Raw genomic sequence first — 111,811 nt, forward strand, 5'->3', positions numbered from 1 at the left:
CCCGATTTGCTCCACGGCGATGGATGCCTACCTGCTGGACGAGACTCGCAAGCTCCACATCTGTGGCAATAACCCGGATTGCTCGGGCTACGAGATCGAGCAGGGTCAGTACCGCATCAAGGGCTACGAAGGCCCGAGCCTGGAGTGCGACAAGTGTGGCAGCGAGATGCAGCTGAAAACCGGCCGCTTCGGCAAATTCTTCGGCTGCACCAACGCGAGCTGCAAGAACACCCGCAAACTGCTGAAGAGCGGTGAGGCGGCGCCGCCGAAGATCGACCCTATTCGCATGCCTGAACTCAAGTGCGAGAAGGTGGACGACATCTATGTCCTGCGCGACGGTGCTTCCGGCCTGTTCCTGGCTGCCAGCCAGTTCCCGAAGAACCGCGAGACCCGTGCTCCGCTGGTGCAGGAGCTGATCCCGCACAAGGACGAACTGGACGCCAAGTACCACTACCTCCTGGAGGCTCCGAAGAAGGATCCCGAAGGCCGTCCGGCCGTGATCCGCTTCAGCCGCAAGACCAAGGAGCAGTATGTGCAGACCGAAGTTGACGGTAAGCCCACCGGCTGGCGCGCCTTCTATGATGGCGGCAAGTGGAAGGTGGAAGACAAGCGCTGACCGACTGCTGCGCGCCCGGCCGCGGGCGCGCATATACTGGCCGAGTCACCTGTGGAGGGCGCCGTCATGGCCCATGAGCTTTATACCCGCACCAACCAGAAACTCTTCTTCGCCGGCTTGTCGCTGGAGTCCTGGCGCAAGGCTGAAGAGGGTAGGGCGATGAATGCCCAGGCGCTGGTGCAGTCTGAGCGTGAGTCATCGCTCTTCCACCTCTACGGCGCTTTGCTTGGTCTCTGCCACGAGATTGCCGGTTACTACCGCCTTCCCGAGGCCAATGCGCCGCGAGTCGAGCTGCTTCTGACTCCAGAAATGCTGGCTTCCGCCCCCAGCCCCGAGCTGGCGGAGCTGGTGGAGCTGGCTCAGCAGAGCGAAACCTGGTTGGCGGAACTGCTCGCCGCCTATCGAGCCCTGTTCCAGCCGCCGCAGGCGCCGAAGCAGGCCAAGGTGGATCCGACCTTGCCGCTGATCAGCGCGGTTAGCGTTGAAGAGGAGGAGGCTCCGCTGTCTCGCGAGACTCTGGAATCCTGGCGGCAGAATCTGAAATCCCTTGCGCTCCGATTCCGAGAAAGCCTCAGCGAATGCTGATGTGATCGACGGGCTAGGGCGTAGTGGCGGCGCGCTGTTACAATGGCCGCCTTTCGTGGAGATCTGAACCTATGCCTACGTCCTTTCTTGAAATAGTCGAGCTGCCTGACGGGCGCATCATCCTGCGCCGGGCTGAGGACGAGGAGGTGTTGGTGACGCTGGATTTCTCCTCCGACGCCAAGGCCTTCCTTCAAGGACATCACTTGGAAGTGGCCAAAGCCATGCTGAATGTTGGCGTTCAGATGGCCGGTCGTCTGGCCGAAGGCGAGATGGACCACAACGAAGGTCCACGCGTCCTGCATTGATGTCTGGAACCGAATCTTCCGCTGATTCGGTTACCGTCTGATGTCACAGGGCCCAGGTCGTTGACCTGTGCCTGTTCTCTTCAGCCCAGCAGAATGTTCAAGCTCTGAGCGCCGCCTAGGCGTGCCGCTTCGGCCAGCTGGCGCTTGGCTTTCTGCCCCAATTGAATCCAGCTGACCACGGTGTGGCTGCGGCCCAGGCGCAGGGCTTCGCAAGCCAGATCGAGGGCGCTTTGCTCTCCTCGGGGCTGCAGGAGCAGGATGCGCTCTCGGTTGAGTCCGGATTCGCGCAGCCAGTCCCGGGTCAGGCTGGCAGGAGCGCCGACCAGTGTCAGCCAGCGTGCATCCTGTTCTTCGCTCAGTTCCCGCAGCACCGATGCCAGAAGGTGTCGGCAGTGTCCGCTGGCACCGCGTAGCGAGAGCTCGCTGAATGCTTCCGGCTCTTCCGGGGTGGGTTCTTCCACGATGTCGGTCAACATCGGCACGACAGGGTTGGCCAGGATGGCGTCGTGGAACAGCGGCAGCTGGGACCGACCGAGAGACTGCGGGAACTGCATAAGGCCTCCTTTAGCGGCGGATTACGCCGACACTCAAACCTTCGATCACCAGATCCTGTTCATCCAGGTTCACTTCGATGGGGGCGAATTCGGGGTTTTCGGCGATCAGCCAGACCTTGTCACCCTCGCGCTTGAAGCGCTTGACGGTGACGTCGTCGCCCAATCGCGCCACCACCACCTGGCCATTGCGAACCTCGCGGGTGCTGTGCACAGCGAGTAGGTCGCCGTCATAGATGCCAATGTCCTTCATGGACATGCCGCGAACACGCAGTAGGTAGTCGGCGCGAGGATGGAAAAAGTCGGGGTTGATGCGGCAGGATTCCTCGATGTTCTGCTGGGCGAGGATTGGCGCGCCGGCGGCGACCCGGCCGATCACCGGCAGGCCGTCGTCTTCATTGTTGCCGGGTTCGAAGCCGGGGATGCGGATGCCGCGGGAAGCGCCCGGGGTCATCTCGATCGCACCCTTGCGTGCCAGGGCCTTGAGATGCTCCTCGGCGGCGTTAGGGGACTTGAAGCCGAGTTCCTGGGCGATTTCCGCACGAGTGGGGGGAAAGCCGTTGTCTTCAAGGCAGCGCTTGATGAATGCGAGAATCTCGGCTTGGCGGGGCGTCAGTTTCAGCATGGCGGCGCTCTGTCTTTTTATACAGTGACTGGAATTATATACAGTGATCCGGTCTTGGCAATGCTTCTTTTCGTGGCGACAGGGTGCGGGAGTGTGGCGGTCGGAATTACCGTCTGGTGGTCCTGGTGTCGGGGATGATGACTGCCGCGTCAGATAATGGTGTGTACGGCTTGACAAGCTGACGGCCTGAAACGTATGTTTCAAACAAGTGTTTGTCAGGCGGAGGAGCCATGGCCCAGTCGGAAACCGTTGAGCGCATTCTGGATGCTGCGGAACAGCTGTTCGCGGAAAAAGGCTTCGCCGAGACTTCGTTGCGCCTGATCACCAGCAAGGCCGGGGTCAACCTGGCGGCGGTGAACTATCACTTCGGCTCGAAGAAGGCGCTGATCCAGGCGGTCTTCTCACGTTTCCTCGGTCCGTTCTGCCAGAGTCTGGAGCGTGAACTGGATCGCCGCCAGGCCAAGGCCGAGAGCAAGGCCAGCCTCGAAGAGCTGCTGGAAATGCTCGTCGAACAGGCGCTGGCGGTAAAGCCTCGCAGCGGAAATGACCTCTCCATCTTTATGCGCCTGCTCGGACTTGCATTCAGTCAGAGCCAGGGCCATCTGCGCAAGTACCTTGAAGAGGTTTACGGGAAAGTCTTCCGTCGGTACATGCTGCTGGTGAACGACTCCGCCCCCAAAGTGCCGCCGCTGGAGCTGTTCTGGCGGGTGCACTTCATGCTCGGTGCGGCGGCATTCAGCATGTCCGGCATCAAGGCATTGCGCGCCATGGCCGAGAACGACTTTGGCGTGAACACCTCGATCGAGCAGGTGATGCGGTTGATGGTGCCGTTCCTCGCAGCGGGCATGCGCGCCGAAACCGGCGTGACGGACGAAGCGTTGGCCGGCGCTGTGCTGAAGCCGCGCAACAAGGCCCCGGCCGCTCCGGCCAAGGCGTAAAACGATGGGCGCAAGCGAGCTGATCGGCTAAGCTTGCGGCCCATGCAAAACCTCGATCTCCTGCATATCTCCATCGCTGACCAGCAGCTCTACGGCTTCGCCGAGGGGCGGTTGGTGCTGCGCATGCTCGTGTCCACGGCCCTTAACGGCCCGGGCGAAACCAACGGCTCCAATTGCACCCCTCGAGGCCTGCATCAGGTTCGTGCGCGCATTGGTTCCGGGCTGCCCATGGGCGCGGTGCTGCGTGGCCGTCGTTGGACGGGCGAAGTCTGGAGTGCCGAGCTGCATGAGCGCTTTCCCGGGCGGGACTGGATCCTCAGCCGCATCCTCTGGCTGAGCGGTTGCGAGCCCGGCCGAAATCGCCTCGGCACGGTGGACAGCTTCCGTCGCTACATCTACCTGCACGGCACACCGGATACCGAGCCCATGGGCGTTCCCCGTTCCCACGGTTGCATTCGTCTGCGCAATGCCGATGTGCTGGAACTCTTCGACCGGGTGCCCGTCCATTGTGCGGTGCGCATAGACGAAGCGCCGTGCCCGGACTGGGCGTCGGCAAAACTCTCCTAAGGATTTTTCATGCAAGGTTCCCTGATGCTGGATATCGGTGGCGCCTGGTTGACCGCCGAGGATCGGCAGATCCTCCGTCAGCCTGAAGTCGCCGGCCTGATCATCTTTGCTCGCAATATCGAGAGTCCGCGCCAGGTGCGCGAACTCTGCGCCTCCATTCGTGCGGTGCGCCCCGACCTGATCCTGGCGGTCGACCAGGAAGGTGGCCGCGTGCAGCGTCTGCGCCAGGGTTTCCTGCGCCTGCCGGCCATGCGTGCGTTGGCGGATAACGACAACGCCGAGCAACTGGCCGAGCAGTGCGGCTGGTTGATGGCGACCGAAGTTCTCGCAGTCGGCCTGGATATCAGCTTCGCCCCGGTGCTGGACCTGGACCACCAGCGCAGTGCCGTGGTTGGCAGTCGAGCCTTCGAGGGCGACCCGCAGCGCGCGGCGCGTCTCGCCGGCGCCTTCATACGTGGCTTGCGCGCTGCGGGCATGGCGGCTACTGGCAAGCACTTTCCCGGCCACGGCTGGGCGGAAGCGGATTCCCATGTGGCCATCCCCACCGACGAGCGCAGTCTCGAGCAAATCCGCCAGAGCGATCTGGTTCCGTTTGCTCGCCTGGCTTCGGAACTGGACGGCATGATGCCCGCCCACGTCATCTACCCGCAGGTGGACGCCCAGCCGGCAGGCTTCTCCCGGCGCTGGCTGCAGGACATCCTGCGCGGCGAACTGAACTTCTCCGGGGTCATTTTCAGCGATGACCTGTCCATGGCGGGCGCCCACGTCGTGGGGGACGCCGCAGAGCGCATCGAGGCGGCGCTCACCGCTGGCTGTGACATGGGCCTGGTGTGCAACGACCGCGCCGCTGCCGAACTGGCCCTGTCGCGTCTACAGCGAATGGGCGTCACGCCGCCGGCCAGCCTGGCTCGGATGCGCCGCCGCGCCTTCCCCGGCACCGAGTACCGTCAGGACCCCCGTTGGCTGCAGGCTGTTTCAGCCCTGCGCGAAGCACAGTTGATCGATTGAGGAACCGAAATGACCGTCTACGCCATCATCGGTGGTACAGGCCTGACCCAGCTCGAAGGCCTGAGCATGAAAGCCCTGCTCAACCCTGACACGCCTTATGGCGCACCTTCGGCTGGCATCGTGCACGGCGAGTACGCCGGCCACGACGTCTTGTTCCTCGCTCGCCACGGTCACCCGCACCGGATTCCTCCGCACCAGGTGAACTACCGCGCCAACCTCTGGGCCCTCAAGCATGCCGGCGCCCAGGCAGTGATCGCCGTGAATGCGGTGGGCGGCATCCATCCGGCCATGGGCAGCGGCCATCTGGTGGTTCCGCATCAGGTGATCGACTACACCCATGGCCGCATCGGTACCTTCTTCGAAGGCGATCTGGACCATGTCACCCACATCGATTTCAGCCACCCGTACGATGAGGGTCTGCGTACGAGCCTGCTGGCGGCACTGAACGCCTGCGACTACCCCCACAGCGACTTCGGCGTCTATGGCTGCACCCAGGGCCCGCGCCTGGAGACTGTGGCCGAGATCGTTCGCCTGGAGCGCGATGGCTGCGATATCGTCGGCATGACCGGCATGCCCGAGGCCGCCCTGGCTCGTGAACTGGGCCTGCCCTATGCGTGCCTGTCGCTGGTGGTGAACCCCGCTGCCGGCAAGTCCGAAGGCATCATCACCATGGCTGAGATCGAGGCCGCGCTGGCCGAGGGCATCGACAAGGTACGCAATGTCCTGGCCCATGTACTGAAGGCCTGAGATCAGCTGCGCCGCCGACGGGTGTCATGTCTCTGATACCCGTCGGCAGTTCTGCTTTCTCGAATGATTTTGCACGGGGAGAGACAGCTTGGGTCGCCCATCAGGCGAAGCGGGGCAGGGGTGCGAAAAGGGCGTCGATATCCTCTTCCTGCAAACGCCAGTCTTCCTTCTCCCTTCCGTCCAGAACGCCCTGCGCCAGTGCTGCCTTATGTGCTTGCAGCTGCTGGATCTTCTCTTCCACCGTTCCCCGTGAAATCAACCGGTAGACGAACACCGGCTTATCCTGGCCGATGCGATAGGCACGGTCGGTAGCCTGGCGCTCAACGGCCGGGTTCCACCAGGGGTCATAGTGGATCACGGTGTCGGCGGCGGTCAGGTTCAGGCCGGTGCCACCGGCCTTGAGGCTGATGAGGAAGAGCGGCACCTCGCCGGCCTGGAAGCGCTGCACCGGCGTGCGCCGGTCGCGGGTTTCGCCGGTGATCTGCACGTAGTCAATAGCGCGCTTGCGCAGTTCGTCCTCGATCAGCGCCAGCATGCTGGTGAACTGGGAGAACAGCAGCACTTTGCGGCCTTCAGCGATCAACTCTTCGAGCATCTCCATCAGGCTGTCCAGCTTGCCGGAGCTGCTGCCGCGCGAGCGCGTGCCGATCTCTTCGATCAGGCGGGTATCGCAGCAGACCTGGCGCAGCTTCAGCAGCGCTTCGAGGATGACAATCTGGCTGCGGGCCAGGCCCTTGCGGTCGATTTCGTCCCGCACCTTGGTGTCCATGGCCAGGCGTACCGTCTCATAGAGGTCGCGCTGGCGGTCGCTGAGTTCGACCCATTGGGTGATCTCGCTCTTGGCCGGCAATTCGGTCGCTACCGCCTCCTTGCTGCGGCGCAGCAGGAAGGGTTTGAGGCGCGCGTTGAGGTGGGCCAGACGGGTGGCGTCGCCGTGTTTCTCGATGGGGTTGCGGTAATTGCGCAGGAAGCTCTGGCTGTCCCCGAGCCAGCCGGGCATCAGGAAATGGAACAGCGACCAGAGCTCGCCAAGGTGGTTTTCCAGCGGCGTGCCGGTCAGGCAGATCCGCTGCCGCGACTCCAGCTGGCGAACGGCTTGTGCCGCCTTGCTGGACGGGTTCTTGATGTATTGCGCCTCGTCGAGGATCAGCAGGTGCAGCGGCAGGTCCGCGAAGTGCTCCAGGTCCCGGGGGAGCAGGGCGTAGGTGGTCAGCAACAGGTCATGCCCGTGCATCTGCTCGAATGCCTTCTTCCGGCCCGGGCCATGCAGCGCAAGGACGCGGAGATCCGGAGCGAAGCGCGCCGCTTCGTCGAGCCAGTTGGGAATCAGGCTGGTGGGCATTACCACCAGGGCTGGGCGGTCCAGGCGTCCGGCTTCCTTTTCCAGCAGCAGGTGCGCCAGGGTCTGCAGGGTTTTGCCCAGGCCCATGTCGTCGCCGAGAATGCCGCCGGCGCCTACCTCGCGAAGCGTTTGCAGCCAGGTCAGGCCTTCCAGCTGGTAATGGCGCAGTTCGGCATTCAGACCCTTTGGCGGGCTGCTGGTGGCCTTGCCTCCCTCGTGCAGCTTGCGCGCCAGATCGCGTACGTCATCGCCGCCCTGCCAATGCAGGTCGAGGGCTTCCAGCTGCCGCAGGTGTGCTGCATCGGGGCGGGCCAGGCGCAGTGCGGGCGTCGGGTCCTGGTCGCGGTGGTACAGGTGACCCAGGGTGGCCAGTACGGGTTTCAGCCGTGAGAAGGGCAGCATCACCTGCAGGGGGCGGCCATCGGTGGCGCGGGTGGCGTCCAGTTGCAGGCGCAGCTGTTCGTCGTCCTTGCGTCGTTGCAGGTTCTGCGGGTCCAGCAGTTCGGGATTGCGCTGGATCAGGCGCAGGAGCACCGGCAGCAGGCTGATGCGGCGGCCTTCGACGACGATGCCCAACTCCAGGTCGAACCACTCGCGGCCAGGCGCTTCGTCCACTTCCGCGTACCAGCCTTCCACCTGCGTGAGGTCGAATTGAAAACCGGGGCGAATATCGACCTGCCAGCCCTGTTCCCGAAGGGCCGGCAGTTGTTGCCTCATGAAGTGGAGCCACTGTTCATCGCTGGACAGTTCGAACATTTCCGCGCTGTTGGCGGGTAGGGCCAGGCTTTGCCGCAGGGCTTCCTTGAAGCCCAGTTGGCGCAGGCTGTCGCGCCAGGCCTGTTCGGCCTTCGGGTTGCGGGCGATGGAGAGTCGTTCGCCGTTGGTGCGGTGGTGCAGCCGCTCCGGTCTGGCCGGTTTGCCGTGCGTGTGTGCGCCGCCGTAGTCGAAGACCAGGCCGGCGCGATGCTGCTGGCTGCCCACCATGCGCCCGCTGCGCAGGTCGTACTGGCTCTGGGCGTGGCTGCCAAGGATCAGGTGCGGCGTTGGCAACAGGTCGTCCACCAGCTTTTCGCTGGGCGGCGGCGGAGGCTGCCAGCCGGAGGCGGGTTGTGCCAGGAGAAGGGCGATGGCCGCGACGCAGTGCTTGCAGTTGTAACCCACCGGGCAGCTGCAATTGCCCACGACGCCCAGCCCCTGGGGGGCGAGGCGAATGCGCTGGGTGTAGAAGTGGCCCTCGGAGCCTTCGCAACGGGTCTCGATGGACTTGTCACTCAGGCTGAGCAGGCGGACTCGATCTTCCGTTGCGTACTGGAGACCGCGGGACAGCGCGCCCGGATCGAAGTCCAGGCGCCAGTCCATTTCTCTCAGTTGGTCGAGCAGGGCACTCATGGCGCCTTAGAGCGGGCTGATGCGGATCAGGATGCCGAGGTTGCCGTGGTCGAGGTAGGTGAGCTCGCCGTTCTTCAGGCGAGTGCCCTGGCGCAGGCGTTCGCTGCTGCTGATCAGGCCGCTGCCGTCGAACTGGTTGATCCAGAAGTCGGCCTGGGCGTCGACGCTGCGGTCGAGGGTGAGTGCCAGGGTGCCTTCCACCGGATAGTGGCCAAGCTGCTGGTTGCCGGATGTGACCGAGACCTTGTTCGGGGTAGCGGAGAGGTTCTGGGACCAGGCCTTGTGCAGCAGCACCTCATAGCCGGCGTTGGGGTTGAGTTTGGCCGCTTCGCCATCAAGCGCAGTGCCACGCTCGCTGCCGGCGATGGACTGGCTGCCCGCAGCCCAGTCGTCCGGGGCCGGCTGGCTGGCCGGGATGGGATCGCCGGACTGGCGGAAGATGATCATCTCCACCGAATAGAGGCCGTCGGCGAAGGCTGCCGGGGCCAGCAGGGCGAGCAGCAGGGCGAAGTTACGGATGGCACGCATGGGTTGGTCCTTATAGGGGCAATCATTCCGCAGACTACTGCGGGGTCAGGCGTTCGAACAGGGCTTCAAGGGTATTGAAGCGTTCTTCCGGGCGCTCCATGGGCACCTGGAATTTGAACAGGGTGGCGCCTTCGAACTTGTAGCGCTTGGGCTGGCCCTGGATCAGCTTGATCAGTACCAGCGGGTCGACGCAGGTGTCGGCGGCGAATTCGATACGGCCACCTTGCGGGCCCGCGTCGACTTTCTTGATCCCGAGCTTCTCCGCCTGCAGCTTGAGCAGGGTCAGGCGCACCAGGTGCTTGCTGGGCTCGGGCAGCAGGCCGAAGCGGTCGATCATCTCCACCTGCAATTCTTTCAGGCCGTCCTCGTCGGTCGCCGACGCAATGCGCTTGTAGAGGATCAGGCGCGCATGCACGTCCGGCAGATAATCCTCGGGGATCAGCGCCGGCACCCGCAGGTTGATTTCCGGCCCGCCACCAAGGGGCTGCTCGAGGTTGGGCTGCTCGCCCTTGCGGATGGCTTTCACTGCCCGTTCGAGCATTTCCATATAGAGGGTGAAGCCGACGGCCTGGATCTGGCCGCTCTGGCCTTCCCCCAGCAATTCGCCGGCGCCACGGATTTCCAGGTCGTGGGTGGCGAGGACAAAGCCTGCGCCGAGGTCTTGGGCGTTGGCGATGGCTTCCAGTCGCTTCTCGGCGTCCGGAGTCATCTGCTTGCGCGGTGGCGTCAGCAGGTAGGCGTAGGCCTGGTGGTGGCTGCGACCCACGCGGCCGCGTAGCTGGTGCAACTGGGCCAGGCCGAACTTGTCGGCACGCTCGATCACGATGGTGTTGGCGCTGGGCACGTCAATACCGGTTTCGATGATGGTGGAGGCCACCAGCACGTTGAAGCGCTTGTGGTAGAAGTCACTCATCACCTGTTCGAGTTCGCGTTCGCGCATCTGTCCGTGGCCGACGGCGATGCGCGCCTCCGGCACCAGTTCGGCCAGCTCGGCGGCGCATTTCTCGATGGTCGCCACTTCGTTATGCAGGTAGTAGACCTGGCCGCCGCGCAGCAGCTCGCGGAGCAGGGCTTCCTTGATGGCGGTCTTCTGCCGCTCCATGACGAAGGTGCGTACCGACAGGCGGCGCGCCGGCGGCGTGGCGATGATGGACAGGTCGCGCATGCCCGCGACGGCCATGTTCAGGGTCCTCGGGATGGGCGTGGCGGTGAGCGTGAGGATGTCCACCTCGCTGCGCAGGGACTTCAGCTGTTCCTTCTGGCGCACGCCGAAGCGATGTTCCTCGTCGATGATGGCCAGGCCCAGGTTCTTGAAGCGCACGTCATCCTGCAGCAGCTTGTGGGTGCCGATGATGATGTCGATCTTGCCTTCGGCCAGCTGCTGCGCCGCGCCTTCCACTTCCTTGGCCGACTTGAAGCGGCTCATCACTTCCACGGTTACCGGCCAGTCGGCGAAGCGGTCGCGGAAGCTGTTGTAGTGCTGCTGGGCGAGCAGGGTGGTCGGCACCAGTACGGCCACCTGCTTGCCGCTGTGCACCGCGACGAAGGCGGCGCGCATGGCGACTTCGGTCTTGCCGAAGCCGACGTCGCCGCACACCAGGCGGTCCATGGGCTTGGGCGTCAGCATGTCGGCCACAACGGCTTCGATGGCGGCCTGCTGGTCCGGGGTCTCCTCGAACGGGAAGCCGGCGGAGAAGGTGGCGTAATCGGCCTTGGGGTCCTTGAATGCATAGCCTTCGCGGGCGGCGCGGCGGGCATAGACGTCCAACAGTTCGGCGGCGACGTCGCGGACCTGCTCGGCGGCCTTGCGCTTGGCCTTCTGCCAGGTTTCCGAGCCCAGGCGGTGCAGCGGCGCGAGGGCGTCGTCGCTGCCGGTGTAGCGGGCGATCAGATGCAGGCTGGCCACCGGCACGTAGAGCTTGGCTTCCTCGGCGTATTGGAGGGCGAGGAATTCGGCGGCCTGGCCGTCGATTTCCAGGGTGATCAGTCCCAGGTAGCGGCCGACGCCGTGGTCGATGTGCACCACGGGCGCGCCTTCGCGCAGTTCGGCGAGGTTCTTGATCACGTTGTCGCCGGCATCGCCACGGCGCTCGCGGCGGCGGCGCTGCATCACGCGCTGGCCGAACAGCGGGCTCTCGGCGATCAGCGCCAGTCCCGGGTCATCCAGCAGCAGGCCCTCATCCAGAGGCGCGATGGTGATGGCCAGGCGCTCGCTGCTGGCGATGAACGCCGGCCAGCCCTCGACTTCCTGCGGGCGCAGCTTGAGGCGCGCGAGCATTTCCAGCAGCACTTCGCGGCGGCCAGCGGATTCGGCGCTGAACAGCACGCGGCCGGGGAACTCCTCGATGAATCGGCGCAGCGCGGCCAGGGGCTCGGTGGCCTTGGCCTGGATGGCCAGGTCCGGCAGGGCGCGGGCGGAGAAGCGCTCACGGCCCACGCCGGTTTCGATGTCTTCCTGGCTCAGCACCAGGCGGGGCGAGCCCTTGAGGCGGGCAAAGCAATCCTCAACCGGCAGGAACAGTTCGGCGGGCGGCACCAGCGGCCGCTCGGGGTCGATTCGGCGCTCCTCATAGCGGTTGCGCACATCGGTCCAGAACTGCTCGGCGGCCTGCTCGATGCCCGGCAGGGAAAACACCTGGGTATCCGCTGGCAGGTAGTCGAAGAGGGTGGCGCTCTCCTCGAAGAACAGCGGCAGGTAGTACTCGATGCCGGCCGGGGTGATGCCGCTGGCCAGGTCCTGGTAGATGGGACAGCGGCGGAAATCCACGTCGAAGCGTTCGCGGAAGCGGCCGCGGAAGTCGGTGACGGCCTTCTTGTCCAGCGGGAATTCGCGGGCCGGCAGCAGGCGGATGGACTCCACTTTCTCGATGGAGCGCTGGGTCTCCGGGTCGAAGGTGCGCAGGGTCTCGATCTCGTCATCGAACAGGTCGACGCGGTAGGGCAGGTCGCTGCCCATCGGGAAGAGGTCGATCAGGGCGCCGCGCACGGCGAACTCGCCATGTTCATAGACGGTGTCTACGCAGCGGTAGCCGGCCGCCTCCAGCCGCAGGCGCATCTGCTCGACGTCCAGCTTCTGGCCCACGTCCAGCACCAGGCTGGAACCCAGCAGGAAGCGGGTCGGCGCCAGGCGGTGCAGGGCGGTGGTGATGGGTACCACCAGCACGCCGCGCTTGACCTCGGGCAGTCGGTACAGCGTGTCGACGCGCTGGGAAATGATGTCCTGGTGCGGCGAGAAGAGGTCGTAGGGCAGGGTTTCCCAGTCAGGGAAGTGCAGGACGTCCAGGTCCGGGGCAAAGAAGCCGAGCTCCTGCTCCAGGCGTTCAGCGGTCTGGCTGTCGGCGGTGAGCAGCAGGGTGAATCGCTTGCCGGTGCTGGCGGCTTCGGCGATGGCCAGACTCAGGGCGGCACCGGGCAGATTGCCCCAATGCTGCTTGCCGGCGGCGGAGGGCAGGGGCGGGAGGCGCAATACGGACACGGGCAGTAGGGCTCCGGTCAGAAAAATGATCGGCGGATTGTAACTATCCCGACTAGCGGATGTCAGTGTTGAGGCCGCTGCTGATTGCCGGCGCCTGCGCGCGCCGTCATAATGTAGCCCCTTTTTTCATCCCCTACATGTGGAAGGTACTGCCCGTGACTCAGAAGCCCGACCAGTGTCTCGGTGAATGGATCGATCGTGAAGCCCTCGCGGAAGCCATGATTCCGATGATTGGCCAGCTGTATCGCAACAACAATGTTGTGACTTCGATCTATGGCCGTGGCCTGATCAACCGCTCCGTGATCGCCATCCTCAAGGCTCACCGTTTTGCTCGTCACCGCCTGGTAGACGAAGCCGAGCTTTCGGTTCACGAAACCTTCCCGATTCTCAAGGCCATGAGCGAGCTCAAGCTGGGCGCCGCTTCCGTGGACCTGGGCAAGATGGTTGCCAAGTTCAAGGCCGAAGGTAACGGCCGCAGCATCGAGCAGTTCACCAAGGACGAACTGGCCGATGTGGTCGGCAAGCAGAACGGCGCTGCCCGCGAAGGCACCGACGTCGTCCTGTACGGCTTCGGCCGTATCGGCCGCCTGCTGGCCCGCATCCTGATCGAGAAGACCGGTGGCGGCGACGGCCTGCGCCTGCGCGCCATCGTCGTCCGCAAGGGCGCCGAGAACGACCTGGTCAAGCGCGCCAGCCTGCTGCGTCGTGACTCCGTGCACGGTCCGTTCGATGGCACCATCGTCATCGACGAGGAAAACAACACCCTGACCGCCAACGGCAACCTGATCCAGGTGATCTACTCCAACGATCCGGCCTCGATCGACTACACCGCCTACGGCATCAAGAACGCCCTGCTGGTGGACAACACCGGCAAGTGGCGCGACGCCGAAGGCCTGGGCCAGCACCTGAAGTGCCCGGGTATCGATCGCGTGGTCCTGACCGCTCCTGGCAAGGGTGCCCTGAAGAACATCGTTCACGGCATCAACCACGGCGACATCACCGCCGACGACAAGATCATCTCCGCCGCTTCCTGCACCACCAACGCCATCGTGCCGGTGCTGAAGGCAGTCAATGATCAGTTCGGCATCGTCAACGGCCACGTCGAAACCGTTCACTCGTACACCAACGACCAGAACCTGATCGACAACTTCCACAAGGGCAGCCGTCGCGGCCGCAGCGCTCCGCTGAACATGGTGATCACCGAGACCGGTGCCGCCACCGCAGCCGCCAAGGCCCTGCCGGTACTGAAGGGCAGGCTGACCGGCAACGCGATCCGTGTTCCGACTCCGAACGTCTCCATGGCGATCCTGAACCTGAACCTGGAAAAGGCCACCTCCCGCGACGAGATCAACGAATACCTGCGCCAGGCGGCCATGCATTCGGATCTGCACAAGCAGATCGATTACGTCTCCTCCCAGGAAGTGGTGTCCTCCGACTTCGTCGGTTCCCGCCACGCCGGTGTGGTTGATGCCGAAGCCACCATCTGCAACGACAACCGCGTTGTTCTGTACGTCTGGTACGACAACGAGTTCGGTTACAGCTGCCAGGTGGTTCGTGTGATGGAAGAGATGGCTGGTGTAAACCCGCCGGCTTTCCCGCACTAAGTTGGTACCTGTGAAAAACGGGAGCTCTCGGGCTCCCGTTTTTCATTTTTGCGTCTGTAATCCGATAACAAGAACTGCTTGGGGACTACCCAGATGGAAGGACATCACCTTCACCAAGGGCCGCTCAAAAGGGGCCTGAAAAACCGCCACATCCAGCTTATCGCGCTGGGCGGCGCCATCGGTACCGGCCTGTTCCTGGGCTCGGCCGGGGTGCTCAAGTCGGCGGGACCGTCGATGATTCTCGGCTACGCCATTGCCGGCTTCTTTGCATTCCTGATCATGCGTCAGCTGGGCGAGATGATCGTCGAAGAACCGGTGGCCGGCTCTTTCAGCCATTTCGCGCACAAGTACTGGGGTGGCTACGCCGGCTTCCTCTCCGGCTGGAACTACTGGGTGCTCTATGTGCTGGTGGGTATGGCCGAGCTGACGGCGGTGGGCAAGTACATCCAGTTCTGGTGGCCGGATGTGCCGACCTGGGCCTCGGCAGCGGTCTTCTTCGTGGTGATCAACCTGATCAACCTGGCCAATGTGAAGGCCTTCGGTGAGGCGGAGTTCTGGTTCGCCCTGATCAAAGTGGTGGCCATCATCGGCATGATCGTCCTCGGCATCTACCTGTTGGTCAGCGGTACCGGCGGTCCCCAGGCCGCAGTGGACAACCTCTGGAGCCATGGTGGCTTCTTCCCCAACGGGCTCGAAGGCCTGGTGATGGTCCTGGCCATCATCATGTTCTCGTTCGGTGGTCTGGAGCTGGTGGGCATCACCGCCGCCGAGGCCAGCGAGCCGAAGAAGGTGATCCCCAAGGCCATCAACCAGGTGATCTACCGCATCCTGATCTTCTACATCGGCGCCCTCAGTGTGCTGCTGATGCTCTACCCGTGGGACAAGCTGCTGGAGACCCTGAACGCCGCCGGCGATCCCTACAGCGGCAGCCCCTTCGTGCAGATCTTCTCGCTGATCGGCAGCGACGTGGCCGCACACATTCTGAACTTCGTGGTGCTGACTGCAGCGCTCTCGGTCTACAACAGCGGCGTCTACGCCAACAGCCGGATGCTCTACGGCCTGGCCGAACAGGGCGATGCGCCCAAGGCGCTGATGAAGGTGGACGATCGCGGCGTGCCGGTGCTGGCTATCGGTCTCTCGGCCTTGGTCACGTTCCTCTGCGTGGTGGTCAACTATCTGGCGCCGCAGAAGGCGCTTGAGCTGCTGATGGCCCTGGTGGTGGCGGCCCTGGTGATCAACTGGGCGATGATCAGCCTGTCCCACCTGAAGTTCCGCAAGAGCATGGACGCCCAGGGTATCCAGCCGTTCTTCAAGGCGCTCTGGTATCCCCTCGGCAACTACCTGTGCCTGGCGTTCGTGGCGCTGATTCTCGGTGTCATGCTGATGATTCCGGGCATCAACGTGTCGGTCTACGCGATTCCGTTCTGGCTGGCGCTGATTGCCGTCTTCTATTTCCTGCGTAAACGCGGTGTCGGACGGGTGACTGCCCGATAACCAGCAGCACGAAAACGGGAGCCAAGCGCTCCCGTTTTTTCAGGTGGGCCAGCCGGCCCGATCAATTCTGAGGTCTGCGAACGTCCCATGTGTGGTCTGGCCGTGAACGGCGCCTTGCTGGCCAGGTGGCTTGTCCTGGTGCTTCCGGCGAGCCTGCTGCTGGCCGGTTGTGGCGATCGGCTGGAGCAATTCGGCGGCCCCACCATGGGCAGCCGCTATGAGGTGAAATACGTGCGCAGCGCTACGGGCCCCTCGGTTGAGCGGGTGCGCGCCGAAGTGGAGGACATCCTCGCGGAGATCGATCGGCAGATGTCCACCTACCGTGCCGACTCCGATGTGGCGCGATTCAACGCTCTCCCGGCCGGCAGTTGCATGGCACTGCCGGCGCCCATGCTGGAGCTGGTGACATTCGCCGGCGAGCTATCCAGGGACAGCGACGGCGCTTTCGACATGACGGTGGCGCCACTGCTCGATCTCTGGGGGTTCGGTCCGCAGTCTCGTGGGAATCAGGTTCCCAGCGCGGAAGCCATCGCCGCCACAAAGGCCGAGGTGGGCCACCAGCACCTGCGCATTCGCGGCCAGGAACTGTGCAAGGACGCCGCGGTGCAGTTGGACTTCAACAGCATTGCAGCCGGCTACGCGGTGGATCGGGTCGTGGCGCGCCTGGGCGAACTGGGCGTGGCAAGCGCGCTGGTGGAGATTACCGGTGAACTCAAGGCCATTGGCCGCAAGCCCGATGGCTCGCCTTGGCGCGTCGCCATCGAGGCGCCACGGGATGATCGGCAGGTGGCGCAGAAGATCATCCCGTTGGACGGACTGGGTGTCTCCACATCCGGCGACTATCGCAACTACTTTGAAGAGGGTGGCAAGCGTTACTCCCACACCCTCGATCCGAAGACGGGGGCGCCCATCAGTCACGCGCTGGCGGAGGTCACCGTGGTGGACGAATCGGCGCTGCGGGCGGACGGTCTTTCAACGCTGCTGCTGGTGCTGGGGCCGGACAGGGGATTGGCTTACGCGGAAAGTCACGGCCTCTCCGCCTTCTTCGTGAGCCGTGCGGGAGACGGCTTCGTTACCCGGGAAAGCCGCCGTTTCCGCGAGTTGTTCGAGCGCTGAAGGTGTCGCCGGCAAGCCCTTGTTCTCATTGTTGCCAGCTGGGAAACAGAGCAGGGCTACCATGTAGTGGAATCAACACTCGCCTACGACGCGACCAAGCGCTAATGTGCAGCGCCAAGCGGCTTGGCTAAGCTGCACGCCAGTTCAAGGTCCCGCGCGGGATCGCCGAAACAGGTTCCGAATTCCGCGGTTTCGGTAACCGCGGACCTAGCCGGGGGCGCCAGAAGGGCGCCCCGGCCCGTTATAAGGAGTAAGCATGGCTGTCTACAACTACGACGTAGTGGTGCTGGGTTCCGGCCCGGCGGGTGAAGGTGCGGCGATGAACGCCGCCAAGGCCGGGCGCAAGGTGGCGGTGGTGGACAACCGTCCTCTGGTCGGCGGCAACTGCACCCACTTGGGCACCATCCCGTCCAAGGCCCTGCGCCACTCGGTGCGGCAGATCATGCAGTACAACACCAACCCGCTGTTCCGCCAGATCGGCGAGCCGCGCTGGTTCTCTTTCCCCGATGTGCTGAAGAGCGCCGAGCGGGTGATCTCCAAGCAGGTGGCCTCGCGCACCGGCTTCTACGCACGCAACCGCGTCGATGTGTTCTTCGGCACCGCCAGCTTCCATGACGAGCAGACCGTGGAAGTGGTCTGCACCAGCGGTGTGGTGGAAAAACTGGTGGCCAAGCAGATCATCGTCGCCACCGGCTCGCGCCCCTATCGCCCGGCTGATGTCGACTTCCACCATCCGCGTATCTACGACAGCGACACCATCCTCAGCCTGACCCACACGCCGCGCCGCATCATCATCTACGGAGCCGGCGTCATCGGTTCCGAGTACGCCTCGATCTTCAGTGGCCTGGGCGTGCTGGTGGACCTGATCGACAACCGCGACCAGTTGCTCAGCTTCCTCGACGACGAAATCTCCGACGCCCTCAGCTACCACCTGCGCAACAACAACGTGCTGATCCGCCACAACGAGGAGTACGAGCGCATCGAGGGTCTGGAGAATGGGGTGATCCTGCACCTCAAGTCCGGCAAGAAGATCAAGGCCGACTGCCTGCTGTGGTGTAACGGCCGTACCGGCAACACCGACAAGCTGGGCCTGGAGAATATCGGCATCACGGTCAACAGCCGTGGCCAGATCAACGTCGACCAGTACTACCGCACCGAGGTCAGCAACATTTTCGCCGCTGGCGATGTGATCGGCTGGCCGAGTCTGGCCAGTGCGGCTGCTGACCAGGGCCGCTCCGCCGCTGGCAGCGCAGTGGAGAACGACAGCTGGCGCTTCGTCGATGACGTGCCGACCGGCATCTACACCATTCCGGAGATCAGCTCTATCGGTAAGACCGAGAAGGAACTGACCCAGGCGAAGATCCCCTACGAGGTGGGCAAGGCCTTCTTCAAGGGCATGGCCCGTGCGCAGATCTCCCACGAGCCGGTGGGCATGCTGAAAATCCTTTTCCACCGCGAAACCCTGGAAATCCTTGGCGTGCACTGCTTCGGCTACCAGGCCTCGGAAATCGTGCACATCGGCCAGGCGATCATGAACCAGAAGGGCGAGGCGAATACCATCAAGTACTTCGTCAACACCACTTTCAACTACCCGACCATGGCGGAAGCCTACCGGGTGGCGGCGTTCGACGGCCTCAACCGGCTTTTTTGAGCGGCACCGGCCGGGCGCCTGAACCGGCCGGGGAGGACCCTCTCGACGATCCGCGCACCTGGCGCTGGCCGAACCGGGAGAGCTTCTGATCAGGCGACGCCCAGAAGAAAGAACCGGCCCTTGTGGCCGGTTTTTCTTCTGGGGTCGTAGGCGGAAATCCATGCGCTGGATTTCCGCCGCCGGCGCGGGGGTCAGCGAAGACCGAGGGTCGTGCTGGCCAGGCCGGGGAAGTCGGTGATGATGCTGTCCACGCCGAAGTCCGCGAGCCGGCGCATCAGGGCAGGTTCGTTCACCGTCCACACCGAAACGTGCAGGCCTTCCTTCTGCGCCCGAATCAGGCGCTCAGGCGTGCACAGGGTCCAGTTCAGCGCCAGCAGGTTGCAGCCGTGGTGCTTGGCCACCTTCAGCGGGTCGAGCCACGCGTATTCCGCGACCAGGCCGCGGGAGAGCTTCGGTGCCAGCCGGTTCAGCGCCCGTAGCACTTCCCGCGAGCTTGAGGTGACGGTCACCTTGTCCACCAGTCCGTGACGCTCGACCAGTTCCTGGATGGCCAGCACGGTGCGCGCAGCCCGTACCCGCGAGGCGCTCTTCACTTCCAGTTGCCAGTGTTCGAAATTGCAGTGCTCGAACAGGGTGGCCAGGCGCGGAATGGGGCAGGGCTGGTGCCAGCCCGGGCCGCCCAGGCGGGCGTCATAGCTCACCAATTCTTCCGCATCGTGCTCCGCCACCTTGCCGCGCCGGCCAGTGGTGCGCTTAAGCGTGGAGTCGTGGATCACCATCAGCTCACCGTCGCGGGACAGGTGCAGGTCCAGCTCGCAACGCTTCACGTCATGTGACAGGCATTGGCGGAAGCTGGCCAGGGTGTTTTCCGGGCATTCGCCCTTGGCGCCTCGATGGCCGTAGATCAGGGTCACGTTTATTCCCTTGGTGCTCTGGGTTGGTGATGGCGGACGCTGTCGATGACTCGTCCGCTTTCGAAGTAAACCGAAAATTCGCGATAGTCCCAGCGGCTGATGGGGGGCTTGCCTACTGCCGGGAGTTCTTCATCGGGCAGGCCGAAGCGTTGCAGTACGGTGTGTTGGCTCTCGCCAAGGGCGGGCAGCGACAGGCTTGCATCGCCCTGTTCGCCGACGGGAATCTCTATGGTTTCAGCGCTGACGGGCAGCGCCAGAAGAAGGGTCAGCAGAAGGCCGGGGCGCGTCATGCAGGGGTCTCAGCTGGCAGGGGAAGAGCGTTCGCGGGCCAGGCGTCGCTGCTGGGCCTGCTTCTGCAAAATGTGTCGCGCCAGCAACTGGCGCTGGGCGTCGGTCAGGGCTTCGAACTCGGTGCCGATGTCGAACTGGCCATCCTCGCGAAGCTGGGTGTGAATGACCACGGCACGCAGCAGCAGGCCAAGGGCCTGGGGCATTAGCACCATCTTGATCGCCAGGTGGGTGCCCAGCTCGATGGGGTGAGGGCTGCTGAAGCCGATGCCGCCTTCGGACAAGATGACCTGGCGTGCCGGACCGATGTCCCGCAGCAGGCTCTGGGCGAGGGCCTGGCCCAGCAGGTCGATGCGCTTGTTGATGACTTTGAGATAGCTGGCCAGGGTCCGATCGCGCTCATGGATATGCCGCAGCAGATGCTGGGATTCGAAGTCCATCAGGTGCAGTTCGCTGAGCAGGCTGAACAGCTGGGAAGCGCTGTCCGCGCCGCTTTCATCAGCTGTTTCGCCCTGTTTCAGCGGGCGAAATTCCAGTGCGATCGTATCTTCGATGCGGTAGTATTCGCGGCGGTCATCCGCGTCTCGTGTCGACATGGCGAACCCATGGCAGCAGTGGTGGTCGAAGAGCTGTTCCGTATTTGCAAGTCCGTTTGCGTCGCCCAGGGCGCCGCGACAGATCACGAACAGAATTTGAGTGTAAACGCTGCTCGCCAGGCCCCGCCACAAGGACGTCTCTTCTTTCGCCAGCGAACTTCATTTCCATGTTCAGACCGCTGTCCCTGTACATAGGCGCCCGCTACACGCGCGCCAAGCGTCGCAACTACTTCGTCTCCTTCATTTCCCTGACTTCGATGATCGGCCTCGCCCTGGGCGTGCTGGTGATGATCGTGGTGCTTTCGGTCATGAACGGTTTCGACCATGAGATGCGCACCCGCGTGTTGGGCATGGTGCCCCATGCCACCGTGGAGTCCGCCGTGCCCATCAACGACTGGCGCAAGCTGGCCGAAGGCGTGACCCGCCATTCCGAAGTGAAGGCGGTGGCACCCTACACCCAGGTGCAGGGGCTCCTGACGGCGGACGGCAAGGTGCAGAAGGTGCTGGTCAATGCCGTCGACCCGCAGGAAGAGAGCAAGGTCTCCATCATCGGCGACTTCTTCCGCCAGGGCAGTCTGTCCGCGTTGAAGCCAGGCGAATTCGGCATCGTCATCGGCGATCGGGCCGCTACCAAGCTGGGCGTCGGCATCGGTGACAAGGTCACCTTCGTTCTGCCGGAAGTGGCGGTGACCCCGGCCGGGGTCTTCCCGCGCATGAAGCGCTTCACCGTCGTCGGGGTCTTCCACGTCGGGGCGGGTGAACTGGATGGCTATCTGGCCATTGCTAACCTGTCCGACGTGGCGCGCCTCAAGCGCTGGCAGCCGGACCAGGTGCAGGGCCTGCGCCTCAAGCTCAATGACCTGTTCCAGGCGCCCAAGGTGGCCTGGCAGATCGCCGGCGAGCTGAAGGGCGAGGACTTCTACGCCCGTGACTGGACCCGCACCCACGGCAACCTCTACCAGGCGATCAGGCTGGAGAAAAACATGATCGGCTTGCTGCTGCTGCTGATCGTGGCCGTCGCCGCCTTCAACATCATTTCCACCCTGGTGATGGTGGTGACCGACAAGCGCGGTGACATCGCCATCCTCCGCACCCTGGGTGCTACCCCCAGGCAGATCATGGGTATCTTCATGGTCCAGGGCACGGTGATCGGCGTCGTCGGCACCTTCATCGGCGGTGTGTTGGGCATCCTTGCCGCGCTCAACGTGAGTGGCGCCATCGCCCTGCTGGAGCGTCTGCTGGGGCACAAATTCCTCAATGCCGACGTTTACTTCATCGATTACCTGCCGTCCCAGTTGATGGCTGAAGACGTGGTGCTGGTCTGTTCGGCCGCGCTGGTCCTGAGTTTCTTCGCCACCCTTTATCCCGCCTGGCGTGCCGCACGCACCCAGCCAGCAGAGGCTTTGCGCTATGAGTAACAAGGCAGTCCTGAGTTGCCGCAACCTGGGCAAGAGCTACGACGAGGGCCCGCAGTCCGTCGAGGTGCTGTCCGGCGTGGAGCTGGAACTGCATCCGGGGGAGCGGGTAGCCATCGTGGGCAGCTCCGGCTCCGGCAAGAGCACCCTGCTGAACATGCTGGGCGGGCTGGATACCCCGAGCAAGGGGAGCGTCTGGCTGGCCGGCGAGGAGTTGTCCGCCCTCAACGAAACCAACCGTGGCTTGCTGCGCAACCGGGCACTGGGTTTCGTCTATCAGTTCCACCACCTGCTGCCGGAGTTCACCGCCCTGGAGAACGTCTGCATGCCGCTGCTGATCGGCCGTACCGCCATTGGCGAGGCGCGTCAGCGAGCCACTGCGCTGTTGGAGCGCGTGGGCCTGGGGCATCGTCTGTCCCACAAGCCGGCGGAGCTGTCCGGTGGTGAGCGTCAGCGCGTGGCCATTGCCCGCGCCCTGGTGAACCAGCCGGCGCTGGTGCTGCTGGACGAACCCACTGGCAACCTCGACCAGCACACCGCCCACGGCATCCAGGAGTTGATGCTGGAGCTCAGCCGCTCGCTGCGGACGGCTTTCCTGGTGGTGACCCACGACCTGCAGCTGGCCCACCAGATGGATCGGGTGCTGCGCCTGGAAGAAGGCCGACTGGTGGCTGCCTGAGATGTACAGACCTCTCCCGATCTTCATCGGCACGCGCTATACCCGCGCCAAGCGCCGTAACCATTTCATCTCCTTCATCTCGCTGACCTCGATGATCGGCCTCGCCCTGGGCGTGCTGGCCATGATCGTGGTGCTCTCGGTGATGAACGGCTTCCAGAAGGAAATGCGCTCGCGGATCCTCGGCATGGTGTCCCACGCCACCCTCAGCGCCGAGCAGCCGCTGGATGACTGGCGCCGCGTGGCCGATGCGGCCATGAAGCACCCTGAAGTGGTGGGGGCGGTGCCCTTTGCGGAGCTGGAGGGCATGCTCTCTTACCGGGGCACGATGCAGCCGGTGCAGATCAACGGCATTGACCCGAAGGAAGAGACCAAGGTCTCCATCATCGGCAAGCACATGGTGCAGGGGAAGCTGGAGGACCTGAAACCCAGTGAGTCCGGCATCGTCATCGGCGAGATCACCGCGCGGCGCTTCCGTCTCAACGTCGGCGACAAGCTGACCCTGATCGTGCCCGAGGTGAGCAGTGCGCCCGGCGGCATCACCCCGCGCATGCAGCGTCTCAATGTGGTGGGTGTGTTCAAAGTGGGCGCCGAACTGGACAGCTCCCTGGCGCTGATCAACATCGCCGATGCCTCCGCCATCCAGCGCCTGCAGGACGGCCAGGTTCAGAGCGTGCGCCTTGCCCTGAAGGACCTTTTCCTCGCGCCGGAAGTGTCGAAGCAGATTGTCGCCGAACTGGGGCAGGGCTACCGGGCGGATGACTGGACTCACACCCAGGGCAGCCTGTTCAGCGCCATGGAAATGGAAAAGACCATGATCGGCCTGCTGCTCCTGCTGATCGTGGCCGTCGCCGCTTTCAACATCATCGCCACGCTGATCATGGTCGTTGCCGACAAGCGCGCCGATATCGCCATCCTTCGCACCTTGGGCGCTACGCCCAGGCAGATCATGGCGGTGTTCATGGTTCAGGGCAGCGTGATCGGCGTGATCGGCACCCTGATCGGCACCGTCCTGGGGATTATCACCGCACTCAACGTCAGCACCTGGATCGCCACCCTGGAGCGCGTCAGCGGCCGGCAGATCTTCAGTTCCGACGTCTACTTCGTCAGCTACCTGCCGTCTGACCTGCAATTGGGCGACGTGGCTCTGATCTGCACCGCTGCCCTGGTGCTGAGCTTCCTCGCCACGCTGTATCCCGCCTGGCGCGCGGCCCAGACCCAGCCGGCCGAAGCCCTGCGCTACGAATGAGGCCCGCCCCGCAAACGAAAACGCCGCATCGAATGCGGCGTTTTCGTTTCAGCGGCTGACGTCCCGTCGGGCCTTCTGGCGCTTGCGCCAACTATGGCCGACCCACCAGCGCCAGTAGAGCATGGTCAGCATGTACGCGACCGCGCCAGTCAGGATGCCGCAGACAACGGAGCCTAGGAGAAACGGCTGCCAGAGGGTGGAAAGTTCCTGGGTGATCCACTCCCAGGTCAGTTCATCGGGTAGGGCGCGCGGAGAAATCTGCATGATCCACGCCCCCATCTTGTAGGTGCAGTAGAAGACCGGGGGCATGGTGATCGGGTTGGTCAGCCAGACCAGGCCGACGGAGATCGGCAGGTTGGCGCGGACCATGATGGCCAGGCCGGCGGCCAGCAGCATCTGCATGGGAATGGGAATAAAGGCAGCGAACAGGCCCATGGCCATGGCGCGGGCGACCGAATGGCGATTGAGGTGCCAAAGGTTGGGGTCGTGGATCAGGGTGCCGAGAAAACGCAGGGACTTGTGATCCCTGATGGTGTCCGGATTCGGCATGTAGCGTTTGAAGATGCGACGCGGCATGGGCGGTCTCTGGCGGACAAAAGCGCCGGGTATTATGCACACTCGAAAATGACACCGCCGGGACACTTTGTGTCGGCACATTAACAGGGGACAGCGTAGGCCGGGATGGCCGGCGAATCCTGCAAAACGGATTCGTGGCGGTTCCCGTCCCAGGGAAGGGGAACGCAATGCCCATGCTTTCGGGCCTGCTCGCGCTTGCCGCAGGCCTTCTTCTATTGCGCTGGATGCCCGCCTTACCGCCCGTCTGGTGGCTACATCTCCAGTTGATCCTCGGTTTGCTGCTACTGGTCGGGCGCGCCTGGCGCCTGGGATTCTTCCTGCTCGGACTTGGCTGGGCCTGCCTGAGCGCCCAGTGGGCACTGGACGATCGTCTCTCCCCGGAACTGGACGGCCAGGTCCGCTGGCTGGAGGGCAGGGTGGTCGGCCTGCCCGCCGCGGCCGATGGCGTGATCCGCTTCGAGCTGGAGGACGTGGAATCTTCCCGAGCCACGCTGCCGATGCGCTTGCGCCTGTCCTGGCTCGACGGGCCGCCCGTGCTGGCGGGCGAACGCTGGCGCCTGGCCGTCAGCCTCAAGCGCCCCCGTGGACTGGTCAATCCTGCCACGTTCGACTATGAGGCTTGGCTGCTGACGCGGCGCATTGGCGGAACGGGATCGGTGAAGGCGGGGGAAAGGCTGCAAGCATCGGCCGGGCCGGCCGCCTGGCGCGACAGCCTGCGCCAGAGCATCCTCGCGGTAGATGCCCAGGGCCGGGCGGGAGGGCTGGCTGCGCTGGTGCTGGGGGATGGCTCCGGACTGCAGGACAGCGATTGGCGTCTGCTGCAAGACACCGGTACCACCCACTTGATGGTGATTTCCGGCCAGCACATCACCCTGTTCGCGGGCGTGCTCTATGGCCTGGTGGCCGGACTGGCGCGCCTCGGCCTCTGGCCCCAACGTCTCCCCTGGCTGCCCTGGGCATGCGCCATGGCCTTCTCGGGCGGCTTGGGGTACGGAATCCTGGCGGGATTCGATGTGCCAGTCCAGCGCGCCTGCGTGATGCTCGCCGTGGTCCTGCTCTGGCGCCTGCGCTTCCGTCACCTGGGAGTGCTGACGCCGTTGCTCATCGCGCTCTGCGCGGTACTGCTGGCCGAGCCGCTGGTGGTGTTGCAGCCAGGCTTCTGGCTGTCGTTCGGCTCGGTCGTGTTGCTGGTGCTGGCATTCGCCGGTCGCCTGGGTGCCTGGCGATGGTGGCGAACCTGGTGGCGCGCCCAGTGGGTCATGGGGCTGGGCTTGGTACCGCTGCTGCTGGCGCTGGCCTTGCCCATCAGTCTGAGCGGTCCGTTGGCCAACCTGCTGGCGGTGCCCTGGATCAGTCTGGTGGTGCTGCCGTCGGCCTTGCTGGGAACCTTCCTGCTGCCGGTTCCCCTGGTGGGCGAGGGTTTGCTCTGGCTGGCCGGTGGGGCTTTGGGGCTGTTGTTCCAGGTCCTGGATTGGACTGCACAGCAGGTACCGGCCTGGATTCCGGCCCAGGTCCCGCTTTGGGCATGGCTGCTGAGTGCATTGGGCGTGCTCCTGCTGATCGCTCCCGCCGGCTTGCCCCTGCGCGCCCTCGGTTTTGCGCTGCTGTTGCCCATATTGTTCCCGCCCCTCGATCGCCCGGTACCTGGCCAGGCGGAAGTTCGCGTGCTGGACGTGGGGCAGGGCCTCTCGGTGCTGGTGCGTACGCGGAACCATGCATTGCTTTATGACGCGGGTCCGCGTCGGGGCGATTTCGATATCGGGGCGCGGGTGGTAGTGCCAACCCTGCGCGGATTGGGCGTGTCCCGACTCGATCTGATGCTGCTCAGCCATGCCGACAACGACCACGCCGGTGGAGCCCAGGCCGTCACAAAGGCGCTGGCGGTGGATCGCGTGCTCAGCGGCGAACCGGGCCGTCTGCCTGCCGAGTTGGCGGCGGAGCTGTGCTCGGCAGGGGAATCCTGGAACTGGGATGGCGTGGACTTTCTGGTCTGGCACCCGGCCCAGGCCGGAGACGGCAATGACAGTTCCTGCGTGTTGTCCGTCGAGGCAGGCGGTGAACGCATCCTCCTGTCCGGCGACCTGGGCGCGCGTGGCGAAGCCGCCTGGGTGGCCAGCGGCCAGCCCCTGTCCGCGCGCTGGCTGGTGGCGGGCCATCACGGCAGCCGAACCTCCTCGGCGAGCTTCTTTTTGCGTGCTGTGGCGCCGCAGAAGGTGGTGATTTCCCGAGGGCACCTGAATTCCTATGGGCACCCGCATCCGCTGGTCGTTTCGCGTCTCCAGGCGCTGCCAGCCGACATCCACGATACGGCGGAGGAGGGCGCCCTGCTGTTGCGCCTGGGGGCCCACGGTGAGCTGGAAGCCGAGCGAGAAAAGTCCGTGTTCTGGAGGGAAAAATGAGAACGGCGCCGGTCGGCGACAGCCTGACCCTATGCTAGAGTGGCGCCAATTTTCCGAAGGGGATTTCCTACCGTGTGGGAGTTGGTCAAAGCCGGTGGCTGGATGATGCTGCCGATCATTCTGTGTTCCATCGCTGCTACCGCGATCATTGCCGAACGTCTGTGGACCCTGCGTATCAGCCGGGTATCGCCACCACACCTGCTGGGTCAGGTCTGGCGCCAGATCAAGGACAAACAGCTGAACAGCCAGAAACTCAAGGATCTGCGCGCTTCCTCTCCCCTGGGTGAAGTGCTGGCCGCTGGCCTGGCCAACTCCAAGCATGGTCGCGAGATCATGAAGGAGTGCATCGAGGAAGCTGCCAGCCGGGTCATCCACGAACTGGAACGCTACCTCAACGCCCTTGGCACCATTGCCGCCATGGCTCCGCTACTGGGTCTGCTGGGCACCGTGTTCGGCATGATCGACATCTTCGGCGGCTTCATGGAAAACGGCATGGCCAACGCACCGGTGCTGGCCGGCGGTATCGCCAAGGCCCTGGTGACCACCGCTGCAGGCCTGATCGTGGCCATCCCGGCCGTGTTCTTCCATCGCTATCTGCTGCGCCGCGTCGACGAGTTGGTGGTGGCCATGGAGCAGGAGGCGATCAAGCTGGTGGAAGTGGTCCAGGGTGATCGCGAGGTCGACTTCGCAGAGGAAGCCAAAGCGTGAAGTTCCGTCGCCGGGCGGGCAATGTCGCCCGCGAAGAGGTGTTCCTCAACCTCACTTCGCTGATCGATGTGATCTTCGTGCTGCTGCTGTTCTTCGTGGTGACGACGACCTTCAGCAAGCCCAGCCAGCTGAAGATCGAGCTGCCTGAAGCGGTGAGCGGCACGCCGCCCGAGGAAACCCAGCTCAAGACCCTGGAACTGTCCATCGCCGCCGATGGCCAGTACTCGCTCAATGGCCAGGCCCTGGTGAAGAGCGACCTCGCCACCCTGATCGCCGCCATGGGGCGCGAGTCCGAGGGTGACAACAGCCTGCCGCTGGTGATCACTGCCGATGCCCGCACCACCCATCAGTCGGTGGTCACCGCCATGGACGCTGCCGGCAAGCTCGGTTTCAGCCACCTGCGCATGACCACCATCGAGTCCGAACCGGCCAAGAAGCCCTGATGGCCTTCTCCGACCGTCTGCTGAACGCCTGGTACCGGGGCCATCCGGCATTGGGCCTGCTGGCGCCGCTGGAATGGCTCTATCGCCGGGTGGCCGAGCGCAAGCGCGCCACCTTCCTGGCGGGGCAGGGCGGCAGCTACCGTTCGCCGGTGCCCCTGATCGTCGTCGGCAACATCACGGTCGGCGGCACGGGCAAGACGCCCATGATTCTCTGGCTCATCGAGCACTGCCGGGCGCGCGGATTGCGCGTCGGCGTGGTCAGCCGTGGCTATGGCGCCAAACCGCCGCAGTTGCCCTGGCGGGTACGCGCCGAGCAGGGCGCCGAACTCGCCGGCGACGAGCCGCTGCTGATCGTTCAGCGCAGTGGCGTGCCCCTGATGATCGACCCGGATCGTTCCCGCGCGGTACGCGAGTTGCTGGAGCAGGAAGACCTGGACCTGATCCTGAGCGATGACGGTCTGCAGCATTACCGAATGGGCCGCGATCTGGAGCTGGTGCTGATCGATGCTGCCCGAGGTCTGGGCAATCGCCGTTGTCTGCCAGCCGGCCCCTTGCGAGAGCCGCCGGAGCGCCTGGACTCCGTGGACGCGGTGCTGCGCAATGGCGCCGAAGCGGACTCCGCTGAAGGCTTCTCCTTCACGCTGCGGCCGAGTGTGCTGGTGAACCTGCAAAGCGGCGAGCACGTGGGGCTCGATCACTTTCCCCCGGAACAAGGCGTCCACGCCGTGGCCGGCATCGGCAACCCCCAGCGTTTCTTCAGGACCCTGGAGGCGCTAAACTGGCGCCCGATTCCGCACCCCTTCGCCGATCACGCTGTCTACAGTCCCGAGGCCCTGGCTTTTGCGCCTCCACTGCCAGTGCTGATGACCGAGAAGGATGCGGTGAAGTGCCGAGCCTTCGCGGCAGCCGACTGGTGGTACCTGGCGGTGGACGCCGCACCGTCGCCGGCCTTCGTCGCCTGGTTCGACGAGCAGCTGGCCCGCCTGCTGCCTGACCGCTTCTAACCCAAGCAGCCTGCGGGCTGCCCTCAAGGATTTCCCCATGGACCCGAAACTCCTCGACATCCTCGCCTGCCCCCTGTGCAAGGGCCCGCTGAAGCTGACCGATGACAAGAGCGAACTCATCTGCAAGGCCGACGCCCTGGCCTTCCCGGTACGCGATGGCATTCCGGTGATGCTGGAAGGTGAAGCCCGCAGCCTGAATGTCGACGAGCGGCTGGACAAATGACCCAGGCTTTCACCGTCGTCATTCCTGCCCGCTACGCCTCCACCCGACTGCCCGGCAAGCCGCTGCAGGACATCGCCGGCAAGCCGATGATCCAGCACGTCTGGGAGCAGGCGTGCCGCAGTGCCGCCCAGCGCGTAGTGGTGGCTACCGATGACGCGCGCATCGTCGAGGCTTGCCAGGCCTTCGGTGCCGAGGTCCTGCTGACGCGCGTGGACCACAATTCCGGCACCGACCGGCTGGCCGAAGTGGCTAGCCAGCTTGGTCTGCCGAGCGACGCCATCGTGGTCAATGTGCAGGGCGACGAACCGTTGATTCCGCCGGCGATCATCGATCAGGTGGCGGCCAATCTCGCGGCTCACCCGGAAGCGGGTATCGCCACCCTCGCCGAGCCGATCCACGACGTCCAGGCGCTGTTCAATCCCAACGTGGTGAAGGTGGCGGCCGACCTCAACGGACTGGCCCTGACCTTCAGCCGCGCGCCGCTGCCCTGGGCCCGCGATGCCTTTGCCTCCAGTCGCGACCAGTTGCCCGCCGACGTGCCTTACCGTCGCCACATCGGCATCTACGCCTACCGCGCCGGCTTCCTCCATGACTTCGTCGCCTGGGGCCCGTGCTGGCTGGAAAACACCGAATGCTTGGAGCAACTGCGGGCGCTCTGGCATGGCGTGCGCATCCACGTGGCTGATGCCCTGGAAGCGCCGCCCGCCGGAGTGGATACGCCGGAAGACCTGGAGCGCGTACGGCGCTTGCTGGGGGCTTGATGCGCGTTCTCTTCGTTTGCCTCGGCAACATCTGCCGTTCGCCGACCGCCGAAGGCGTGTTCCTGCACAAGCTGCGGGAAGCGGGCTTGGACGCGTTGGTGCAGGTGGATTCCGCGGGCACCGGTGACTGGCACGTGGGCAAGGCGCCGGATGCCCGCACCCGCGTTGCTGCCCAGCGTCGCGGCTATGACCTGTCCCAGCTGCGCGCACGGCAGGTAGCCGTCGAGGATTTCGGTCGCTTCGACCTGATCCTGGCGATGGATGAAAGCAATCTGGCCAACCTGCGCCGGCTGCGTCCTGCCGGTGCGGCGGCCGAACTGGACCTTTTCCTTCGTCGCTACCAACTGGCCCTGGATGAGGTGCCGGACCCGTACTACGGCGGTGAAGAGGGCTTCGAGGCAGTGCTTGACCTGGTAGAGCAGGCTTGCGATGCGCTGATCCTGGAAATAAGGGGGCGCCTGTGAGCCTGGTCCTGCACGAAAACCTGTCCCTCAAGCCCTACAACACCTTCGGCGTGGATGTGAAGGCCCGGCTGTTCGCGGCCGCCCATGACGATGCGGAAGTTCGTGAGGGCATTACCCTGGCTGCGGAGCGTGGTCTGCCATTGCTGGTGATCGGCGGCGGCAGCAACCTGCTGCTGACCGGAGACGTAAACGCCCTGGTATTGCGCATGGCCAGCCGGGGTATTCGCGTTCTGGCCGATGACGGCGTGAAGGTCCTGCTGGAGGCCGAGGCTGGCGAGCCCTGGCATCCCCTGGTGATCTGGACCCTGGAGCAGGGCCTGGGTGGTCTGGAAAACCTCAGTCTGATTCCCGGCACGGTGGGCGCTGCGCCCATGCAGAACATCGGCGCCTACGGCGTGGAGCTGAAGGATGTGTTCGCTGGACTGACTGCGCTGGACCGGGAAACCGGCGAGCTGCGGGAGTTCAGCCTCGAGGACTGCCAGTTCGCCTACCGCGACAGCCTGTTCAAGCGCGAGGCCGGCCGTTGGCTGATCCTTCGCGTGCGCTTCAACCTCAGCCGCCAGCCGGATCTGCGCCTGGACTACGGCCCGGTACGCCAGCATCTTCAGGAGGAGGGCATCACTGCGCCGACGGCGAAGGACGTCAGCCGAGCCATTTGCGCCATCCGCCGCGAGAAACTGCCGGACCCGATGGAGCTGGGCAATGCGGGCAGTTTCTTCAAGAATCCGTTGGTCAGCGCCGAGCAGGCCCAGCGTTTGCGCAGCGAACATGAAGACTTGGTGGCCTATCCGCAGGCAGACGGGCAGGTGAAGCTGGCCGCCGGCTGGCTGATCGATCGCGCCGGCTGGAAGGGCTTCCGCGATGGCGATGCCGGCGTACACCGCCTGCAGGCTCTGGTGCTGGTGAACTACGGCTCGGCCACTGGCAGCCAACTCCATGACCTCGCCCAGCGCATCCGTGCTGATATCGCCACACGCTTCGGCGTGGAGCTGGAGATGGAGCCGAACCTGATCTGAATCAGGGCCCCCGGTTGGTGGGCTGAAGCCCACCCTGCAGACTGGGACCGGCCTGGCGGATACGGCTCTGATTGCCACAACCAGCCACAAAAAAAGCCCCGCATCGCGGGGCTTTTTCGTGACGGCCGAACCTTAGCGGTATTCGCAGAGATAGGCGGTGTCCTGAGCGACTTTCAGCTGGAACTTGCTGTTGGCCGGAACGGTGAACTTGCTGCCGGCGGCGAAGGTTTCCCAGGCATCGCTGCCCGGCAGTTTCACGGTCAGGGCGCCGGCGATGACGTGCATCACTTCCAGCTGGCTGGTGCCGAATTCGTATTCACCGGCGGCCATCACGCCGATGGTGGCCGGACCCTCGGTCATGCCGAAGGCGATGGATTTGACGGTGCCGTCGAAGTATTCGTTGACCTTGAACATGCTGGGCTCCTGGATGGGGTCTGAAAGGGCCCGACAGTATGCCCAAGGCCGTTGCCAGCGTCACTATCGATCCGGTCCCGGAAGGTATTTGCGCGGCCTGGTGAACGCGAGGCTTTCCGGATATCACCTACCACGATTTCAGACCTTTCATACTCAACGGGAATAAATTTCCCATTGCATGTAACAGGCAGTAACAAGCCGATCCCTGGAGCACGGGCCTTTGGCTTGGCAACTTCGCTGACCTCATTGCGACACGGCGATCTCCGCCTCGGCTGCGGGATTGGCCTGTGTTTTGCCTACATGTATAGACAGGAGCGTGCAATTAAGTACCTGTACGTTCCAAAGCCTCCCTCAACAAGAAGAGATAACCATGAGAAAGATCCTGTCGATGCTTGTACTTTCGGGCTGCATGCTCACCGGGCTCTCGGCCCATGCCGGTGCCATTGATGATGCTGTCAAACGCGGTACGCTGCGGGTCGGCATGGACCCGACCTACATGCCCTTCGAGATGACCAACAAGCGCGGCGAGATCATCGGCTTCGAAGTCGACCTGCTGAAGGCCATGGCCAAGTCCATGGGCGTCAAGCTGGAGCTGGTGTCCACCAGCTACGACGGCATCATCCCGGCCTTGCTGACCGACAAGTTCGACATGATCGGTTCCGGCATGACCCTGACCCAGGAGCGCAACCTGCGCATCAACTTCTCCGAGCCCTTCATCGTGGTCGGCCAGACCCTGCTGGTCCGCAAGGAGCTGCAAGGCGAGATCAAGTCCTGCAAGGACCTGAACGATGCCAAGTACCGCATCACCTCGAAGATCGGCACCACCGGCGAAATGGTGGCCAAGAAGCTGATCTCCAAGGCCCAGTACCACGGCTTCGACAACGAGCAGGAAGCGGTGATGGACGTGGTCAACGGCAAGGCTGACGCCTTCATCTACGACGCCCCGTACAACGTGGTGGCGGTGAACAAGGCCGGCGCCGGCAAGCTGGCGTTCCTGGAAGAGCCCTTCACCTACGAGCCGCTGGCCTTCGGCCTGAAGAAGGCCGATTACGACAGCCTCAACTGGATCAACAACTACCTGCGCCAGGCCAAGGAAGACGGCAGCTACGCGCGCATCCATGCCAAGTGGTTCAAGAGCACGGACTGGCTCAAGGAAATGGAATAAGCGACACGTCGATCGACTGGGGCGGGTGAGCGGCCCGCCCCAGTCGATTGCGCCCTTGAAGCCTGAGGCCGAGAACTCTCCATGAATACGCAAAAAAAACTTCAACTGCCGTGGCAAGCGCTGGGCAAGGGCCCCGCGCGAGCAGGGTCAAAACGGGCCGGCCAGTTGCACTGGCACCTGCTGACAGGTCTGATCCTGCTCATGCTGGCCTACACGCTCTGGTATTCCACCTCGCTGATTTCCTATGAGTGGCGCTGGAACCGCGTGCCCCAGTACTTCGCCTACCAGGCGGAAGAAGGCCAGCGGGCCGCCGACTACGGCACCGTCAGCGCCATCGTCGAGGCCGGCGGCAACGCCCGCGTGACCCTGGCCGCCGAGGGCGGCCAGGAGCAGGTGCTGGAAGTGGCCGAGGACAGCCTGCAGGTCAGCCAGGGCGACGAGGTTTCCGAAGGCGACCAGATCGGTGTGACCCGTCACTGGGCGGCCGGCCCGCTGCTCTGGGGCCTCTGGACCACCCTGTGGATTTCCGCGCTGTCCGGCGCCATCGGTCTGCTGATCGGCCTGTTCACCGGCCTCTGCCGGCTGTCGCCCAACCCCACGCTGCGCGACCTGTCCACCGTCTATGTCGAACTGGTACGCGGCACGCCGCTGCTGGTGCAGATCTTCATCTTCTACTTCTTCATCGGCACGGTGCTGAACCTCTCCCGCGAGTTCGCCGGGGTGGCGGCGCTGGCGCTGTTCACCGGTGCCTATGTGGGCGAGATCGTCCGCGCCGGCGTGCAGTCCATTGCTCGTGGCCAGAACGAAGCGGCCCGTTCCCTGGGCCTGACCGGCGGCCAGTCCATGCGCCACGTGATCCTGCCCCAGGCCTTCAAGCGCGTGCTGCCGCCCCTGGCCGGGCAGTTCATCAGCCTGGTGAAGGACACCTCGCTGGTCTCGGTGATCGCCATCACCGAGCTGACCAAGAGCGGCCGCGAAGCGATCACCACCTCGTTCTCCACCTTCGAGATCTGGTTCTGCGTAGCGGCGCTCTACCTGCTCATCAACCTGCCGCTGTCGCAAATCGCCAACAGTCTGGAGCGGAGGCTCGGGAAAAGTGATTGAAGTCCGTGATCTGGTTAAGACCTTCAACGCTCGTGGTCAATTGGTACGTGCGGTAGACAATGTCGGCACCTCGGTGGCCAAGGGCGAAGTACTGGTGGTACTGGGGCCGTCCGGCTCGGGCAAGTCCACCTTCCTGCGCTGCCTGAACGGCCTGGAAGAGCTGGACTCCGGCTCGATCGTCATCGACGGTGTCGACCTCGCCGACCCGAAGACCGACGTGAACGCCTACCGCCGCGAGGTAGGCATGGTGTTCCAGCACTTCAACCTGTTCCCGCACATGACCGTGCTGGAGAACCTCTGCCTGGCGCAGAAAGTGGTGCGCAAACGCGGCAAGGCCGAGCGCGAGGCCAAGGCCCAGGCGCTGCTGGCCAAGGTCGGTATCGCGCAGAAGGCCAACGAGTACCCCTCGCGCCTCTCCGGCGGCCAGCAGCAGCGCGTGGCCATCGCCCGTGCCCTGTGCATGGAGCCCAAGGTGATGCTGTTCGACGAACCCACCTCGGCGCTGGACCCGGAAATGGTCGGCGAAGTGCTGGACGTGATGAAGCAGCTGGCCCAGGAAGGCATGACCATGGTCTGCGTGACCCACGAAATGGGCTTCGCTCGCGAAGTGGCGGACCGGGTGCTGTTCTTCGACCACGGCAAACTGCTGGAAGACGCGCCCCCCGCGCAGTTCTTCTCCCAGCCTAAGGACCCGCGGGCGCAGGCCTTCCTCGGTCAGGTGCTTTGACGCAGGAATGACCTTGCAGGGTGGGGCATGGCTCAGCCATGTCCACCCCTGGAGGGGCCGAGCCTGCGGGTTGTTAGCGCTTCAAAGGGGCAGCAGTCTCTAGGGCAAGGCCAGCGGCAATAGTCGAGCGGTATTGCGGGCATCTTCCAGGGCGCGATGTTGCTGGCCCTGGAAATTCAGGCCGGCCAATTGCAGCGCGGCATGCAGTCCCACGGCGCGCCTGAGCTGGCGCGCTTCGGCAAAGCGCTGCTTGAGATTCAGGTGAGGCACGGCGGCCAGCAGGCTGTCCAGGCCGTGCATCCGCCACTCCTGTTCCAGTTGTCGGCGATCGTAGTCACCCCAACTGGCCCAGCCCACCAGACGCGGGCTATGGTGGCCGAGCCAGCGCTCGAAGGCCGGCCAGACCTGGGGCAGGTTTGCGGCACCGTCCACATCCGCCTGGCTGATATGAGTGAGCTGGCGGCAGAAACCGGTCAGGCAGGGCCGTCGTACCGGCCGCACGAAACGCTGGAAATGGTCCACCTCATGACCATCCGCACGCACCAGCGATGCACCGATCTCGATGATTTCCATTTCCTCCAGGGGCCAGCCACCTTCTTCGGTGGTGGCTTCCAGGTCGATGACCAGCCAGTGGGGCATGCGAATCTCCTTGGCAACGAACGGTCCAGCCACGAGCGAGTATGGTGGCGCTTTCGCGGGGCGGCAAACTGCGTGTTAGGCTTTTCCGCAGGTCGACGAAGGAGAACAACAATGGCTGAAGTAGCGTTCATCGGTCTGGGGGTGATGGGCTTCAACATGGCTGGGCACCTGGCCTGCGAAGGGCATTCGGTGCGGGTCTACAACCGTTCGGCCGCCAAGGCTGAGCTCTGGTGCGACGAGTTCGGCGGTGATGCCTTCCCCACTCCGCGAGAGGCGGCGGCAGGGGCGGAGTTCGTGATGGTCTGCGTCGGCAATGACGACGACTTGCGCGCCGTGCTTCTGGGGGCGGATGGCGCCTTCGCCGGCATGGCGCCCGGTTCGATCCTGGTGGACCACACCACGGCGTCGGCGGATGTGGCTCGGGAAATGGCGGTCCTGGCCGCCGAGCGTGAACTGGGCTTCCTTGATGCGCCGGTTTCTGGCGGTCAGGCAGGGGCTGAAGCGGGCATGCTGTCGGTGATGGTGGGGGGCGAGCAGGCGTTCTTTGACCGGGCGGCTCCGGTGATCGACAGCTACGCCAAGATGACCCGCCGCATGGGCCCTGTCGGCAGCGGGCAGTTGACCAAGATGGTCAACCAGATCTGCGTCGGCGGCTTATTGCAAGGGCTCGCCGAGGCGCTGCATTTTGCCCAGTGCGCCGGACTGGACGCCCAGGCCGCCATGGAGGTGATCAGCAAGGGGGCGGCCCAGTCCTGGCAGCAGGAGCATCGCCACCAGACCATGCTGGAGGGCCAATTCGATTTCGGCTTTGCCGTGGACTGGATGCGCAAGGACCTGTCCATCGTGCTGGATGAGGCTGCGCGCAATGGCGCGCAATTGCCGGTGACGGCGCTGGTGGACCAGTTCTATGCGGAGGTCCAGGCCATGGGGGGCGGGCGCTGGGATACCTCAAGCCTGATCGCACGGCTGAAAAAGCCGGCATAGCAGGTACGCGAGGACTAGGCGTCCCTGAGCTAAGACCAGGCTAGGCGGAAAGCGGGGAGAAGGCGGAGTTGACGACCGTCAATGAGCATTCGAGCCGATTTCCAACAACGCCTGGTCGACGATCAGGTCGCCTAGCTGCGGAAAATGAAGTAGACGGCGCCCAGCAGGCAAAACCCCGCCCACAGATAGTCCAGCTTCAGCGGCTGCTGCATGTAGAGCACGCTGAAGGGGACGAATACGGCCAGGGTCACCACTTCCTGCATGATCTTCAGCTGGCCGACCGAGAGCTCCGTGTAGCCGATTCGGTTGGCCGGCACCATGATCATGTATTCGAACAGGGCAATGCCCCAGCTGACCAGTGCAGCAATCACCCAGGGTTTGGTGTTGAGGGTCTTCAGGTGCCCATACCAGGCGAACGTCATGAAGATGTTGGACAGGGTGAGTAAGGTGGCGGTCTGCATCCAGACGGGCATGGTGGGAGAGTCTCTGTTGAGAGGGGGGCGCAAGCCTAATGGGTCCTGATTCTCAAGGAAAGGGGCGGTTCATGACCTCGTGGCGCGGGTTCAGCTTCGCACTGCTGGTGTTGCTCGGGGTGCTGATCGCGGTTCTGCGGGCCGCCGACACCTGGCGCAAGGAGCCAGTGGTGGCTGAGTTGCATCTGCCGCCCGCCTTCGCGGTGGCACGGGATTTCGACTTTGGGCGCTATCGCCTGGCGTGGCGAGGTCAGGCTTTTGTGGTGTATCCGCTGGGCCGGCCGGAAAAGCTGCTCTGGGGCGCCGATGGGGGCTTCCTTGCGGCTGGTATCGGGCAGGCCTATGTCGCCCATGGCGGCGGAGAACTGCGCGACCGGCGTGATCTGCTTTGCCGCGAACAGAGCCTGGAAGCCTTCGAGAGGCTGGGGTCCAGGCTGTTGCTGAAGGGGCATCTGCGCTGCGCAGATGGAAGCCTGAGCAGCTATGTGCTGACCCTGTCCGATGATGGTGAGCGCGGCATGATATTGACGGTGGCCCTGGGAGAGCCGCGGCTGAATCGCCTTTATCTTGCCTGGCGGCGGGACGCGGATGAGCGATTCTTCGGGTTTGGCGAAGTTTCCGGGGGGTACGACATGTCCGGTCGGCGCCTGGTCGTACCGTCCTCCGGCAGCCAGTTGAGGGAGGAGGGGGGCTGGAGCGCTGCGGCGGCCCAGGCCTTCTATCTCACCTCGCGCATGCGCGCCTTCCACAGCCAGTCCGACGCCTATCAGATTTTCGACCTGCGCGACCCGCGGCGCGTTGGGCTGGAGGTCCACGAAGGGAAGCTCACGGCGCGGATCTACAACGGGGACAGCCTGGATGAATTGCGAGCACGTCAGATTTCGGTGATCGGGGGCCTGCCGGCAGCGCCTGTGCCCAAGTAGAATTCATGCTCCCGCTGTCCTGTTCCTGTTTCCGAGGTTCTTCACCATGCATTGCCGCGCCGGCTGCGGTGCCTGCTGCATAGCGCCATCAATCAGCTCTCCGTTGCCGGGTATGCCTGCGGGCAAGCCGGCGGGTGAGCGCTGCCTGCATCTTTCGTCAGAGAACCTTTGCCTGCTGTTCGGCGATCCACGCCGGCCGGCTGTCTGCAGCGACTTCAGTGCTGATCCCGACGTCTGTGGCGACAGCCGGGAGGACGCCATTCGTCTGATCGGCTGGCTCGAACAGGCGACTTCAGCAGCCTAACCGATGCGCCGGCCCAGAGCGCCGGCACTGTATGAGCAAGGAGAGATCATGAAATTCAAGGTCGTGGCGCTTTGCGCCCTGGGTCTGATCGCGGCATCCGCCGCCCATGCCGAGGACTGGAAGCTGGCCAAGGACGAGGACGGTATCAAGGTCTTTCTGAGCGACGTGCCGGGTTCCAAGTACAAGGCTTATCGTGGTGTCGCCACCATGAAGACGGATATCGCCACCCTGCGGGCTCTGCAGGAGGATGTTGTCGGGTCCTGCGCCTGGATCCACGAATGCAAAGATCAGAAGCTGCTCAAGAGCGAAGGTGCGCAGAGTTGGACCTACACCCGCTTCAATACGCCGTGGCCAGTGACGCCGAGGGATTCGGTGTTGCACGTCACTTCGCAACTGGGTGCGGACGGCAGCGTGACGCGTGTCCTCGAAGGTGTGCCGACCTACCTGCCCGAGGCCATCGGCTACGTGCGGGTTACCGAGGTAAGCGGATTCTGGAAACTGGTGCCAAAGGGGGCGGGGGAGGTTGAGGTGACCTACCAGGTGCATACCGAGCCGGGCGGCAGCGTTCCTTCCTGGCTGGCGAACAATTTCGTGGTCGACGCACCCTTCAATACACTGAAAGCGATGCGCGACCGGGCGGAAAGACGTTAGACGAACTGGAAATAAAAAAAGGCTGCCATTGGCAGCCTTTTTCATTTGGGCGGTCAGCCTTACTTGCGGCCGTCCAGCGGCACGAAATCGCGCTGCTCGTAGCCGGTGTACAGCTGGCGCGGACGGCCAATCTTGTACGGGCCGGACAGCATTTCCTTCCAGTGGGAGATCCAGCCCACGGTGCGCGCCAGGGCGAAGATCACGGTGAACATGCTGGTCGGAATGCCAATGGCTTTCAGGATGATGCCCGAGTAGAAGTCCACGTTCGGGTAGAGGTTGCGCTCCTTGAAGTAAGGATCGTTGCGCGCGATCTCTTCCAGCTTCATGGCCAGCTCGAGTTGCGGGTCGTTGATGCCCAGCTCGGCCAGGACCTCGTCGCAGGTCTGCTTCATGACCTTGGCGCGCGGGTCGAAGTTCTTGTAGACGCGGTGGCCGAAGCCCATCAGCTTGAACGGGTCGTTCTTGTCCTTGGCCTTGGCCACGAACTTGTCGATGTTCGAGACATCGCCGATCTCGTCCAGCATGGTCAGCACAGCTTCGTTGGCGCCGCCGTGAGCCGGACCCCAGAGGGCCGCGATACCGGCTGCGATACAGGCGAAGGGGTTGGCGCCGGAGGAACCTGCCAGACGAACGGTGGAAGTAGAAGCGTTCTGCTCGTGGTCTGCATGCAGGATGAAGATGCGGTCCATGGCCTTGGCCAGCACCGGGCTGATCGGTTTGATCTCGGCCGGGGTGTTGAACATCATGTGCAGGAAGTTTTCCGCGTAGTTCAGATCGTTACGCGGGTACATCATGGGCTGGCCCATGGAGTACTTGTAGGCCATGGCCGCGATGGTCGGCATCTTGGCGACCAGGCGCATCGCCGAAACTTCGCGGTGCTGCGGATTATTGATGTCCAGAGAGTCGTGGTAGAAGGCGGAAAGGGCGCCGACCACGCCGCACATGATCGCCATTGGGTGGGCGTCGCGGCGGAAGCCGTTGAAGAAGCTCTTCAGCTGCTCGTGAACCATGGTGTGGTTCTTGATGGTGCCGACGAATTTGGCCTTTTCTTCTGCGTTCGGCAGTTCGCCATTCAGCAGCAGATAGCAGGTTTCCAGATAGTCGGACTTTTCCGCCAGCTGTTCGATCGGATAGCCACGGTGCAGCAATACGCCCTTGTCGCCGTCGATGTAGGTGATCTTCGACTCGCAAGAGGCGGTCGACATAAAGCCAGGATCAAAGGTGAAGCAGCCCGTGGAGGTCAGGCCCCGCACATCGACTACATCGGGTCCCATGGTACCGGACAGAACGGGCAGCTCTACGGGGGCTGCGCCCTCGATGATCAACTGCGCTTTTTTGTCAGCCATAGCGGCCTCCTAGTTATGCTTGAAATCATCAGACAGCCCCCCACGCAGGGCCCGGGACACTATAGAGCTATAAATTCGAATGTCAATTTGAAGAAACCCATGTGGTAGTGGGGTTTGCGTGGGTTTTTCGGTGCAAAAAGGCGGGCTATTTACGCCTTTTATATAGGTAGCGCAATCCGCTATTGGGGGCAGGGGTTTGCATTGTCATTAGTCAGCTAACTGTCTATACTCAGCGCCCGATCACCAAGGGCCTCGAGCCCGTATTCTGGTGGTCGGCACTCCCTTTGGTGAGGGGTACCTGATCAGTGCACTTCCCGACAACTTGCCCTGCTTGTTAGGGGCCTCAGTGTGAAAAAAAAGCCGTGAATAGCCAACGACCTGTAAACCTAGATCTCAGGACCATCAAACTCCCCATCACTGCTTACACGTCCATCCTGCATCGTATCTCTGGCGTCATCCTCTTCTTCGGCATTGCCGTGCTGCTGTTCGCGCTCGACAAGTCGCTGAGCTCCGAGGAAGGCTTCGAGCAGGTTAAAGCGTGCCTGACCAGTCCGCTGGCCAAGCTGGTGATTTGGGGCCTCCTGTCCGCACTGCTTTACCATCTGGTCGCCGGTGTGCGCCATCTGGTAATGGATGCGGGCGTCGGCGAGACGCTCGAGGGCGGCAAGCTGGGCTCGAAAATCGTCATCGTAGTTTCTGCGGTGCTGATCGTGCTGCTGGGGGTGTGGGTATGGTAACCAACGTCACGAACTTCTCGCGTTCGGGTCTCTATGACTGGATGGCCCAGCGTGTTTCTGCGGTCGTTCTCGCGGCTTATTTCCTCTTCCTGCTGGGATATCTGCTGTTCAATCCCGGTCTGACCTATGCCGACTGGCACGGTCTGTTCTCCCACACCGCGATGCGCATCTTCAGCCTGCTGGCCCTCGTCGCCCTGAGCGTTCACGCCTGGGTCGGCATGTGGACCATCTCCACCGACTACCTGACGCCCATGGCGCTGGGCAAGGCGGCAACTGTCGTGCGTTTCCTGTTCCAGGCGGTATGCGGCATGGCAATGTTCGCGTTCTTCGTCTGGGGCGTGCAGATTCTCTGGGGTGTGTGATCCATGGCTAGCATTCGTACTCTCTCTTTCGACGCCATCATCGTAGGTGGCGGCGGCGCCGGCATGCGTGCTGCGCTGCAACTGGCCCAGGGCGGCCACAAGACCGCCGTGGTGACCAAGGTCTTCCCGACCCGCTCCCACACCGTTTCCGCCCAGGGTGGCATCACCTGCGCAATCGCGTCGGCCGACCCGAATGACGATTGGCGCTGGCACATGTACGACACCGTCAAGGGCTCCGACTACATCGGTGACCAGGACGCGATCGAATACATGTGCTCCGTTGGTCCGGAAGCCGTGTTCGAGCTGGAGCACATGGGTCTGCCGTTCTCCCGCACCGAGCAGGGTCGCATCTATCAGCGTCCGTTCGGTGGCCAGTCCAAGGACTTCGGCAAGGGTGGCCAGGCTGCCCGTACCTGTGCCGCTGCCGACCGTACCGGTCACGCGCTGCTGCACACCCTGTATCAGGCCAACCTGAAGAGCGGCACCTCGTTCCTCAACGAGTGGTACGCCGTTGACCTGGTGAAGAACCAGGACGGCGCCATCGTCGGCATCATCGCCATCTGCATCGAGACCGGCGAAACCGTCTACATCCGCTCCAAGGCAGTGGTTCTGGCCACCGGCGGTGCTGGCCGTATCTACGCCTCCACCACCAACGCCCTGATCAATACCGGTGACGGCGTGGGCATGGCCCTGCGCGCTGGTGTGCCGGTTCAGGACATCGAAATGTGGCAGTTCCACCCGACCGGTATCGCCGGCGCCGGCGTGCTGGTGACCGAAGGCTGCCGTGGCGAGGGTGGTTACCTGATCAACGCCCATGGCGAGCGCTTCATGGAGCGTTACGCTCCGAACGCCAAGGACCTGGCCGGTCGCGACGTGGTCGCCCGCTCCATGGTGAAGGAAGTGATCGCCGGCAATGGCGTGGGCCCGAACAAGGACCACGTACTGCTGAAGCTGGACCACCTGGGTGAGGAAGTTCTGCACAGCCGCCTGCCCGGCATTTGCGAGCTGTCCAAGACCTTCGCGCACGTCGACCCGGTCGTCGCGCCGATCCCGGTTATCCCGACCTGCCACTACATGATGGGCGGCGTAGCCACCAACATCCATGGCCAGGCCATCACCCAGGACGCCAACGGCAACGACAAGATCGTCGAAGGCCTGTTTGCTGTGGGCGAAGTGGCTTGCGTATCGGTTCACGGTGCCAACCGCCTGGGCGGCAACTCGCTGCTCGACCTGGTGGTATTCGGCCGTGCTGCCGGTCTGCACCTGGAGAAGGCGCTCAAGGAAGGTATCGACGCGCGCGGCGCCAGCGAGACCGACATCGAGCAGTCCCTCAAGCGTCTGTCCGGCGTCAACGAGCGCAGCAGTGGCGAAGAAGTTGCCCCGCTGAAGCGCGAGCTGCAGCAGTGCATGCAGAACTACTTCGGTGTATTCCGTACCGGCGAATACATGCAGAAGGGCATCGCCCAGCTCGCCGAGCTGCGTGATCGCATCGCCAGCGTCAAGATCAACGACAAGTCCCAGGCCTTCAACACCGCGCGTATCGAAGCGCTGGAGCTGCAGAACCTGCTGGAAGTCGCTGAAGCCACCGCCATCGCCGCGGAAGTCCGTAAAGAGTCCCGTGGCGCCCATGCCCGCGAAGACTTTGAAGACCGCGACGACGAGAACTGGCTGTGCCACACCCTGTACTTCCCGGGTGAGAAGCGCGTTGCCAAGCGCGCCGTCAACTTCGCGCCGAAGACTGTTCCGGCGTTCGAACCCAAAGTACGTACTTATTAAGGGTGGCCGACATGTCCAACAAGCTCACTGTCAGCGTCTATCGCTACAACCCGGAGCGCGATAGCGCTCCGACCATGCAGGATTTCCAGATCGACACCGACGGCAAGGACGTGATGGTCCTCGACGTGCTGGCCCTGATCAAGGAGCAGGACGAGGGCTTCTCCTATCGTCGCTCCTGCCGTGAAGGCGTCTGCGGTTCCGACGGCATGAACATCAACGGCAAGAACGGCCTGGCGTGCATCACTCCGCTGTCCGCCGCCGGTCTGAAGGGCGGCAAGCTGGTGATTCGCCCGCTGCCGGGCCTGCCGGTCATCCGTGACCTCGTGGTCGATATGAGCATCTTCTACAAGCAGTACGAGAAGGTGAAACCCTTCCTGCAGAACGATACTCCGGCTCCGGCCATCGAGCGTCTGCAGTCCCCGGAAGATCGCGAGAAGCTGGACGGTCTGTACGAGTGCATCCTGTGCGCTTGCTGCTCGACCTCCTGCCCGTCCTTCTGGTGGAACCCGGACAAGTTCCTCGGTCCCGCTGCGCTGCTGCAGGCCTACCGTTTCCTGGCCGATAGCCGCGACACCAAGACCGAAGAGCGACTGGCTGCGCTGGACGACCCGTTCAGTGTGTTCCGTTGCCGCGGCATCATGAACTGCGTGAACGTCTGCCCGAAGGGTCTGAACCCGACCAAGGCTATCGGTCACGTACGCAACATGCTGCTGCAGAGCGGTACCTGATTCGATTGCTGTACCCGCAACACCTGCGGTACCGGCCTTGGTCGGTACCGCAGTAAAACCAGGAACGCAGCCCACAAAGCCGTGTTCCTTATTGAAAAAATATATATAGATGACCAGCAGGGGCAACCGGGCTGGTGCCCGGACTATCTGCGGGATCCTTGGTGGCTTCAGTCGCTGTGCCAGGACTTCTTAGCCCTATTGGTTCCATGCCGGTAGTGTCCCCTTATCGAGGGTGACAAAGCATGCAAGAAAGCGAAATGCAGCGCATGTGGAACAGCGCCCACCTATCCGGTGGTAACGCTGCATATGTGGAGGAGCTCTATGAGCTCTACCTGCACGATCCCAACGCTGTGCCCGAAGAGTGGCGCACTTACTTCCAGAAGCTGCCGACCGACGGCAATCTTGCCACCGACGTTTCGCACTCCACCGTCCGTGATCATTTCGTCCTGCTCGCCAAGAATCAGCGCCGCGCCCAGCCGGTTTCCGCTGGTGCAGTAAGCAGTGAACACGAGAAGAAGCAGGTTGAAGTCCTGCGTTTGATCCAGGCTTTCCGCATGCGCGGCCATCAGGCCTCCAAGCTCGACCCGCTTGGCCTGTGGCAGCGTCCGGCTCCGGCTGACCTGTCGATCCGTCACTACGGACTGACCGATGCCGACCTCGATACCACCTTCCGTACTGGTGAGCTCTACATCGGCAAGGAAGAGGCTACTCTGCGCGAGATTCAGCAGACCCTCAACGAGACGTATTGCCGCACCATCGGTGCCGAGTTCACCCACATCGTCGATTCCGAGCAACGCAAGTGGTTCCAGCAGCGTCTGGAAAGCGTGCGCGGCCGTCCCGCGTTCTCGCCGGAAGTCCAGAGCCACCTGCTGGAGCGCCTGACCGCTGCCGAAGGCCTGGAGAAGTACCTGGGCACTAAATACCCGGGCACCAAGCGTTTCGGCCTGGAAGGTGGCGAGAGCCTGATTCCTCTGCTGGACGAGATCATCCAGCGCTCCGGCTCCTATGGCCTCAAGGAAATCGTCATCGGCATGGCCCACCGCGGCCGTCTGAACGTCCTGGTCAATACCTTCGGCAAGAACCCGCGCGATCTGTTCGACGAGTTCGAAGGCAAGAAGACCGAGGGTCTGTCCTCCGGTGACGTGAAGTACCACCAGGGCTTCTCCTCCAACGTCATGACCCCGGGCGGCGAAGTCCACCTGGCCCTGGCGTTCAACCCGTCCCACCTGGAAATCGTTTCCCCGGTGGTCGAGGGTTCCGTGCGTGCCCGTCAGGACCGCCGCCAGGACAAGACCGGCGACAAGGTTCTGCCGATCTCCATCCACGGCGACGCGGCCTTTGCCGGTCAGGGCGTGGTCATGGAAACCTTCCAGATGTCGCAGACCCGTGGCTACAAGACGGGCGGCACCATCCACATCGTCATCAACAACCAGGTTGGCTTCACCACCAGCCGTCCGGAAGACTCTCGCTCCACCGAGTACTGCACCGACGTCGCCAAGATGATCCAGGCGCCGATCCTGCACGTGAACGGTGACGACCCGGAAGCCGTACTGTTCGTGACCCAGCTGGCTGTCGACTACCGCATGCAGTTCAAGCGTGACGTGGTCATCGACCTGGTCTGCTACCGCCGTCGTGGCCACAACGAGGCCGACGAGCCTAGCGGCACCCAGCCGCTGATGTACCAGCAGATCACCAAGCAGCGCACCACCCGTGAGCTGTACGCCGATGCCCTGAGCGCCTCCAGCGTTCTGGATGTCGCTGCCATTCAGGCCAAGGTGGACGAGTACCGTACCGCCCTGGACAACGGCCAGCACGTGGTGAAGAGCCTGGTGAAGGAGCCCAACAAGGAGCTCTTCGTCGACTGGCGCCCCTACCTGGGCCATGCCTGGACTGCCCGCCACGACACCCGCTTCGATCTGAAGACCCTACAGGAACTCTCCACCAAGCTGCAGGAGATCCCGGAAGGCTTCGTGGTCCAGCGCCAGGTCGCCAAGATCCTCGAAGACCGCCAGAAGATGGGCGCCGGCGCCATGCCGATCAACTGGGGCTACGCCGAGACCATGGCCTACGCCACCCTGTTGTTCGAAGGCCACCCGGTTCGCATCACCGGCCAGGACGTGGGCCGTGGCACCTTCTCGCACCGCCACGCGGCGCTGCACAGCCAGAAGGACGCCAGGACCTACCTGCCGCTGCAGCACCTGTTCGCTGATCAGCCGAAGTTCGATCTTTACGACTCGTACCTGTCGGAAGAGGCGGTACTGGCGTTCGAATACGGCTACTCCACCACCACGCCGAACGCGCTGGTGATCTGGGAAGCCCAGTTCGGTGACTTCGCCAACGGCGCCCAGGTGGTGGTCGACCAGTTCATCACCAGCGGCGAGCACAAGTGGGGTCGCCTGTGCGGCCTGACCATGCTGCTGCCCCACGGCTACGAAGGCCAGGGGCCGGAGCACTCCTCTGCGCGCCTGGAGCGTTACCTGCAGCTGTGCGCCGAGCACAACATCCAGGTCTGTGTGCCGACCACTCCGGCGCAGGTCTACCACATGCTGCGCCGCCAGGTGATCCGCCCGCTGCGCAAGCCGCTGGTGGCCCTGACTCCGAAGTCCCTGCTTCGTCACAAGCTGGCCATCTCGACCCTGGAAGATCTGGCCGAAGGCTCCTTCCAGACCGTCATCGACGAGATCGACGCGATCGATCCGAAGAAAGTGGACCGCCTGATCCTGTGCAGCGGCAAGGTCTATTACGACTTGCTGGAGAAGCGTCGTGCCGAAGGCCGCGAAGATATCGCCATCGTGCGTATCGAGCAGCTGTATCCGTTCCCTGAGGACGACCTGGCTGAAGTTCTGGCTCCGTACAAGAACCTCAAGCACATCGTCTGGTGCCAGGAAGAGCCGATGAACCAGGGCGCCTGGTATTGCAGCCAGCACCACATGCGTCGCGTCGCGGCAGCCCACAAGAAGGGTCTGTTCCTCGAGTACGCCGGTCGTGAAGGCTCCGCAGCACCGGCTTGCGGCTACGCCTCCATGCACGCTGAGCAGCAGGAAAAACTGCTGCAAGACGCCTTTACTGTTTAACGCCTTCGCGCAGAAGAAACCGAATTAGATAGGAACCCTGAATAATGGCTATCGAGATCAAAGCCCCCACTTTCCCGGAATCGGTTGCCGACGGCACCGTGGCTACCTGGCACAAGAAGCCGGGCGATGCAGTCAAGCGCGACGAGCTGATCGTTGACATCGAAACCGACAAAGTGGTCATGGAAGTCCTGGCTGAAGCCGACGGCGTCCTGGCTGAAATCGTCAAGAACGAGGGCGACACCGTCCTCAGCGGCGAACTGCTCGGCAAGCTGAACGCTGGCGCTGCTGCTGCCGCTCCTGCCGCCGCCGCTCCGGCTGCTGCTCCCGCTGCCCAGGCTGCTGCTCCTGCCGCCGCTGCCGGCGACGACGCCATCCTGTCCCCGGCCGCCCGCAAGCTGGCCGAGGAGAACGGCATCGACCCGAACAGCATCGCCGGTACCGGCAAGGGCGGTCGCGTAACCAAGGAAGACGTGGTTGCCGCCGTTGAAGCCAAGAAGTCCGCCCCGGCTGCTGCTCCTGCCGCTGCCAAGCCGGCCGCTCCGGCTGGCGAGGCACCGATCTTCGGCGCTGGCGATCGCATCGAGAAGCGCGTGCCGATGACCCGCCTGCGTGCCAAGGTCGCCGAGCGCCTGGTCGAAGCCCAGTCCACCATGGCCATGCTGACTACCTACAACGAAGTCAACATGAAGCCGATCATGGACCTGCGTGCCAAGTACAAGGACCTGTTCGAGAAGAAGCACAACGGCATTCGCCTGGGCTTCATGTCCTTCTTCGTCAAGGCGGCCACCGAGGCGCTCAAGCGCTTCCCGGGCGTCAACGCGTCGATCGACGGCAACGACATCGTCTACCACGGCTACCAGGACATCGGCGTTGCCGTATCCAGCGACCGTGGCCTGGTGGTACCGGTGCTGCGCAATGCCGAGTTCATGAGCCTGGCTGAAATCGAAGGCGGCATCGCTGACTTCGGCAAGAAGGCCAAGGCCGGCAAGCTGACCATCGAGGAGATGACTGGCGGTACCTTCACCATCTCCAACGGTGGCGTGTTCGGATCGCTGCTCTCCAGCCCGATCGTCAACCCGCCGCAAACCGCCATCCTCGGCATGCACAAGATCCAGGAACGCCCGATGGCCGTTAACGGTCAGGTCGTGATCCTGCCGATGATGTACCTGGCCCTGTCCTACGACCACCGCCTGATCGATGGCAAGGAGGCTGTAAGCTTCCTGGTCACCATCAAGGACCTGCTGGAAGACCCGGCTCGTCTGCTGCTCGACATCTGATCGGCAGTCTCTCTTCACGGCGGCCCCCCTTACAGGGGCCGTCCGGTTTCATACGAGAAGGAATGAGTTATGACCCAGAAATTCGACGTGGTAGTGATTGGTGCGGGCCCCGGTGGCTACGTTGCCGCCATCAAGGCCGCTCAGCTCGGCCTGAAGACCGCCTGCATCGAGAAGTACCAGGACAAGGAAGGCAAGACCGCTCTGGGCGGCACCTGCCTGAACGTCGGCTGCATTCCGTCGAAGGCGCTGCTGGACAGCTCCTACAAGTACCACGAGGCCCACGAGGCCTTCAAAGTTCACGGTATCGATGCCAAGGGCGTGTCCATTGACGTACCGACCATGGTCGGTCGCAAGAACACCATCGTTAAGAACCTGACCGGCGGTGTCGCCACCCTGTTCAAGGCCAACGGTGTCACCCTGCTGGAAGGTCACGGCAAGCTGCTGGCCAACAAGCAGGTTGAAGTCACCGGTTCCGACGGCAAGGTACAGGTCGTTGAAGCCGTGAATGTGATCCTGGCGTCCGGTTCCAAGCCGGTAGACATTCCGCCGGCCCCGGTCGATCAAGACGTCATCGTCGACTCCACCGGTGCCCTGGACTTCCAGGCCGTTCCGAAGAAGCTGGGCGTGATCGGTGCTGGTGTGATCGGCCTCGAACTGGGCTCCGTGTGGGCTCGCCTGGGTGCCGAAGTGACCGTCATCGAAGCCCTGGAGAAATTCCTCCCGGCCGCCGACGAGCAGGTTTCCAAGGAGGCCCTGAAGGTCCTGACCAAGCAGGGTCTGAAGATTCGCCTGGGTGCCCGCGTGACCGGCTCCGAAGTGAAGAAGAAGCAGGTTACCGTCAGCTTCACCGATGCCAACGGCGAGCAGAAGGAAACCTTCGACAAGCTGATCGTTGCCGTGGGCCGTCGTCCGGTAACCACCGATCTGCTGGCTGCCGACAGCGGCGTGACCCTCGACGAACGCGGCTTCATCTTCGTCGACGACAACTGCGCCACCAGCGTTCCTGGCGTGTACGCCATCGGTGACGTGGTACGTGGCGCCATGCTGGCCCACAAGGCCTCGGAAGAGGGCATCATGGTCGCCGAGCGCATCGCCGGCCACAAAGCCCAGATGAACTATGACCTGATCCCGTCGGTCATCTATACCCACCCGGAAATCGCGTGGGTCGGCAAGACCGAGCAGACCCTGAAGGCCGAAGGCGTTGAGATCAACGTCGGCACCTTCCCGTTCGCTGCCAGCGGTCGCGCCATGGCCGCCAACGACACCGCCGGTTTCGTCAAGGTCATCGCCGATGCCAAGACCGACCGCGTGCTGGGCGTCCATGTGATCGGCCCGAGCGCTGCCGAGCTCGTCCAGCAAGGCGCCATCGGCATGGAATTCGGCACCAGCGCCGAAGACCTGGGCATGATGGTCTTCTCGCACCCGACCCTGTCCGAAGCGCTGCACGAAGCGGCACTCGCTGTGAATGGCCACGCCATTCACATCGCCAACCGCAAGAAGCGCTAAGCGACATCCCCTGCACAGGCCGCGCGCGTGGGCTGTGCAGGGTTCAGAACCACGGCGGGTGGCCCGTCGTGAGCACCGGTTGAATGATCGGAGTTCACCGCGGAAATCCCGCCGGACTGCCTTCAACAGCAGTCACAGGTGGCGCGGCACCACGAATGCAGCGCCGAATGCGCAATACCTAAACGAAGACGGTAGACAAGCATGAATCTCCACGAGTATCAGGGTAAGCAGCTGTTCGCTGAATACGGCCTGCCCGTATCCAAGGGCTTTGCCGTAGACACCCCGGAAGAAGCCGCAGAAGCCTGCGAAAAAATCGGTGGCAGCGAATGGGTTGTCAAAGCCCAGGTCCACGCTGGCGGCCGCGGTAAAGCGGGCGGCGTGAAGCTGGTCAAGAGCAAGGAAGATGCCAAGGCCTTCGCCGCCAACTGGCTGGGCAAGCGCCTGGTGACCTACCAGACTGACGCCAACGGTCAGCCGGTCAGCAAAATCCTGGTTGAATCCTGCACCGACATCGCCAAGGAACTGTACCTGGGCGCCGTGGTAGATCGTTCCAGCCGCCGCATCGTGTTCATGGCTTCCACCGAAGGTGGCGTGGACATCGAGAAAGTTGCTCACGACACTCCCGAGAAAATCCTCAAGGCCACCATCGACCCGCTGGTCGGCGCTCAGCCCTACCAGGGCCGTGAGCTGGCATTCCAGCTGGGCCTGCAAGGTGACCAGATCAAGCAGTTCACCCACATCTTCGTGAACCTGGCCAAGCTGTTCCAGGACTACGACCTGGCCCTGCTGGAAGTGAACCCGCTGGTGATCAAGGCTGACGGCAACCTGCACTGCCTGGACGCCAAGATCAACATCGACAGCAACGCCATGTACCGTCAGCCCAAGCTGCGCGCCATGCACGACCCGTCCCAGGACGACGCTCGTGAAGCCCATGCGCAGAAGTGGGAACTGAACTACGTGGCCCTGGAAGGCAACATTGGCTGCATGGTCAACGGTGCCGGCCTGGCCATGGGTACCATGGACATCGTCAACCTCCACGGCGGCAAGCCGGCCAACTTCCTCGACGTTGGCGGTGGTGCGACCAAGGAGCGCGTGACCGAAGCGTTCAAGATCATCCTGTCCGACAGCAACGTCGCTGCCGTACTGGTGAACATCTTCGGCGGTATCGTTCGTTGCGACATGATTGCCGAAGGCATCATCGGCGCGGTGAAAGAAGTTGGCGTGAAGATCCCGGTGGTCGTCCGCCTGGAAGGCAACAACGCTGACCTCGGCGCCAAAGTACTGGCCGAGAGCGGTCTGAACATCATCGCGGCGACCAGCCTGACCGACGCTGCACAGCAAGTCGTCAAGGCCGCGGAGGGCAAGTAATGAGCGTCCTGATCAACAAAGACACCAAAGTCATCTGCCAGGGCTTCACCGGTAGCCAGGGTACTTTCCACTCCGAACAAGCCATCGCCTACGGCACCAAGATGGTCGGCGGCGTGACCCCCGGCAAGGGCGGCACCACCCACCTGGGCCTGCCGGTGTTCAACACCGTCAAGGAAGCCGTTGAAGCCACCGGCGCTGAAGCTTCGGTGATCTACGTTCCGGCTCCCTTCTGCAAGGACTCCATCCTGGAAGCGGCCAACGGCGGCATCAAGCTGATCGTCTGCATCACCGAGGGCATCCCCACCCTCGACATGCTGGACGCCAAGGTGAAGTGCGACGAGCTGGGCGTACGCCTGATCGGCCCGAACTGCCCGGGCGTGATCACTCCCGGCGAGTGCAAGATCGGCATCATGCCGGGTCACATCCACCTGCCGGGCAAGGTAGGCATCGTGTCGCGTTCCGGCACCCTGACCTATGAAGCCGTGAAGCAGACCACCGACGCCGGCTTCGGCCAGTCCACCTGCGTGGGCATCGGCGGTGACCCGATCCCGGGCTCCAACTTCATCGACATCCTGAAGCTGTTCCAGGAAGACCCGCAGACCGAAGCCATCGTGATGATCGGCGAAATCGGCGGTTCCGCTGAAGAAGAAGCTGCTGCCTTCATCAAGGCCAACGTGACCAAGCCGGTGGTGTCCTACATCGCTGGTGTAACCGCACCGCCCGGCAAGCGCATGGGTCACGCGGGCGCCATCATCTCCGGTGGCAAGGGCACTGCGGACGAGAAGTTCGCTGCCCTGCAGGACGCTGGTGTGAAAACCGTGCGTTCCCTGGCTGACATCGGCAAGGCCCTGGCCGAGCTGACCGGCTGGGAAGTCAAGAACGCCTAAGGCCTCTTGACCCGTACAAAGGCCACCCTTCGGGGTGGCCTTTGTCGTTTCTGGTGCAACTTTCAAATTGCTCGGTGCAACCATCTGTCGGACAAGCGACAGAATCGGTTGCCACTCCGACAGCCTGATCCAAGTCAGGAGCAACCCTCGGTAAAATCGGTAGGGTTGCAAGCATTCCGCTCGCCGAGCCCCAAAAGGGCAGAGGTCGGGCACTAGCGATCAATCCCAAACGGATGGATGACGTTTCCCCCGACCCAATCGGGAAACCCCTTCGGTAAACCCTGTTTCAGCGATGTGGTAATTCCCCAATGAAATCCTTGAAAGGCCAGGACATCCTGGCGCTTGGCTTCATGACGTTCGCCCTGTTCGTCGGAGCCGGCAATATCATTTTCCCGCCCATTGTCGGTCTGCAGTCCGGTCCCCATGTCTGGATGGCTGCCCTGGGCTTCCTGATCACTGCCGTCGGCCTGCCGGTCGTCACGGTCATCGCCCTGGCCAAGGTCGGCGGTGCCATGGACTCCCTCAGCAGCCCCATCGGCAAGACCGCTGGTGTGCTGCTTGCCGCGGTCTGCTACCTGTCGGTGGGCCCGCTGTTCGCGACGCCCCGCACCGCCACCGTGTCCTTCGAAGTGGGGCTGGCGCCTCTGACCGGCGATACCCCGCTGGCCCTGTTCGCCTACAGCCTGGTGTATTTCCTGGTGGTCCTGGCGGTATCCCTCTATCCGGGGCGTCTGCTGGACACCGTGGGGCGCGTACTGGCGCCGATGAAGATCGTCGCCCTGGCCATTCTCGGCATCGCCGCCTTCATGCTGCCCATGGGCGAGATTGGTGACGCTACCCCGGCCTATCAGGCTGCACCGTTCTCCCAGGGCTTCATCAATGGCTACCTGACCATGGATACCCTGGGCGCCCTGGTGTTCGGCATCGTCATCGTCAACGCGATCCGCTCCCGCGGCGTCGAGTCGCCTCGGCTGATTACCCGCTACGCCATCATCGCCGGCCTGATCGCCGGTGTCGGCCTGGCGCTGGTCTACATCAGCCTGTTCCGCCTGGGTGCCAACAGTCACGACATCGCCGGCACGGCCACCAACGGTGCCGCGGTCCTGCATGCCTATGTGCAACACACCTTCGGCAATCTCGGCAGCACCTTCCTCGCACTGCTGATCTCCCTGGCCTGCCTGGTGACCGCCGTGGGTCTGACCTGCGCCTGTGCGGAGTACTTCAGCCGCCTGTTGCCGCTGTCCTACCGCAGTCTGGTGATCATCCTCGCCACCTTCAGCCTGGTGGTCTCCAACCTGGGCCTGACCAAGCTGATCCAGGTGTCGGTACCGGTGCTCACTGCCATCTATCCGCCGTGCATCGTGCTGGTGGCCCTGAGCTTCTGCCTGGGGCTGTGGCACTCCCCAGGGCGCGTGGTCGCTCCAGTGATGGTGGTGTCGCTGCTGTTCGGCCTGGTTGACGCCCTGAAGGGCGCCGGACTGGCCGGCTGGATGCCCCAGTGGCTGTCCCACCTGCCATTGTCCGAGCAGGGCCTCGCCTGGCTGCTGCCGGCCGTTGCCGCCCTCGCCGTGGCGAGCATCTGCGACCGTCTGCTGGGCAAGCCGGTGGAAGTCGTCGCCTGAGTGTCGAACTCATGCACGAGAGGCCGCCTTCGGGCGGCCTTTTTCATGACGGTGCCCTCTGACGCACGGCTATAATCCGCGACGTTCTTCCAAGGAATTTGCATGTCGACCATTCTGCACAATTGGCCGCACCTGCTGGCCATGCTGTGGTTCATCACCTGCTGGGTGGGCTACACCCGCTACGCCATCTGGAAGGGCAGGGATACCGCCTGCCTGGCTTCGGTGCTGCATCTCTACCGCGAGGACTGGATGCGCCGCCTGCTGCTGCGGGATAACCGTATCGCCGACGCCAGCGTGATCGGCAACCTGGAGCGCAACGCGTCGTTCTTCGCCTCCAGCACGCTGATCATCCTGGCCGGTATTCTCACGGTCCTCGGTTCCACCGATCGCGCGGTCTCGGTGCTGCAGGACCTGCCATTCGTGCAGGCCGCCAGCACGGGCGTCTCCGAGCTGAAGCTGCTGGGGCTGGCGGTGGTCTTCGTCTATGCCTTCTTCACCTTCAGTTGGTGCATGCGCCAGTACAATTTCGCCGCCATCCTGGTGGGCTCGGCGCCCATGATCGGTGAAAAGCACGTCAGCGAGCTGGAAAGGAAAGCCTTTGCCGAACGCACCGCGCGGGTGATCTCGCTTGCGGCCAACCAGTTCAACTTCGGCCTGCGCAGCTACTACTTCGGCCTGGCCATGCTGGCCTGGTTCATCAACCCCTGGTTCTTCATCTTCGTGACCTCGGGCGTTGTCCTGGTGCTCTACCGCCGTGAGTTCCATTCCGATGTGCTGGATGTGATGGTCTATACCCCGACGCAGGCGCTGGAATCACACAAGGAGCAAGTCGAATGAGTATCCCGTTCTGGTGCCTGTTCTTTGCGGCCTTGCTCATTTACCTGGCGAAGATTCCTGTGGCCAAGGCCATGCGGGAGGAGGGCGGCGGCTACGACAATCGCAACCCTCGAGCGCAGCAGGCGCGCCTGTCAGGTCTTGGCGCTCGGGCGGTGGCGGCGCACCAGAACAGCATCGAGATCTTCCCGCTGTTCGCCGCCGGCGTGCTGGTGGCCCACAGCACCCAGACCCAGGGCTACTTCATCGATCTGCTGGCCGCGCTGTTCGTTGTCTCGCGGGTCCTCTACCTGTTCCTGTACTGGAACGACAAGTCCAGTCTGCGCAGCCTGGTTTGGGTTGTCGGCCTGCTCTGTTGCCTGTTGCTGATGCTGAGCCCCGCGCTCTGAAGGCACAAAAAAACAAGGCCCGCATAGGCGGGCCTTGTCATTTCAGGAGGCTGAGCCCTTACTGGCTCTTCTCCTCGGTCGGCGCGGTTTCCGGAGCGGCCGGGGCAGGCGCGCTCGGAGCCGGTGCAGCTTCCGGAGCCGGGGTCGGCGCGGTGGCCGGTGCGCTCGGCTGGGATTCGCTTGCCGGCGCCGCCGGGGCCTGGGCCTCTTCCTTCTTGTCGCAGGCGGCGAGACCAAGGCTGGCGGCCAGCAGCAGGGCGAGAGACAGGGTTTTCTTCATCATTGAGCCTCCATGTGTGGCTTTTCCTCGTTGATAGCCGTTGGAGTTGTGGCCAGATTCTAAGTTCCACGCTTATTGCAAAAAGCCTGACCCGCGAGTTCTGCCACGGCGTAGTCGGGACAACGCGGGTATGATTCTGCTCCTTGCCCACCGCCGCCAAGGTTGCAGTCATGACGGACAATTCCCTGATCGAACGGGCGCAGCTCTTCCTCTCCGCGCTGCGTCATTGCCAGGTGCTCGGCCTTACAGTGCACGACGCCACGCCCCAGGGCCTAACCCTGCGGCTGCCCTACAGCACCCAGATCATCGGCAACCCGGAAACCGGGGTGATCCACGGCGGCGCCATCACCACGCTGATGGATACCACCTGCGGCATTTCCACGGTCTGCGTGCTGCCGGAATTCGAAATCTGCCCGACCCTGGACCTGCGCATCGACTACATGCACCCCGCCGAACCTCACAAGGACGTCTTCGGTTTCGCCGAATGCTACCGCGTGACGCCCAACGTCATCTTCACGCGCGGCTACGCCTACCAGGACGACCCGGCCCAACCCATCGCCCACGTGGTCGGTGCGTTCATGCGCATGGGCAAGCCCGGCCAGCTCAAGCAGGGAGGTGCGGCATGAGCCTCGACCTCAACGCTCTGGTGCGCGAAGCCCACGACAAGAACGACTACGACTCGCTGGTGTGCCTGATTCCCTACGCCAAGCTGATCGGCATGGAGTGCCTGCGCCTGGGGGACGACATGGTCTTCCGCCTGCCGGCGAACAAGGACAACATCGGCAACCCGACCCTGCCCGCCATCCACGGCGGGGTGATCGCCGGGTTCATGGAGCATGCGGCCATGCTCCACCTGCTGATGTTCATGGGTACGCCACATATGCCCAAAATCATCGACTTCTCGATAGATTACCTTCGCGCCGGGCACTATCGTGACACCTACGTCCAGTGCCAGGTCTGGCGACAAGGCCGCCGTGTCGCCAACGTCGCCATCACCGCCTGGCAAACCACCCAGACCGAGCCCATAGCCACCGCCCGCGCTCACTTCAAGGTCGACGAACCTTGAGGCCCAGCGGCCGGTGCGTCCGGTCGCCCACAAGGAAAGTTCGATGGTTGCGTTACTGATACTTGGCGGTCTGCTGCTGATCATCACCGGCCTGGTCTGGCTGGTGATGCTGGCGTTCGGCACCAGCCTGCTGTGGGGCTTCGGCAGCCTTTTGCCGCCGGTCACCTTGGCCTACGTGTTCTCCCACTGGCGCACCGCGCGCAGGGCCGTGGCACTGGCTGCCATGGGCTTCATTCCGCTGGTGGTGGGCCTGGCCATGATGGCCGCCGAGGACCCGCAGCGCCTGCAGGAGATCCTCAGCCTGCACTGGCTGGAAGGTGAAGAGAACGCCGTCTCGGACCTGGACATCCGCCTCAGCGGCGAGCTCAACGGCCAGCGCTTCGTGCCGCTGCAGGCCGATCTGGTGGACGGCATCCTCAGCCTGCGAGAAGGCCAGGATTTCTATGCCCGCCGGGAACTGACCATCCGGCTCGGGCACCAGCCGGAAGGTGCGCTGCAACTGGACGTGCTGCCAAAGGACCCGGGGCCGCAGCCGGAAATCGAAATCAGCTGGCTGCTGCCTGAGCAGGAGCTGCCGGAGGCCCGGCGTATCCCGCGCGGCTACACCCTGCATCTGGACCTCCAGCCAGTGGAACCGAACCGGCTGGCCGGCGACTTCCACCTGGTGCTGCCGCCGAAGTTCGCCACCACGCTGACCGGGCACCTGGAGGTGTTCACCGATCGCCTGCGTTACCGCGATGGCCGGGTGGATACCACCTACGACTCCCGTGACACCCTGGCCTATGTGATCCGCGACTACCTGCAGCGCCGTTTCGCCACCCGCGATGTGGAGCTGGCGCCGCTGGCGACCCCCAGCTTCCCGGCAAAGGAGCTGAATCTGGAGGTGGAGGCCCGTATCGCCGGTCAGCCGCAGCACCTGACGTTGGAGTTGCTCAAGAACCAGGCCCAGGAATGGCGGGTTCGCCGCGATCGCTTCCCGCCCCTGTCCGAACCCGCCGCCCCGGCTTTGCCTGACCAGGCGAGCGAGCCGGAGCAGCCTGTGGCGGAAAGCGCCCGACCCGTGGACCGTCGGCTGCGGTTCTCCCTGCAGCGCTTGCTCAGCAACCCCGGCCAGTACCAGGAGCTGCGTATGCGTGTGTATACGGCGCGTGGCAGTACTGCCGAAGGCCGCTTTGCCGGGATCGACCGCGATGGCCGGATCCTGATTCGCCGCAACCTGGGCGGGGCAGGGGCCGCGAGCTTCAGCCTGGCGGCGGACGAGGTCCAGCGCATCGAACTGCTGGAGCCGTAAATCGGTGTCGAAGGGCGCTCGGCCCAACCTGCGGACGCATTGCGCTTCGCTAAGCACTTGAAATCTTTGTCGAAGGCCCCATCTGGATGTCATCCGCCGCCATACGCGGCTCAAGCCATCCACGTGGAGTCAGACGACCATGAGTGTGGAAACTCAAAAAGAAACCCTGGGCTTCCAGACCGAGGTGAAGCAACTGCTTCACCTGATGATCCATTCCCTGTATTCCAACAAGGAAATCTTCCTCCGCGAGCTGATTTCCAACGCCTCCGACGCCGCCGACAAGTTGCGCTTCGAAGCGCTGGCGACGCCGGCGCTGCTGGAAGGCGGCGCTGACCTCAAGATCCGCGTCAGCTTCGACAAGGACGCTCGCACCATCACTATCGAAGACAATGGCATCGGCATGAGCCGTGACGAGGTGATCGCGCACCTGGGCACCATCGCCAAGTCCGGCACCGCCGACTTCCTGAAGAACCTCTCCGGTGACCAGAAGAAGGATTCCCACCTGATCGGCCAGTTCGGCGTGGGCTTCTACTCCGCCTTCATCGTTGCCGACAAAGTGGACGTCTTCACCCGTCGCGCTGGCCTGCCGGCCTCCGAGGGTGTGCACTGGGCCTCGAAGGGCGAGGGCGAATTCGACGTCGCCACCGTCGACAAGGAAGAGCGCGGTACCCGCATCGTCCTGCACCTGAAGAGTGGTGAAGAGGAGTTCGCCGACGGCTGGCGCCTGCGCAATGTCATCAAGAAGTACTCCGACCACATCGCCCTGCCCATCGAGCTGCCGAAGGAGCATCACGGCGAAGAAGCGCCTGCCGAGTTGGAGTGGGAAACCGTCAACCGCGCCAGCGCCCTCTGGACCCGTCCGCGCACTGAGGTGAAGGACGAGGAATACCAGGAGTTCTACAAGCACGTCGCCCATGACTTCGAGAACCCGCTGACCTGGAGCCACAACAAGGTCGAGGGCAAGCTGGAATACAGCTCTCTGCTCTACGTCCCGGCCCGTGCCCCGTTCGACCTGTACCACCGCGAGGCCCCGCGCGGCCTGAAGCTGTACGTGCAGCGCGTGTTCATCATGGACCAGGCTGATCAGTTCCTGCCGCTGTACCTGCGCTTCATCAAGGGCGTGGTGGACTCCAACGACCTGTCCCTGAACGTCTCCCGCGAAATCCTGCAGAAGGACCCGGTGATCGACTCCATGAAGTCGGCGCTGACCAAGCGCGTGCTGGACATGCTGGAGAAGCTCGCCAAGAACGAACCCGAGCAGTACAAGGGCTTCTGGAAGAACTTCGGTCAGGTGCTGAAGGAAGGCCCGGCGGAAGACTTCGCCAACAAGGAGAAGATCGCCGGCCTGCTGCGCTTCGCCGCCACCAGCGACGAATCCGGCGAGCAGAGCGTCTCCCTGGCCGATTACATCGGTCGCATGAAGGAAGGCCAGGACAAGATCTACTACCTGACCGGCGAGAGCTATTCCCAGGTGAAGAACAGCCCTCACCTTGAAGTCTTCCGCAAGAAGGGCATCGAAGTGCTGCTGCTCACCGACCGCATCGACGAGTGGCTGATGAGCTACCTGTCCGACTTCGATAGCAAGGGCTTCGTCGACGTCGCCCGTGGCGACCTGGACCTGGGCAAGCTGGACTCCGAAGAGGACAAGAAGGCCCAGGCGGAAGTGGCGAAGACCAAGGAAGGGCTGATCGAGCGCCTGAAGAAGGTGCTGGATGAGCAGGTCAGCGAAGTGCGCGTGTCCCACCGCCTGACCGACTCCCCGGCGATCCTTGCCATCGGCGAACAGGATCTGGGTCTGCAGATGCGTCAGATCCTCGAAGCCAGCGGTCAGAAAGTGCCTGACTCCAAGCCGATCTTCGAGATCAACCCGGCCCACCCGCTGATCGAAAAGCTGGACAGCGAGCAGGACGAGGACCGCTTCGGCGAACTGTCCCACATCCTCTTCGACCAGGCCGCCCTGGCCGCCGGCGACAGCCTGAAGGACCCGGCCGCCTACGTGCGCCGCCTGAACAAGCTGCTGGTGGAACTCTCCGCCTGATCGCCGGAAGGAACGAAAAGGCCCGCCATTGCGGGCCTTTTTCTTTGGGCGGATTTCCACCTTCGGGGGAACTCAGAGGTCGTGTCCCTGGTGGACTCGCTAAGCCTTGCAAATAGATTCGCTCCCACAGGCCATTTTGCTTCTCGGCTGCAGGAGACCCATGCATCGAAGAGGTTGGGAAGTCCGCTTCGCGAGGGGGTCTAAGCTCAGTCATCCCCTGGCACAGGAGAGCACTCATGAAACGTTTGCTGCTGCCTTCGCTGCTGTTCGCCGTCGCTGGCCCCACGTGGGCAGCCATGGTGACCCAGGCGGTTCCCTACGAAATCGACGGCAAGGCCTTCCAGGGCTCGCTGGTCTATGACGATGCGATCACGACCCCACGCCCCGGCTTGCTGATGGTCCCCAACTGGATGGGTGTCACCCCGGCGGCGGCTGAGCAAGCCAAGCAGATCGCCGGTCAGCGCTATGTGATCTTCATTGCCGACATGTACGGCAAGGAGATCCGCCCGGCCAACCCCGACGAAGCCAAGGCCGCCGCCACAGCCGTGCGAAGCGACCGCCCCCTGATGCGCAAACGCGCGCAGGCCGGCGTCGAGACGCTCAAGGCACAGGGCAGCAAGGTGCCGCTGGACCTGGCCAGCCTCGGCGCCATCGGCTTCTGCTTCGGCGGGGGCAGCGTGCTGGAACTGGCCCGCTCGGGAGCGCCGCTGAAGGGCTTCGTCTCCTTCCACGGCAACCTGGATACGCCCAATCCTGCCGATGCACGCAATATCCGTGCGCCTGTGCTAGTACTTCACGGCGCCGACGACCCAGCAGTGCCCAAGGCCCAGGTGGATGCTTTTACCGCTGAAATGACTGCGGCCAAGGCTGACTGGCAACTGGTCAGTTACGGCGGCGCCGTCCATTCCTTCACCGAGCCCGGGGCCAATGTGCCGGGGCGCAACGAATACAACCCGAAGGTCGCCGCCCGCGCCTACCAGGCCATGAACGACCTGTTCGATGAAGTCTTCAGCCACGCGAGGTAATCCATGATGCAGATCCAGTCTCTGGCCCTTGGCTACACCGCCGATGGCATGGACTTCGAAGGCCGCCTCCTGTTCGACGCTGCCGATAGCGCTCCACGTCCGGGCCTGCTGATGGCCCCCAACTGGTTCGGAGTCGGCGATGGTGCAGTGGAGATGGCTGCCCAGGTAGCCAGCCATGGCTACCGGGTGCTGGTGGCCGACGTTTACGGTGCGTCGGTTCGGCCGTCCAATGCCGCCGACGCGGGTGCTGCCATGCTGCCCCTGAAGCAGGATCGCGCGCGGCTTCGCCGCCGCCTGCTGGCGGCCTTCGATGCTCTGGAAAGCCAGCGGTTGGCACACCAGGACGGTAGTCGTCTGGCAGCCTTCGGATTCTGCTTTGGAGGCACCTGCGCGCTGGAACTGGCACGGGCAGGGGCGCCACTGAAGGCAGCGGTGTCCTTCCATGGTGCCCTCGATACGCCCGACCCGAGGGATGCACGGAATATCCGGGGCACGGTGCTGGCGCTCGATGGCGCCCTTGACCCGCTGGTGCCGCGCGAGCAGTTGCCGGCCTTTGCGCAGGAGATGGGGGAGGCTGGGGTGGACTGGCAATTGCTCAGCTACGGCGGCGCCGTGCATTCGTTCACCGATCCGGCGGCCAACAATCCGGGCACTTCGCAGTACAACGCCAAGGTGTCGCGACGAGCCTTTGCCGCGATGTATGCGCTGCTGGACGAGGTCTTCGCCTGATCGAGAGACCTCATCCTGAGCAAATTCAAGATCGACCCGTAGGGTGGGCTTCAGCCCACCGCCCGGCCTCCAGCTCAGCGCGGCAATTCGATCCGGCTGGTTTCCCCCGGCACCACCGGCCAATCGCCCGCCGCCCAGCGGCTCCGCGCCTGGTCGATCAGCTCCGGGCTGCTGGACACGAAGTTCCAGTTCATCCGCCGTGGGCCATCCAGAGGTGCGCCGCCGATCATCACCAGGTGGCACTCGCTGCTGGCCGAAAGCACGTACTCAAACCCTTCGGGCAGCACCGCCAGGCTACGGGGTTCCAGCGGCTGATCGTCCAGCAGTGCTTCGCCCTCCAGCAGGTAGAGGGCCCGTTGCGGGTGTTCGCCGGGAATGGTCAGGGTGGCGCCGGTTTTCAGGTGCAGGTCGGCGTAGAGGGTAGGTGAGAGCACCGGTACCGGGGACTCCATGCAGAAGCCGCTTCCAGCGATCAGGCGAATGCTCACGCCCAGCGACTCCTGCTGCGGCAGGCTGGACGCCGGATGATGGCTATAGCTCGGCTCGCAGTCCTCGTGCTCCTTCGGCAGGGCCAGCCAGACCTGCAGGCCGTGGGCGCGGGAGCCGCTGGCCAACAGCTCCGCCGGGGTGCGTTCGACATGGGCAACGCCACGGCCTGCGGTCATCCAGCTGACGTCGCCGGGTTTCACCCGCTGGTCCGAGCCCAGGCTGTCCTTGTGTTGCAGCTCGCCCTCGAACAGATAGGTGAGGGTGGAGAGGCCGATATGGGGATGCTGGCGCACATCCATGCCGCTGCCGGGCGGGTAGTCCGCCTCCAGCATGTGATCGAAGAACACGAAGGGGCCGACGCTGCGGCACTGGGCCGAGGGCAGCGGGCGGAGGATAGGCTGCCCGGCGACCTCTTCGGCGCGGGGGCGGATGGTGAGGATGTTCATACTGGGCCGTCCTGCGTGGGTCACTGGCTGAAATTGCCTTCGGCGAGGCGCGTCTCGATGCTCACCTCCACCTGGGTCATCAGCTTGTGCACGGGGCATTTGTCGGCGATTCGCAGCAGGGTGGCGCGCTGCTCGTCTGAGAGGGGGCCGCGCAGGGTCAGCTTCACGTCCAGGCGGTAATGGCCTTTGCGCTCTTCGCTGTCGTCGCGGGTCACCTCGACGTCGATGCCCGTCAGCGGAATGCCGTTCTTTTGGGCGTAGTAGGTAACGGTCAGCGCCTTGCAGCTGCCCAGGGCCGCATCGAAATAGTCATGGGGCTCCGGGTCCGCACCGGCACCGCCCAGGTCCGCTGGCAGGTCGGTGAACAGCGGTGCCTTGCCCTCCAACTCGATACGTTGGCGGGTGCCATGGGCGGAATCACGGGTAAGACGGATGGTCATCGCAGGCCTCCTGGCCGGTAAGCAGATTGGGTCCCCGCTAGGCTAGCGCAAAGGACGGCGGCCGGGCAGCGGGGAGGTGGTGACTCAGGAGGTTACTGCCATGGAGGCGGCATCGAAGAAGGCGCAGCACGTCTGTCATAAGCCTGTCATGGCCATGTCATAGCCTCGCGCCACCGCAAACAAGGAGCGCGACATGATCACCCTTCGAATGACAGCACTCATGGCCCTGGGCCTGGCTTCCGGCGTTGCCCTGGCTGACGTGCGGGTCGACGGGCCGGTGGAGTACGGCATCTTCGAATCCCAGTATCAGGACTACCAGCCGGGTGAGCGCGTGCTGACCCGCAGCAACCAGAACATCGAGCAGACCGATGTGATCCCGGCCAAGCTGGGCACCAAGTTCGGCATGCGCTACACGCTGCTCGGCAAGCAGGAAAAGGATGCTCCCCTGACCCTGCTCTACCTCACCCCCGGCGTGGTCACCCCGGACGGCAAACGTCACGACAAGTTCGTCGTGGAGCAGAAAATGGCCCCCGGCGCCCCCACCGACGTCATGGCCTACGAGTTCACCGAGCATTACGAAGTCGTGCCGGGCGAGTGGCGCTTCATGGTCTTCCAGGGCGATCGCCTGCTGGCTGAGCAGAGCTTCACCGTCCGCTGATCCCGCGCGCGTCGCTATGGCGCGCTATAGTCGCTGGGTCTGAGGCAGGCAAGAGGCGCGGGCCCATGGCCGAACAGATCAGCATCCTGGTGGTGGACGACGACGAGGCAATCCGCGAACTGTTGCTGGATTACCTCGGTGGCCAGGGCTACCAGGTTCACGCCGTGGCCGACAGTGGCCAGCTGCGGGCGCGGCTGGCCGAAGCTTTGCCCGACCTCGTGCTGCTGGATGTGGGCCTGCCGGGCGAGGACGGCCTCAGCCTGGCGCGCTACCTGCGCGAGCATCACGACCTGCCGGTGATCATGGTGTCCGGTGCCGGCACGCCGCTGGACCGCATCGTCGGGCTGGAGGTCGGCGCCGACGACTACCTGGCCAAACCCTTCGACCCCCGTGAGCTGCTGGCTCGGGTCAAGACCGTGCTGCGGCGTTATCGTCGAGTACCGGCCCCGACCCACGCCGCGGCCGAACCTGACAGCGCCTGCCTGCAACTGGGCCTCTGCCGCCTTGACCTGCAGAGCCGCCAGTTGTTCGACGCAACGGGCGAGGAAATTCCCCTCACCGCCATGGAGTTCGACCTGCTCCAGGCCTTCGCCCAGCGGCCCAACCGGCCCCTGTCCCGCGACCAGTTGCTGAACCTCACCCAGAACCGCGACTGGAACCCCTTCGACCGCTCCATCGATATCCGAATCGCCCGTCTGCGCCGCAAGCTGGAGCAGGACCCGGACAAGCCACAGATCATCCGCACCGTACGCGGTGTGGGGTACATGTTCGTGCCGGGCTGAAAGCGATGCGGAAGGGTGCGCCGTGCGCACCGGCGGTTTGACGGGGTACCGAAGACGGCCCTGGAATCGGTGCGCACAGCGCACCCTACGGTCCTGACCCGGCGGAAGGGGCAGGTCTTGTGCACGGGAGAAGATTCGCCCCGCATGCCGGGTGACTGCTTTGTTTCAATTGTTTCAATGGTCTCGGGAGCCCTCCGGGCCGGGCCCGGCTGTTCCTATACTCAGGCTGTCCGCCACCGCCGGAGGGCTCGACAGTGAGCCAACCCCAGACCAGCCACTTCACCATCAGCGCCGAAGAGCATCGCCTCCGGCAGATCGTCGACAACAGCAGCGCGGTGATCTACGTGAAGGATCTCGACGGCCGCCTGGTGCTGGTCAACCGTGCCTTCGAGCGGCTGTTCAAGGTACGCGCCGAACGGGTGCTGGGGCGCACCGACCATGACTTCTTCCCCAAGGAGATGGCCGACGTCCTGCGGGCCAATGACCTGCGTGTCGCCCAGCTCGGCCATGAGCTGGAGTTCGAGGAGCAGGTGCCCATGGCGGGCGGTATTCGCACTTACCTGTCGACCAAGTTCCCGCTCTTCGACAGCGAGGGGCGGGTCAGTGCCATCTGCGGCATCTCCACCGACATCAGTTCACGCAAGACCCTGGAAGAAGTGCTGCGCTTCGTGGCCCTGGGGGTGTCCGCCGCCACCGGCAACGAGGTGTTCGAGGCCATCGCCCGCTACATGGTGCGGTCGCTGAACGCCGACTTTGCCTTTGTCAGCCGCATCAGCGACCAGGGGCCCCAGGCCCTGACCACCCTGGCCCTCTATTACGGTGGCCGGCTGCACCAGAACGCCACCTATGACCTCAAGGGCACGCCCTGTGCCGAGGTGTTCGGCCGCAGCTTCCATTTCGTGCCCCGGGACCTGCGCTGTTCCTATCCCGCTGATGAGGTGCTCGCCGCCTTCGGTGTCGACAGCTACGCCGGCTACCCGCTGTTCGCCAGCGACGGCCGCCCCCTGGGCCTGATCGCCGCAGGCCGTCTCGGTCCCATGAGCGACCGTGACAAGGTGGAGTCGGTGCTGCGCATCTTCTCGGTCAGGGCGGCAGCGGAAATCGAGCGACTGGAAGCGGAGGCCAGCTACCGGGCGATCTTCGATACCTCGGAAGACGCCATCTTCGTCCACGACATCGAGACCGGCGCCCTGGTGGACGTCAACCCCAAGGCGTGCCGCGCCTATGGCTACAGCTACGAGGAAATGCTCAAGCTGGACATCGACGCCTTCAGCGCCGGCTACACCCCCTATACCGGCAAGGAGGCCGCCGGCCATCTTGCCCGGGCCGCCGCCGGCCAGGTCCAGCGTTTCGAGTGGCACCGGCGCAACCGTGACGGCAGCCTGCATTGGGATGAGGTGCTGCTGAAACGCGTGGCCATCGGCGGCATCGACCGCATTCTCGGCATCACCCGTGAAATCACCCAGCGCAAGGAGGCCGAGCAGGCCCTGCGCGCCAGTGAGATGCAGTACCGCGCCATCACCAACACCGCCCTGGACTGCTTCATCAGCATGGACGAGACGGGGCGGGTGCTGGCCTTCAACCCGGCGGCGGAGCAGTGCTTCGGTATCAGCCGTGAGCAGGCGCTGGGGCATTCGCTGCTGAAGCTGATCATCCCGCCGCGATTCCGTGACGCCTATGAGCGGGCCTTGGAGCATTACCTGATGACGGGCCATGGCGCATTCCTCGGCAAGCGCATGGAGGTGGTGGCCCAGCGCGCCGACGGCCAGGAATTCAACGCTGAACTGGCCCTGACCCAGGTGCCGGGCGACGAAGGGCCGCGATTCATCTGTTACCTGCGTGACATCACCGAGCGCACCCAGGCCGAAGAAGAACGCGCCCGCCTGGAGCAGCAGTTGCGCCAGGCCCAGCGCATGGAGGCCATCGGGCACCTGACCGGGGGCATTGCCCACGACTTCAACAACCTGCTGACCAGCATGCTGGGCTACACCGTGATGGCCCAGGAACTGGCGGAGCAGGGGAGTGACGAACGCCTGGGCAAGTACCTGTCGAGGGTACAGCGCTCGGCGGAGAAGGCCCGCGACCTGATCCAGCAGATGCTCACCTTCAGCCGGGGCAGCCGTGGCAAGCCGCAGGTGGTGTCCCTGGACCTGCTGCTAGGGGATTTCATCCGGTTGGTAGAATCCACTTTGCCGGCCACGGTCGAGCTGGAAGTCCAGCTGGACCACGATCTGCCGCGGGTACTGGCGGACCCGGTGCAGCTGGAGCAGGTACTGATGAACCTCTGCATCAACGCCCGCGACGCCATGGGCAGTGTCGGCCAGTTGCGGGTCAGCCTGGGCCAGCAGGATCTGGAGGGGGTCTGCGCCTCCTGCCAGCAGGGCATCAAGGGCCATTTCGTCGCCCTGACGGTGAGTGACAGCGGTCCGGGTCTCGATCCGACGCTGCGTTCGCAGATATTCGAGCCGTTCTTCTCCACCAAGGCGAGTGGGCAGGGGAGCGGGATGGGGCTGTCCATGGTGCACGGCATCGTCCATGAGTACGGCGGCCATATCCATCTGGAGAGTGTTCCGGGGCGAGGCGCCACCTTCCGCATACTGATGCCGGTCCACAGCCAGGCAGTGGGGCCGGAGGACCATGGCGTACCTGCAACCGAGCGGCCGGCGCTGCGTTCGGCACTGCACGGCCGCGTGGCGGTGGTGGACGACGATGTCACCGTGGCCGAATTCATGGGTGAGTTGCTGGAGGGCTGGGGGCTGGAACCGGGCGTCTTCTGCGATGCGGAGCAGGCCAGCCAGCAACTCTGCGCCGATCCCTTCGCCTGGGACTTCGTCATCCTCGATCAGAGCATGCCGCGTCTGTCTGGCCTGCAACTGGCGCGGCGCCTGCTGGCTTCCCGCGCCGACCTGCCCATCGTGCTCTACACCGGGTTCAGCGATTCGCTGCTGGAGAGCGATGTGCAGCGGCAGGGGGTCAAGGCACTGCTGACCAAACCCCTGAACCAGCAGCGCCTGCATCAACTGTTGCAGGCCTGGCTGAGCAGCCCGAGGAGCGGATACAAAGCGGAAACAAACTGAGCGCTCTCAGCCATAGGGCTGATACAGCCCGGGGCGAGGATGGTGTCCAAGGCGGAGCGGAGCGATCCCGCCGACCAGAACCCCCGGCAGGAGCGCATCATGTTCACCTACCTCAAGCGCGTTTCGATCTTTGTCTACGGGCTGATCAGCTACCTGATCTTCTTCGCCACCTTCGCCTATTCCATCGGTTTCATCGCCAACCTGCCGTTCGCCCCGCGAACCCTGGATGGTGACCCGCGCATGCCGTTCTGGGCGGCACTCGGCATTGATGTTCTGCTCCTGGGTGTGTTCGCCGTGCAGCACAGCCTGATGGCCCGCCCGGCCTTCAAGGCCTGGTGGACCCGATGGGTACCGCAAGAGGCCGAGCGCAGCACCTATGTGCTTTTCTCCAGCCTGGCGCTGATCCTGCTGTACAGCTACTGGCAGCCTCTGGGTGGCGAGATCTGGAACATCGAGAACCGTTCGGGCCGGCTGGTGCTGGGCGCCACCTTCGGTTTCGGCTGGGCGCTGGTGTTCTACGCGACCCTGCTGATCAACCATTTCGACCTGTTCGGCCTGCGCCACGTCTGGCTGAACCTGCTGGGCAAACCCTACACCGAGCTGGAGTTCAAGACGCCGGGCGCCTACAAGCTGGTACGCCATCCTCTCTATGCGGGCTGGTTCCTGTGCTTCTGGGCGACTCCGACCATGAGCGCGGCGCACCTGCTGTTCGCGGTGGTGACGAGTATCTATATCCTGGCCGCCATCCAGCTCGAAGAACGCGATCTGCTGCGGGCGCACCCCGAGTACGCCGATTATCGACGGCAGGTGCCGATGCTGCTGCCGCGCATCACCGGCAGCAAGGCGGAGGGTGGTCGCGAAGCGGCCTGAGGGTTGGAGGAAAAAAGAAGAAGGGCGCCGCACAGGCGCCCTTTTTCGTTTGGAGCGCTATCCACCCCGTAGGTTGGCGCCGAGCCTGCGAGGCCCAACGATACCCAGGGCGGCTCCTTGTTGGGCCTCTCCTCGGTCCAACCTACGGCAGGTCCGCGACCTGTTTTGCGAGTTCAGACCACGAAGCGCGCGATCATCCGGTTGAGCTCGACCGCCAGCCGCGACAATTCGTGGGTGGCCGCCGACGTCTGGTCGGCGCCGGACGAGGTCTGTACCGAGAGGTCGCGGATGTTCACCAGGTTGCGGTCTACTTCGCGGGCCACCTGGGCCTGCTGTTCGGCGGCGGTGGCGATGAGCAGGGTGCGTTCGTTGATCTCCCCGGCCTGCCGGGCAATCTCATGCAGGGCCTGGCCGGCACCTTCGGCGACCTTCAGCATCTCCCGCGCCTTGAGGTCGCTCTGGTTCATCGCGCCGACCGCCGCATCGGAGCCGGTCTGGATCGCGGCGATCATCTGTTCGATCTCGCGGGTCGAATCCTGGGTACGGTGCGCAAGCGCGCGCACCTCGTCCGCCACCACGGCGAAGCCGCGCCCCTGTTCGCCCGCCCTGGCCGCTTCGATGGCCGCGTTGAGCGCCAGCAGGTTGGTCTGCTCGGCGATGGCGCGGATCACGTCCAGCACCGTGGCGATGCCCTGGGCCTGGCCGGCGAGATCCGCCACCAATTGCGTGGTGCGGGCAACCTCCTGGCTCATGCCGCGAATGGCCTGCACGGTTTCCTCGACCCGTTCACGCCCGGTGCGGGCCACGTCCTCGGAAGCGATCGAAGCATCGGAGGTGGAGGCTGCGTTGCGCGCCACTTCATCCACCGCCGTGCTCATCTGGTTGACGGCGGTGGCGGCCATCTCGATCTCGTCGTGCTGGCGGTTCAGCGAGCGGTTGCCTTCCTCGGTCACGGCGTTCAACTGTTCCGCCGCTGAAGCGAGCTGGGTGGCTGAATGGCCGATCTGTTCGATGGTGTCGTGCAGATGCTGCTGCATGGTCTGCAGGGCCTGCATCAGTCTGGCGGGCTCGTCGCGGCCGGTGGTGTCGAGATCGCCGGTGAGGTCACCGCCAGCCACCCGCTCTGCGGTGCGCATGGCTGCTCGGATGGGGCTCACGATGCTCTGGGTCAGCAGCCAGGCGATGGTGATGCTGGCCAGCACCGCCAGCAGCATTACCAGCACCACGGAGCGGGTGGCATCGCTGACGACCTTGTCGCCGAGGCGGCTGGAAACCTGCGCCTGTCGATGGTCGAGGTCGATCAATGCCGCCAGGCTGCGTGACAGGCTCTCATAGCGCTCGTTCTGCTCGCCGCGAATCAGCGCATAGGCACGCTCGGTATCGTTGCGCCGTGACAGCTTCAACAGGGCCTTGTGGCTGTCCATGTAATCGCGAGTGGCGTCGAGGATGTCCTCGAACAGCTGCTTTTCGTCCGGCAGCGCCAGCAGCGGCCGGTAGGCCTGCTCCACCTTCGCCAGCTCGACGAGCAATTCATTCATGCGCCGTTCCTGGGCATCCATGGCCGCGTCGTCCTGGGCCAGCACGTGGTTCATTTCGCTGAGGCGGAACTCCGCCATGAGCAGGCCCATCTGGCCGGAAGCCTGGACACTGGGCAGCCAGATCTCGCTGATCTGGGTGGAGGCTTGGTTGATGGCGGCCATGCGGTTGTGGGCGAATGCGCCGAGGCCGACCAGCATCAGGGTGATGATGGCGAAGCCGATGGCTGCGCGGTAGGCGATGGGGATTTGGCGAAGGAACATGCGTCTACTCCGATCCGGGACTGGGTGGGTGTTGCTGGTCCCTGTAGCGGAGGAGCGCGGCGGTTCTTGATGGCGAAAACAGCGGTTCGGAAAAGCCCTACAAGGCTTACGGAAAGCGGGCTCCGGACGGGCCCGGAAACGACAACGCCCGTATCCGGGGATACGGGCGTTGCGGGTGTTACGCGAAGGCGGGTCAGCCTTTGAAGCGCTTCAGTACCAGGGTGGCGTTGGTGCCGCCGAAGCCGAAGCTGTTGGACATGACGGTGTCGATCGTGGCGTTCTCGCGGGTCTCGCGCAGGATCGGCAGGTCAGCCACTTCAGGGTCCAGCTCGTCGATGTTGGCCGAGCCAGCCATGAAGTTGCCTTCCATCATCAGCAGGCAGTAGATGGCTTCCTGCACGCCGGCGGCGCCCAGGGAGTGGCCGGACAGGCTCTTGGTGGAGCTGATGGCCGGAGCCTTGTCCTTGAACACTTCACGTACGCCGCGGATTTCCGCCACGTCGCCCACCGGGGTGGAGGTGCCGTGGGTGTTCAGGTAGTCGATCGGGGTGTCGACGGTGGACAGCGCCTGCTGCATGCAGCGGATGGCGCCTTCGCCGCTCGGGGCAACCATGTCGTAGCCGTCGGAAGTGGCGCCGTAGCCGACGATTTCGGCGTAGATCTTGGCGCCGCGCTTCAGGGCGTGTTCCAGTTCCTCGACCACCACCATGCCGCCGCCGCCGGCGATGACGAAGCCGTCACGCTTGGCGTCGTAGGCGCGAGAGGCCTTCTCGGGGGTTTCGTTGTACTGGGTGGAGAGGGCGCCCATGGCGTCGAACAGGCAGCTCTGGCTCCAATGTTCTTCTTCACCGCCGCCGGCGAAGACCATGTCCTGCTTGCCCAGCTGGATCTGCTCCATGGCCTGGCCGATGCAGTGTGCGCTGGTGGCGCAGGCGGAGGAGATGGAGAAGTTCACGCCCTTGATCTGGAAGGGGGTGGCCAGGCAGGCGGAAACGGTGCTGCCCATGGTGCGGGTCACGCGGTACGGACCAACGCGCTTGACGCCCTTTTCGCGCAGGGTGTCGATGGCTTCCATCTGGTTGACGGTGGAAGCGCCGCCGGAGCCGGCGATCAGGCCCACGCGCGGGTTGGAGACCTGCTCGGCGGTCAGGCCGGCATCTTCGATGGCCTGCTGCATCGCCAGGTAGGCGTAGGCAGCGGCATCGCCCATGAAGCGGAAGATCTTGCGATCGATCAGCTCTTCCAGGTTCAGGTTGACGGAGCCCGATACCTGGCTGCGCAGACCCATTTCCGCGTAGGACGGGTTATGGCGGATACCGGAACGGCCGGTGCGCAGGTTCTCGGAGACGGTGGCTTTGTCAGTGCCCAGGCAGGAAACAATGCCCAGGCCAGTGATCACGACGCGACGCATGCGGATGTCCTTCAGAAGCTGTCGGTAGAGGTGAACAGGCCGACGCGCAGGCCTTCGGCGCTGTAGATCTCGCGGCCATCGACGGCAACGGTGCCATCGGCGATGCCGAGGATCAGCGAACGATTAATAGTGCGCTTGATGTGGATGGTGTAGGTGATCTTTTTCGCGGACGGCAGGACCTGGCCGAAGAACTTCACTTCGCCGGAGCCGAGGGCGCGGCCACGGCCGGGGTTGCCCTGCCAGCCGAGGAAGAAACCAACCAGCTGCCACATGGCGTCGAGGCCGAGGCAGCCGGGCATGACCGGGTCGCCTTCGAAGTGGCAGGCGAAGAACCACAGGTCGGGATTGATATCGAGCTCGGCGACGATCTCGCCTTTGCCGTACTTCCCGCCGGTTTCGCTGATGTGCACGATGCGGTCGATCATCAGCATGTTGGGGGCGGGCAGTTGCGCATTACCCGGGCCGAACAGCTCGCCGCGGCTGCAGCGCAGCAAATCTTCCCGGGTATAGGCGTTTTGTTTGGTCATGCGAGCTCCTCAATGGTCCCCGTTCGACACAGGGCTTTGCATTCATCCTTCTGCCGTGGCCGTTGTTAGGGGGCGTCAGGCGGCAGACTAGTCATAGACTGTTGCGTTGCGGTGAAAGTCACAGAGTGGCGAGAACAGTTGTTCACTTGAATGCCGTCAACCCGCCGGAACAGGCCGGCAGGGGCTCCCCCGCTCGCAAAGCGTGGTGCACTTTAACATCCCCGGGCACTCGACGAATGTCTGGAAACGGCACCTTTTTTCAGGAATCAGTCCGACGGCCTGCTCAGCCAGCGCTGCATCACCCGCAGCAGGTCGGCGCGCTTGAAGGGCTTGGCCAGGTAATCGTTCATGCCGGCGGCCAGGCAGGCCTCGCGATCGCCCTGCAGGGCGTTGGCGGTGAGGGCGATGATCGGCAGCGCCGCGCCGCCATTCATCTGGCGAATCTGCCGCGTGGCCTCGTAGCCATCCAGCACCGGCAGCCGGCAATCCATGAGGATCGCCGCATAATCGTGGCGCGATGCCTGGTGTACCGCCTGGGCGCCATCCCCCACCAGGCTGACCTGGTAGCCGAGGCTGCGCAGCATGGCCTCGATCACCGTCTGGTTCACCGGGTTGTCCTCCACCAACAGCACGTGCTGGCCACTGCCTTCGCTGTTCTGGGTGCCATTGCCGGCTTCCGCTTCCGCGCCCTGGGTGCGGAACGGCAGGGGAATCTCCAGGGTGAAGATCGAGCCGGAACCCTGTCGGCTTTCCGCCCGCAGGGTTCCACCCATGCGTTCGGCCAGGGTGCGGGCGATGGGCAGACCGAGGCCTGTTCCACCGTAGCGGCGGGAGATCGAGTGATCGGCCTGTTGGAAGGCGTCGAACATGTGCTCCAGGCGATCCGCCGGGATGCCGATGCCGCTGTCATGCACCGCGCAGGTGAGCCAGAGCACCTCGCTGTCCAGTGCCTGCCAGCGGGTTTCCACCTTGATGCCGCCTTCTTCGGTGAATTTCAGCGCGTTACCCACCAGATTGACGAGGATCTGCCGCAATCGAGTCGGGTCTCCCTGGACCTCGACCCGTTCCAGTCCGCCCTGGGTATCCAGGGTCAGGGCCAATCCGCGTTGCTGGGCGCTGTGCTGGAACACCTGCACCGAGCCGAGGATCAGGTCCAGCAGGTTGAAGGGGATTCGCTCCAGCTCCAGGGCACCGCGTTCGATTCGGGAGAAGTCGAGGATGTCGTTGATCACCTTCAGCAAGTGCTCGGTGGATTCCGTGGCCAGGGCGGCATACTCCGCCTGTTCGTCGGTCATTTCCGTGGTTTCCAGCAGTTGCAGCATGCCCAGCACGCCATTCATGGGCGTACGCAGTTCGTGACTCATCATGGCGAGGAAGTCGGATTTGGCGCGGTTGGCCATTTCCGCTTCCTCGCGGGCCTTGATCAACTGGTCCATCGACTGCTGCTGTTCCTGGCTGGCCTGCTCCAGGCCGCTGGCGAGGTTGTTGATGTGCCGGCCCAGGTCACCCAGTTCGCTGTCATCCACCACAGGCAGGCTGGCGCTGTAATTGCCGTCCTGGATGGCTTTGACCGCCTCACCCATGGCGCTGATGGGTTGCGACAGGCCGGTAGCCAGGCGGCGGGCGAGGAGGAAGGTGAGGAGGAGAGCGACCAGGGCCAGCACGGTCGCCTTGAAGAGGATTTCCTGCTGGCGGCTGCTGAAGGCGTCGTTGGACATGCCCACCACTACCCGGCCCAGGTAATTGCCGTCATTGCTGCGGCTATCCCCCCTGGCCAGGGTGCGCTGGGCCTGGAGGTGCACCTGCTGTTGGATGATGGGAGCGTGGAATACCTCAACCTGGGCGCCGGTCTTCTCCAGGCTTTCCTGCTGTTCCAGGTAGACCAGGATATTGTCGGCGCGGTCGCGTACTTCCAGGAAACGGACATGAGGCGTGCTCAGACTGGCCTGCAGCAGGCCTTCCAGGACCTGCAGATTGCCGGTAACCACGCCGTATTCGGCCGCCGGGGCGAGCTGGCTGGCAATGAGCTGGCCGGTGTGATTCAGCTCCTGGCGCAGGTCCTGCAGGCGGACGAAGGTGAAGAAACCTGTGAGCAGCAAGGTCAGCAGCAATGCCGGACCGAGGCTGATGAGCTGGGTGCGGGCGTGGATATCCCAGCGCTGCCGCAAGGTCATGGCCACGACGCTCCTGCAGCGGCGCATACCGGCAGCGGAGGGAACTTCAAGGAGCAGGGGGAGGGGGGGCACATCATCCTTCGGCCTCGATTCGGGGTCGTCCATGGGGACAGTTCTATGCTGGAACTCTAGTCCCGTTATGCCCCGGTGCTGTGGGAAATTTCGATACGCAGGCGTCTCGGCGCGCAAAAGGGGCCCCTGATGGACCTGCACCAGGCAAACCTGCGGCATCTTAACCGAGGTCGCCCGCTTTGCCAGCGCAAAGGCTCTGGATTGAGACTGGCTGGCCGGCGGCGGCGCCGTATAATGCGCAAATTCGCCATCCCAATGGCCTACATGGACCCGTTATGACTGAACAGCAACCCGTCGCGGTGCTCGGCGGCGGCAGCTTCGGCACCGCCATTGCCAACCTGCTGGCCGAGAACGGCCAGCGCGTGCGCCAGTGGATGCGCGACCCGGAGCAGGCCGAGGCGATCCGTACGCTGCGTGAAAATCCCCGCTACCTGAAGGGTGTAAAAGTCCATCCCGGCGTCGAACCGGACAACGACCTGCCTGCCGTGCTGGCCGATTGTGAGCTGGTGTTCGTCGCCGTTCCCTCCAGCGCCCTGCGCAAGGTGCTCGAGCCCGTGGCCGGGCAACTGGCCGGCAAGTTCCTGGTCAGCACCACCAAGGGCATCGAGGCGCAAAGCTTCAAGCTGATGAGCCAGATCCTCGAGGAAGTAGCCCCGAACGCCCGCATCGGCGTGATTTCCGGCCCCAACCTGGCCAAGGAGATCGCTGACCACGCCCTGACCGCCACCGTGGTCGCCAGCGAGGACACCGAACTCTGCCGGCGCGTGCAAGAAGCCCTGCACGGCCGCACCTTCCGCGTCTACGCCAGCCAGGATCGCTTCGGCGTCGAGCTGGGCGGCGCACTGAAGAACGTCTACGCCATCATGTCCGGCATGGCCGCCGCGCTGGGCATGGGCGAGAACACCAAGAGCATGCTCATCACCCGCGCCCTGGCGGAGATGACCCGCTTCGCGGTCAAGCTCGGTGCCAATCCCATGACGTTCCTCGGCCTTGCCGGCGTGGGCGACCTGATCGTCACCTGTTCCTCACCCAAGAGCCGCAACTACCAGGTGGGCTTCGCCCTCGGCGAAGGTCTCAGCCTGGAAGATGCCGTCGCGCGCCTCGGCGAAGTGGCCGAGGGGGTCAATACCCTCAAGGTCCTCAAGGTCCGCGCCGAAGAGCTGCAGGTCTACATGCCGCTGGTCGCGGGTCTGCATGCCATCCTTTTCGAGGGGCGTACGCTGGCTCAGGTGATCGAGGCATTGATGCGCGGCGAGCCCAAGACCGACGTAGACTTCATTCCAACCACCGGCTTCTGAGCCACGCATACGGACAAGGAGATTCCCCATGAATGAAGAGCGCGAAGACCTGCAGCGCGAGCACATCCTGCTGCGCGTCCTGTGGATGCTGATCTTCGTCATCGTCTGGCAACTGGCCGAGATCGTCCTCGGTGCCGTCGTCCTGCTGCAGCTGGGCTACCGTGCCTTCTATGGCGCGCCCAATGCCGGTCTGCTGTCCTTTGGCGACAGCCTGAGCCAGTACCTGGCGCAGATCGGCCGCTTCGGCACCTTCAACACCGAAGAGAAGCCCTGGCCGTTTGGCGACTGGCCCGAAGCCCGTGCGCCGGAAGGGGAGACCCCTCACGAAGTGCCGCCGGCTGCCCACCCTGTACGTGATGAAGAGCCCAAGCTGTGAGGCTCTGGCTGCTGCGCCACGGTGAGGCCGAACCTCGCGCACGCACCGATGCGGAGCGCGAGCTGACCCGCCACGGCCGCAAGGAAGTGCTGCACAGCGCCGCCCAACTCGCCGGGCGGCCACTGGGGGCGATATTGGCCAGCCCCTATGTGCGGGCGCAGCAGACCGCTGAACTGGTTCGTGATGCCCTGGGCTTCAGCGGCGCGGTGGGTACCGCGCCCTGGCTGACCCCGGACAGCGACCCCCGCGAAGCCCTGAATTTCCTCGCCGAACGCAGTGAGCAAGACCTGCTGTTGGTCACCCACAACCCCTTCGTCAGCGACCTGGCGGGCTTCCTGATCCATGGCCATCGCCAGGAACCGTTGCCCATGAGCACTGCCAGCCTGGTGGAGCTGGAAGGCGATGCGCTGCTCCCCGGTCTGATGTCCCTGCGCGCCTTGCATCACGTTCGCCATCACTGACAGAACGCAACATTTCTTAACTTGCGCCTCCTCCGGGTGCGTGGAATAGTCGACCAAGCAAGTGCTTGGTTGTCCCCCACAAAAAGAATAAAGGAGGAGGCCCTGTGGCTGATGCAGTCCGTTTGCCGCTTGAAGTGTTCTTCGAGCGTGAAGCCCGTCACCCGAACAAGCGCTACCTGGTCCAGCCCCTCGGCGGTGGCAGGATCGAGGAGCTGACCTGGGCTGAGGTGGGGGAGCAGGCCCGTCGGGCCGCCAGCTGGCTGCGGGGGCGCGAGCTGCCCCAGGGCAGCCGTATCGCGATCATTTCCAAGAACTGTGCCCACTGGATCATCGCCGACCTCGCCATCTGGATGGCCGGCCACGTTTCCGTCCCGCTCTATCCCAACCTCACTGCAGAGTCCGCCCGGCAGGTGCTGGCGCATTCCGAATCGGCCCTGGCCTTTGTCGGCAAGCTCGACGACTGGCCCGCCATGGCCGACGGCGTGCCCCAGGGCGTACCCACCATCGCGCTGCCGATTCACCCCGAGGGCGAGTTCGACTTCCGCTGGGCCGACCTGCAGGCCACCAACCCGATCCGGGACACCCCCAAAAGTGCGCCGGACCAGCTCGCCACCATCATCTACACCTCCGGCACCACCGGCACGCCCAAGGGCGTGATGCACAATTTCAGCAACTTCGCCTTTGCCGCCAGCCACGGGGTCAACCTGTTCGGCACCGGCGAGAACGACCGCCTCCTTTCCTACCTGCCGCTGTGCCACGTGGCCGAGCGGATGTTCGTCGAGATGGCGTCCCTCTACGCCGGGCAGACGGTGTTCTTCGCGGAAAGCCTGGACACCTTCCTGGACGACCTGCGTCGCGCCCGGCCCACCGCCATCTTCGGCGTGCCGAGGATCTGGACCAAGTTCCAGATGGGCGTGTACTCGAAGATGCCCGCACAGAAGCTGGATCGCCTGCTGAAGCTGCCCATCCTCGGCCGCATGGTTGGCCGCAAGGTGCTGGCCGGTCTCGGCCTGGACGCCGTGCGCTATGCCCTCTGCGGTGCCGCGCCGGTCCCCGGGGCGCTGCTGGACTGGTACAAGCGCCTGGGCCTCGAAGTGCTGGAGGTCTACGGCATGACCGAGAACTGCGGCTACTCCCACGTGTGCCGCAAGGGCGAGATGAAACTTGGCTGGATCGGCCGCAAGAGCCCGGGCGTCGAAGTCCGCATCAGCGAGGAGGGCGAAGTGCAGGTGCACAGCGGCGCCACCATGCAGGGTTACTTCAAGGACCCGGCCAGGACCGCCGAAACCCTCACCGAAGATGGCTATCTGCGCACCGGCGACAAGGGCGAGCAGGACACCGACGGTAACCTGCGCCTGACCGGCCGCATCAAGGAAATCTTCAAGACCAGCAAGGGCAAGTACGTCGCGCCGGCTCCCATCGAGAACCGCCTGGCGGTGCACCCGCGCATCGAGCAGGTCTGCGTGGTGGGCGATGGATTGCCGCAGCCCATGGCCCTTTGCGTGTTGTCCGACGTGGGCCGGCAGGAAGCGGCCAACAGCGCCCGGGCGGAGCTGGAGGTCAGCCTGCGCAGCCTGCTGGAGCAGGTCAATGGCGACCTCGACAAGCACGAGCGTTTGCAAGGGCTGGTGCTGGTCAAGGACGTCTGGGCGGTGGACAACGGCTTCCTCACCCCAACGCTGAAGATCAAGCGCAGCATGGTGGAAGACGCCTATGGCAAGCGCTTCCCCGAATGGCTCGAACGCCGGGAAGCGGTTGTCTGGCACGAGTGATCCAGCCCGGCCGGGACCCCGTCCCGGCCCCATCAAGGAGCGACCCCATGGCCCTGTGGCGCCAGACACCCGATCTCGCGAAGCTCAACGAATCCCTGAAGAACACCATCGGCGAAGGCCTGGATATCCGCTTCGAAGCCTTCGATGACGAATCCCTGACCGCCAGCATGGTGGTGGACTCACGCACCCACCAGCCGTACGGCCTGCTCCACGGTGGCGCCTCCGTGGTGTTGGCGGAGACCGTGGGGTCCACCGCGAGCTACCAGTGCATCGATACCAGCCGCTTCTATTGCGTCGGCCTGGAGATCAATGCCAATCACCTGCGCGGCCTGCGCAGCGGTCGCGTCACCGCCGTCGCCCGCCCGGTGCACCTGGGGCGCACCACCCACGTCTGGGACATCCGCCTTGCGGGTGACGATGGCAAACCCAGCTGTATCTCCCGCCTGACCATGGCGATCGTTCCGCTTGGGACGGAGCCTCCGCGTGCCTGAGCAAGGCACGTGCGTAGGGTGGACCACGCTTCCTCGGTCCACCATCGGCGGCATTGGCAGGCATCGAAAGGTGGAAATGAAGAGCGATTTCCACCCTACGAAACGCTGCACGCAATTCCGTGGGGCGGGCTTTAGCCCACCAATGGAGGCCGCCCTGTCGGTCCCGCAATTTTGTCCAAGAATCCCGCCCGGCCACGGCGTAAAGTGGCGCCCATGGACCAGACTCATCACATCCCCAGCTGCCTACCCGGCGTTCGCCTGATCGACGCCCAGCACCAGCGCTTCAGCTTCCCCCGGCACTTCCACCTGGAGTACCACCTGGGGCTGGTTGTGCGCGGCCGGCAGCGCTACGTGCACCAGGGAGAAAGCCACCAGGCCGACACCGGGGATGTGCTGCTGATGGCGCCGGAGCAGATCCACGATGGCGCCGGCGTCGACGGCCAGGGTTATCAGATCCGCGTGCTGGCCTTTGATCCCCAGTGGCTGGACGACGCCAGCCGTACCCTCAGCGATGACCGCCAGGGTGCGCCGCGCCTGACCACCAGCATCCTTCGCGACGCCGGACTGCGCGGCCAGTTGCAAGGCCTGCACGGTGCGTTGCTGCAGGGCTCGCGACTGGAGCAGGAGAGCCTGCTCTGGCCGGCCCTGGCCAACCTGCTGGAGCAGGGTTCCACCCTGCGTGTCCGCGAGCCGGACCAGGGCTTTGATGGGCGGACCTGGAAGCAACTGCGGGACTGGCTGGAATCCCGCCTGGACTCACCGCCTCCCCTGGAGGAGTTGGCCGCCTTCTGCTGCCTCAGCCCTTGGCAGGCATTGCGACGCTTCAACCGCCAGTGCGGGCTGCCGCCCCACCAGTGGCTGACGCAGTTGCGCCTGGAGCGCGCGCTGCCACGGGTGCTGCGTGGCGAGAACCTGAGCGAAGTGGCGCTGGACCTGGGCTTCTACGACCAGGCGCACTTCTCGCGGCTGTTCCGCCGCACCTACGGACTGCCACCGGCGAAGCTGCGCAGCCGCTGATCCGCCCATACCGCTGAATCCCCCTACATCCTGGAGAACTTCCATGCAGGAGACTTCCGTCTTGCTGTCATTGGCGGCCGTGTTCGCCATCGCCCTGATCAGCCCCGGCCCCGATGTCGCACTGGTGGTCCGCACCGCCGTGCACCAGGGCCGCCGTGCCGGCTTGCTCAGCGCCCTGGGACTGAGCTGCGGCATCCTCATCCACGGCACCCTGGTGCTCACCGGCGTGGCGCTGCTGGTCAGCCGCTCGCCGATCCTCTTCGATCTGCTGCAACTGATCGGTGCTGCCTACCTGGGATGGCTCGGCGTCGGTGCAGTGCGGGCCTGGTTCAAGCGCAGGGAGGGTGGAGGCGGGCGGCTCGACGGCGTGTTGCCGCCGTCCACCCTGGGGCCCTGGCTGCGAGGACTGGCCACCAACCTGTTCAATCCCAAGGCCCTGGTGTTCTTCCTCGCGCTGCTGACGGGGTTGATCCCGGCGGAGATGTCCATTGCCGGCAAGCTGGGCGCTGCCGCCATCCTGTTCGGCATGGGCCTGGCCTGGTTCAGCCTGCTGGGCCTGGTGCTCACGCGTCGCCGCAACCAGCAGCTCCTGCTGCGCGCCGCGCCCGCCATCGACCTGGCCTGTGGCCTGGTGTTCCTGATGGTGGCGCTGGGCTTGGCAGGACGGCTGCTGGCACTGGGAGTTTGGCAGTAGCGCCATCATCACTGGCGGTTACGGTCATTGCCGCGAGAACGAGGCTGCCGGAAAATTCCCGGCATTCCCCGACGAGCCGGACGCCATGCACACCATCTTCTTCGCCCACGCCAACGGCTTTCCCTCGGCCACCTACGGCAAGCTGTTCGCTGCCCTGGCCCCGGAGTTCCGCGTCGAACACCTGGAACAGCACGGCCATGACCCACGCTTCCCGGTAAACGACAACTGGGAGAACCTGGTGGACGAACTCATCCACCACCTGGAAGGACAGGTCGAGCCGGTCTGGGGCCTGGGCCATTCCCTCGGCGGCGTGCTGCACTACCACGCCGCCCTGCGCCGGCCCGATCTCTATCGCGGCGTGGTGATGCTGGATTCGCCGGTCCTGACCCTTGCCGACCGCATCGTCATCCGCGCCGCCAAGCGCTTCGGCTTCATCGACCGCATCACCCCGGCAGGCCGTACCCTGGGGCGCCGCGAGGAGTTCGGCGACTTCAACGAAGCCCGTGACTACTTCGCCGGCAAGACCCTGTTCCGCCGCTTCGACCCGGACTGCCTGGACGCCTACGTGCGTCACGGCCTTGCACACCAGGGAGAAAGCCTGCGGCTGAAATTCGACGCGGCCACCGAGATCAGCATCTACCGCAGCGTGCCCCACCGCACGCCGGGCCGCCCGCAGCAACTCCAGGTGCCCCTGGCCCTGGTGCGCGGGCGTCACAGCAAGGTGGTGCTGCCCCACCACGCGCGGCTGGTGAAGCGGGTGCCGCAAGGGGAGTACCTGTCCCTTCCGGGCGGGCACATGTTCCCCCTGGAGCGCCCCCAGGAAACCGCCGAACTGCTCAAGTCCGTATTTGGCCGCTGGGACGGCCGTCGCCAGGAGGCCAGCGCATGACTGCCCAGGTCGAAGAAATCCGCCTCAACCTGCCCCACATCGAGCTGGCGGCGCACCTCTACGGCCCGGAAGACGGCCCGCGGGTGATCGCCCTCCATGGCTGGCTCGACAACGCCAACAGCTTCGCGCGCCTGGCCCCGCGCCTGCCGGGTCTGCGCATCGCCGCCCTGGACTTCGCCGGCCACGGCCATTCCGCCCACCGTGCGTCGGGTGCCAGCTACCTGCTCTGGGACTACGTCGCCGATGTGCTGCTGGTGGCTGAACAGCTCGGCTGGGAGCGCTTCTCCCTGCTGGGCCACTCGATGGGCGCCATCGTCTCGGTGATGCTCGCCGCCTCCATGCCGGAACGGGTGGAGCGCCTGGCCCTGATCGACGGCCTGATGCCCTATACGGGCGAGGCCGACCAGGCGCCGGCCAAGCTCGGCGAGGCCCTGCGCGCCCAGCTGGCCCTGGCGGGCAAGCGCAAGCCGGTCTATGCCGATGCCGACCGTGCAGTGGAGGCGCGCATGCGCGGCACCGGCGGCGTCAGCCGCGAGGCTGCGGAACTGCTCGCCCAGCGCGGCCTGATGCCGGTCGCGGGTGGCTACACCTGGCGCACTGATAATCGCCTGACCCTGCCATCGCCCCTGCGCCTGACCCGTGCCCACGCCCTGGCCTTCGCCCGAGCGGTGCAGTGCCCGGCCATGCTGGTGCTGGCCGAGCAGGGGCTGCTTGAGGTGGAACCCCGCTTCGCTGGCCTGCTGGAGGGCCTGTCCATGGAAGTACGGCGGCTTCCGGGCAAGCACCACCTGCATCTGGATGACGACGCCGGTGCTCAGGCTGTAGCAGACTGTTTCAATCCCTTCTTCGCCCCTTCTTGACTTGCCCCTGCCAACTGGGGAGGCTTGCGGCCTTTTCGCCAAGGAGCAGTGGGATGATGGACCTTCACGGAATTCGGATGTCGGAAGGCGAGGCCAGCGGCGCGTGGCAGGCAAACGTCGCAAAGCTGGTCCAGACTGCTGATTCCAGGAAGATTCGATAAGGATGCGCATGCGCCTCACCCTACTTGCCGGCCTGCTGCTGTCCGCATCCGTCCAGGCTGCCGATCTGCCCGACAGCCATGACCTGGCGGCGCTGCCGCGTTTCCCCCACGCCGAGATCACCGACTTCAGCGAGACCCCGGACCAGGAGCGGGTCTACCCGCAAAGCTCCATCCGCCGCATCAGCAACCAGTTGCGCATGGAACGCAAGGTGGATGCCGAGGGCAGACAAACCTCGGTGACCTACCGGCTACCCGCTGGGCACAGCTCCACCGACGCCTTCGATCGTGCCCGCCAGGATTTGCTGGCCGGCGGCGCCGAACTGCTCTACTGGTGCCAGGGCCGTGATTGCGGCTCCAGCAACCTCTGGGCGAACGCCATCTTCGGTAACTCCAAGCTCTACGGCCCGGACGAACAGCAGGCCTACCTGCTGCTGCGCCTGGCCGAACCGCGTCAGGACAGCCTGCTGGCCCTCTACAGCATCACGCGTGGCAATCGCCGTGGCTACCTGCATGCCGAGCAGTTGGATGCCACCGCGCCCCTGGGCGAGCTGCTGCCCACACCGGACACGCTCATGCGCGAGCTGAAGAGCAGCGGAGAACTGCACCTGGCGCGCCTGCCGGCCGAGCCGCCCGCCGTCTGGGCGACCCTGCTGGCGCGCTGCCTGAACCTCGACAGCACCCTGCGCATCAGCCTGGCCGGGACGGGCGCCGAAGCCTGGCGCGAGGCGCTGGTGGGGCAGGGCGTTCGTGCGTCACGCCTCGAACTGGGCGAGGGCAGGGAGCCTGGCCTTCACTTGAACCTGCTGCGCTGAGAAACGCGCGGCACGAGTTTCTATGCTTGTTCCTGCCGGACGCGATGCGCCGTGACGGGCACGAGCCCTCCCTACAAGCTGGAGTGATTCAGGGATGTTGAACAACGACCGACTCTTGGTGCAGATCCTCCTGCTGGCGCTATTGGGTGCCAGCGTCTGGGTCCTCGCCCCCTTCGTCTCGGCACTGTTCTGGGCGGCCGTGCTCGCCTTCGCCAACTGGCCGCTGATGCGTCTGCTGAGCAACCTGCTGAAGGGCCGCGAATCCGCCGCCGCCGCACTGCTCACGGCGGGTTGGATGGTACTGGTGGCGCTTCCGCTGGTGTGGCTGCTGGGCAGTCTGGCCGACCATGTGCGCGATGCCACTGTGCTGGTGAAGGACGTGCAGATGGAAGGCCTGCCGCCACCGCCGGACTGGTTGCAGCAGATCCCCATGGTGGGCGAGCGTCTGGTGCGGATCTGGCATTCCATCGATGCCCAGGGGGCGGCCTTCTTCGCCAGCCTGCGGCCCTACATGGGGCAGGCCGGCAACTGGCTGCTGACCCGCAGCGCGCAAGTTGGCGGCGGCATGGTGGAACTGGTGCTGAGCCTGGTGCTGGTGTTCTTCTTCTACCGCGACGGCCCGCGCATGGCGCTGTTCGTCGAGAAGGCGCTGGAGCGCCTGATCGGTGATCGCGCCGAGCATTACCTGGAATTGGTGGCCGGCACCGTGCAGCGGGTGGTCAACGGTGTCATCGGCACCGCCGCCGCCCAGGCAGTGCTGGCCCTGATCGGCTTCTGGATCGCCGGCGTGCCCGGCGCCCTGGTGCTGGGCATCGTCACCTTCGCCCTCAGCCTGATCCCCATGGGCCCACCCCTGGTCTGGGTGCCGGCGACCGCCTGGCTCGCCTGGCATGGCGACTATGGCTACGCGGTGTTCCTTGGCATCTGGGGCATGTTCGTCATCAGCGGCGTGGACAACGTCCTCAAGCCCTACCTCATCAGCCGTGGCGGCAACCTGCCGCTGGTGGTGGTGCTGCTCGGTGTGTTCGGCGGCATCCTCGCCTTCGGCTTCATGGGCCTGTTCCTCGGCCCGACCCTCCTGGCCGTGGCCTACAGCCTCATCTCCGACTGGATCGGCCAGCCGCAGTCCCAACTCGCGGTCCCCCAGGAAAAAACGAAGGACAAGGAAGACCGGCCATCCTGAGGATTGCGGCGGCTTGCCGTTCAAGAGGCTGAATGGGGCAGGGCGGCTGCCGCTGTGCACAAAAAACCGCCACACCCTTGCGGGAAACCCTTCTGGGATTCAGACCCAGCGCAATGACTAGGCTCAGCCGAATAGGCTTGCCACCAGTAGCCGCTCCGCGCGCGGCTAAACTCGGGTGCTTGAGGTGCCGCGAGCGTACTTCTTCTGCAGGATCATCGACGCTTCGTTGTAGGCAGTCTGGAAGGCATCGCCGCCGACCCAACTCACTGCCGTGTCTTCGTCTTCATCGTGGAAGATCCCGCGATAGGCGATCAGTAGGCCCATCATGAAGTCGATGGCAGCGTCTTCCGCTTCCTCAGCGACCACCAGCTCCAACACCGGGTACTGCAGGAACACCAGGCACATTGCTAGTAGGCTGATGCCTTCGCCGACTTTCATCGCCTGGAACAAATCGTCGAAGTGCGCCGGGTCGAAACCGTTCTCTTCAATGTCTTTGAAGTCGAAGGTGCTCAGGTCGATTTCGACATCATCGAATGGCTCGTTGACCAGCGGATTGGCCAGAAGCGGATGTATGACATTGGCCTTGGCTTTGCCCGAACGGTTCTGCTTGGCCTTGGCTTTGGCCCGCTGGGCGCGTTTTTGCTGTTTATCAGAGGAGGACATGGAGGCGAGTTCCTTGTTCGATGCAGCCATGTTCATGGCCCAGGGTAATCGGGCACCAAGTGTATTCAGTCTTGGCTAGGTTCGTCGGCCAAGGGGGGCAGATTTTTCGTGCTCTAAACGTTTGCTTTCGGCCGATTCTGTTGAAAAAGTCGGTGTTGGCCAGATTCGCCTGTCCATAGCCCCAAAAGCGGCTGATTTGCGCGTTGCTACGTGAAATCCAAGGCAGTTCTACCCCGGAAATGGCTCAGATTTCAGCGTACACAATGCACTTTTGTGGGCAGAAATCTCGAAGGGGGTTTTTCAACAGAATCGGCCAGAAGCAGTCGTTCGTGAGCGTCTCTTTCTGGCCGATTCTGTTGAAAAAGGCGATTCTGCGGCAGCCAGCCGGCCAGGTGTGCCGGCTGTCGAAGTGGCTGCAAGCCACTTCGAGTTGCCTTTCGGCGTTTCACTGAGCCACCGGGCTCAGGTTTGCGGGTTAATTCGAGGGTTTCTGCTCGCAGCAGGCGTACCTATCCCGTGATCGGTGGCCCGTGAGGCATGAGCTTGGCCATGCGTCGCAGGTTTTGCACCGTCGCGGCCAAGGTGAATTCGTCGGTGGCGCCGGTCAGGCCACGCAGGCGCAAGCGGTCGAGTTTCATGATCCGTTTGAGGTGGGCGAACAGCATCTCCACCTTCTTTCGCTCGCAGCGAGACACGAGGTACTCCGGTGTCTTGGCGATGCGTCGAGCTACGTCGCGAGCAGCCTCATGGATGCTGCGCACGATCTTGCGGTTCGGCGTGTTGGGGCAGCACTTGTCTTTCAGCGGGCAGGTGGCGCAGTCGGCTTGGCTGGAGCGGTAGATGATGGTGTTGGCCTTGGTTACCCGCGATCTCTGTTGGGTGAAGGCGCGCCATTCACTGCGTAGCGGTTTGCCAGTTGGGCAGCGGTATTCATTGGCCTCCTGACTCCAGTGAAAGTCGCTGCTGGAGAAGCTGTCGTCCTTGCGCTCGGTCTTGTCCCACACCGGCACATGCGGCTCGATGTCCTTCTCCTCGACCATCCAGGCCAGCATCGGGGCCGTGCCATAGGCGGTATCGCCGATCAGGCGTTCCGGTGTGAGGTCGAACTGCGCTTCGACGCGCTCGACCATCGTTTTGGTCGACTCGACTTCGGCAGTCCGATGCGCCGGGGTGGCTTCCACATCCAGGATCACGCCGTGCTCGGTGTCGATCAGGTAGTTGGTAGCGTAGGCAAAGAAGGCCGGACCACCTGGCGCGGCGGTCCACCGGGACTGCGGATCGGTGAGTGAAATTTTCTTGGGCAGGGCTTCGGCCAGCGCTTCCTCATCGAGGGCTTCGAGGTACTCGCGCACGGCGCGGCTGCTGAGCGCCGGATCGCGCCAGTCGACTTCATCGCCCGCCACCCCACGTTGCCGGCTGGCATCCGCCTTGATGATGCTGGCGTCGACGGCGAAGCCTTCGCCCTTGATCAGGCCGGCCGTCATGCAGCGCCGCAGCACCTCGTTGAACAACCAGCGGAACAGCCCGCTGTCACGGAAGCGGCCGTGGCGATTCTTCGAGAAAGTCGAGTGATTGGGCACTTCGTCTTCCAGGCCCAGGCGGCAGAACCAACGATAGGCCAGGTTCAGGTGCACCTCTTCACACAACCGCCGCTCGGAACGGATGCCGTAGCAGTAGCCAACGACCAGCATGCGCACCATCAACTCCGGATCAATCGAGGGGCGTCCGATGGGGCTGTAGAATTCGGCCAAGTGAGCACGCAGGTCGCTAAGATCCAGGCACTGATCGATGCTGCGCAGGAGGTGTTGGGCTGGGACGTGATCTTCCAGATTGAACGAGTAGAACAGGCGCTGCTGTCCTCCCGGTAACTGCCCCATCATGCTGCCTGCCCCTACGCTCACTGAGCGCGTGATTTTGCCGGCGGCATGTGGCGGCAGCTACTTTTTCAACAGAATCGGCCGATTAACGTCCCTTGCACGGCTGCCCATCCTTGTCCTCCCTCACATGGAGGACAAGCCATGAACACCATTGCTACCTGCGACCATCAACCTTGGAACAAAGGAAAATTGGTTGGGCAGAAAGCCCCGCTTCGACTCAGAGATATCTGGGCCATTCGGGTAAGGCTCCAAATTGCGGAGAGAACCCGAGATCTGGTTCTCATCAATTTGGCCATCGATAGCAAACTGCGAGCCTGCGATTTAACCAAGCTCCGTGTGCGCGACGTTGCCCATCATGATCACGTGTCATCGCGAGCCATCGTGATGCAGCAGAAAACTCAACGACCATTGCAGTTTGAGATTACAGAGCAAACACGGTCGGCTCTGGGAGCCTGGATACATCAAGCCCAGCTCAGCAGCCAGGACTGCCTTTTTCCGAGCCGGCCGCATATCTCAGACCATCTATCCACCCGGCAATACGCTCGAATCGTCAAAGCTTGGGTGAAAGCCATTGGCCTTGATCCAGCCATGTATGGCACCCACACGATGAGGCGCACTAAGGCAACGCTGATCTATCGCAGAGCAAAGAACCTGAGGGCTGTCCAACTTCTGCTGGGCCATACGAAGCTTGAGAGCACTGTTCGATACTTAGGAATTGAGGTCGATGACGCTCTGGAGATGGCGGAGCAGACCGAAGTCTAACTATGCATAGCGACGGTCGAAGTCAGGCCGTCGCTAACCGGCCAATAGCGGGCAGCTTCGCTCGAGGCAAGACGTCCGCTTGACCGCCCAGTTACGCCGCGACGCACTCGTTGCCAACGCTGGCGATCGCTTACTCCGTTTGGTGCTTATCATTTCCATGGTGAAGAGTAGTTTCGTCGGCCACACTCAAACTCCTCCCCCCAAGGACGGGTCGCCCGCGTATAACGGTAACTGCTTAAACATAGGTAACTCTTCTTGTTCGGATCGAGAAGGCGCAACCATCGCGCAACCTGTCCAGAGGTAACGCGTATTCTGCGACTGCTGATCGTTTTCTATATAACCGACTTTGTCAATTTAACCTCCATGCGCCGGGAACGATTGCCCTGCGCAAGTCGTATGCCGTTCTGGTAGACCTCTATACAGCTACTCTCGCGGGCATATATCACAATACCACCCGGGAGATACTCGACATCTAGCGACGGAAGCATCGCTGGGTCTGTTATCAGTAATCGAACACTGACACCGTGCTTGATCCAGTACTCGCTTGACTTAGGCTCAACCACCAACAAAATTCGTCTGGACGTGCTATTTATGAAGTTGAATTCTTGCTTTCCCATTTCCAGCCTCCATGTGATCTATTCCCACCAACTGAACGACATGATCGATGTAACTGGCTAATCTATCGCCGGAGAATAATAAATTCTCTGAACATCATTAAATCCCGAAGACCATTCCCTGGCTGACACCACGCGTACGTTCGCGGCATAAAAAAGAAGCCCGTCACCAGGACGGGCCAAGTGCCGACGCGAAGTCGGTCAGAGCAACCAAATAGGATCAGCGATTGCTGAGAAGTGCTGCCTTTAGAACATGTAGACTAAGGACCCTGTAAGCGTTGTAGCACGCTCCGTGTTGTGATTTGCGTAGTCGAAATCAACGGTAGCGGAGATAAAAATGTTTTTGTTCGCCAAACCGTTATAGTTCAAGGTCGGCCCGGCCATGCCGCGCTCAGCCTTGGCGAAGTCAGAATCCGCGACATTGTAGAAGTCATACTCGTGATGGATTCCGACTGCCCAGTTGTCGTTGAGTTGGTAACCCAAGGCAATATCGGCTACGAACAGCGACAACCCGCCCTGCAGGCGTTTACGGCTACCGTCCTCAAGATCAGTGTGGTTACGGTCACGAAACATGTAGTTGGCGACAACCGGATTGACAGAAAGTTGCCACTTGTCATAACCGAAGAAGTTGTTGATATAAAACATCGCGGAATATTGGTCGGCACCCGAGCCAAAGCCGCTCGTCTTTTCCGATCCGTTCGGAAAGCTCACTGCGAAGGTTGGGCTGATCCACCAGGCGCGGTAGCCTTCAGTGTTGGGGGCGGCATCCGACACATGGGCTTGGTAGAAATATTCGATGCCCAACTGCGGTGTGGAGGTACCCCAGCGCGAGTCATTGCCCTCGAAATCGCTCCTTCTGTAACCGCCGAGGAAACCCGCCCACAGTTCGATCTGGTCCTGGTGCGTGTCGGAGATCACGCCGAAATCACTAAACCAGGCCAATTCGAAGAAATTGTTCGCTGTCTCGCCAGAATCTTGCTTCGAGTAATAAGGCCACAACTGCAGAGACCAGCCGGGTGGTCCGGGCTGCCCGCTGCCGAGGGTATTGCCCGCATGACTGGGTTGTGCGGAAAATGCCAGAATGATAAATGCCAACATTGCCGGAACCAGGGTATTTGACCACTTTTGTGCCAGCTTGCTTTGTTTCGGAGCTGCTGTTTGAACATTCTTGTAATTCATAATATTTATTGTTTTCGTGTTCAGGTTAAAATATTCACGACGGCGACTTCCGAGGCGAGCAAAAGCGCGAGCCAAACTTCTCGAGAAGCAAAGGCCCATCTTTTATCTCTTGATCTCAATGAATCGGCGTTATGAAGTTCCGGGTTTCACCCACTACTTCAGTTACTGTAAACCTGCTGCAGTGTCGTCTTAGCGCCACACGGTCTGGGCCACCCGCAGCATGTTTTCCCCTGCAACCTTTGCAATGTCTTCCTTGCTGTAACCACGCTGCCGTAGAGATGCGAGCATCTGAGATATACACTCCGGCGGCAGGGTGGGTACCTCGCTCCTGGGGCGCGAGTAGTGGCTTGCAGGCCAGAAGGCCGGGTCCGAGGGCGGGTCTTCAGGCTCACCTTCGACTGTGTAGCCGTAATCGATGCCAATGCCGACGTGGTCGACACCCACCTGTTGGACGATGTGGTCGACATGGTCGGCCATCGCCAGCGGATTGGCGTTGCCAGGCCCGAGAAACAGATCTATGCCATTGACGCAGATCACCCCACCCGCCTGGGCGCAAGCGACGATCAGCTCATCGGGGATGTTACGTGGATGAGGCCATACAGCATCGGCATTGGAATGGGAGAAAATGCACGGCAGTTCGCTGCAGGCGAGAATGTCGCGCACGGTGCGGTGGCCGGTATGGCTCAAGCACTTGATCATGCCTATCCGGTCCATCTCGGCGACCACTTTGCGCCCGAACGGTGTAAGCCCTTCGTCGACGGGGTCGTGCACGCCGCATCCCACCAGGTTCTGCCGGTTGTAGACAAATAGCGCCCAACGCACGCCAAGGTCATAAAGCAGGGACAGCAGATCGGCCTGATCACGAATGGCGTACATACCTTCGAGGTTGAAGCCGATGGCGAGCTTGCCTTCACGTCTCGCACGCGCCACGTCCTCTACACCGCTCAACAGGATGAACCGGTCGCTGTGCTCAGCGATCCAGCGGCGAAAGAAAGCCGCCATGCGGATCACCGCGTCGAGGTCACGGTCGGCATCGCCGAGGTTGAGGAAGGCGACGTTGAAACCCGCCTGGCGGTGCCGCTCGATTTGCTCGATGGAGCGAGTGCCAGGAATGTTGGGAAGGAAGATATGATTGTCCCACAGCAGGGGGGCCAATTGATTCATGTCCATCTTGCACTCCACAGGGTACCTGGGGCGGGTTGGTACCCGGCCCCATGCTAGCTCGACGGGAGAATGGCGAACGCAAGGTTTCTGCCTTCGCCACACCCATCAATGGTTCATCGGGCTATCCCGGCCGCCGTTAGCGACTGAGCCTTGCATCGCCGTGAGGCGACGTAGACCGCCACTGCGGTGAGGGCGAAGCAGGCGACGACCAACTCGGTCAACCCTGCTGGATAGCTGGTCAGCAGCCGGGTCCCCAGGGAGGGACCTACCGTGAAACAACCGGTTTGCAGGACCAGCCCGGCGACGGCAAGGCGTCCCGTCGGGTCGACCAGGGCGACCAGGCCCATCAGGTAGGGAAACGCCATCATCCAGCTGAATACCAGGGCCATGGTCCCCGCCAGAAACGCCGCCCAGGAGGAACCAGCGATTAGCAGCATCGCCAGGACTCCCAGCCCACAGGACACGAGCAATGGCAGGCGTTGCCCGAAACGGTCGCCACATACCACTGACACCAACGCACCAGCGATGCCCATCACCAGGTAGATATTGCCGATGGCACTCTCAACAGAATGGTCCGGTCCAGCGACCTTTGAGCCAATCTGTTCGATGCAACTCCACAGCGTTGTCAGCCCTATGAAATACAAACCCATCGCAACAAGTGAGACTATCGCCGCCACCGACAGTAGACTCGGCTTAACCGACGGCGCACCTGACGGTGACTCCGCGGCGTTGCGCTCGGGGAACCAACGCACCAACAGCAGGGCCACCAGGGCAATGGCGCCCAGCGGAGCCAGCAGGCTCAGCAGGCCGATGTGCGCTTCGAACAGCGGAACTACGTGGTACAGCGCCGATCCCAGCAGCAGCGACACGACCAGGTAGATCCCATATCCCCGGTCGGGATTACGAGTCACCGCAATCGCCGCGCCGATAATAATGGTGCCGCCTTCCCCCAGGCCTGTCAGTGCCTGGGCGAACAACAACGCGCCGGCATCATCGACCAGTGCCGCCATGAGATTGCCGAGCAGTACGACCAGAAGGCTTACCCCGGCAATCCAGCGCCATGAGAAACGCGATGTTGCCACTACCACCAGTATGCTTCCGATGGTCCCGCCCAGCATGCGCAGCGACACGGCATCTCCACTTTCGACAACCGTCATCCCCCGGTGCTCGACCAGCATCTGCACCAACAAGGGGATCAGCGCGGCGATGAGTGCGCCGGCAACCCCAGTAGCGATCACCGCTGTCAGCACCAAAGCTTCATGGCCGCGGGACGCTCCTGGTACCTTTGAATCGCGATCATTCTGCGTAGCCATAGACACCCCCTGCCCGCTCAAGAGTGATGAGACCATCTTCAATATCCTCACGAACCTGCTTCGGATCGCGCTCGCGAGGATTGCCATAGCCGGCGCCGTGAGATGTCCAGACGCGGACCTTGTCGCCGGGCCCCAAGGGGATCTGGCTCAACGGCACACCGGAGATTTTCTCTCCATTGGCGCGTTCGACCTCGGAGCGATTGAGTGACCCCTCGTTTCCGCCAGCCAGCGGCCAGGGCGCGTAGTGAGTGCGTGTCTGGATTACGTCCGCGAGGATAGTGTCAGCTGCCCGCGCGACGTATTCCACGCAAATACCCCGGCCACCACGAAACTTGCCTTCACCACCCGGCTCCTCGTGGAACTCGTAGCGGTCCACGCGTATGCCGTTGCGTGCTTCGCAGATCTCCGCCGGCGAGTTGCGCGCATCACCGTTGCCGAAGATGCCCGATGCGGACTGGCCATCGCGGTCGTAGCTGGCGCCCCAACCGCCGACATCCGGTGTAGCCATCATGATTCTCTGGTTGCGCTCGGGATGGGTGGCAAACATCGCGATGCCGTTGATCGAGGCCATATGCCCTGCGGCCATGCGTTCGGGCGAGAGATGCGCGACTGCCTTCCACACCAGTTCTGTGACGTACACCGAGGGCAGGATGTACAAACCGACTGCCGCATCCGGATGAGGGTCAAAGATCGAACCCTTGTCAGTGAGGAGTTTCATCGCCCTGAACGAGCCGCCGTTGGCCACCGAAGTCGGATTGGTGATCGCCTTGAGGACCAGACCGGCGCATACGTAAGTGCTGATCAACGGGTTGTTGAACGCGTTGGGCCCTTGCTCTGGATTGCCGCGCAGATCGACGATGAACTCGGTGGGACTGATCGTCACGGTGCATTGCAGCTTGCGGCCATCATCGAGGAAGTCTTCCGCATGGTAGACCCCTGCTGGCAATGCGCGCAGGCCCTCGAGGGTGGTCCGCTCACCCAGAGCGATCAGGTCTTCGAGGGCCTTGGTGACGCCGTCAGTGCCATAGCGCGTCGCCAGCTCGCCGACGCGGTCGGCGCCCAGGCGCACGGCCGAAACCATCGCCCACATATCGCCCAACGTCCACTTCGGTGTACGGGAGTTGGCTGCGATGATGTCGTGCACCGCCTCGACCATCCGGTCACCGTCGTACAGCTTGACGCCTGGAAGGATGAGGCCTTCTTGCACCGTCTCGGTCGCATCCGGCGACATGCCCCCCGGCACCATACCGCCTATGTCGCCCCAGTGCGCCTTCGCGGCGACCCAGGCCACAAGGGTTTGTCCTGCGAAGACCGGTTTGACTGCCACCACGTCGTTGAGATGAGTGCCGCCGCCCGTTGGTTCATTGACCAGGAACATGTCGCCCGGTCGCACGTTGTCGCCGAACTTGTCGATCATCGATCGAACGGCATTCTGGAGGATGCCGACGAACACCGGCAGGCCGGCGCCGTCGCAGACGAGCTCGCCGGATGCGTCGGTCAGACCCACGCCGAAGTCCAGCGCCTCGTAGATTATCGAGCTCATTGCGGTACGCCGCAGCGACGAGCTCATCTCATCACAGATAGCCTGGAAGCCGCTCTGAATGATGGCAATAGTGAAAGGATCGTGCTGCTGGATCATGCGTGTGCCTCCTTGACTTCGGCGGCGATTGAGATGAGAAGCGTGCGGTATGCATCGACATCTACGACATCGCCTGGAAGTACAACGATGGTCGTGCCTGACTCCTCGACGATCGCGGGCCCCGTGAAACGCATGCCCGGCAGCAGCTTGTCGCGGTCATAGATCGCCGCCTGGTGCGTGCCGTAGACATCGAAATCCACCTGGCGCGAGTCGATCCTGGCCGCGTCGGCCTTTTGCTCGCCGATGGCTTCGCGGTTGAACTCGACTTTCTGGGTACTACCGACACCGACCAGGTGCAGGTTGACCAGCTCAGCTTGGGAGTCCAGGCGGTAGCCATACTTGCGCTCGTACTGCTCGCGAAACGATTCCAGCAACTCGTCTACCGACTGGCCGGTACGCAGTTGCGGGGGCAACACGACCTTCACGGTGTTTTCCTGGCCGTCGTAACGCACATCTGCAAAATATTCGAAGTGCAGCTCTGGCAGGCCAGCCTGCCCTTGCTGGTACTCCGTTCTCGCCTGCTGCTCCAATGCACTGATCGCCTCGACGATTTCGCCCAATCGTTCGGGGACCAACGGGGTCGGCATAGTTACGATGTGATCGCGACGCAGGTCGGCCATCAGCATGCCCCAGGCCGAAAACACCGCCGCATTGGCTGGCACGATCACGGTCGGGATCAGCAGTTCACGAGCCAGGAAGGCGCCATGCATTGCCCCGCCGCCACCGAAGACGACCATGGAGAAGTCTCGCGGGTCATGGCCGCGATTGACGGAGATCAACTTCAAGGCGTTGATCATGTTGTTGTTGGCCACGCGCAGCACGCCACGGGCCGTCTCAAGCGCCGAAAGCCCGACCGAGTCGCCGATGCGGGCGAAGGCGGTCTCGACTTTGTCCAGGTCCGGTCTGACTGTGCCCCCGCAGAAAGTGCGCGCACCGATGCGACCGGTCAGTAAGTTGGCGTCGGTAGTGGTCGGTTCGGTACCGCCCCGTCCATATGCCACAGGGCCTGGGTCCGCCGCGGCACTCTTGGGGCCAACGTGCAGAGCGTTGTATTCGTCAATCCAGGCGATGCTGCCGCCACCATTGCCGATTTCCACGATGTCGATGGTCGGCGTCAGGATGGGATAGCCGGAGAAACGACGGGTTTTCTCGATGTAGTACTCGGTGGTAATGGGTACTGAGCCTGCTTCGATCAGTGCACATTTTGCCGTCGTACCGCCGATATCCAGAGCAATGATGTTCGGCCGACCGATCAGCATGCCCAATGCCGCCGCGGCATGTACGCCACTGGCAGGGCCGGACTCGACGATGGAGATCGGATTTCGCACGGTCGCTTCCCTGGTGTCGATGCCACCATTGGACTGCATGATGTGCAGGTCGGATTCCATTCCAGCCGCAGCCAGGCGCTGATCGAGAGTGTCGATGTAACGGGCAGCGCTGGGCTGGACATAGGCGGACAACACCGTAGTGCAGGTGCGCTCGTATTCACGCCATTCACGCGTAATCTGGTGCGAGGCGATGACCGAGACTTCGGGCCAAGACTCGCGAATCGCGTCGTAGACCCGCCTTTCGTGTTCGGGATTCACGTAGCCATTGAGGAAACAGATGGCAATAGCTTCGATGCCGTCTTTGCGGAAGTCCGCCAGGATGCCCTGAAGCGGCTCCAGATCCAGGGGAACCAGGACATTGCCCAAGTAATCGATGCGTTCATCCAGTACGCGCCGGTACTTGCGGCGTACAAATGGCTCGGGCTTCTCGAACTTGATGTTGAAATAGTCTGGCGTGCTGCCACGGCCGATTTCCAGCACATCGCGAAAACCGGCCGTGGTAATCAGACCGGTCCGCGCGCCTTTGCGCTCGGTTAGCGCGTTGATGACCACGGTGGTGCCATGGACGAAGAAGCGGCTTTCAGCCACTGGCAGCTTCGCCTTGGCCAGGACATCGACGATACCCTGCTCGAACCTGCCAGGCGTGGTATCCGCCTTTGCTGTGTGCAGCGCGACGAACTTGCCGTCGTCGCTGATTTCCTGGGCAACCAGATCGGTGAACGTGCCACCGACATCGGTTGCGATGCGAAATGAACTCATCAGCCCTCCGAGTACTTCTTGTTCTTTAAACTGGCTTGAACCAGTGCCACCAAGGCTAGGGATCGTGTGGCTCAGCCAAAAGGCCCAGGACCTGATCAGTCCATGGGCCCAGTCCGGTTCTCGTTTTTGTATGGATCTAGTCCGGATATATTCGGCGGAGCGGACGGCGGGGCTGAGGAGGGGCCAGCACCAAGGTCTGGCGCATGGAACAGGCGGGTTTCTTGCTCGGAGTGGGCGAATGAAGTAAAGAATTAGCCATATCGCATCGCTCAATCCACATAACAAGAACGCGTGCAGATGAAACTCGAACTACACCTTCTGGCCGAATGGACCCAGAACCATGAACCGGCCTTGCAGAAGAGGCTGTGCCAGGTCCTGACCGGGGCGATTGTGAAGGGCGTGCTTCCCGTTGGCGCACGGATGCCAGCGACACGCATTCTCGCGGAACAACTGGGCTGTTCGCGCAACACTGTGCGCTTGGCATATGACCAACTGATCGCTGATGGCTACCTGGCGTCATCCGAGCGCGCCGGCACTTTCGTCAACGAGCAGCTTCCTCACCTGCGCTTCAGGCAATCAGTCGCTGCCCTGGAAGACGATAGCTTCGACCCACGGCTTTCCCGATATGGTACGGAGCTCGATGCCTTTCCCGTGCCTGGTTCCTCCGAGCTAAAAGCGTTCTGGCCCTATGAAACGGACGCTCGGGAATTTCCGTTCAAATCGATGATCCGCCTGTTCTCCTGTTACTGGCGCTCCAGCCGCGAAGATGTTCTGCGCAATCATGACCCCGCAGGTTTTCTGCCCCTTCGTCGCGCCATTACCAGTTTCGTCCTGGCCCAGCGCGGCATAGTCTGCGAACCGTCGCAAATCATTGTATGCAACGGGACCGCGTCGAGTTTCGACCTGATTATCAGGCTGCTGGTGGATCGGGATGACAGGGTCTGGTTGGAGGAAGGCAATAACTCCAATGCGGCCGCATCCATTCACATGGCTGGTGGTCGCGCCACCCTGGTGCCCATGGATGACCAGGGCCTGGTCGTCAAGCAAGGGCTTGCTCAATGCGCTCAGGCGCGCATGGCCATTGTATCGCCGTCCAGTTGCTACCCGATCGGTACCCTCATGAGCACAGCGCGGCGACATGAATTGCTGACTTGGGCCCACGATGCAAACGCGATGATCATTGAGGATGACACCGGATGCGAGTATCTCTTCGAGGGGCATCCAGAGCCGGCGATTACTGCGCTGGATAAGAAAGGCCATACCATCTACGTCGGCAGTTTCTCGACCTACCTGTTTCCATCATTGCGCATGAGCTATCTCATCCTGCCGCCCGCACTGGCGCAACGCGTAGCGCGCCTAAGATACAAACTCGATTTCCACCCGGCCATGCCGATGCAGCCAGTGATCGCTTCGCTGATTGAGGATGGCTTGCTTACGTCGCACATTCGTCGGATGCACCGCGTCTATGCGAATCGCCGAATGGCCATCCAGAAGGCCTTCGCTGAACATCTGTTGGACGCATTCACATTGCATCTGCCTCCGGCAGGGCTGAATGCGATTGCCCGACCGACACAGGATTACGCTCCAAGCGAATTCTGCGAAATGATTGCCTGCGCGATGCGCCACGAAGTCGGCTTGATGCCGTTCGCTCAGGCAGACGAGCAGAACAGGCGCCCCCCTATTCTTTTGGGATTTGGCGCTACCAATGAGGCAGAAATCGAGGCGGGCGTCCTGCGCCTGGCCGATGCCGTGGCCGAATATCGGCGATCTGGCAAAAGCACCTGAGAGCATCTAAGCAATTCCTTCGCCGCGTTCAGCGGATGAACTCCGGTCTCCCTTGGTCTGAAGCCAAACAACGCATGGATTTCGCTTCGTTGATGTCATTCAGGGTCGGCCTCAAGACGCGTTGATCAGCGCTGCGTGGCTTAGGGGGAATCGCAAGGATTTTCCTTATTTGAATGATTCTCTCAGTGCGGTGACGTAAGTGCCGGCGATATCCATTCCAAGCTCGTCGCTCGGTTCTGGTGAGAGGACTCTTGCCTGAGTCAAAACACTGTCCGCTTTTGGCCGATTCTGTTGAAAAAGGCAGAGCCGCCTCGGCTCGCTAGCAAAAGGCCGAAAAAACGACCGGCTGAAGCGTTGCTACGCGAAATCTGAGGCAGATCGGGAGCGGAACTGCTTCAGATTTCAACGTCGGCGGCACTCTTTTGGAGGCAGAAATCGCAGAGGGACTTTTTCAACAGAATCGGCCGGTTGAAGACTGTCGCGACCGGCTTGCGCCAGACCATTTCCGAACTCTGACTTGCCCAGCAAACGTCGACAGGGGAAATGTCCGGGGGCCAGGACTGCCCATTAGTCACGGCGTCGGCCACCTTCGGGTGGCCTTTTTGCGTTAGCGGGTAATACTTCTCTGCAAAGGTGGGCGTGTTGCGGGTGGCGCGCGCCGCGCGGAGGTGTGAGGTGAAGAAGCTATCAATTGTGGGTGCTGGAATGGTGGGTGAGGCAGCGGCTCAGATCATCGCCCGGGACGAGTTCTGTCGTGAGTTGATGTTGATTGATGTGCAGGGTGAGTTGGCAAAGGGCAAGGCGCTGGACGTCTGGCAGGCGGCAGTTGAGTCAGGTTCTGATACCCGGGTCTACGGCGGGTCCAATGCCGAATTGCTGCAGGACTCTGACCTGGTGGTGATTACGGCGGGTGTGCCCCGCAAGCCGGGTCAGTCGCGCCAGGATGTCTTGAGTATCAATCTGCCAATCCTCGATAGCATCATGCTGGATATCAATCGTCATGCTCCGGCGGCGACGGTGCTGGTGGTGTCGAACCCGGTCGACGTGCTGACCTATCGGGCTTGGTCTCTCAGTGGACTGGGGCGCGACAAGGTATTCGGGCAGGCGGGGGTGCTGGATACAGCGCGCATGAAGTGTTTCATTGCCGAGGAGACAGGGTTTTCTGCTCGGGATATCACGGCGCTGGTGCTGGGAGGGCATGGCGATAGCATGGTGCCGCTGATGCGTTACTGTGCGGTCGGTTCGGTGCCGCTGTCTCACTTCCTGTCCAGTCAGCAGATAGAGCGGATTGTGGAGCGTACACGTCAGGGTGGCGGCGAGATTCTGGGTTTGAAGAAGCTGGGGAGCGCCTGCGATGCGCCGGGTGTGGCCATTGCGCAGATGGTGGATGCCATCGCCAATGGGCGAAACCGCATTTTGCCGGCGGTCGCGATTCTCGAGGGCGAGTACGGGCGAACCGGTATTGCCATGGGTGTCCCCTGTGTGCTGGCAGCGGAGGGGCTTGTGCGGGTGATCGAGCTGCCTCTGGATGCGCAGGAGCAGGCGATGTTCGACCACTCTGCAGATCATGTGGTGCGTGATATTGCTGAAATGAATGCGTTGTCCCCCCTCGGTCGTCAGTGAATCGTAGGGAAACGCTCTTTCACCAATGTCTGAGCCTGATGGGCCATCTGGTCAAGCAGGCGGTCGCGTTTGTTCTCGGCCTCGCTCATGGCCTTCTTGCCGTGCTGCTGCACCAGGTAGGCGTGGATCTGCCGCACTTCCTTCGATTGGAATATCGGGGCGAGATCCTGCACCGCCACCATGCCGTCCGAGCGGTGACCGCGGGTGTTCAGCAGCACGTGCGGCCCCTGCGCTGCCAGTACCTGAAACCCCATCGACTCGAAGGTCGGCACCTTGCTCGCCACGCAGGCCAGCTCGGCGTGGGGCCGACGCTTGACCATCTCCTGCAACATCGCCCGGGCAATACCGCGTCGGCGGTGGCTGGCCTGGACGGCCATATAGGCGAGCGTGCAAGCCTCGGCATCATCCTGGCTCGGCAGGTACAGGGCAAAACCCAGCACCTGGGCGGGGTCTTCATCATCCAGGGCCAGGATCAACCGCGCGGTGCTATCCGGAGAGCTGTCCATGGCCTGCAGATACAGGTGCACCTCGTAGCCAATCACGTACTGATACAACTGATAGAGCGGATTGCTAGGCGTCAGCGGCACCGGGCTGATGTCGCTGAAGTAGTCCACCACCATTTGTAGAACCTGACTCTTCAGAGATTCGGGCGGCGATGTATCCAGGTTTACAAGGGTGAACATCTGAAGCTGGCTCCGGGCGTGCCCGATCCGGGGGATCGGCGCTGGCGCCATTGTAACGCCCGCGAGCATCGAGTGTTCTCGCCGCACTCGCATGTGAGAAATGGGGACAGGTTTATCTCCTTCGCTCTAATCCTGCCCATCCAGGCAGCAATAGAGTAGGAAAAGTAAATGCGTGTCTCTTTTGGGACCAGTCGAAAAAGCTTCGGGATGGCCCCGACTGCAGTAAAGCGCTGGCAACCAGCTTCCGGTGAGCCTTGCAGCAAATGGGGCAGGGTGAGGGCGGGCCAAACGCCCGTAGGCGAAGCTATCTATTTAATCGAACGCTGCCTTCTCTATTTAGAATTTGCCGGCCTTTTTAGCCGCACCTAGTCTCTGACGCCTGAACGCGGCGCGATACCGCGAGATGGAGTTGGCGGTTTCGCACAAGTGCCGCCAGACCACGCCCGGCCTGGTTGACGCCAGCCGAGCCACCAGGCCGGTCACTCCCCGACGCAGTTGCTCTATGCATTCCCATACCAATAACAACGGAGATTCATAGATGGCTCGTACACCTTTGCTCAGACGCTTGCAGGTGCTAAGTCGCCTTGCCGGCAGCACGCCAGAAAACACCGATTTTCAGCAGGCACTGGCCTTGCAGCGTTCGCGCCGCGAAGTGCTCAAGGCCGCAGGTATTGCCGGCGTGGTACTGGCTGGCGGCGGACTGCCGAAACTCTCTGAGGCGGCACCGAGTGGCGGCTCGGGCTCTCTCGGTGTGGCGGTGATCGGAGCAGGATTGGCCGGCTTGAGCTGTGCTTATGAGTTGAAGAAGAGCGGTGTCAGCGCGACCGTCTTCGAGGCGTCCACCCGATTGGGTGGGCGTTGCTTCAGCAACCGCAGCACTTTCCCGGGACAGATTGCCGAGAACGGTGGCGAGCTGATCGATGGCTACCACGTGGAAACCCTGAGACTGGCCAAGGAACTGGGCCTGCAGGTAGACGACCTGTTGGCCTACGACAAGGCCCAGGGTGGCGAGGATATCTACTTTTTCGGGGGCCAGCGTTACAGCGTTGAAGACGCCTTTGCGGACTTCCAAACGATCCAGGCGCAGCTCGCCAGCGAGGTGAAGGCAGCGCCTTTCCCTACCTTGTGGAACAGCTATACCGCGCGTGGCCAGGTGCTGGACAAGATGAGCATCACCGAGTGGATCGACCGCTATGTACCTGGCGGCGTTACCTCGCGGCTCGGCCGCCTGCTCGATGTGGCCTACGAAATCGAGTACGGCGCGGCGTGCACCGAGCAAAGCGCGCTCAACTTGATCTATCTGCTGGGCTACTCCAGCAAACAGAAACTGGAGATGTTCGGCGAGTCAGATGAGCGTTATCACATCCGTGGCGGCAACGACCAACTGGTCAGTGGCATGGCCAGCCGCCTCAGCGATGGCCAGATCAATCTCGGCCATGAGCTAACACGCATCAGCCTCAATCCGGACGCCAGCTACAGCCTCGACTTCAACACCAGCAACGGCCCGCGACAGGTAATCGCCCAGCGGGTGGTGATGGCCATTCCGTTCAGCATCCTGCGCAGCAGCGTCGACTTTTCCGCGGCCGGCTTCGACGCGCGCAAGCGCCTGGCGATCAGCAGCATGCCAATGGGCAACAGCAGCAAGTTCCAGCTGCAGTTCCGCCAGCGCATCTGGCGTCAGCAGAACAGCAATGGCTCGAGTTACTCGGACACCGGTTACCAGGACACCTGGGAAGTCACCCGAGGACAGGCGGGCAGCGAAGGCATCCTGAACAACTTCACCGGCGGCGCGACTGCGAAAGCGATGAATAATGCCTCGCTGGACATCAAAGCGGCGCAGTTCCTCGGCCAACTGGAACGAGTGCTGCCAGGCATCACCAACGAGTGGAATGGCCGGGCCATTCTCAATTACTGGCCAGGCTACCGTTGGACGAAGGGCGCATATGGCTATTACGCGCCGGGTAACTACACGGCGTTTGTCGGCTATGAAGGTGCTCGACAGGGCAACTGCCATTTCTGTGGCGAGCACACCTCGATCGAATCCCAAGGTTATCTCAACGGCGCCGTCGAAACTGGCCAACGCTGCGCGACGGAGATACTGGCCGACCTCAAGAACATACGAGTCGCCTGAGTTGATCGCCTGCCTGACGAAGGGGCGTGCCGCAGCAAGGCATGCCCCGCGTTATGAACAGTCCAGCAGGATGGAGCACGCCGCACACCGTTAAGCCCCGGACGATCAGGCGTTCGAGAAAAGGGGACAGATCTGTTTTTCCTATTACGCCACCGGGTTTCAGCGATCAAAACGGAAAGATGCGCCATAGGCGCTGTCCGGCAAGCGGTCAGAACTGTCCTCTCGTAGTCGCGAACGGAACGACCCTCGCGGCGCCTCGGTGCGGTACAGGCCACGCTTGATCAGCTCGGGCACCACCAGTTCGGCAAAATCCTCCAGGGTGCCGGGACTCACCAGCGGGTTGAGCATGTAGCCGTCGGTACCGGAAATCCGCGCGTGCTCCTCAATGCGGTCGGCGATCTGCGCCGGCGTGCCGACCAGGATCAGGTCGCTGCCTCGGGTTACCCGGGCGAAGCGCTGGCGCACCTCGCCAGCGGTCAACGGCTTGCCGCTGCCGTCCGGGCGCATCACGTAAGAGGTCAGGCCCTCGGTCTGGGTGGTCAGGGGCTCGTTGTCGGCGTAGCGGTCGATGTCGATGCCGGTATCGCCGGCGTAACTCACCAGTTGGGCATTGAGGTGGTAGTTGCTCTGCAGTTCGTCGTATTTGCGCTGGGCCTCGATAGCGGTGGGTGCGGTGACGATCCGCAGCACGGTCAGGGACTTCACGTCATTGCGAGCGCGGCCACGGGCTTCGGCCAGGTTGCGGATATCGGTCAGGCCGGCGCGGATTTCCTCAGGGTTCGATTTGGCGACGAACACCAGCTCGGCGTGCTTGGCGGCGAACTGCCGTCCGCGCTCGGACCAGCCGGCCTGGATCAGCACCGGCGACCGCTGTGGAGAGGGCGCGCAGACATGGGGGCCCGCCACGCGATAGTGAGCGCCTTCGTGGTCGATACGGCGGACACGGTCGCCTCGGGCGTATCGCAGTCCGGACTTGTCGGCCACCACCGCGTCGTCGGCCCAGCTGCCTTCCCAGAGCTTGTAGACCACGTCGAGGAACTCTTCGGCGCGCTCGTAGCGGTCGCCGTGACGGATCATCTGGTCCAAGCCGAAGTTGTGGGCAGCGCTGGACAGGTAGGAGGTGACGATGTTCCAGCCGATACGCCCACCGGTCAGGTGGTCCAGGGTGCTGAAGCGCCGCGCATGGCTGAAGGGGTGTTCGTAGGTGGTGCTGACGGTCACGCCAAAGGCCAGGTGGCGAGTTTGCGCGGCCAGGGCCGGGATGTGCAGCAAGGGGTCGTTGGCCGGGGCCTCCACGGCCCATTTCAAGGCGGCATCGGCGGAGCCGCCGTAGACGTCGTAGAGCCCTAATACATCGGCGAAGAAGAACAGGTCGAGGTTGGCTTGCTCGGCGATGCGCGCCTGGTTCGACCAGAAGTCCAGGGTATTGATGCGCAGGCGCTCGTCGGCCGGGTGGGTCCAGAGGCTGGGCGCACCGCCGCAGCCGACACTCGCCTGTTCGTAGAGGGAAAAGAGAAGGGGTTTGGGATCGGACATGGTCATTCCTTGAGGTATTCGGATCGGGCCCGATGGCGGGCGCTCGGGAAAGATCAGCGGCGTTCGGTATAGGCCTTGCCGTAGTGGCGTTCCAGACGGGCCTGGATCAGTTCCAGGGCAATCGACAGCAGCCAATAGATGACCGCGGCAGCGGTGAGCATCTCGATATAGCGGTATGAGGAGCGGCCGTAGGACTGGGCGAGGAACATCACTTCCCAGACCCCCATCACCGATACCAGGGACGAGTCCTTGAGCATGGAAATGAACTGGTTGGTGGTGGGCGGGATGATGGTGCGCATGGCCTGGGGCAGGACGATGCGCCGGAAGGTCAGGGGAGCACTCATGCCCAGAGCGGCGGCGGCTTCGCGCTGACCCGGCGCCACACCGATGATGCCGGCGCGGAAAATCTCGCTGAGGTAGGCGCCATAGTTCAGCGACAGGGCGAGGATGCCCGCCGTGATGGCGCCCGGCACCACGCCCAGCTGCGGCAGGCCGAGGTAGATCAGCAGGATCTGGATCAACAGCGGTGTGCCTCGGAAGAACGAGGCGTAGAAGGTGGAGATACCGAAGGCCACGGCGCTGCTGGAAAGTCGCGCCAGCGCGGCGACGAAGCCCAGGACCAAGGAGCAGGCGATGGAGCAAAGGCTGAGGAACAGCGTCAGTGCCGCGCCCTGGAGAAAGCCGTTAGGGGCGAGGGTCAGGCCGGTCAGGTTGCGCCACTTGTCGACGATTACCGAGAACTTCAAGTCGAAGCCCAGGAAGAACGCCACGCACAGCGTGAGCATCACCGCCCAGGTCAGGTACAGCCGGGTGCGGAAACCGAACAGCCGCTCGATCCGGCTGGGGCCCGCCACGATACGTGGCGGGAGTTGGGGCTCGAAGGCAGTCATTGGGTGATGTCTGCGCCGATCCATTTGTTGGAGATCCGCGCCAGGGTGCCGTCCTGACGGAGCTCGCCGATGACCTGAGTGACCTTGGCATCCCACTCCGGATCACCTTTCTCCGTGGCCACCACGTTGGGCTCGCCGTAGAGGGTGTCGCCGGCGATCTTGAAGCGCGGGTCCTGGGCGATGCGCTCGCGGGCGGTCACCAGGTTGGTAACCATCGCGTCCAGGCGTACACCGGTACCGAGCGCCAGGTCCTGGAAGGCCACGGTTTCGTTGTCGTAGGGGGCGATTTCCACCTGATCGAAGGGGTAGTTCAGCGGCTTGTCCTCGGCGCCTTCGATGACCAGATCCTTGCGCAGATAGCTCTCGTAGGTAGAAGCACTGATCACGCCGACCTTCTTGCCGGACAGGTCCTTGCCGGAGTCGATACGGGTGTCCTTGGCGTTGACTACGACGACGGCAGGCGACTCGTAGTACTTCACCGGGAAATTGAACACCTGGGCACGGGCCTGGCTCGGGGTCATGGAGCAAATGCAGACGTCGTAGCGGCCGCTCCAATGGCCAGCGGCGATCACGTCCCAGGACGGGGTTTCCAACTTCAGCTTCACGCCCAGGCGATCAGCCACTGCCTTGGCCACATCCACATCGAACCCGTCCAGTTGGTTCTGCTCGTTGAGGAAAGAGAAGGGCGGATAGTTCTCCATCAGCACCCCCACCAGTTCGCCCTTGCTCTGGATGCGATCAAGCGTCTGGCCGGCGAGGCTGATGGAACTGGCAGTGAGAAGGGCAAAACCTAATGGCAGCAAGGAACGGATTTTCAAGGGAACTCCTGTATGGGCGAGGCTGATTGAACACTCGCTCGATTAAAAGGTAATAAAAAATTACTTAACAATAATTTATGGGAATATTTGACTGCCCGCCGGCTATATCGCCCGTGCCGTGAGGCTTGGCTGGAGGTGTGTCTGAAGGGGATGGGCGTTGCCGGTCAGGGCTTCGGGGCCGTGGCAGTCCTGTTGAGTTGCTGGGGCAGCAGCAAGATGCGCAAGCCTTGTTTGCAGGCAGTTCTTGTCAACCAGGGAAGTTCCCGATGACAGAACCGCCTGCAAGCGGCTCGTACTATCAGCTCGCCTGCTTGGCGCCGCCGCCGATCTGCCAGACGTAGGGTGGTTCGCTGCGGTTGATCTCCCAGTCGCCGATGATTCGCTCCTTGTAGATCAGCGGATTGTGTGAGGCGGCGGTGCGGGCGTTGCGCCAGTGGCGGTCGAGCAGCTTGCCGGTGCTAGTGGCCGAGGCGCTGAGCGCATTGAACAGGTCGCTGGTCAGGCGCAGCACCAGTTCGGCGATTACCACTTGGCCCTGGGCCGACTCCAGTTCGGCAGCGACGTTGGCCTGGCGCTCGTCCTCGGCATTTCCGCCAAAGCGTGTCTCGTAGGCCCACTGCGCGGCTGTTGCCGCGCGCACGGCGGTGGCCTCGGCGGCGTAGGCCTGGGCGGAGGCCTTGCCGACCACCTGCTGCACCTGTGGGTCGCGGTCAACCGAGCTGGCGTTGCCATGGCTGAACACCCGAGTGCGCAGGCGCACCTGCTCGGCCACGTCGCGCACTGCGGCGCGGCCGGTGCCGGCCAGTAAGGCCAGCAGCACCAACTGGTAGAACGCGGTCTGGTACTTGAAGCGGCTGGCGAAGGGGATGATGTTCTCTGCGGCCACTTCGGCATCGATGAAGCGCGAGGTGCCGCTGCCGGTGGTGCGCTGGCCGAAGCCGTCCCAGTCGTCGCTCTGCTGCACGCCCGGCTGGTCGGTGCGCAGCGCGGCGATCACGTCTTCGCCGGTGTCGTCGAGCTGGGCGTAGAGGTCGATCCAGTCGGCGAAGATGCTGCCGGTGCTGTAGTACTTGGTGCCGTTGACCAGCCAGCGGTCGCCCTGGCGCGAAACACGGGTGATGACCTCGCCGATCTTCACGTTGCCGACCTCGGTCCAGGCGTTGCCGACCAACTCGCCGGCGACGAAACGCTTGAACCAGGTTTCCTGATTGGCCTCGGCGTGGGCGTTGAGGCGGTCCTCGACGAAGGCGAAGTGGCCACGCAGGGCCTGCGGAATGTTGGAGTCGGCCTCGGCCAGCTCGATCAGCAGTTGGATCAGCTGCGGCAGCGAGGCGCCCGCGCCGCCGTGCTCGCGCGGCACGCGCACGGCACCGAAACCGGCCTCCTTGAGCCAACGGATGGGTTCGTGGGGCAGGCTGCGGGTGCGCTCGCGCTCCAGCGCACCCTCGGCGATGCGGGCGAAGATCGGACGAAACCGGGCGGCTAGCGACTCGTAGTCGGCGCCGGTGGAAAGCTGGGGCAGGTGCTGCTGGGCGGTCATCGCGGGTCTCCTTGGTGGGCGGCTGACCCTATGGCCGGGGCAATCTTCGTGCCCTTCGATGAAAGGCCATATATATCAATGGCTTGCGTTCATATGGGGATGCCTGGCCGCCGTGGCCACTGTGGCTGGTGGGGCAGGTTGCTGGGCGGCTGTTGCCCTGCAGACAGCTGTGCGGACGATTTCTCCCGGTGGCTGGTGCGCAAAGCTGTTGGCTCAGCAACAGTGGTTCAGCAGGTTGTTAGCCACCGAGCATCAGATCCGCTCTGGTGATTTCTCCTATCGCGATGATTTGAAAGGAATTTTTCCGTTGGCACGGTTGCTGCTCTGACCTCTGCAAAGCAATGCAGCGCCATGGGCGAGAGGTCGGGATGAGTCAAGCAATCAAGGTGGTCGTGGTGTCGGGCAGCCTGCGCGATCCGTCGCGTACCCATGCCCTGTTGCAGGCGCTGGTAGAGCGCCTGCAGGTGCGCCTGGCGATCGACCTGCACTGGGTGCGCATCGCCCAGCTGGGCAGCGTGCTGGCCGGCTCGCTGGAGCGCGACAGTGCCTCCTCGGAGTTGCTGCCGCACCTGCGTGCCGTGGAGAACGCTGACCTGATCATCGCCGGCAGCCCCGTCTATCGCGCGTCCTACACCGGCCTGTTCAAGCACTTCTTCGACCTGGTGGATTACCAGGCCCTCAAAGGCGTGCCGGTGCTATTGGCCGCCACCGGCGGCGGCGAGCGTCACGCGCTGGTGATCGATCACCAACTGCGCCCGTTGTTCGCGTTCTTTCAGGCGCACACCCTGCCGTACGGGCTGTACGCCACCCCCGAAGCTTTCACCGATTACCGCCTCGACGATGCGGCTCAGTTCGAGCGCATCGAGCGAACGCTCGACCCGGTCGAAGCCTTCTTTCGCAGCCCGGCCGTTCGCGCGGCCTGAATTCCAAGCACCACAGGAGCCATAGAGATGAGCCAACAACCAATCAAATTCGCCTACTGGGTGCCCAACGTCAGCGGCGGTCTGGTGGTCAGCAATATTGAGCAGCGCACCAGCTGGGACATCGACTACAACCGCAAGCTGGCGCAGATCGCCGAACGCTCCGGCTTCGACTATGCGCTGTCGCAGATCCGCTTTACGGCCGGCTACGGTGCGGAATTCCAACACGAGTCGGTGACCATCAGTCACGCACTGCTGGCCGCCACCGAGAAGCTTCGAGTGATTGCCGCCATCCTGCCCGGCCCATGGAATCCGGCGCTGGCCGCCAAGCAGTTGGCTACCATCGACCAGCTCACCAACGGCCGCATCGCGATCAACGTGGTGTCCGGCTGGTTCAAGGGCGAGTTCCACGCCATTGGCGAGCCCTGGCTGGAGCACGACGAGCGCTATCGTCGCTCCGAGGAGTTCATCCGCGCACTGAAGGGCATCTGGACCCAGGACAACTTCAGCTTCAACGGCGACTTCTACCGCTTCCGCGACTACACGCTCAAACCCAAACCGCTGCAGCAGCCGCATCCGGAGATCTTCCAGGGTGGCAGCTCCCGTGCCGCGCGCGACATGGCCTCGCGGGTATCGGACTGGTACTTCACCAACGGCAACACGGTGGAGGGCATCAAGGCCCAGGTCGACGACATCCGCGCCAAGGCCGCGGCCAATGGCCACTCGGTGAAGATCGGGGTGAACGCTTTCATCATCGCCCGTGACAGCGAGGAGCAAGCCCGCGCCGTGCTGCAGGAGATCATCGACAAGGCCAACCCGGAGGCGGTCAACGCCTTTGGTGCCGAGGTGAAGAACGCCGGCGCGGCCAGCCCCGAGCGCGAGGGCAACTGGGCCAAGTCCAGCTTCGAGGACCTGGTGCAGTACAACGACGGCTTCAAGACGAACCTGATCGGCACGCCACGGCAGATCGCCGAGCGCATCGTCGCGCTCAAGGCGGTGGGCGTGGACCTGATCCTCTCCGGCTTCCTGCACTTCCAGGAGGAGGTCGAGTACTTCGGCCAGCACGTGCTGCCGCTGGTGCGTGAGCTGGAGGCCGAGAAGCACGCCGAGAAGGCGGTGGCCTGAGACGACGGCGATGAGCGACGCGACCCCAACCACGCTACCGGCCTGGCTGGCCCACCAGGCCCGCCAGCGCCCGACCGGTATCGCCTTGCGCCATAAACGCCTGGGCGTCTGGCAGGTGCGCAACTGGGCCCAGGTGCAGGCCGAGGTGCTGGCCCTGGCCGGCGCCCTGCGCGCCGCAGGTTTCGGCCCCGGCGCGCAACTGGCAATCCTCAGTCGGCCGCGCCCGGAGGCGCTGTTCGCTGCCCTGGCGGCACAGTGGCTGGGTGGTACGGCGGCGCCGTTCGATCCGCTGGAGGAGGCGGCCGGGCAGGCCACCGCACTGCGCCAGGCGGGTGCGGATTTCGTCTTCGCCGAGGGGCTGGAGGAAATCCTGCGCGTGCGCCAGAGCGATCTGGCGCCGACCTGGCTGGCCTATGCCGACGGCCGTGGCCTGGTCGATCCGCAGGTGCGCGCCGGAGCCCTGGATTATGGCCGGCTGCTGGCCGCCGAGGCCGAGTACGGCGCGCCACCGGTACGTGCCGAGGACATCGCCTTCGCGTTCTACCGCCAGCGTGTTGCGGGCGTGGAGCAGCAGAGCTTCAGCCATGCCGAGCTGCTGCAGGAGGGCGAGCGGCTGGTGCGGGGTGAACGCCTCTCGGAGCGCGAAGACGCCTTGGCTGCACGTGCCTTCGCCGCCAGCGGCCAGGCCCGTTACCTGCTCGCGCCCTGGCTGCTGGCCGGCTTCCGTCTGAATTTCCCCGAACGCCTGGAGACCCGCGACCAGGACCGTCGCGAGCTGGGCCCGAGCCTGGTTCTCGGCACTCGCGAGACCTACGGCCGCCTGCATGAACTGGTGCGCCAGCGCCTGCCGTTGCCCGGCAGCCTGCGTCGGCGCCTGGTGGACTGGGCGCTGGAGCCGGACGGCGGAGCCCTGCGCAGTCTGCTCGGCCAGCCATTGGTGCGCCGGCCCTTGCGCGACGTGCTGGGCTTTTCCCGCACCCGCGTGGCGCTGCTGGTGGGCGCACCGCTGGACGAAGAGACGCGGCGCTTCTTCACCGGGCTCGGGATTGAAGTGCGCAATTGGCCGGCGGCGGAGCGCTGGCACCCGGTGCGCGGGCGGGACGTCACCGGCTGGCCATCAGGTCAGCCACAACTGGCATGAGGAGCACGGCGTGAGCGGCACGACACTGTTGGAACTGCAGAACATCTCGCTGGCCTTCAAGGGCGTCAGGGCGATCAGCGACATCAGCTTCGCCGTGGCCGAGGGTGAGATCTGCGCGCTGATCGGCCCCAACGGCGCTGGCAAGAGTTCCCTGCTCAACGTGATCAATGGCGTCTACCAGCCGCAGAACGGAGTGATCCGCTTCGCCGGCCAGGCGCGCCGGGCCATGCGCCCGCACGACGCGGCCCGTCGCGGCATCGCCCGAACCTTCCAGAACATCGCGCTGTTCAAGGGCATGAGTGTGCTCGACAACCTGCTCACCGGGCGCAACCTCAAGCGCCGCGCCAACTGGCTGGAACAGGCGCTGCGCGTTGGTCGCGCGCCAGGCGAGGACGACCGCCAGCGCGAGGCGGCCGAGCGGGTGCTGGCCTTCCTGCGCATCCAGCCCTGGCGCGACGCCACAGTCGGCAAGTTGCCCTACGGCCTGCAGAAGCGCGTCGAGCTGGGCCGCGCCTTGGCCGCCGAGCCGCGCCTGTTGCTGCTGGACGAGCCCATGGCCGGGATGAATACCGAGGAGAAGGCGGAGATGAGCCGCTTCATCCTCGACATCAACCGCGAGTTCGGCACCACCGTGGTGTTGATCGAGCACGACATCGGCGTGGTGATGAGCATCTCCGACCACGTGGTGGTGCTCGACTATGGCCGCAAGATCGGCGACGGCCCACCCGACGACGTACGCCAGAACCCCGAGGTGATAGCCGCCTACCTCGGCACTCGCCACTGACCCCGCCGCGTCACCGACCGCTTCCATGGAGCGGGTAGGGGAGCGGCATGCCCGGAAACAGGAAAAGCACGCATGGAATTCTTCTTCGAGGTACTGATAGGCGGCTTGCTGGCCGGGGTGATGTACTCCCTGGTCGCCATCGGCTTCGTACTGATCTACAAGGCCAGCGGGGTGTTCAACTTCGCCCAGGGCGCCATGGTGCTGTTCGCCGCGTTGACCTTCGTCAGCCTGCTGGAGCGCGGCGCGCCGTTCTGGCTCGCCTTCGCCATCACCCTCGCGAGCATGGTGGCGCTTGCCCTGCTGATCGAGCGGGCGGTACTGCGGCCGCTGGTCAATCGCTCACCCATCACCCTGTTCATGGCCACGCTCGGCCTGTCCTACGTCATCGAGGGCGCCGCCCAGGCGCTGTGGGGCGCCCAGGTGCACGGCCTGGAGCTGGGCATCAGCGATGCGCCGCTGGAGCTGGGCGGCATGCTGCTGTCGCAGTTCGACCTCTTCGCCGCGGCCACCGCCGCGCTGCTGGTGGCCACCCTGTCGTTGCTGTTCAACCGCACCCGCATCGGCCTGGCGCTGCGCGCCGTGGCCGATGACCCGCTGGCCGCCCAGGCGGTGGGCATTCGCCTGCAGCGGGTATGGGCGGTGGTGTGGGCGGTGGCCGGGTTCGTCGGCCTGGTGGCCGGGTTGCTATGGGGCGCCCGCCTGGGGGTGCAGTTCTCGCTGTCGCTGGTGGTACTCAAGGCGCTGCCGGTGCTGATCATCGGCGGCTTCACCTCGATCACCGGCGCCATAGTCGGCGGCTTGCTGATCGGCGCCTCGGAGAAGCTCGCCGAGGTCTATCTCGGGCCCTACATCGGTGGCGGCATCGAGAACTGGTTCCCCTATGTGCTGGCCCTGCTGTTCCTGCTGGTGCGCCCGGCGGGGCTGTTCGGCGAACGCGCCATCGAGCGTGTGTAAGGAGACGATGCAATGCTCTACAACGAAGCCGGCCAGTTCAGCGTGCGCTATGCCGACGACCGCCAATTCTTTCGCCTGCGCCAGGACCGCATCGGCCTCGCCGCGCTGCTGGCATTCGCCTTCATCGGCGTGCCGTTGCTCGGCAGCGACTACTGGTTCAACGCCATCCTGATTCCCTTCCTGGTGCTGTCCCTGGCCGGGCTCGGGCTGAACTTGCTGACCGGCTACGCCGGCCAGCTGTCGCTGGGGTCGGCGGCCTTCATGGCGGTCGGCGCCTTCGCCACCTACAACTTCGAGCTGCGTGTGCCGGGCCTGCCGCTGCTGCTCAGCATCCTCCTCGGCGGGCTGACGGCGGCCCTGGTGGCCATCGTTTTCGGTCTGCCGAGCCTGCGCATCAAGGGCTTCTACCTGCTGGTGTCGACCCTGGCCGCGCAGTTCTTCGTGCAGTGGGCGCTGACCAGGTTCGGCTGGTTCTCCAACTACAACGCCTCCGGGGTGATCAGCGCACCGCCGCTGCGGGTGGCGGGTCTGGATTTCGGAACGCCGGCCGGGCGCTACCTGTTCACCCTCGGCCTGGTATTGGCGCTGTTCTGGCTCGGCGGCAACCTGGTGCGCAGCGAGCTGGGACGCAACTGGATGGCGGTGCGCGACATGGATACCGCCGCCGCGGTGATCGGCATCCCGCTGCTCAAGACCAAGCTGCTGGCCTTTGCCATCAGCGGCTTCTTCCTCGGCGTGGCCGGTGCCCTGTGGGCCTTCACCTACCTGGGCACGGTGGAGCCGCACGGCTTCGACCTCAGTCGATCCTTCCAGATCCTGTTCATCATCATCA

105 protein-coding genes (2 of these 105 cut by a window edge) are annotated in these 111,811 nt (G+C 63.6%); 73 read left to right on the plus strand and 32 right to left on the minus strand.

The window, feature by feature from the left end; translation table 11 throughout:
* From topA to TQ98_RS09405, 3 genes are all read left to right on the plus strand, one after another.
* A protein-coding gene (topA, locus tag TQ98_RS09395; protein ID WP_044875067.1) for a type I DNA topoisomerase crosses the window boundary here: on the plus strand, nt 1–616 show its 3' end. The gene continues 1,991 nt to the left of window position 1, outside the view; only the last 616 of its 2,607 coding nucleotides appear in the window; its start codon lies beyond the left edge, outside the window; its stop codon occupies nt 614–616.
* A gap of 66 nt (nt 617–682) precedes the next feature.
* Nucleotides 683–1,201: a DUF6586 family protein gene (locus tag TQ98_RS09400; RefSeq protein ID WP_044875068.1), complete on the plus strand. Its 519-nt coding sequence runs from the start codon at nt 683–685 to the stop codon at nt 1,199–1,201.
* Between the two features lie 71 nt (nt 1,202–1,272).
* A complete protein-coding gene (locus TQ98_RS09405; protein WP_044875069.1) occupies nt 1,273–1,506 on the plus strand; it encodes a hypothetical protein in 234 nt (77 codons plus the stop codon).
* An 80-nt stretch (nt 1,507–1,586) separates the two neighbouring features.
* Here the strand turns inward: TQ98_RS09405 and sulA are convergent, their stop codons facing one another.
* Nucleotides 1,587–2,060: an SOS-induced cell division inhibitor SulA gene (gene sulA / locus TQ98_RS09410; protein WP_044875070.1), complete on the minus strand. Its 474-nt coding sequence runs from the start codon at nt 2,058–2,060 to the stop codon at nt 1,587–1,589.
* A 10-nt stretch (nt 2,061–2,070) separates the two neighbouring features.
* Nucleotides 2,071–2,682 (minus strand): transcriptional repressor LexA, encoded by a 612-nt coding sequence (gene lexA, locus TQ98_RS09415; protein WP_044875071.1) that lies wholly within the window; start codon nt 2,680–2,682, stop codon nt 2,071–2,073.
* Nucleotides 2,683–2,912: 230 nt separating this feature from the next.
* On the opposite strand from lexA, the gene TQ98_RS09420 reads away from it, so the two are divergent.
* Genes TQ98_RS09420 through TQ98_RS09435 form a run of 4 tightly spaced genes read left to right on the plus strand, consistent with a single transcriptional unit; the run spans nt 2,913 to nt 5,942 of the window.
* Nucleotides 2,913–3,620, plus strand: coding sequence for a TetR/AcrR family transcriptional regulator (locus tag TQ98_RS09420; RefSeq protein ID WP_044875072.1), 708 nt, complete (start codon nt 2,913–2,915; stop codon nt 3,618–3,620).
* A gap of 42 nt (nt 3,621–3,662) precedes the next feature.
* Entirely contained in the window at nt 3,663–4,187 is a 525-nt protein-coding gene (locus TQ98_RS09425; protein WP_044875073.1) for a L,D-transpeptidase, read from the plus strand.
* A 9-nt stretch (nt 4,188–4,196) separates the two neighbouring features.
* On the plus strand, nt 4,197–5,195 hold the full coding sequence (nagZ, locus tag TQ98_RS09430; RefSeq protein ID WP_103102926.1) for a beta-N-acetylhexosaminidase: 999 nt from the start codon (nt 4,197–4,199) through the stop codon (nt 5,193–5,195).
* Between the two features lie 9 nt (nt 5,196–5,204).
* Nucleotides 5,205–5,942: an S-methyl-5'-thioinosine phosphorylase gene (locus TQ98_RS09435; RefSeq protein ID WP_044875076.1), complete on the plus strand. Its 738-nt coding sequence runs from the start codon at nt 5,205–5,207 to the stop codon at nt 5,940–5,942.
* Between the two features lie 100 nt (nt 5,943–6,042).
* Here the strand turns inward: TQ98_RS09435 and TQ98_RS09440 are convergent, their stop codons facing one another.
* From TQ98_RS09440 to mfd, 3 genes are read right to left on the minus strand one after another with little or no spacing between them, the layout of a single operon-like run.
* Nucleotides 6,043–8,673, minus strand: a complete 2,631-nt coding sequence (locus TQ98_RS09440; protein WP_177410167.1) for a DEAD/DEAH box helicase — start codon at nt 8,671–8,673, stop codon at nt 6,043–6,045.
* A 6-nt stretch (nt 8,674–8,679) separates the two neighbouring features.
* Nucleotides 8,680–9,201, minus strand: a complete 522-nt coding sequence (locus tag TQ98_RS09445) for a CsiV family protein (RefSeq protein WP_044875077.1) — start codon at nt 9,199–9,201, stop codon at nt 8,680–8,682.
* Between the two features lie 34 nt (nt 9,202–9,235).
* Nucleotides 9,236–12,676, minus strand: a complete 3,441-nt coding sequence (mfd, locus tag TQ98_RS09450) for a transcription-repair coupling factor (protein ID WP_044875078.1) — start codon at nt 12,674–12,676, stop codon at nt 9,236–9,238.
* Nucleotides 12,677–12,813: 137 nt separating this feature from the next.
* Here mfd and TQ98_RS09455 point away from each other — a divergent pair, with 137 nt between their 5' ends.
* From TQ98_RS09455 to sthA, 4 genes are all read left to right on the plus strand, one after another.
* Nucleotides 12,814–14,280 (plus strand): glyceraldehyde-3-phosphate dehydrogenase, encoded by a 1,467-nt coding sequence (locus tag TQ98_RS09455; RefSeq protein WP_044875079.1) that lies wholly within the window; start codon nt 12,814–12,816, stop codon nt 14,278–14,280.
* A gap of 93 nt (nt 14,281–14,373) precedes the next feature.
* Nucleotides 14,374–15,774, plus strand: a complete 1,401-nt coding sequence (locus TQ98_RS09460; RefSeq protein WP_044875080.1) for an amino acid permease — start codon at nt 14,374–14,376, stop codon at nt 15,772–15,774.
* Nucleotides 15,775–15,978: 204 nt separating this feature from the next.
* Entirely contained in the window at nt 15,979–16,890 is a 912-nt protein-coding gene (locus tag TQ98_RS09465) for an FAD:protein FMN transferase (RefSeq protein ID WP_242443193.1), read from the plus strand.
* A gap of 256 nt (nt 16,891–17,146) precedes the next feature.
* Complete coding sequence (gene sthA, locus TQ98_RS09470) at nt 17,147–18,541, plus strand: Si-specific NAD(P)(+) transhydrogenase (RefSeq protein WP_103102927.1); 1,395 nt, start codon at nt 17,147–17,149, stop codon at nt 18,539–18,541.
* A 191-nt stretch (nt 18,542–18,732) separates the two neighbouring features.
* On the opposite strand, the gene TQ98_RS09475 is transcribed toward sthA, so the two are convergent.
* Genes TQ98_RS09475 through TQ98_RS09485 form a run of 3 tightly spaced genes read right to left on the minus strand, consistent with a single transcriptional unit; the run spans nt 18,733 to nt 20,339 of the window.
* Nucleotides 18,733–19,455, minus strand: a complete 723-nt coding sequence (locus TQ98_RS09475; RefSeq protein WP_044875083.1) for a glycerophosphodiester phosphodiesterase — start codon at nt 19,453–19,455, stop codon at nt 18,733–18,735.
* A 2-nt stretch (nt 19,456–19,457) separates the two neighbouring features.
* On the minus strand, nt 19,458–19,745 hold the full coding sequence (locus TQ98_RS09480; protein WP_044875084.1) for a hypothetical protein: 288 nt from the start codon (nt 19,743–19,745) through the stop codon (nt 19,458–19,460).
* Nucleotides 19,746–19,754: 9 nt separating this feature from the next.
* Nucleotides 19,755–20,339, minus strand: a complete 585-nt coding sequence (locus tag TQ98_RS09485) for a PilZ domain-containing protein (protein WP_044875474.1) — start codon at nt 20,337–20,339, stop codon at nt 19,755–19,757.
* Nucleotides 20,340–20,506: 167 nt separating this feature from the next.
* Here TQ98_RS09485 and TQ98_RS09490 point away from each other — a divergent pair, with 167 nt between their 5' ends.
* From TQ98_RS09490 to TQ98_RS09500, 3 genes are read left to right on the plus strand one after another with little or no spacing between them, the layout of a single operon-like run.
* Nucleotides 20,507–21,757, plus strand: coding sequence for a lipoprotein-releasing ABC transporter permease subunit (locus TQ98_RS09490; protein WP_044875085.1), 1,251 nt, complete (start codon nt 20,507–20,509; stop codon nt 21,755–21,757).
* Nucleotides 21,750–22,433 (plus strand): lipoprotein-releasing ABC transporter ATP-binding protein LolD, encoded by a 684-nt coding sequence (gene lolD, locus TQ98_RS09495; RefSeq protein ID WP_044875086.1) that lies wholly within the window; start codon nt 21,750–21,752, stop codon nt 22,431–22,433. Before TQ98_RS09490 ends, lolD begins: the two co-directional genes overlap by 8 nt.
* Nucleotide 22,434: 1 nt before the next feature.
* On the plus strand, nt 22,435–23,679 hold the full coding sequence (locus tag TQ98_RS09500; RefSeq protein ID WP_044875087.1) for a lipoprotein-releasing ABC transporter permease subunit: 1,245 nt from the start codon (nt 22,435–22,437) through the stop codon (nt 23,677–23,679).
* 48 nt (nt 23,680–23,727) lie between these two features.
* Here TQ98_RS09500 and TQ98_RS09505 read toward each other — a convergent pair whose 3' ends face one another.
* Nucleotides 23,728–24,255 (minus strand): DUF2062 domain-containing protein, encoded by a 528-nt coding sequence (locus tag TQ98_RS09505; RefSeq protein ID WP_044875088.1) that lies wholly within the window; start codon nt 24,253–24,255, stop codon nt 23,728–23,730.
* 173 nt (nt 24,256–24,428) lie between these two features.
* On the opposite strand from TQ98_RS09505, the gene TQ98_RS09510 reads away from it, so the two are divergent.
* From TQ98_RS09510 to murB, 8 genes are all read left to right on the plus strand, one after another.
* Nucleotides 24,429–26,654, plus strand: coding sequence for a DNA internalization-related competence protein ComEC/Rec2 (locus TQ98_RS09510; protein ID WP_044875475.1), 2,226 nt, complete (start codon nt 24,429–24,431; stop codon nt 26,652–26,654).
* Between the two features lie 72 nt (nt 26,655–26,726).
* The gene (locus tag TQ98_RS09515) at nt 26,727–27,362 is read left to right on the plus strand and encodes a MotA/TolQ/ExbB proton channel family protein (RefSeq protein WP_044875089.1); all 636 of its coding nucleotides are present in this window, start codon (nt 26,727–26,729) and stop codon (nt 27,360–27,362) included.
* Nucleotides 27,359–27,805 (plus strand): biopolymer transporter ExbD, encoded by a 447-nt coding sequence (locus TQ98_RS09520; protein WP_044875090.1) that lies wholly within the window; start codon nt 27,359–27,361, stop codon nt 27,803–27,805. Before TQ98_RS09515 ends, TQ98_RS09520 begins: the two co-directional genes overlap by 4 nt.
* Nucleotides 27,805–28,809, plus strand: coding sequence for a tetraacyldisaccharide 4'-kinase (gene lpxK, locus TQ98_RS09525; protein ID WP_044875091.1), 1,005 nt, complete (start codon nt 27,805–27,807; stop codon nt 28,807–28,809). Before TQ98_RS09520 ends, lpxK begins: the two co-directional genes overlap by 1 nt.
* Nucleotides 28,810–28,846: 37 nt before the next feature.
* Nucleotides 28,847–29,032, plus strand: coding sequence for a Trm112 family protein (locus tag TQ98_RS09530; RefSeq protein WP_044875092.1), 186 nt, complete (start codon nt 28,847–28,849; stop codon nt 29,030–29,032).
* Entirely contained in the window at nt 29,029–29,793 is a 765-nt protein-coding gene (gene kdsB / locus TQ98_RS09535) for a 3-deoxy-manno-octulosonate cytidylyltransferase (protein ID WP_044875093.1), read from the plus strand. Before TQ98_RS09530 ends, kdsB begins: the two co-directional genes overlap by 4 nt.
* The gene (locus TQ98_RS09540) at nt 29,793–30,257 is read left to right on the plus strand and encodes a low molecular weight protein-tyrosine-phosphatase (RefSeq protein WP_044875094.1); all 465 of its coding nucleotides are present in this window, start codon (nt 29,793–29,795) and stop codon (nt 30,255–30,257) included. Before kdsB ends, TQ98_RS09540 begins: the two co-directional genes overlap by 1 nt.
* Nucleotides 30,254–31,273 carry a UDP-N-acetylmuramate dehydrogenase gene (gene murB, locus TQ98_RS09545; protein WP_044875095.1) on the plus strand — a complete coding sequence of 340 codons (1,020 nt, stop codon included), beginning with the start codon at nt 30,254–30,256 and terminating at the stop codon, nt 31,271–31,273. Before TQ98_RS09540 ends, murB begins: the two co-directional genes overlap by 4 nt.
* A gap of 132 nt (nt 31,274–31,405) precedes the next feature.
* On the opposite strand, the gene TQ98_RS09550 is transcribed toward murB, so the two are convergent.
* On the minus strand, nt 31,406–31,687 hold the full coding sequence (locus tag TQ98_RS09550; RefSeq protein ID WP_044875096.1) for a pyrimidine/purine nucleoside phosphorylase: 282 nt from the start codon (nt 31,685–31,687) through the stop codon (nt 31,406–31,408).
* Between the two features lie 370 nt (nt 31,688–32,057).
* Between TQ98_RS09550 and TQ98_RS09555 the strand changes: the two genes are divergently transcribed.
* From TQ98_RS09555 to TQ98_RS09565, 3 genes are all read left to right on the plus strand, one after another.
* On the plus strand, nt 32,058–32,852 hold the full coding sequence (locus TQ98_RS09555; protein WP_103102929.1) for a transporter substrate-binding domain-containing protein: 795 nt from the start codon (nt 32,058–32,060) through the stop codon (nt 32,850–32,852).
* Nucleotides 32,853–33,053: 201 nt separating this feature from the next.
* Nucleotides 33,054–33,956, plus strand: a complete 903-nt coding sequence (locus tag TQ98_RS09560; protein ID WP_103103137.1) for an amino acid ABC transporter permease — start codon at nt 33,054–33,056, stop codon at nt 33,954–33,956.
* Entirely contained in the window at nt 33,949–34,683 is a 735-nt protein-coding gene (locus tag TQ98_RS09565) for an amino acid ABC transporter ATP-binding protein (RefSeq protein WP_044875197.1), read from the plus strand. The genes TQ98_RS09560 and TQ98_RS09565 overlap by 8 nt, the downstream gene beginning before the upstream one ends.
* A 99-nt stretch (nt 34,684–34,782) precedes the next feature.
* Here TQ98_RS09565 and TQ98_RS09570 read toward each other — a convergent pair whose 3' ends face one another.
* A complete protein-coding gene (locus tag TQ98_RS09570; RefSeq protein ID WP_044875198.1) occupies nt 34,783–35,322 on the minus strand; it encodes an exonuclease domain-containing protein in 540 nt (179 codons plus the stop codon).
* Nucleotides 35,323–35,433: 111 nt separating this feature from the next.
* On the opposite strand from TQ98_RS09570, the gene TQ98_RS09575 reads away from it, so the two are divergent.
* Complete coding sequence (locus tag TQ98_RS09575) at nt 35,434–36,306, plus strand: NAD(P)-dependent oxidoreductase (protein ID WP_044875199.1); 873 nt, start codon at nt 35,434–35,436, stop codon at nt 36,304–36,306.
* A gap of 131 nt (nt 36,307–36,437) precedes the next feature.
* On the opposite strand, the gene TQ98_RS09580 is transcribed toward TQ98_RS09575, so the two are convergent.
* On the minus strand, nt 36,438–36,779 hold the full coding sequence (locus TQ98_RS09580; RefSeq protein WP_044875200.1) for a DMT family protein: 342 nt from the start codon (nt 36,777–36,779) through the stop codon (nt 36,438–36,440).
* Nucleotides 36,780–36,850: 71 nt separating this feature from the next.
* Between TQ98_RS09580 and TQ98_RS09585 the strand changes: the two genes are divergently transcribed.
* From TQ98_RS09585 to TQ98_RS09595, 3 genes are read left to right on the plus strand one after another with little or no spacing between them, the layout of a single operon-like run.
* A complete protein-coding gene (locus tag TQ98_RS09585) occupies nt 36,851–37,702 on the plus strand; it encodes a hypothetical protein (protein WP_044875201.1) in 852 nt (283 codons plus the stop codon).
* 46 nt (nt 37,703–37,748) lie between these two features.
* Nucleotides 37,749–38,006: a YkgJ family cysteine cluster protein gene (locus TQ98_RS09590; RefSeq protein ID WP_082073318.1), complete on the plus strand. Its 258-nt coding sequence runs from the start codon at nt 37,749–37,751 to the stop codon at nt 38,004–38,006.
* Between the two features lie 48 nt (nt 38,007–38,054).
* On the plus strand, nt 38,055–38,657 hold the full coding sequence (locus TQ98_RS09595; RefSeq protein ID WP_044875202.1) for an START domain-containing protein: 603 nt from the start codon (nt 38,055–38,057) through the stop codon (nt 38,655–38,657).
* A 59-nt stretch (nt 38,658–38,716) separates the two neighbouring features.
* Here the strand turns inward: TQ98_RS09595 and gltA are convergent, their stop codons facing one another.
* Nucleotides 38,717–40,003 (minus strand): citrate synthase, encoded by a 1,287-nt coding sequence (gltA, locus tag TQ98_RS09600; protein ID WP_044875203.1) that lies wholly within the window; start codon nt 40,001–40,003, stop codon nt 38,717–38,719.
* Nucleotides 40,004–40,365: 362 nt separating this feature from the next.
* Between gltA and sdhC the strand changes: the two genes are divergently transcribed.
* The 12 genes from sdhC to TQ98_RS09660 all read left to right on the plus strand — a co-directional run bounded on the left by sdhC (nt 40,366) and on the right by TQ98_RS09660 (nt 54,563).
* Nucleotides 40,366–40,740, plus strand: coding sequence for a succinate dehydrogenase, cytochrome b556 subunit (gene sdhC / locus TQ98_RS09605; RefSeq protein ID WP_044875204.1), 375 nt, complete (start codon nt 40,366–40,368; stop codon nt 40,738–40,740).
* The gene (sdhD, locus tag TQ98_RS09610) at nt 40,734–41,102 is read left to right on the plus strand and encodes a succinate dehydrogenase, hydrophobic membrane anchor protein (RefSeq protein ID WP_044875205.1); all 369 of its coding nucleotides are present in this window, start codon (nt 40,734–40,736) and stop codon (nt 41,100–41,102) included. Before sdhC ends, sdhD begins: the two co-directional genes overlap by 7 nt.
* Nucleotides 41,103–41,105: 3 nt before the next feature.
* Nucleotides 41,106–42,878, plus strand: coding sequence for a succinate dehydrogenase flavoprotein subunit (sdhA, locus tag TQ98_RS09615; protein ID WP_044875206.1), 1,773 nt, complete (start codon nt 41,106–41,108; stop codon nt 42,876–42,878).
* A gap of 11 nt (nt 42,879–42,889) precedes the next feature.
* Nucleotides 42,890–43,606: a succinate dehydrogenase iron-sulfur subunit gene (locus tag TQ98_RS09620; RefSeq protein ID WP_044875207.1), complete on the plus strand. Its 717-nt coding sequence runs from the start codon at nt 42,890–42,892 to the stop codon at nt 43,604–43,606.
* Between the two features lie 242 nt (nt 43,607–43,848).
* Complete coding sequence (locus tag TQ98_RS09625) at nt 43,849–46,680, plus strand: 2-oxoglutarate dehydrogenase E1 component (RefSeq protein ID WP_044875208.1); 2,832 nt, start codon at nt 43,849–43,851, stop codon at nt 46,678–46,680.
* Between the two features lie 44 nt (nt 46,681–46,724).
* Nucleotides 46,725–47,957, plus strand: coding sequence for a 2-oxoglutarate dehydrogenase complex dihydrolipoyllysine-residue succinyltransferase (gene odhB / locus TQ98_RS09630; protein WP_044875209.1), 1,233 nt, complete (start codon nt 46,725–46,727; stop codon nt 47,955–47,957).
* A 69-nt stretch (nt 47,958–48,026) separates the two neighbouring features.
* Nucleotides 48,027–49,463 carry a dihydrolipoyl dehydrogenase gene (gene lpdA / locus TQ98_RS09635; RefSeq protein ID WP_044875210.1) on the plus strand — a complete coding sequence of 479 codons (1,437 nt, stop codon included), beginning with the start codon at nt 48,027–48,029 and terminating at the stop codon, nt 49,461–49,463.
* A 201-nt stretch (nt 49,464–49,664) separates the two neighbouring features.
* On the plus strand, nt 49,665–50,831 hold the full coding sequence (gene sucC, locus TQ98_RS09640) for an ADP-forming succinate--CoA ligase subunit beta (protein WP_044875211.1): 1,167 nt from the start codon (nt 49,665–49,667) through the stop codon (nt 50,829–50,831).
* On the plus strand, nt 50,831–51,718 hold the full coding sequence (gene sucD, locus TQ98_RS09645) for a succinate--CoA ligase subunit alpha (RefSeq protein ID WP_028629428.1): 888 nt from the start codon (nt 50,831–50,833) through the stop codon (nt 51,716–51,718). The genes sucC and sucD overlap by 1 nt, the downstream gene beginning before the upstream one ends.
* Before the next feature lie 308 nt (nt 51,719–52,026).
* Nucleotides 52,027–53,340, plus strand: coding sequence for a branched-chain amino acid transport system II carrier protein (gene brnQ / locus TQ98_RS09650; RefSeq protein ID WP_044875212.1), 1,314 nt, complete (start codon nt 52,027–52,029; stop codon nt 53,338–53,340).
* A 102-nt stretch (nt 53,341–53,442) separates the two neighbouring features.
* Entirely contained in the window at nt 53,443–54,177 is a 735-nt protein-coding gene (locus TQ98_RS09655) for a DUF599 domain-containing protein (protein WP_044875213.1), read from the plus strand.
* Nucleotides 54,174–54,563 carry an MAPEG family protein gene (locus TQ98_RS09660; protein WP_044875214.1) on the plus strand — a complete coding sequence of 130 codons (390 nt, stop codon included), beginning with the start codon at nt 54,174–54,176 and terminating at the stop codon, nt 54,561–54,563. Before TQ98_RS09655 ends, TQ98_RS09660 begins: the two co-directional genes overlap by 4 nt.
* Before the next feature lie 58 nt (nt 54,564–54,621).
* On the opposite strand, the gene TQ98_RS09665 is transcribed toward TQ98_RS09660, so the two are convergent.
* A complete protein-coding gene (locus TQ98_RS09665; RefSeq protein ID WP_044875499.1) occupies nt 54,622–54,843 on the minus strand; it encodes a hypothetical protein in 222 nt (73 codons plus the stop codon).
* A 170-nt stretch (nt 54,844–55,013) separates the two neighbouring features.
* Here TQ98_RS09665 and TQ98_RS09670 point away from each other — a divergent pair, with 170 nt between their 5' ends.
* The 6 genes from TQ98_RS09670 (at nt 55,014) to TQ98_RS09695 (ending at nt 60,992) form a co-directional block, all read left to right on the plus strand.
* Nucleotides 55,014–55,469 (plus strand): PaaI family thioesterase, encoded by a 456-nt coding sequence (locus tag TQ98_RS09670; protein WP_044875215.1) that lies wholly within the window; start codon nt 55,014–55,016, stop codon nt 55,467–55,469.
* The gene (locus TQ98_RS09675; RefSeq protein ID WP_044875216.1) at nt 55,466–55,909 is read left to right on the plus strand and encodes a PaaI family thioesterase; all 444 of its coding nucleotides are present in this window, start codon (nt 55,466–55,468) and stop codon (nt 55,907–55,909) included. The genes TQ98_RS09670 and TQ98_RS09675 overlap by 4 nt, the downstream gene beginning before the upstream one ends.
* 43 nt (nt 55,910–55,952) lie before the next feature.
* Nucleotides 55,953–57,200: an MFS transporter gene (locus TQ98_RS09680; protein ID WP_103102930.1), complete on the plus strand. Its 1,248-nt coding sequence runs from the start codon at nt 55,953–55,955 to the stop codon at nt 57,198–57,200.
* Between the two features lie 139 nt (nt 57,201–57,339).
* Nucleotides 57,340–59,238 carry a molecular chaperone HtpG gene (htpG, locus tag TQ98_RS09685; protein WP_044875219.1) on the plus strand — a complete coding sequence of 633 codons (1,899 nt, stop codon included), beginning with the start codon at nt 57,340–57,342 and terminating at the stop codon, nt 59,236–59,238.
* A gap of 236 nt (nt 59,239–59,474) precedes the next feature.
* A complete protein-coding gene (locus TQ98_RS09690; RefSeq protein ID WP_044875220.1) occupies nt 59,475–60,263 on the plus strand; it encodes a dienelactone hydrolase family protein in 789 nt (262 codons plus the stop codon).
* Nucleotides 60,264–60,266: 3 nt separating this feature from the next.
* Nucleotides 60,267–60,992, plus strand: a complete 726-nt coding sequence (locus TQ98_RS09695) for a dienelactone hydrolase family protein (RefSeq protein ID WP_044875221.1) — start codon at nt 60,267–60,269, stop codon at nt 60,990–60,992.
* A gap of 74 nt (nt 60,993–61,066) precedes the next feature.
* Here the strand turns inward: TQ98_RS09695 and TQ98_RS09700 are convergent, their stop codons facing one another.
* Both TQ98_RS09700 and TQ98_RS09705 read right to left on the minus strand, forming a co-directional pair.
* Nucleotides 61,067–61,927: a pirin family protein gene (locus TQ98_RS09700; protein ID WP_044875222.1), complete on the minus strand. Its 861-nt coding sequence runs from the start codon at nt 61,925–61,927 to the stop codon at nt 61,067–61,069.
* A 20-nt stretch (nt 61,928–61,947) separates the two neighbouring features.
* Complete coding sequence (locus tag TQ98_RS09705; RefSeq protein WP_044875223.1) at nt 61,948–62,367, minus strand: OsmC family protein; 420 nt, start codon at nt 62,365–62,367, stop codon at nt 61,948–61,950.
* A gap of 193 nt (nt 62,368–62,560) precedes the next feature.
* On the opposite strand from TQ98_RS09705, the gene TQ98_RS09710 reads away from it, so the two are divergent.
* From TQ98_RS09710 to mddA, 4 genes are all read left to right on the plus strand, one after another.
* Nucleotides 62,561–63,025: a DUF3859 domain-containing protein gene (locus TQ98_RS09710; RefSeq protein ID WP_044875224.1), complete on the plus strand. Its 465-nt coding sequence runs from the start codon at nt 62,561–62,563 to the stop codon at nt 63,023–63,025.
* 65 nt (nt 63,026–63,090) lie between these two features.
* Nucleotides 63,091–63,807 carry a response regulator gene (locus tag TQ98_RS09715; protein WP_044875225.1) on the plus strand — a complete coding sequence of 239 codons (717 nt, stop codon included), beginning with the start codon at nt 63,091–63,093 and terminating at the stop codon, nt 63,805–63,807.
* Between the two features lie 254 nt (nt 63,808–64,061).
* On the plus strand, nt 64,062–66,884 hold the full coding sequence (locus tag TQ98_RS09720; protein WP_103102931.1) for a PAS domain S-box protein: 2,823 nt from the start codon (nt 64,062–64,064) through the stop codon (nt 66,882–66,884).
* A gap of 99 nt (nt 66,885–66,983) precedes the next feature.
* Nucleotides 66,984–67,754: a methanethiol S-methyltransferase gene (gene mddA, locus TQ98_RS09725; RefSeq protein ID WP_044875228.1), complete on the plus strand. Its 771-nt coding sequence runs from the start codon at nt 66,984–66,986 to the stop codon at nt 67,752–67,754.
* A gap of 173 nt (nt 67,755–67,927) precedes the next feature.
* On the opposite strand, the gene TQ98_RS09730 is transcribed toward mddA, so the two are convergent.
* From TQ98_RS09730 to TQ98_RS09745, 4 genes are all read right to left on the minus strand, one after another.
* The gene (locus TQ98_RS09730; protein ID WP_044875229.1) at nt 67,928–69,553 is read right to left on the minus strand and encodes a methyl-accepting chemotaxis protein; all 1,626 of its coding nucleotides are present in this window, start codon (nt 69,551–69,553) and stop codon (nt 67,928–67,930) included.
* Nucleotides 69,554–69,746: 193 nt separating this feature from the next.
* Nucleotides 69,747–70,964 (minus strand): beta-ketoacyl-ACP synthase I, encoded by a 1,218-nt coding sequence (fabB, locus tag TQ98_RS09735; RefSeq protein WP_044875230.1) that lies wholly within the window; start codon nt 70,962–70,964, stop codon nt 69,747–69,749.
* A gap of 11 nt (nt 70,965–70,975) precedes the next feature.
* On the minus strand, nt 70,976–71,491 hold the full coding sequence (fabA, locus tag TQ98_RS09740) for a 3-hydroxyacyl-[acyl-carrier-protein] dehydratase FabA (RefSeq protein ID WP_044875231.1): 516 nt from the start codon (nt 71,489–71,491) through the stop codon (nt 70,976–70,978).
* Nucleotides 71,492–71,757: 266 nt separating this feature from the next.
* A complete protein-coding gene (locus tag TQ98_RS09745) occupies nt 71,758–73,665 on the minus strand; it encodes an ATP-binding protein (protein ID WP_044875232.1) in 1,908 nt (635 codons plus the stop codon).
* Nucleotides 73,666–74,012: 347 nt separating this feature from the next.
* On the opposite strand from TQ98_RS09745, the gene TQ98_RS09750 reads away from it, so the two are divergent.
* The 11 genes from TQ98_RS09750 (at nt 74,013) to TQ98_RS09800 (ending at nt 83,751) form a co-directional block, all read left to right on the plus strand.
* A complete protein-coding gene (locus TQ98_RS09750; RefSeq protein ID WP_044875233.1) occupies nt 74,013–75,035 on the plus strand; it encodes an NAD(P)H-dependent glycerol-3-phosphate dehydrogenase in 1,023 nt (340 codons plus the stop codon).
* A gap of 28 nt (nt 75,036–75,063) precedes the next feature.
* On the plus strand, nt 75,064–75,411 hold the full coding sequence (locus TQ98_RS09755; RefSeq protein WP_044875234.1) for a DUF4389 domain-containing protein: 348 nt from the start codon (nt 75,064–75,066) through the stop codon (nt 75,409–75,411).
* Complete coding sequence (sixA, locus tag TQ98_RS09760) at nt 75,408–75,872, plus strand: phosphohistidine phosphatase SixA (protein ID WP_044875235.1); 465 nt, start codon at nt 75,408–75,410, stop codon at nt 75,870–75,872. Before TQ98_RS09755 ends, sixA begins: the two co-directional genes overlap by 4 nt.
* Nucleotides 75,873–75,976: 104 nt before the next feature.
* Nucleotides 75,977–77,644 (plus strand): AMP-binding protein, encoded by a 1,668-nt coding sequence (locus TQ98_RS09765; protein ID WP_044875236.1) that lies wholly within the window; start codon nt 75,977–75,979, stop codon nt 77,642–77,644.
* 47 nt (nt 77,645–77,691) lie between these two features.
* Nucleotides 77,692–78,135, plus strand: coding sequence for a hotdog fold thioesterase (locus TQ98_RS09770; protein WP_044875237.1), 444 nt, complete (start codon nt 77,692–77,694; stop codon nt 78,133–78,135).
* A gap of 213 nt (nt 78,136–78,348) precedes the next feature.
* Nucleotides 78,349–79,152 (plus strand): AraC family transcriptional regulator, encoded by an 804-nt coding sequence (locus TQ98_RS09775; protein WP_044875238.1) that lies wholly within the window; start codon nt 78,349–78,351, stop codon nt 79,150–79,152.
* 43 nt (nt 79,153–79,195) lie between these two features.
* Nucleotides 79,196–79,846, plus strand: a complete 651-nt coding sequence (locus tag TQ98_RS09780) for a LysE family translocator (RefSeq protein ID WP_044875239.1) — start codon at nt 79,196–79,198, stop codon at nt 79,844–79,846.
* Nucleotides 79,847–79,931: 85 nt separating this feature from the next.
* Nucleotides 79,932–80,735, plus strand: coding sequence for an alpha/beta hydrolase (locus TQ98_RS09785; protein WP_044875240.1), 804 nt, complete (start codon nt 79,932–79,934; stop codon nt 80,733–80,735).
* Nucleotides 80,732–81,595, plus strand: a complete 864-nt coding sequence (locus TQ98_RS09790; RefSeq protein ID WP_044875241.1) for an alpha/beta fold hydrolase — start codon at nt 80,732–80,734, stop codon at nt 81,593–81,595. The genes TQ98_RS09785 and TQ98_RS09790 overlap by 4 nt, the downstream gene beginning before the upstream one ends.
* A gap of 169 nt (nt 81,596–81,764) precedes the next feature.
* On the plus strand, nt 81,765–82,568 hold the full coding sequence (locus tag TQ98_RS09795; RefSeq protein WP_044875500.1) for a DUF4892 domain-containing protein: 804 nt from the start codon (nt 81,765–81,767) through the stop codon (nt 82,566–82,568).
* A 94-nt stretch (nt 82,569–82,662) separates the two neighbouring features.
* Entirely contained in the window at nt 82,663–83,751 is a 1,089-nt protein-coding gene (locus tag TQ98_RS09800; protein WP_044875242.1) for an AI-2E family transporter, read from the plus strand.
* Between the two features lie 165 nt (nt 83,752–83,916).
* On the opposite strand, the gene TQ98_RS09805 is transcribed toward TQ98_RS09800, so the two are convergent.
* Together TQ98_RS09805 and TQ98_RS09815 are read right to left on the minus strand one after the other, a co-directional pair.
* Nucleotides 83,917–84,414 carry a hypothetical protein gene (locus tag TQ98_RS09805; RefSeq protein ID WP_044875243.1) on the minus strand — a complete coding sequence of 166 codons (498 nt, stop codon included), beginning with the start codon at nt 84,412–84,414 and terminating at the stop codon, nt 83,917–83,919.
* A 509-nt stretch (nt 84,415–84,923) separates the two neighbouring features.
* Complete coding sequence (locus tag TQ98_RS09815) at nt 84,924–86,294, minus strand: IS1182 family transposase (RefSeq protein WP_044875245.1); 1,371 nt, start codon at nt 86,292–86,294, stop codon at nt 84,924–84,926.
* A gap of 138 nt (nt 86,295–86,432) precedes the next feature.
* Between TQ98_RS09815 and TQ98_RS09820 the strand changes: the two genes are divergently transcribed.
* A complete protein-coding gene (locus tag TQ98_RS09820) occupies nt 86,433–87,053 on the plus strand; it encodes a tyrosine-type recombinase/integrase (RefSeq protein WP_044875246.1) in 621 nt (206 codons plus the stop codon).
* Nucleotides 87,054–87,913: 860 nt separating this feature from the next.
* On the opposite strand, the gene TQ98_RS09830 is transcribed toward TQ98_RS09820, so the two are convergent.
* The 5 genes from TQ98_RS09830 to TQ98_RS09850 all read right to left on the minus strand — a co-directional run bounded on the left by TQ98_RS09830 (nt 87,914) and on the right by TQ98_RS09850 (nt 95,049).
* Nucleotides 87,914–88,846 (minus strand): hypothetical protein, encoded by a 933-nt coding sequence (locus TQ98_RS09830; protein ID WP_206781050.1) that lies wholly within the window; start codon nt 88,844–88,846, stop codon nt 87,914–87,916.
* Between the two features lie 189 nt (nt 88,847–89,035).
* Entirely contained in the window at nt 89,036–90,016 is a 981-nt protein-coding gene (locus TQ98_RS09835) for a membrane dipeptidase (RefSeq protein ID WP_052659267.1), read from the minus strand.
* Between the two features lie 107 nt (nt 90,017–90,123).
* On the minus strand, nt 90,124–91,323 hold the full coding sequence (locus TQ98_RS09840) for an MFS transporter (RefSeq protein ID WP_158249350.1): 1,200 nt from the start codon (nt 91,321–91,323) through the stop codon (nt 90,124–90,126).
* Nucleotides 91,307–92,962, minus strand: coding sequence for a hydantoinase B/oxoprolinase family protein (locus tag TQ98_RS09845; RefSeq protein ID WP_044875250.1), 1,656 nt, complete (start codon nt 92,960–92,962; stop codon nt 91,307–91,309). The genes TQ98_RS09840 and TQ98_RS09845 overlap by 17 nt, the downstream gene beginning before the upstream one ends.
* Nucleotides 92,959–95,049 carry a hydantoinase/oxoprolinase family protein gene (locus TQ98_RS09850; RefSeq protein ID WP_044875251.1) on the minus strand — a complete coding sequence of 697 codons (2,091 nt, stop codon included), beginning with the start codon at nt 95,047–95,049 and terminating at the stop codon, nt 92,959–92,961. The genes TQ98_RS09845 and TQ98_RS09850 overlap by 4 nt, the downstream gene beginning before the upstream one ends.
* A gap of 297 nt (nt 95,050–95,346) precedes the next feature.
* Between TQ98_RS09850 and TQ98_RS09855 the strand changes: the two genes are divergently transcribed.
* Nucleotides 95,347–96,834, plus strand: a complete 1,488-nt coding sequence (locus TQ98_RS09855) for a PLP-dependent aminotransferase family protein (RefSeq protein WP_044875252.1) — start codon at nt 95,347–95,349, stop codon at nt 96,832–96,834.
* 675 nt (nt 96,835–97,509) lie between these two features.
* A complete protein-coding gene (locus TQ98_RS09860; RefSeq protein ID WP_044875502.1) occupies nt 97,510–98,457 on the plus strand; it encodes a malate dehydrogenase in 948 nt (315 codons plus the stop codon).
* Here TQ98_RS09860 and TQ98_RS09865 read toward each other — a convergent pair.
* A complete protein-coding gene (locus tag TQ98_RS09865) occupies nt 98,451–99,140 on the minus strand; it encodes a GNAT family N-acetyltransferase (RefSeq protein ID WP_044875503.1) in 690 nt (229 codons plus the stop codon). The genes TQ98_RS09860 and TQ98_RS09865 overlap by 7 nt on opposite strands.
* A gap of 538 nt (nt 99,141–99,678) precedes the next feature.
* On the opposite strand from TQ98_RS09865, the gene TQ98_RS09870 reads away from it, so the two are divergent.
* Complete coding sequence (locus TQ98_RS09870; protein WP_044875253.1) at nt 99,679–101,271, plus strand: NAD(P)/FAD-dependent oxidoreductase; 1,593 nt, start codon at nt 99,679–99,681, stop codon at nt 101,269–101,271.
* A gap of 159 nt (nt 101,272–101,430) precedes the next feature.
* Here TQ98_RS09870 and TQ98_RS09875 read toward each other — a convergent pair whose 3' ends face one another.
* The 4 genes from TQ98_RS09875 to TQ98_RS09890 all read right to left on the minus strand — a co-directional run bounded on the left by TQ98_RS09875 (nt 101,431) and on the right by TQ98_RS09890 (nt 106,055).
* The gene (locus TQ98_RS09875; protein WP_044875254.1) at nt 101,431–102,807 is read right to left on the minus strand and encodes an LLM class flavin-dependent oxidoreductase; all 1,377 of its coding nucleotides are present in this window, start codon (nt 102,805–102,807) and stop codon (nt 101,431–101,433) included.
* 53 nt (nt 102,808–102,860) lie between these two features.
* The gene (locus TQ98_RS09880) at nt 102,861–103,697 is read right to left on the minus strand and encodes an amino acid ABC transporter permease (protein WP_044875255.1); all 837 of its coding nucleotides are present in this window, start codon (nt 103,695–103,697) and stop codon (nt 102,861–102,863) included.
* Nucleotides 103,694–104,515, minus strand: a complete 822-nt coding sequence (locus TQ98_RS09885; protein WP_044875256.1) for a transporter substrate-binding domain-containing protein — start codon at nt 104,513–104,515, stop codon at nt 103,694–103,696. Before TQ98_RS09885 ends, TQ98_RS09880 begins: the two co-directional genes overlap by 4 nt.
* A gap of 298 nt (nt 104,516–104,813) precedes the next feature.
* Complete coding sequence (locus TQ98_RS09890; protein ID WP_044875257.1) at nt 104,814–106,055, minus strand: acyl-CoA dehydrogenase family protein; 1,242 nt, start codon at nt 106,053–106,055, stop codon at nt 104,814–104,816.
* A gap of 58 nt (nt 106,056–106,113) precedes the next feature.
* Between TQ98_RS09890 and TQ98_RS27580 the strand changes: the two genes are divergently transcribed.
* From TQ98_RS27580 to TQ98_RS09920, 7 genes are all read left to right on the plus strand, one after another.
* Complete coding sequence (locus tag TQ98_RS27580; protein ID WP_146035997.1) at nt 106,114–106,383, plus strand: hypothetical protein; 270 nt, start codon at nt 106,114–106,116, stop codon at nt 106,381–106,383.
* Nucleotides 106,384–106,423: 40 nt separating this feature from the next.
* Nucleotides 106,424–106,978, plus strand: coding sequence for an FMN reductase (gene msuE / locus TQ98_RS09895; protein ID WP_044875258.1), 555 nt, complete (start codon nt 106,424–106,426; stop codon nt 106,976–106,978).
* Nucleotides 106,979–106,999: 21 nt separating this feature from the next.
* Complete coding sequence (gene sfnG / locus TQ98_RS09900) at nt 107,000–108,100, plus strand: dimethylsulfone monooxygenase SfnG (RefSeq protein WP_177410215.1); 1,101 nt, start codon at nt 107,000–107,002, stop codon at nt 108,098–108,100.
* Nucleotides 108,101–108,110: 10 nt separating this feature from the next.
* Nucleotides 108,111–109,241, plus strand: a complete 1,131-nt coding sequence (locus TQ98_RS09905; protein WP_044875260.1) for an AMP-binding protein — start codon at nt 108,111–108,113, stop codon at nt 109,239–109,241.
* Nucleotides 109,242–109,251: 10 nt separating this feature from the next.
* On the plus strand, nt 109,252–110,025 hold the full coding sequence (locus tag TQ98_RS09910) for an ABC transporter ATP-binding protein (protein WP_044875261.1): 774 nt from the start codon (nt 109,252–109,254) through the stop codon (nt 110,023–110,025).
* Between the two features lie 72 nt (nt 110,026–110,097).
* Nucleotides 110,098–110,979 carry a branched-chain amino acid ABC transporter permease gene (locus tag TQ98_RS09915; RefSeq protein WP_044875262.1) on the plus strand — a complete coding sequence of 294 codons (882 nt, stop codon included), beginning with the start codon at nt 110,098–110,100 and terminating at the stop codon, nt 110,977–110,979.
* Nucleotides 110,980–110,991: 12 nt separating this feature from the next.
* Nucleotides 110,992–111,811, plus strand: partial view of a branched-chain amino acid ABC transporter permease gene (locus TQ98_RS09920; protein ID WP_044875263.1) — the 5' portion only. It continues 248 nt past the right edge of the window; 820 of the gene's 1,068 nt are visible here — the first part of the coding sequence; it begins with the start codon at nt 110,992–110,994; the stop codon falls past the right edge of the window.

Origin of the sequence: Pseudomonas sp. LFM046 (genome assembly GCF_000949385.2) — a bacterium.
In the GTDB taxonomy this organism is placed as follows: Bacteria; Pseudomonadota; Gammaproteobacteria; order Pseudomonadales; family Pseudomonadaceae; genus Metapseudomonas.

Excerpts from the sequence above, each read along its gene's own strand:
- TQ98_RS09400 (WP_044875068.1), top strand. The coding sequence starts at position 683 with ATGGCCCATGAGCTTTATACCCGCACCAACCAGAAACTCTTCTTCGCC.
- TQ98_RS09405 (WP_044875069.1), top strand. The coding sequence starts at position 1,273 with ATGCCTACGTCCTTTCTTGAAATAGTCGAGCTGCCTGACGGGCGCATC.
- sulA (WP_044875070.1), bottom strand. The coding sequence starts at position 2,060 with ATGCAGTTCCCGCAGTCTCTCGGTCGGTCCCAGCTGCCGCTGTTCCAC.
- lexA (WP_044875071.1), bottom strand. The coding sequence starts at position 2,682 with ATGCTGAAACTGACGCCCCGCCAAGCCGAGATTCTCGCATTCATCAAG.
- TQ98_RS09420 (WP_044875072.1), top strand. The coding sequence starts at position 2,913 with ATGGCCCAGTCGGAAACCGTTGAGCGCATTCTGGATGCTGCGGAACAG.
- TQ98_RS09425 (WP_044875073.1), top strand. The coding sequence starts at position 3,663 with ATGCAAAACCTCGATCTCCTGCATATCTCCATCGCTGACCAGCAGCTC.
- nagZ (WP_103102926.1), top strand. The coding sequence starts at position 4,197 with ATGCAAGGTTCCCTGATGCTGGATATCGGTGGCGCCTGGTTGACCGCC.
- TQ98_RS09435 (WP_044875076.1), top strand. The coding sequence starts at position 5,205 with ATGACCGTCTACGCCATCATCGGTGGTACAGGCCTGACCCAGCTCGAA.
- TQ98_RS09440 (WP_177410167.1), bottom strand. The coding sequence starts at position 8,673 with ATGAGTGCCCTGCTCGACCAACTGAGAGAAATGGACTGGCGCCTGGAC.
- TQ98_RS09445 (WP_044875077.1), bottom strand. The coding sequence starts at position 9,201 with ATGCGTGCCATCCGTAACTTCGCCCTGCTGCTCGCCCTGCTGGCCCCG.
- TQ98_RS09455 (WP_044875079.1), top strand. The coding sequence starts at position 12,814 with ATGTGGAAGGTACTGCCCGTGACTCAGAAGCCCGACCAGTGTCTCGGT.
- TQ98_RS09460 (WP_044875080.1), top strand. The coding sequence starts at position 14,374 with ATGGAAGGACATCACCTTCACCAAGGGCCGCTCAAAAGGGGCCTGAAA.
- TQ98_RS09465 (WP_242443193.1), top strand. The coding sequence starts at position 15,979 with ATGGGCAGCCGCTATGAGGTGAAATACGTGCGCAGCGCTACGGGCCCC.
- sthA (WP_103102927.1), top strand. The coding sequence starts at position 17,147 with ATGGCTGTCTACAACTACGACGTAGTGGTGCTGGGTTCCGGCCCGGCG.
- TQ98_RS09480 (WP_044875084.1), bottom strand. The coding sequence starts at position 19,745 with ATGACGCGCCCCGGCCTTCTGCTGACCCTTCTTCTGGCGCTGCCCGTC.
- TQ98_RS09485 (WP_044875474.1), bottom strand. The coding sequence starts at position 20,339 with ATGTCGACACGAGACGCGGATGACCGCCGCGAATACTACCGCATCGAA.
- TQ98_RS09490 (WP_044875085.1), top strand. The coding sequence starts at position 20,507 with ATGTTCAGACCGCTGTCCCTGTACATAGGCGCCCGCTACACGCGCGCC.
- lolD (WP_044875086.1), top strand. The coding sequence starts at position 21,750 with ATGAGTAACAAGGCAGTCCTGAGTTGCCGCAACCTGGGCAAGAGCTAC.
- TQ98_RS09500 (WP_044875087.1), top strand. The coding sequence starts at position 22,435 with ATGTACAGACCTCTCCCGATCTTCATCGGCACGCGCTATACCCGCGCC.
- TQ98_RS09505 (WP_044875088.1), bottom strand. The coding sequence starts at position 24,255 with ATGCCGCGTCGCATCTTCAAACGCTACATGCCGAATCCGGACACCATC.
- TQ98_RS09510 (WP_044875475.1), top strand. The coding sequence starts at position 24,429 with ATGCTTTCGGGCCTGCTCGCGCTTGCCGCAGGCCTTCTTCTATTGCGC.
- lpxK (WP_044875091.1), top strand. The coding sequence starts at position 27,805 with ATGGCCTTCTCCGACCGTCTGCTGAACGCCTGGTACCGGGGCCATCCG.
- TQ98_RS09530 (WP_044875092.1), top strand. The coding sequence starts at position 28,847 with ATGGACCCGAAACTCCTCGACATCCTCGCCTGCCCCCTGTGCAAGGGC.
- kdsB (WP_044875093.1), top strand. The coding sequence starts at position 29,029 with ATGACCCAGGCTTTCACCGTCGTCATTCCTGCCCGCTACGCCTCCACC.
- TQ98_RS09540 (WP_044875094.1), top strand. The coding sequence starts at position 29,793 with ATGCGCGTTCTCTTCGTTTGCCTCGGCAACATCTGCCGTTCGCCGACC.
- TQ98_RS09550 (WP_044875096.1), bottom strand. The coding sequence starts at position 31,687 with ATGTTCAAGGTCAACGAATACTTCGACGGCACCGTCAAATCCATCGCC.
- TQ98_RS09555 (WP_103102929.1), top strand. The coding sequence starts at position 32,058 with ATGAGAAAGATCCTGTCGATGCTTGTACTTTCGGGCTGCATGCTCACC.
- TQ98_RS09560 (WP_103103137.1), top strand. The coding sequence starts at position 33,054 with ATGCTGGCCTACACGCTCTGGTATTCCACCTCGCTGATTTCCTATGAG.
- TQ98_RS09570 (WP_044875198.1), bottom strand. The coding sequence starts at position 35,322 with ATGCCCCACTGGCTGGTCATCGACCTGGAAGCCACCACCGAAGAAGGT.
- TQ98_RS09575 (WP_044875199.1), top strand. The coding sequence starts at position 35,434 with ATGGCTGAAGTAGCGTTCATCGGTCTGGGGGTGATGGGCTTCAACATG.
- TQ98_RS09580 (WP_044875200.1), bottom strand. The coding sequence starts at position 36,779 with ATGCCCGTCTGGATGCAGACCGCCACCTTACTCACCCTGTCCAACATC.
- TQ98_RS09585 (WP_044875201.1), top strand. The coding sequence starts at position 36,851 with ATGACCTCGTGGCGCGGGTTCAGCTTCGCACTGCTGGTGTTGCTCGGG.
- TQ98_RS09590 (WP_082073318.1), top strand. The coding sequence starts at position 37,749 with ATGCATTGCCGCGCCGGCTGCGGTGCCTGCTGCATAGCGCCATCAATC.
- TQ98_RS09595 (WP_044875202.1), top strand. The coding sequence starts at position 38,055 with ATGAAATTCAAGGTCGTGGCGCTTTGCGCCCTGGGTCTGATCGCGGCA.
- gltA (WP_044875203.1), bottom strand. The coding sequence starts at position 40,003 with ATGGCTGACAAAAAAGCGCAGTTGATCATCGAGGGCGCAGCCCCCGTA.
- sdhD (WP_044875205.1), top strand. The coding sequence starts at position 40,734 with ATGGTAACCAACGTCACGAACTTCTCGCGTTCGGGTCTCTATGACTGG.
- sdhA (WP_044875206.1), top strand. The coding sequence starts at position 41,106 with ATGGCTAGCATTCGTACTCTCTCTTTCGACGCCATCATCGTAGGTGGC.
- TQ98_RS09620 (WP_044875207.1), top strand. The coding sequence starts at position 42,890 with ATGTCCAACAAGCTCACTGTCAGCGTCTATCGCTACAACCCGGAGCGC.
- TQ98_RS09625 (WP_044875208.1), top strand. The coding sequence starts at position 43,849 with ATGCAAGAAAGCGAAATGCAGCGCATGTGGAACAGCGCCCACCTATCC.
- odhB (WP_044875209.1), top strand. The coding sequence starts at position 46,725 with ATGGCTATCGAGATCAAAGCCCCCACTTTCCCGGAATCGGTTGCCGAC.
- lpdA (WP_044875210.1), top strand. The coding sequence starts at position 48,027 with ATGACCCAGAAATTCGACGTGGTAGTGATTGGTGCGGGCCCCGGTGGC.
- sucC (WP_044875211.1), top strand. The coding sequence starts at position 49,665 with ATGAATCTCCACGAGTATCAGGGTAAGCAGCTGTTCGCTGAATACGGC.
- sucD (WP_028629428.1), top strand. The coding sequence starts at position 50,831 with ATGAGCGTCCTGATCAACAAAGACACCAAAGTCATCTGCCAGGGCTTC.
- brnQ (WP_044875212.1), top strand. The coding sequence starts at position 52,027 with ATGAAATCCTTGAAAGGCCAGGACATCCTGGCGCTTGGCTTCATGACG.
- TQ98_RS09655 (WP_044875213.1), top strand. The coding sequence starts at position 53,443 with ATGTCGACCATTCTGCACAATTGGCCGCACCTGCTGGCCATGCTGTGG.
- TQ98_RS09660 (WP_044875214.1), top strand. The coding sequence starts at position 54,174 with ATGAGTATCCCGTTCTGGTGCCTGTTCTTTGCGGCCTTGCTCATTTAC.
- TQ98_RS09665 (WP_044875499.1), bottom strand. The coding sequence starts at position 54,843 with ATGAAGAAAACCCTGTCTCTCGCCCTGCTGCTGGCCGCCAGCCTTGGT.
- TQ98_RS09670 (WP_044875215.1), top strand. The coding sequence starts at position 55,014 with ATGACGGACAATTCCCTGATCGAACGGGCGCAGCTCTTCCTCTCCGCG.
- TQ98_RS09675 (WP_044875216.1), top strand. The coding sequence starts at position 55,466 with ATGAGCCTCGACCTCAACGCTCTGGTGCGCGAAGCCCACGACAAGAAC.
- TQ98_RS09680 (WP_103102930.1), top strand. The coding sequence starts at position 55,953 with ATGGTTGCGTTACTGATACTTGGCGGTCTGCTGCTGATCATCACCGGC.
- htpG (WP_044875219.1), top strand. The coding sequence starts at position 57,340 with ATGAGTGTGGAAACTCAAAAAGAAACCCTGGGCTTCCAGACCGAGGTG.
- TQ98_RS09690 (WP_044875220.1), top strand. The coding sequence starts at position 59,475 with ATGAAACGTTTGCTGCTGCCTTCGCTGCTGTTCGCCGTCGCTGGCCCC.
- TQ98_RS09695 (WP_044875221.1), top strand. The coding sequence starts at position 60,267 with ATGATGCAGATCCAGTCTCTGGCCCTTGGCTACACCGCCGATGGCATG.
- TQ98_RS09700 (WP_044875222.1), bottom strand. The coding sequence starts at position 61,927 with ATGAACATCCTCACCATCCGCCCCCGCGCCGAAGAGGTCGCCGGGCAG.
- TQ98_RS09705 (WP_044875223.1), bottom strand. The coding sequence starts at position 62,367 with ATGACCATCCGTCTTACCCGTGATTCCGCCCATGGCACCCGCCAACGT.
- TQ98_RS09710 (WP_044875224.1), top strand. The coding sequence starts at position 62,561 with ATGATCACCCTTCGAATGACAGCACTCATGGCCCTGGGCCTGGCTTCC.
- TQ98_RS09715 (WP_044875225.1), top strand. The coding sequence starts at position 63,091 with ATGGCCGAACAGATCAGCATCCTGGTGGTGGACGACGACGAGGCAATC.
- mddA (WP_044875228.1), top strand. The coding sequence starts at position 66,984 with ATGTTCACCTACCTCAAGCGCGTTTCGATCTTTGTCTACGGGCTGATC.
- TQ98_RS09730 (WP_044875229.1), bottom strand. The coding sequence starts at position 69,553 with ATGTTCCTTCGCCAAATCCCCATCGCCTACCGCGCAGCCATCGGCTTC.
- fabB (WP_044875230.1), bottom strand. The coding sequence starts at position 70,964 with ATGCGTCGCGTCGTGATCACTGGCCTGGGCATTGTTTCCTGCCTGGGC.
- fabA (WP_044875231.1), bottom strand. The coding sequence starts at position 71,491 with ATGACCAAACAAAACGCCTATACCCGGGAAGATTTGCTGCGCTGCAGC.
- TQ98_RS09745 (WP_044875232.1), bottom strand. The coding sequence starts at position 73,665 with ATGACCTTGCGGCAGCGCTGGGATATCCACGCCCGCACCCAGCTCATC.
- TQ98_RS09750 (WP_044875233.1), top strand. The coding sequence starts at position 74,013 with ATGACTGAACAGCAACCCGTCGCGGTGCTCGGCGGCGGCAGCTTCGGC.
- TQ98_RS09755 (WP_044875234.1), top strand. The coding sequence starts at position 75,064 with ATGAATGAAGAGCGCGAAGACCTGCAGCGCGAGCACATCCTGCTGCGC.
- TQ98_RS09770 (WP_044875237.1), top strand. The coding sequence starts at position 77,692 with ATGGCCCTGTGGCGCCAGACACCCGATCTCGCGAAGCTCAACGAATCC.
- TQ98_RS09775 (WP_044875238.1), top strand. The coding sequence starts at position 78,349 with ATGGACCAGACTCATCACATCCCCAGCTGCCTACCCGGCGTTCGCCTG.
- TQ98_RS09780 (WP_044875239.1), top strand. The coding sequence starts at position 79,196 with ATGCAGGAGACTTCCGTCTTGCTGTCATTGGCGGCCGTGTTCGCCATC.
- TQ98_RS09785 (WP_044875240.1), top strand. The coding sequence starts at position 79,932 with ATGCACACCATCTTCTTCGCCCACGCCAACGGCTTTCCCTCGGCCACC.
- TQ98_RS09790 (WP_044875241.1), top strand. The coding sequence starts at position 80,732 with ATGACTGCCCAGGTCGAAGAAATCCGCCTCAACCTGCCCCACATCGAG.
- TQ98_RS09795 (WP_044875500.1), top strand. The coding sequence starts at position 81,765 with ATGCGCCTCACCCTACTTGCCGGCCTGCTGCTGTCCGCATCCGTCCAG.
- TQ98_RS09800 (WP_044875242.1), top strand. The coding sequence starts at position 82,663 with ATGTTGAACAACGACCGACTCTTGGTGCAGATCCTCCTGCTGGCGCTA.
- TQ98_RS09805 (WP_044875243.1), bottom strand. The coding sequence starts at position 84,414 with ATGTCCTCCTCTGATAAACAGCAAAAACGCGCCCAGCGGGCCAAAGCC.
- TQ98_RS09815 (WP_044875245.1), bottom strand. The coding sequence starts at position 86,294 with ATGATGGGGCAGTTACCGGGAGGACAGCAGCGCCTGTTCTACTCGTTC.
- TQ98_RS09820 (WP_044875246.1), top strand. The coding sequence starts at position 86,433 with ATGAACACCATTGCTACCTGCGACCATCAACCTTGGAACAAAGGAAAA.
- TQ98_RS09830 (WP_206781050.1), bottom strand. The coding sequence starts at position 88,846 with ATGAATTACAAGAATGTTCAAACAGCAGCTCCGAAACAAAGCAAGCTG.
- TQ98_RS09835 (WP_052659267.1), bottom strand. The coding sequence starts at position 90,016 with ATGGACATGAATCAATTGGCCCCCCTGCTGTGGGACAATCATATCTTC.
- TQ98_RS09840 (WP_158249350.1), bottom strand. The coding sequence starts at position 91,323 with ATGGCTACGCAGAATGATCGCGATTCAAAGGTACCAGGAGCGTCCCGC.
- TQ98_RS09845 (WP_044875250.1), bottom strand. The coding sequence starts at position 92,962 with ATGATCCAGCAGCACGATCCTTTCACTATTGCCATCATTCAGAGCGGC.
- TQ98_RS09850 (WP_044875251.1), bottom strand. The coding sequence starts at position 95,049 with ATGAGTTCATTTCGCATCGCAACCGATGTCGGTGGCACGTTCACCGAT.
- TQ98_RS09855 (WP_044875252.1), top strand. The coding sequence starts at position 95,347 with ATGAAACTCGAACTACACCTTCTGGCCGAATGGACCCAGAACCATGAA.
- TQ98_RS09865 (WP_044875503.1), bottom strand. The coding sequence starts at position 99,140 with ATGTTCACCCTTGTAAACCTGGATACATCGCCGCCCGAATCTCTGAAG.
- TQ98_RS09870 (WP_044875253.1), top strand. The coding sequence starts at position 99,679 with ATGGCTCGTACACCTTTGCTCAGACGCTTGCAGGTGCTAAGTCGCCTT.
- TQ98_RS09875 (WP_044875254.1), bottom strand. The coding sequence starts at position 102,807 with ATGTCCGATCCCAAACCCCTTCTCTTTTCCCTCTACGAACAGGCGAGT.
- TQ98_RS09880 (WP_044875255.1), bottom strand. The coding sequence starts at position 103,697 with ATGACTGCCTTCGAGCCCCAACTCCCGCCACGTATCGTGGCGGGCCCC.
- TQ98_RS09890 (WP_044875257.1), bottom strand. The coding sequence starts at position 106,055 with ATGACCGCCCAGCAGCACCTGCCCCAGCTTTCCACCGGCGCCGACTAC.
- TQ98_RS27580 (WP_146035997.1), top strand. The coding sequence starts at position 106,114 with ATGAAAGGCCATATATATCAATGGCTTGCGTTCATATGGGGATGCCTG.
- msuE (WP_044875258.1), top strand. The coding sequence starts at position 106,424 with ATGAGTCAAGCAATCAAGGTGGTCGTGGTGTCGGGCAGCCTGCGCGAT.
- TQ98_RS09905 (WP_044875260.1), top strand. The coding sequence starts at position 108,111 with ATGAGCGACGCGACCCCAACCACGCTACCGGCCTGGCTGGCCCACCAG.
- TQ98_RS09915 (WP_044875262.1), top strand. The coding sequence starts at position 110,098 with ATGGAATTCTTCTTCGAGGTACTGATAGGCGGCTTGCTGGCCGGGGTG.